110 protein-coding genes and 3 tRNA genes (2 of these 113 running past the window's edge) are annotated in these 113,579 nt (G+C 69.6%); 62 read left to right on the top strand and 51 right to left on the bottom strand.

Annotated features, from left to right (window positions below; translation table 11 throughout):
* Positions 1–396, top strand: partial view of a DUF4097 family beta strand repeat-containing protein gene (locus tag AB3M83_RS02185; RefSeq protein ID WP_412944762.1) — the end only. It extends 459 nt beyond the left edge of the window; only the last 396 of its 855 coding nucleotides appear in the window; the start codon falls outside the window, past its left edge; it ends in the stop codon at positions 394–396.
* Between the two features lies 1 nt (position 397).
* Positions 398–1,009 carry a PadR family transcriptional regulator gene (locus AB3M83_RS02180; protein WP_412944761.1) on the top strand — a complete coding sequence of 204 codons (612 nt, stop codon included), beginning with the start codon at positions 398–400 and terminating at the stop codon, positions 1,007–1,009.
* Positions 1,010–1,030: 21 nt separating this feature from the next.
* Here the strand turns inward: AB3M83_RS02180 and AB3M83_RS02175 are convergent, their stop codons facing one another.
* Positions 1,031–1,564 (bottom strand): universal stress protein, encoded by a 534-nt coding sequence (locus AB3M83_RS02175; protein ID WP_412944760.1) that lies wholly within the window; start codon positions 1,562–1,564, stop codon positions 1,031–1,033.
* 161 nt (positions 1,565–1,725) lie between these two features.
* Between AB3M83_RS02175 and AB3M83_RS02170 the strand changes: the two genes are divergently transcribed.
* Positions 1,726–1,944, top strand: coding sequence for a DUF3073 domain-containing protein (locus tag AB3M83_RS02170; RefSeq protein ID WP_412944759.1), 219 nt, complete (start codon positions 1,726–1,728; stop codon positions 1,942–1,944).
* A 59-nt stretch (positions 1,945–2,003) separates the two neighbouring features.
* Here AB3M83_RS02170 and AB3M83_RS02165 read toward each other — a convergent pair whose 3' ends face one another.
* Genes AB3M83_RS02165 through purM form a run of 3 tightly spaced genes read right to left on the bottom strand, consistent with a single transcriptional unit; the run spans position 2,004 to position 5,875 of the window.
* The gene (locus AB3M83_RS02165; protein WP_412944757.1) at positions 2,004–3,230 is read right to left on the bottom strand and encodes an MFS transporter; all 1,227 of its coding nucleotides are present in this window, start codon (positions 3,228–3,230) and stop codon (positions 2,004–2,006) included.
* A gap of 50 nt (positions 3,231–3,280) precedes the next feature.
* Positions 3,281–4,744, bottom strand: a complete 1,464-nt coding sequence (purF, locus tag AB3M83_RS02160; RefSeq protein ID WP_412944756.1) for an amidophosphoribosyltransferase — start codon at positions 4,742–4,744, stop codon at positions 3,281–3,283.
* A 9-nt stretch (positions 4,745–4,753) separates the two neighbouring features.
* Positions 4,754–5,875, bottom strand: a complete 1,122-nt coding sequence (gene purM / locus AB3M83_RS02155; RefSeq protein WP_412944755.1) for a phosphoribosylformylglycinamidine cyclo-ligase — start codon at positions 5,873–5,875, stop codon at positions 4,754–4,756.
* A 63-nt stretch (positions 5,876–5,938) separates the two neighbouring features.
* Here purM and AB3M83_RS02150 point away from each other — a divergent pair, with 63 nt between their 5' ends.
* Positions 5,939–6,547, top strand: coding sequence for a zinc-binding alcohol dehydrogenase (locus AB3M83_RS02150; protein WP_412944753.1), 609 nt, complete (start codon positions 5,939–5,941; stop codon positions 6,545–6,547).
* A gap of 37 nt (positions 6,548–6,584) precedes the next feature.
* Here AB3M83_RS02150 and AB3M83_RS02145 read toward each other — a convergent pair whose 3' ends face one another.
* The 3 genes from AB3M83_RS02145 to AB3M83_RS02135 all read right to left on the bottom strand — a co-directional run bounded on the left by AB3M83_RS02145 (position 6,585) and on the right by AB3M83_RS02135 (position 8,069).
* Positions 6,585–6,902, bottom strand: a complete 318-nt coding sequence (locus tag AB3M83_RS02145; RefSeq protein ID WP_412944752.1) for a potassium transporter Trk — start codon at positions 6,900–6,902, stop codon at positions 6,585–6,587.
* 4 nt (positions 6,903–6,906) lie between these two features.
* Complete coding sequence (locus AB3M83_RS02140) at positions 6,907–7,653, bottom strand: HtaA domain-containing protein (protein ID WP_412944751.1); 747 nt, start codon at positions 7,651–7,653, stop codon at positions 6,907–6,909.
* A 62-nt stretch (positions 7,654–7,715) separates the two neighbouring features.
* Positions 7,716–8,069, bottom strand: coding sequence for a sterol carrier family protein (locus AB3M83_RS02135; protein WP_412944750.1), 354 nt, complete (start codon positions 8,067–8,069; stop codon positions 7,716–7,718).
* Positions 8,070–8,125: 56 nt separating this feature from the next.
* Here AB3M83_RS02135 and purD point away from each other — a divergent pair, with 56 nt between their 5' ends.
* The 4 genes from purD (at position 8,126) to lhgO (ending at position 13,283) form a co-directional block, all read left to right on the top strand.
* A complete protein-coding gene (gene purD, locus AB3M83_RS02130; RefSeq protein ID WP_412944748.1) occupies positions 8,126–9,394 on the top strand; it encodes a phosphoribosylamine--glycine ligase in 1,269 nt (422 codons plus the stop codon).
* Positions 9,395–9,577: 183 nt separating this feature from the next.
* Positions 9,578–10,474, top strand: a complete 897-nt coding sequence (locus AB3M83_RS02125; protein ID WP_412944746.1) for a phosphoribosylaminoimidazolesuccinocarboxamide synthase — start codon at positions 9,578–9,580, stop codon at positions 10,472–10,474.
* 89 nt (positions 10,475–10,563) lie between these two features.
* Positions 10,564–11,964 (top strand): uracil-xanthine permease family protein, encoded by a 1,401-nt coding sequence (locus AB3M83_RS02120; protein WP_412944744.1) that lies wholly within the window; start codon positions 10,564–10,566, stop codon positions 11,962–11,964.
* 122 nt (positions 11,965–12,086) lie between these two features.
* Positions 12,087–13,283, top strand: coding sequence for an L-2-hydroxyglutarate oxidase (gene lhgO, locus AB3M83_RS02115; protein ID WP_412944742.1), 1,197 nt, complete (start codon positions 12,087–12,089; stop codon positions 13,281–13,283).
* Positions 13,284–13,287: 4 nt separating this feature from the next.
* Here lhgO and AB3M83_RS02110 read toward each other — a convergent pair whose 3' ends face one another.
* From AB3M83_RS02110 to AB3M83_RS02090, 5 genes are all read right to left on the bottom strand, one after another.
* A complete protein-coding gene (locus tag AB3M83_RS02110; protein WP_412944741.1) occupies positions 13,288–14,295 on the bottom strand; it encodes a LacI family DNA-binding transcriptional regulator in 1,008 nt (335 codons plus the stop codon).
* 2 nt (positions 14,296–14,297) lie between these two features.
* On the bottom strand, positions 14,298–15,791 hold the full coding sequence (locus tag AB3M83_RS02105; RefSeq protein WP_412944739.1) for a GH1 family beta-glucosidase: 1,494 nt from the start codon (positions 15,789–15,791) through the stop codon (positions 14,298–14,300).
* A gap of 13 nt (positions 15,792–15,804) precedes the next feature.
* Positions 15,805–16,722 (bottom strand): carbohydrate ABC transporter permease, encoded by a 918-nt coding sequence (locus AB3M83_RS02100; protein ID WP_412944738.1) that lies wholly within the window; start codon positions 16,720–16,722, stop codon positions 15,805–15,807.
* Complete coding sequence (locus AB3M83_RS02095; RefSeq protein WP_412944737.1) at positions 16,719–17,747, bottom strand: carbohydrate ABC transporter permease; 1,029 nt, start codon at positions 17,745–17,747, stop codon at positions 16,719–16,721. The genes AB3M83_RS02100 and AB3M83_RS02095 overlap by 4 nt, the downstream gene beginning before the upstream one ends.
* Positions 17,748–17,836: 89 nt before the next feature.
* Positions 17,837–19,114, bottom strand: coding sequence for an ABC transporter substrate-binding protein (locus AB3M83_RS02090; protein ID WP_412944736.1), 1,278 nt, complete (start codon positions 19,112–19,114; stop codon positions 17,837–17,839).
* 229 nt (positions 19,115–19,343) lie between these two features.
* On the opposite strand from AB3M83_RS02090, the gene purS reads away from it, so the two are divergent.
* Together purS and purQ are read left to right on the top strand one after the other, a co-directional pair.
* The gene (gene purS, locus AB3M83_RS02085) at positions 19,344–19,589 is read left to right on the top strand and encodes a phosphoribosylformylglycinamidine synthase subunit PurS (protein WP_412944735.1); all 246 of its coding nucleotides are present in this window, start codon (positions 19,344–19,346) and stop codon (positions 19,587–19,589) included.
* The gene (gene purQ, locus AB3M83_RS02080; protein ID WP_412944734.1) at positions 19,586–20,293 is read left to right on the top strand and encodes a phosphoribosylformylglycinamidine synthase subunit PurQ; all 708 of its coding nucleotides are present in this window, start codon (positions 19,586–19,588) and stop codon (positions 20,291–20,293) included. The genes purS and purQ overlap by 4 nt, the downstream gene beginning before the upstream one ends.
* 29 nt (positions 20,294–20,322) lie before the next feature.
* Here the strand turns inward: purQ and AB3M83_RS02075 are convergent, their stop codons facing one another.
* Positions 20,323–22,884 carry an excinuclease ABC subunit UvrA gene (locus tag AB3M83_RS02075; RefSeq protein ID WP_412944733.1) on the bottom strand — a complete coding sequence of 854 codons (2,562 nt, stop codon included), beginning with the start codon at positions 22,882–22,884 and terminating at the stop codon, positions 20,323–20,325.
* Between the two features lie 75 nt (positions 22,885–22,959).
* Positions 22,960–23,391 (bottom strand): DUF1761 domain-containing protein, encoded by a 432-nt coding sequence (locus AB3M83_RS02070; RefSeq protein ID WP_412944732.1) that lies wholly within the window; start codon positions 23,389–23,391, stop codon positions 22,960–22,962.
* 70 nt (positions 23,392–23,461) lie between these two features.
* On the opposite strand from AB3M83_RS02070, the gene AB3M83_RS02065 reads away from it, so the two are divergent.
* The gene (locus tag AB3M83_RS02065) at positions 23,462–24,379 is read left to right on the top strand and encodes a 2-hydroxyacid dehydrogenase (RefSeq protein ID WP_412944731.1); all 918 of its coding nucleotides are present in this window, start codon (positions 23,462–23,464) and stop codon (positions 24,377–24,379) included.
* A 21-nt stretch (positions 24,380–24,400) separates the two neighbouring features.
* On the opposite strand, the gene AB3M83_RS02060 is transcribed toward AB3M83_RS02065, so the two are convergent.
* The gene (locus AB3M83_RS02060; protein WP_412944730.1) at positions 24,401–24,919 is read right to left on the bottom strand and encodes an adenine phosphoribosyltransferase; all 519 of its coding nucleotides are present in this window, start codon (positions 24,917–24,919) and stop codon (positions 24,401–24,403) included.
* Positions 24,920–24,982: 63 nt separating this feature from the next.
* Here AB3M83_RS02060 and AB3M83_RS02055 point away from each other — a divergent pair, with 63 nt between their 5' ends.
* The 7 genes from AB3M83_RS02055 to sufU all read left to right on the top strand — a co-directional run bounded on the left by AB3M83_RS02055 (position 24,983) and on the right by sufU (position 33,587).
* A complete protein-coding gene (locus tag AB3M83_RS02055; protein WP_412944729.1) occupies positions 24,983–26,653 on the top strand; it encodes a glycoside hydrolase family 13 protein in 1,671 nt (556 codons plus the stop codon).
* A gap of 1 nt (position 26,654) precedes the next feature.
* Positions 26,655–27,704: a LacI family DNA-binding transcriptional regulator gene (locus AB3M83_RS02050; protein ID WP_412944728.1), complete on the top strand. Its 1,050-nt coding sequence runs from the start codon at positions 26,655–26,657 to the stop codon at positions 27,702–27,704.
* A complete protein-coding gene (locus AB3M83_RS02045; protein WP_412944727.1) occupies positions 27,701–28,915 on the top strand; it encodes an amidohydrolase in 1,215 nt (404 codons plus the stop codon). Before AB3M83_RS02050 ends, AB3M83_RS02045 begins: the two co-directional genes overlap by 4 nt.
* Positions 28,912–29,673: a hypothetical protein gene (locus AB3M83_RS02040; protein WP_412944725.1), complete on the top strand. Its 762-nt coding sequence runs from the start codon at positions 28,912–28,914 to the stop codon at positions 29,671–29,673. Before AB3M83_RS02045 ends, AB3M83_RS02040 begins: the two co-directional genes overlap by 4 nt.
* Before the next feature lie 68 nt (positions 29,674–29,741).
* The gene (locus AB3M83_RS02035) at positions 29,742–31,790 is read left to right on the top strand and encodes an APC family permease (RefSeq protein WP_412944724.1); all 2,049 of its coding nucleotides are present in this window, start codon (positions 29,742–29,744) and stop codon (positions 31,788–31,790) included.
* A 43-nt stretch (positions 31,791–31,833) separates the two neighbouring features.
* The gene (locus tag AB3M83_RS02030) at positions 31,834–33,129 is read left to right on the top strand and encodes an aminotransferase class V-fold PLP-dependent enzyme (protein ID WP_412944723.1); all 1,296 of its coding nucleotides are present in this window, start codon (positions 31,834–31,836) and stop codon (positions 33,127–33,129) included.
* Positions 33,126–33,587: a Fe-S cluster assembly sulfur transfer protein SufU gene (sufU, locus tag AB3M83_RS02025; RefSeq protein WP_412944722.1), complete on the top strand. Its 462-nt coding sequence runs from the start codon at positions 33,126–33,128 to the stop codon at positions 33,585–33,587. The genes AB3M83_RS02030 and sufU overlap by 4 nt, the downstream gene beginning before the upstream one ends.
* A gap of 2 nt (positions 33,588–33,589) precedes the next feature.
* Here the strand turns inward: sufU and AB3M83_RS02020 are convergent, their stop codons facing one another.
* The 3 genes from AB3M83_RS02020 to AB3M83_RS02010 all read right to left on the bottom strand — a co-directional run bounded on the left by AB3M83_RS02020 (position 33,590) and on the right by AB3M83_RS02010 (position 35,379).
* On the bottom strand, positions 33,590–34,570 hold the full coding sequence (locus AB3M83_RS02020; RefSeq protein ID WP_412944721.1) for an SRPBCC family protein: 981 nt from the start codon (positions 34,568–34,570) through the stop codon (positions 33,590–33,592).
* 46 nt (positions 34,571–34,616) lie between these two features.
* Positions 34,617–34,970 carry an ArsR/SmtB family transcription factor gene (locus AB3M83_RS02015; RefSeq protein WP_412944719.1) on the bottom strand — a complete coding sequence of 118 codons (354 nt, stop codon included), beginning with the start codon at positions 34,968–34,970 and terminating at the stop codon, positions 34,617–34,619.
* A gap of 61 nt (positions 34,971–35,031) precedes the next feature.
* Entirely contained in the window at positions 35,032–35,379 is a 348-nt protein-coding gene (locus AB3M83_RS02010; protein ID WP_412944718.1) for a TraR/DksA family transcriptional regulator, read from the bottom strand.
* A 119-nt stretch (positions 35,380–35,498) separates the two neighbouring features.
* Between AB3M83_RS02010 and AB3M83_RS02005 the strand changes: the two genes are divergently transcribed.
* The 6 genes from AB3M83_RS02005 (at position 35,499) to AB3M83_RS01980 (ending at position 40,429) form a co-directional block, all read left to right on the top strand.
* Positions 35,499–35,747, top strand: coding sequence for a hypothetical protein (locus AB3M83_RS02005; RefSeq protein ID WP_412944717.1), 249 nt, complete (start codon positions 35,499–35,501; stop codon positions 35,745–35,747).
* Between the two features lie 72 nt (positions 35,748–35,819).
* Positions 35,820–38,153, top strand: coding sequence for a phosphoribosylformylglycinamidine synthase subunit PurL (gene purL / locus AB3M83_RS02000; RefSeq protein ID WP_412944716.1), 2,334 nt, complete (start codon positions 35,820–35,822; stop codon positions 38,151–38,153).
* On the top strand, positions 38,150–38,284 hold the full coding sequence (locus AB3M83_RS01995; protein WP_412944715.1) for a hypothetical protein: 135 nt from the start codon (positions 38,150–38,152) through the stop codon (positions 38,282–38,284). Before purL ends, AB3M83_RS01995 begins: the two co-directional genes overlap by 4 nt.
* A 168-nt stretch (positions 38,285–38,452) precedes the next feature.
* The gene (locus tag AB3M83_RS01990) at positions 38,453–39,385 is read left to right on the top strand and encodes a hypothetical protein (RefSeq protein ID WP_412944713.1); all 933 of its coding nucleotides are present in this window, start codon (positions 38,453–38,455) and stop codon (positions 39,383–39,385) included.
* Positions 39,386–39,394: 9 nt separating this feature from the next.
* Positions 39,395–40,105, top strand: a complete 711-nt coding sequence (locus AB3M83_RS01985; protein WP_412944712.1) for a hypothetical protein — start codon at positions 39,395–39,397, stop codon at positions 40,103–40,105.
* A gap of 30 nt (positions 40,106–40,135) precedes the next feature.
* Positions 40,136–40,429, top strand: coding sequence for a hypothetical protein (locus AB3M83_RS01980; RefSeq protein WP_412944711.1), 294 nt, complete (start codon positions 40,136–40,138; stop codon positions 40,427–40,429).
* Positions 40,430–40,506: 77 nt separating this feature from the next.
* On the opposite strand, the gene AB3M83_RS01975 is transcribed toward AB3M83_RS01980, so the two are convergent.
* From AB3M83_RS01975 to AB3M83_RS01965, 3 genes are all read right to left on the bottom strand, one after another.
* Complete coding sequence (locus tag AB3M83_RS01975; RefSeq protein WP_412944710.1) at positions 40,507–41,421, bottom strand: glycine betaine ABC transporter substrate-binding protein; 915 nt, start codon at positions 41,419–41,421, stop codon at positions 40,507–40,509.
* A gap of 97 nt (positions 41,422–41,518) precedes the next feature.
* Positions 41,519–42,511, bottom strand: a complete 993-nt coding sequence (locus AB3M83_RS01970) for an ABC transporter permease (RefSeq protein ID WP_412944709.1) — start codon at positions 42,509–42,511, stop codon at positions 41,519–41,521.
* Positions 42,511–43,809, bottom strand: a complete 1,299-nt coding sequence (locus AB3M83_RS01965) for a quaternary amine ABC transporter ATP-binding protein (RefSeq protein ID WP_412944708.1) — start codon at positions 43,807–43,809, stop codon at positions 42,511–42,513. Before AB3M83_RS01965 ends, AB3M83_RS01970 begins: the two co-directional genes overlap by 1 nt.
* Before the next feature lie 375 nt (positions 43,810–44,184).
* On the opposite strand from AB3M83_RS01965, the gene AB3M83_RS01960 reads away from it, so the two are divergent.
* The 4 genes from AB3M83_RS01960 (at position 44,185) to AB3M83_RS01945 (ending at position 46,607) form a co-directional block, all read left to right on the top strand.
* Entirely contained in the window at positions 44,185–44,565 is a 381-nt protein-coding gene (locus AB3M83_RS01960) for a GntR family transcriptional regulator (protein ID WP_412944707.1), read from the top strand.
* Complete coding sequence (locus AB3M83_RS01955; protein ID WP_412944706.1) at positions 44,562–45,467, top strand: ABC transporter ATP-binding protein; 906 nt, start codon at positions 44,562–44,564, stop codon at positions 45,465–45,467. The genes AB3M83_RS01960 and AB3M83_RS01955 overlap by 4 nt, the downstream gene beginning before the upstream one ends.
* Complete coding sequence (locus AB3M83_RS01950) at positions 45,464–46,159, top strand: hypothetical protein (RefSeq protein WP_412944705.1); 696 nt, start codon at positions 45,464–45,466, stop codon at positions 46,157–46,159. The genes AB3M83_RS01955 and AB3M83_RS01950 overlap by 4 nt, the downstream gene beginning before the upstream one ends.
* A gap of 157 nt (positions 46,160–46,316) precedes the next feature.
* Positions 46,317–46,607: a chorismate mutase gene (locus AB3M83_RS01945; RefSeq protein WP_412944704.1), complete on the top strand. Its 291-nt coding sequence runs from the start codon at positions 46,317–46,319 to the stop codon at positions 46,605–46,607.
* A 127-nt stretch (positions 46,608–46,734) separates the two neighbouring features.
* On the opposite strand, the gene AB3M83_RS01940 is transcribed toward AB3M83_RS01945, so the two are convergent.
* Positions 46,735–47,454, bottom strand: a complete 720-nt coding sequence (locus tag AB3M83_RS01940; RefSeq protein WP_412944703.1) for a GntR family transcriptional regulator — start codon at positions 47,452–47,454, stop codon at positions 46,735–46,737.
* Positions 47,455–47,604: 150 nt separating this feature from the next.
* On the opposite strand from AB3M83_RS01940, the gene AB3M83_RS01935 reads away from it, so the two are divergent.
* The 12 genes from AB3M83_RS01935 to AB3M83_RS01880 all read left to right on the top strand — a co-directional run bounded on the left by AB3M83_RS01935 (position 47,605) and on the right by AB3M83_RS01880 (position 61,728).
* Positions 47,605–48,459 (top strand): NAD(P)-dependent oxidoreductase, encoded by an 855-nt coding sequence (locus AB3M83_RS01935; RefSeq protein WP_412944702.1) that lies wholly within the window; start codon positions 47,605–47,607, stop codon positions 48,457–48,459.
* Complete coding sequence (locus tag AB3M83_RS01930; protein WP_412944701.1) at positions 48,459–49,418, top strand: carbohydrate ABC transporter permease; 960 nt, start codon at positions 48,459–48,461, stop codon at positions 49,416–49,418. The genes AB3M83_RS01935 and AB3M83_RS01930 overlap by 1 nt, the downstream gene beginning before the upstream one ends.
* A 6-nt stretch (positions 49,419–49,424) precedes the next feature.
* Positions 49,425–50,339: a carbohydrate ABC transporter permease gene (locus tag AB3M83_RS01925; RefSeq protein WP_412944700.1), complete on the top strand. Its 915-nt coding sequence runs from the start codon at positions 49,425–49,427 to the stop codon at positions 50,337–50,339.
* A 43-nt stretch (positions 50,340–50,382) separates the two neighbouring features.
* The gene (locus AB3M83_RS01920; RefSeq protein ID WP_412944699.1) at positions 50,383–51,723 is read left to right on the top strand and encodes an ABC transporter substrate-binding protein; all 1,341 of its coding nucleotides are present in this window, start codon (positions 50,383–50,385) and stop codon (positions 51,721–51,723) included.
* A 27-nt stretch (positions 51,724–51,750) separates the two neighbouring features.
* Positions 51,751–52,977, top strand: a complete 1,227-nt coding sequence (locus tag AB3M83_RS01915; protein WP_412944698.1) for a CaiB/BaiF CoA transferase family protein — start codon at positions 51,751–51,753, stop codon at positions 52,975–52,977.
* The gene (locus AB3M83_RS01910) at positions 52,974–53,765 is read left to right on the top strand and encodes an enoyl-CoA hydratase (RefSeq protein ID WP_412944697.1); all 792 of its coding nucleotides are present in this window, start codon (positions 52,974–52,976) and stop codon (positions 53,763–53,765) included. The genes AB3M83_RS01915 and AB3M83_RS01910 overlap by 4 nt, the downstream gene beginning before the upstream one ends.
* 2 nt (positions 53,766–53,767) lie before the next feature.
* Positions 53,768–54,637, top strand: a complete 870-nt coding sequence (locus AB3M83_RS01905) for an amidohydrolase family protein (RefSeq protein WP_412944696.1) — start codon at positions 53,768–53,770, stop codon at positions 54,635–54,637.
* A gap of 72 nt (positions 54,638–54,709) precedes the next feature.
* Positions 54,710–55,483, top strand: coding sequence for an RraA family protein (locus AB3M83_RS01900; protein WP_412944695.1), 774 nt, complete (start codon positions 54,710–54,712; stop codon positions 55,481–55,483).
* 64 nt (positions 55,484–55,547) lie between these two features.
* Positions 55,548–56,741, top strand: a complete 1,194-nt coding sequence (locus AB3M83_RS01895; protein ID WP_412944694.1) for a fumarylacetoacetate hydrolase family protein — start codon at positions 55,548–55,550, stop codon at positions 56,739–56,741.
* A complete protein-coding gene (locus AB3M83_RS01890; protein WP_412944693.1) occupies positions 56,738–57,697 on the top strand; it encodes a C-terminal binding protein in 960 nt (319 codons plus the stop codon). The genes AB3M83_RS01895 and AB3M83_RS01890 overlap by 4 nt, the downstream gene beginning before the upstream one ends.
* Before the next feature lie 48 nt (positions 57,698–57,745).
* The gene (locus AB3M83_RS01885) at positions 57,746–59,191 is read left to right on the top strand and encodes an aldehyde dehydrogenase family protein (protein WP_412944692.1); all 1,446 of its coding nucleotides are present in this window, start codon (positions 57,746–57,748) and stop codon (positions 59,189–59,191) included.
* Positions 59,192–59,205: 14 nt separating this feature from the next.
* Positions 59,206–61,728, top strand: coding sequence for a beta-mannosidase (locus AB3M83_RS01880; protein WP_412944691.1), 2,523 nt, complete (start codon positions 59,206–59,208; stop codon positions 61,726–61,728).
* Between the two features lie 13 nt (positions 61,729–61,741).
* Here AB3M83_RS01880 and AB3M83_RS01875 read toward each other — a convergent pair whose 3' ends face one another.
* Both AB3M83_RS01875 and AB3M83_RS01870 read right to left on the bottom strand, forming a co-directional pair.
* A complete protein-coding gene (locus tag AB3M83_RS01875; RefSeq protein WP_412944690.1) occupies positions 61,742–62,902 on the bottom strand; it encodes a lactonase family protein in 1,161 nt (386 codons plus the stop codon).
* Complete coding sequence (locus AB3M83_RS01870) at positions 62,902–64,188, bottom strand: adenylosuccinate synthase (RefSeq protein ID WP_412944689.1); 1,287 nt, start codon at positions 64,186–64,188, stop codon at positions 62,902–62,904. Before AB3M83_RS01870 ends, AB3M83_RS01875 begins: the two co-directional genes overlap by 1 nt.
* Positions 64,189–64,275: 87 nt before the next feature.
* Here AB3M83_RS01870 and AB3M83_RS01865 point away from each other — a divergent pair, with 87 nt between their 5' ends.
* Both AB3M83_RS01865 and argG read left to right on the top strand, forming a co-directional pair.
* The gene (locus AB3M83_RS01865; protein ID WP_412944688.1) at positions 64,276–65,013 is read left to right on the top strand and encodes a Pr6Pr family membrane protein; all 738 of its coding nucleotides are present in this window, start codon (positions 64,276–64,278) and stop codon (positions 65,011–65,013) included.
* A gap of 23 nt (positions 65,014–65,036) precedes the next feature.
* Complete coding sequence (gene argG, locus AB3M83_RS01860; protein WP_412944687.1) at positions 65,037–66,467, top strand: argininosuccinate synthase; 1,431 nt, start codon at positions 65,037–65,039, stop codon at positions 66,465–66,467.
* Positions 66,468–66,543: 76 nt separating this feature from the next.
* Here argG and mnhG read toward each other — a convergent pair whose 3' ends face one another.
* From mnhG to AB3M83_RS01825, 7 genes are all read right to left on the bottom strand, one after another.
* On the bottom strand, positions 66,544–66,900 hold the full coding sequence (gene mnhG, locus AB3M83_RS01855) for a monovalent cation/H(+) antiporter subunit G (protein WP_412944686.1): 357 nt from the start codon (positions 66,898–66,900) through the stop codon (positions 66,544–66,546).
* Positions 66,897–67,169, bottom strand: a complete 273-nt coding sequence (locus AB3M83_RS01850; RefSeq protein ID WP_412944685.1) for an MrpF/PhaF family protein — start codon at positions 67,167–67,169, stop codon at positions 66,897–66,899. The genes mnhG and AB3M83_RS01850 overlap by 4 nt, the downstream gene beginning before the upstream one ends.
* Complete coding sequence (locus AB3M83_RS01845; protein ID WP_412944683.1) at positions 67,166–67,762, bottom strand: Na+/H+ antiporter subunit E; 597 nt, start codon at positions 67,760–67,762, stop codon at positions 67,166–67,168. The genes AB3M83_RS01850 and AB3M83_RS01845 overlap by 4 nt, the downstream gene beginning before the upstream one ends.
* Positions 67,752–69,323, bottom strand: coding sequence for a Na+/H+ antiporter subunit D (locus AB3M83_RS01840; RefSeq protein WP_412944682.1), 1,572 nt, complete (start codon positions 69,321–69,323; stop codon positions 67,752–67,754). Before AB3M83_RS01840 ends, AB3M83_RS01845 begins: the two co-directional genes overlap by 11 nt.
* Positions 69,320–69,835 carry a Na(+)/H(+) antiporter subunit C gene (locus tag AB3M83_RS01835; protein ID WP_412944681.1) on the bottom strand — a complete coding sequence of 172 codons (516 nt, stop codon included), beginning with the start codon at positions 69,833–69,835 and terminating at the stop codon, positions 69,320–69,322. Before AB3M83_RS01835 ends, AB3M83_RS01840 begins: the two co-directional genes overlap by 4 nt.
* Positions 69,832–72,753, bottom strand: a complete 2,922-nt coding sequence (locus tag AB3M83_RS01830; protein ID WP_412944680.1) for a Na+/H+ antiporter subunit A — start codon at positions 72,751–72,753, stop codon at positions 69,832–69,834. The genes AB3M83_RS01835 and AB3M83_RS01830 overlap by 4 nt, the downstream gene beginning before the upstream one ends.
* A gap of 83 nt (positions 72,754–72,836) precedes the next feature.
* A complete protein-coding gene (locus AB3M83_RS01825) occupies positions 72,837–73,877 on the bottom strand; it encodes a LacI family DNA-binding transcriptional regulator (protein WP_412944679.1) in 1,041 nt (346 codons plus the stop codon).
* A gap of 64 nt (positions 73,878–73,941) precedes the next feature.
* Here AB3M83_RS01825 and AB3M83_RS01820 point away from each other — a divergent pair, with 64 nt between their 5' ends.
* Positions 73,942–75,156, top strand: coding sequence for an MFS transporter (locus AB3M83_RS01820; protein ID WP_412944678.1), 1,215 nt, complete (start codon positions 73,942–73,944; stop codon positions 75,154–75,156).
* 4 nt (positions 75,157–75,160) lie between these two features.
* On the opposite strand, the gene nucS is transcribed toward AB3M83_RS01820, so the two are convergent.
* Positions 75,161–75,850 carry an endonuclease NucS gene (nucS, locus tag AB3M83_RS01815; protein WP_412944677.1) on the bottom strand — a complete coding sequence of 230 codons (690 nt, stop codon included), beginning with the start codon at positions 75,848–75,850 and terminating at the stop codon, positions 75,161–75,163.
* A gap of 44 nt (positions 75,851–75,894) precedes the next feature.
* Between nucS and AB3M83_RS01810 the strand changes: the two genes are divergently transcribed.
* Complete coding sequence (locus AB3M83_RS01810) at positions 75,895–76,575, top strand: HAD hydrolase-like protein (protein ID WP_412944676.1); 681 nt, start codon at positions 75,895–75,897, stop codon at positions 76,573–76,575.
* A 9-nt stretch (positions 76,576–76,584) separates the two neighbouring features.
* Here AB3M83_RS01810 and AB3M83_RS01805 read toward each other — a convergent pair whose 3' ends face one another.
* Positions 76,585–76,791 (bottom strand): cold-shock protein, encoded by a 207-nt coding sequence (locus AB3M83_RS01805; RefSeq protein WP_412944675.1) that lies wholly within the window; start codon positions 76,789–76,791, stop codon positions 76,585–76,587.
* 343 nt (positions 76,792–77,134) lie between these two features.
* Between AB3M83_RS01805 and AB3M83_RS01800 the strand changes: the two genes are divergently transcribed.
* A complete protein-coding gene (locus tag AB3M83_RS01800; protein WP_412944674.1) occupies positions 77,135–78,061 on the top strand; it encodes an alpha/beta hydrolase in 927 nt (308 codons plus the stop codon).
* A 68-nt stretch (positions 78,062–78,129) separates the two neighbouring features.
* Positions 78,130–78,618 carry a hypothetical protein gene (locus AB3M83_RS01795; protein WP_412944673.1) on the top strand — a complete coding sequence of 163 codons (489 nt, stop codon included), beginning with the start codon at positions 78,130–78,132 and terminating at the stop codon, positions 78,616–78,618.
* 794 nt (positions 78,619–79,412) lie between these two features.
* On the opposite strand, the gene AB3M83_RS01790 is transcribed toward AB3M83_RS01795, so the two are convergent.
* The gene (locus tag AB3M83_RS01790) at positions 79,413–79,955 is read right to left on the bottom strand and encodes a hypothetical protein (protein ID WP_412944672.1); all 543 of its coding nucleotides are present in this window, start codon (positions 79,953–79,955) and stop codon (positions 79,413–79,415) included.
* Positions 79,936–80,544, bottom strand: a complete 609-nt coding sequence (locus AB3M83_RS01785) for a DUF4747 family protein (RefSeq protein ID WP_412944671.1) — start codon at positions 80,542–80,544, stop codon at positions 79,936–79,938. The genes AB3M83_RS01790 and AB3M83_RS01785 overlap by 20 nt, the downstream gene beginning before the upstream one ends.
* Before the next feature lie 996 nt (positions 80,545–81,540).
* Between AB3M83_RS01785 and AB3M83_RS01780 the strand changes: the two genes are divergently transcribed.
* From AB3M83_RS01780 to AB3M83_RS01770, 3 genes are all read left to right on the top strand, one after another.
* The gene (locus AB3M83_RS01780; RefSeq protein WP_412944670.1) at positions 81,541–82,305 is read left to right on the top strand and encodes a hypothetical protein; all 765 of its coding nucleotides are present in this window, start codon (positions 81,541–81,543) and stop codon (positions 82,303–82,305) included.
* Positions 82,302–84,128, top strand: coding sequence for an AAA family ATPase (locus tag AB3M83_RS01775; protein ID WP_412944669.1), 1,827 nt, complete (start codon positions 82,302–82,304; stop codon positions 84,126–84,128). The genes AB3M83_RS01780 and AB3M83_RS01775 overlap by 4 nt, the downstream gene beginning before the upstream one ends.
* 218 nt (positions 84,129–84,346) lie before the next feature.
* Positions 84,347–84,499: a hypothetical protein gene (locus AB3M83_RS01770; protein ID WP_412944668.1), complete on the top strand. Its 153-nt coding sequence runs from the start codon at positions 84,347–84,349 to the stop codon at positions 84,497–84,499.
* A 122-nt stretch (positions 84,500–84,621) separates the two neighbouring features.
* Here the strand turns inward: AB3M83_RS01770 and AB3M83_RS01765 are convergent, their stop codons facing one another.
* On the bottom strand, positions 84,622–88,461 hold the full coding sequence (locus tag AB3M83_RS01765) for a DUF7507 domain-containing protein (RefSeq protein ID WP_412944667.1): 3,840 nt from the start codon (positions 88,459–88,461) through the stop codon (positions 84,622–84,624).
* A 250-nt stretch (positions 88,462–88,711) separates the two neighbouring features.
* Between AB3M83_RS01765 and AB3M83_RS01760 the strand changes: the two genes are divergently transcribed.
* A complete protein-coding gene (locus AB3M83_RS01760) occupies positions 88,712–89,893 on the top strand; it encodes an MFS transporter (RefSeq protein WP_412944665.1) in 1,182 nt (393 codons plus the stop codon).
* Here AB3M83_RS01760 and AB3M83_RS01755 read toward each other — a convergent pair.
* The 3 genes from AB3M83_RS01755 to AB3M83_RS01745 form a co-directional block, all read right to left on the bottom strand.
* Positions 89,803–92,142 (bottom strand): LuxR C-terminal-related transcriptional regulator, encoded by a 2,340-nt coding sequence (locus AB3M83_RS01755; protein ID WP_412944664.1) that lies wholly within the window; start codon positions 92,140–92,142, stop codon positions 89,803–89,805. The two genes, AB3M83_RS01760 and AB3M83_RS01755, sit on opposite strands and share 91 nt — an antisense overlap.
* Before the next feature lie 689 nt (positions 92,143–92,831).
* Positions 92,832–93,236 (bottom strand): hypothetical protein, encoded by a 405-nt coding sequence (locus tag AB3M83_RS01750; RefSeq protein WP_412944662.1) that lies wholly within the window; start codon positions 93,234–93,236, stop codon positions 92,832–92,834.
* Between the two features lie 12 nt (positions 93,237–93,248).
* Positions 93,249–93,401: a hypothetical protein gene (locus AB3M83_RS01745; RefSeq protein ID WP_412944660.1), complete on the bottom strand. Its 153-nt coding sequence runs from the start codon at positions 93,399–93,401 to the stop codon at positions 93,249–93,251.
* Positions 93,402–93,507: 106 nt separating this feature from the next.
* Here AB3M83_RS01745 and AB3M83_RS01740 point away from each other — a divergent pair, with 106 nt between their 5' ends.
* On the top strand, positions 93,508–93,903 hold the full coding sequence (locus AB3M83_RS01740; protein ID WP_412944659.1) for a hypothetical protein: 396 nt from the start codon (positions 93,508–93,510) through the stop codon (positions 93,901–93,903).
* Positions 93,904–94,392: 489 nt separating this feature from the next.
* Positions 94,393–94,731, top strand: coding sequence for a hypothetical protein (locus AB3M83_RS01735; RefSeq protein WP_412944658.1), 339 nt, complete (start codon positions 94,393–94,395; stop codon positions 94,729–94,731).
* A 210-nt stretch (positions 94,732–94,941) separates the two neighbouring features.
* Here AB3M83_RS01735 and AB3M83_RS01730 read toward each other — a convergent pair.
* A tRNA-Leu gene (locus AB3M83_RS01730) sits at positions 94,942–95,025 on the bottom strand.
* Between the two features lie 144 nt (positions 95,026–95,169).
* On the opposite strand from AB3M83_RS01730, the gene AB3M83_RS01725 reads away from it, so the two are divergent.
* The 7 genes from AB3M83_RS01725 (at position 95,170) to pknB (ending at position 104,098) form a co-directional block, all read left to right on the top strand.
* Positions 95,170–95,904, top strand: a complete 735-nt coding sequence (locus AB3M83_RS01725; RefSeq protein WP_412944657.1) for an FHA domain-containing protein — start codon at positions 95,170–95,172, stop codon at positions 95,902–95,904.
* Complete coding sequence (locus tag AB3M83_RS01720) at positions 95,901–96,440, top strand: FHA domain-containing protein FhaB/FipA (protein WP_412944656.1); 540 nt, start codon at positions 95,901–95,903, stop codon at positions 96,438–96,440. The genes AB3M83_RS01725 and AB3M83_RS01720 overlap by 4 nt, the downstream gene beginning before the upstream one ends.
* Before the next feature lie 12 nt (positions 96,441–96,452).
* On the top strand, positions 96,453–97,685 hold the full coding sequence (locus AB3M83_RS01715) for a PP2C family protein-serine/threonine phosphatase (RefSeq protein ID WP_412944655.1): 1,233 nt from the start codon (positions 96,453–96,455) through the stop codon (positions 97,683–97,685).
* On the top strand, positions 97,682–99,058 hold the full coding sequence (locus AB3M83_RS01710; protein ID WP_412944654.1) for an FtsW/RodA/SpoVE family cell cycle protein: 1,377 nt from the start codon (positions 97,682–97,684) through the stop codon (positions 99,056–99,058). Before AB3M83_RS01715 ends, AB3M83_RS01710 begins: the two co-directional genes overlap by 4 nt.
* Positions 99,055–100,512 (top strand): peptidoglycan D,D-transpeptidase FtsI family protein, encoded by a 1,458-nt coding sequence (locus AB3M83_RS01705; protein WP_412944653.1) that lies wholly within the window; start codon positions 99,055–99,057, stop codon positions 100,510–100,512. The genes AB3M83_RS01710 and AB3M83_RS01705 overlap by 4 nt, the downstream gene beginning before the upstream one ends.
* Entirely contained in the window at positions 100,509–102,308 is a 1,800-nt protein-coding gene (locus AB3M83_RS01700) for a protein kinase domain-containing protein (protein WP_412944651.1), read from the top strand. The genes AB3M83_RS01705 and AB3M83_RS01700 overlap by 4 nt, the downstream gene beginning before the upstream one ends.
* A gap of 89 nt (positions 102,309–102,397) precedes the next feature.
* Complete coding sequence (gene pknB, locus AB3M83_RS01695) at positions 102,398–104,098, top strand: Stk1 family PASTA domain-containing Ser/Thr kinase (protein WP_412944650.1); 1,701 nt, start codon at positions 102,398–102,400, stop codon at positions 104,096–104,098.
* 3 nt (positions 104,099–104,101) lie between these two features.
* Here pknB and AB3M83_RS01690 read toward each other — a convergent pair whose 3' ends face one another.
* From AB3M83_RS01690 to AB3M83_RS01680, 3 genes are read right to left on the bottom strand one after another with little or no spacing between them, the layout of a single operon-like run.
* Positions 104,102–104,755, bottom strand: coding sequence for an anthranilate synthase component II (locus AB3M83_RS01690; protein WP_412944649.1), 654 nt, complete (start codon positions 104,753–104,755; stop codon positions 104,102–104,104).
* On the bottom strand, positions 104,756–104,920 hold the full coding sequence (locus tag AB3M83_RS01685; protein ID WP_412944648.1) for a hypothetical protein: 165 nt from the start codon (positions 104,918–104,920) through the stop codon (positions 104,756–104,758).
* Positions 104,920–105,708: a class E sortase gene (locus tag AB3M83_RS01680; RefSeq protein ID WP_412944647.1), complete on the bottom strand. Its 789-nt coding sequence runs from the start codon at positions 105,706–105,708 to the stop codon at positions 104,920–104,922. The genes AB3M83_RS01685 and AB3M83_RS01680 overlap by 1 nt, the downstream gene beginning before the upstream one ends.
* 56 nt (positions 105,709–105,764) lie before the next feature.
* Between AB3M83_RS01680 and AB3M83_RS01675 the strand changes: the two genes are divergently transcribed.
* On the top strand, positions 105,765–106,001 hold the full coding sequence (locus AB3M83_RS01675; protein ID WP_412944646.1) for a cell division protein CrgA: 237 nt from the start codon (positions 105,765–105,767) through the stop codon (positions 105,999–106,001).
* Positions 106,002–106,076: 75 nt separating this feature from the next.
* On the opposite strand, the gene AB3M83_RS01670 is transcribed toward AB3M83_RS01675, so the two are convergent.
* Entirely contained in the window at positions 106,077–106,946 is an 870-nt protein-coding gene (locus AB3M83_RS01670; RefSeq protein ID WP_412944645.1) for a rhomboid family intramembrane serine protease, read from the bottom strand.
* A gap of 8 nt (positions 106,947–106,954) precedes the next feature.
* Entirely contained in the window at positions 106,955–107,512 is a 558-nt protein-coding gene (locus AB3M83_RS01665) for a peptidylprolyl isomerase (RefSeq protein ID WP_412944644.1), read from the bottom strand.
* A gap of 104 nt (positions 107,513–107,616) precedes the next feature.
* On the opposite strand from AB3M83_RS01665, the gene AB3M83_RS01660 reads away from it, so the two are divergent.
* Positions 107,617–108,192, top strand: a complete 576-nt coding sequence (locus AB3M83_RS01660; protein ID WP_412944642.1) for a DNA helicase — start codon at positions 107,617–107,619, stop codon at positions 108,190–108,192.
* Positions 108,193–108,266: 74 nt separating this feature from the next.
* The gene (locus AB3M83_RS01655; protein WP_412945956.1) at positions 108,267–108,698 is read left to right on the top strand and encodes an aminoacyl-tRNA deacylase; all 432 of its coding nucleotides are present in this window, start codon (positions 108,267–108,269) and stop codon (positions 108,696–108,698) included.
* Here the strand turns inward: AB3M83_RS01655 and AB3M83_RS01650 are convergent.
* The 6 genes from AB3M83_RS01650 to gyrB form a co-directional block, all read right to left on the bottom strand.
* The gene (locus AB3M83_RS01650) at positions 108,689–109,114 is read right to left on the bottom strand and encodes an NUDIX hydrolase (RefSeq protein WP_412944641.1); all 426 of its coding nucleotides are present in this window, start codon (positions 109,112–109,114) and stop codon (positions 108,689–108,691) included. The genes AB3M83_RS01655 and AB3M83_RS01650 overlap by 10 nt on opposite strands.
* A gap of 35 nt (positions 109,115–109,149) precedes the next feature.
* Positions 109,150–109,222 (bottom strand) — tRNA-Ala (locus AB3M83_RS01645).
* A 16-nt stretch (positions 109,223–109,238) separates the two neighbouring features.
* A tRNA-Ile gene (locus AB3M83_RS01640) sits at positions 109,239–109,312 on the bottom strand.
* A gap of 106 nt (positions 109,313–109,418) precedes the next feature.
* Complete coding sequence (locus AB3M83_RS01635; protein WP_412944640.1) at positions 109,419–109,823, bottom strand: DUF3566 domain-containing protein; 405 nt, start codon at positions 109,821–109,823, stop codon at positions 109,419–109,421.
* Positions 109,820–112,390, bottom strand: a complete 2,571-nt coding sequence (gyrA, locus tag AB3M83_RS01630) for a DNA gyrase subunit A (RefSeq protein WP_412944639.1) — start codon at positions 112,388–112,390, stop codon at positions 109,820–109,822. The genes AB3M83_RS01635 and gyrA overlap by 4 nt, the downstream gene beginning before the upstream one ends.
* A gap of 80 nt (positions 112,391–112,470) precedes the next feature.
* A protein-coding gene (gyrB, locus tag AB3M83_RS01625) for a DNA topoisomerase (ATP-hydrolyzing) subunit B (RefSeq protein WP_412944638.1) crosses the window boundary here: on the bottom strand, positions 112,471–113,579 show its 3' portion. It continues 934 nt past the right edge of the window; only the last 1,109 of its 2,043 coding nucleotides appear in the window; its start codon lies beyond the right edge, outside the window — the gene reads right to left on this strand; the stop codon is at positions 112,471–112,473.

The following is a 113,579-nucleotide window of genomic DNA, read 5'->3' as shown; positions in this document are numbered from 1 at the left end:
GGGACCTTCAGCGCCAACTCCGTCTCGGGCGATGTGACCGCGACCGGCACGATCCGAACCGCCTCGGTGGACACCGTCGGAGGGAACGCCCTCATCGACTCGACCGGACCGGCGCAGAGCATCACCTTCAACACGGTCGGCGGGGCCGCGACCGTGCGGGTCGACGAGGACCTCCCCACGAAGTACGGCCTCCGTACCGTCAGCGGCAAGCTGCGCGTGGACGGAGTGGAACGCTCCGACAGCGGCATCGGTTCGAGTTGGAGCGGCTCGGTCGGCGAGCTGAGCGGCTCGTTCGCCGACGTCCGCGCGAACACCGTGTCCGGTGACGTGACCGTGCTGCGCCGCGCCGCCGTCGCGGCCGAGCCGGGCGATGCCCCGACACCCGAGGAGTGGTGACATGCCCCCCGTCTTCTCCCACGGCGATCTCCGCCTCTACCTGCTGAACCTGCTCGACGAGGGCCCCCGCCACGGCTACGACCTCATGCAGGCCCTGTCGGACCGCACCGGGGGCACGTACACCCCGAGCGCCGGCACGGTGTACCCCCGGCTCGCGAAGCTCGAGGAGGAGGGCCTGGTCACCAAGAGCGTCGACGGCCGCAAGACCGTCTACGAGATCACGGATGCCGGGCGGGCCGAAGTGGCCTCCCGCAGCGGCGACCTCGAGGGCATCGAGGCGGGTCTCGCCGACAGTGTGCGACTCATCGCCGACGGCGTCCGCGCCGGAGTCCGCGAGGCGATGAAGAGCCTGCAGGCCGACCTCGCCGCCGCGTCCGCCTCGGCACCGGCCGCGTCGCGGCCGGCCGCCGGCGCCGGGAACGACGTCCGCAGCTCGTCTCGCGAACAGGTGCGGCGCGCCGACATGCTGCTCGCCGAGTTCCGGGCCGAGGTGCGTACCGACCTCCGCTCGCACGTCGCGAAGGGCGGCGAGCTGGCGGCATCCGTCATCGACGACCTGGCATCGGCGCTCGACGACGCCGCCGTCGCGGTGCGGCGGGCCACGCAGCGCTGAGAGAAGCGCTGCCCCGCCGCGTCAGATCTCGTCGGGCCAGAGGTCCTCGTCGTCCTTCGCCGGTTCGCCGAGCGGGACGACGAGGATCGGCCGGTGCTGGCGATGCGCCAGTCGCGCCGCCACCGACCCGGTGAAGAACTCGCGGATGGAATCGCCGATGCCCCGCTTGCGCGTGCCGACCACGATCAGCCGCGCGTCGGTGGAATCGGCGTAGTCGCGCAGTGCGAGAGCCGGGTCGCCGACCAGCATCTCGAACGTCCACGGCACGTCGATGCCGGACAGGGCGCGGGCCGCCTCGTCCTGGAGCTGAGCGGTCAGCGCCTCGCTCGGGACCACGTCGAGGTTGACCGGCGCCGTGTGGACGTACCCGTCGGGATCCTCGTAGGTCACGAACCTCGTGATGTCGACCGACGCGACGACGAGCGTCGCGCGGTGCAGCCGGGCGTACAGGGCCGCTTCACGCAGGACGCGCGGGGACTGCCCGGGCACGATGCCGGCGATGACCGGGCGATCGGGTCGTCGCGCGCTCGGCGGAAGAGGGGCGGCGTCGGTCATGTGGGGTCCAGCCTTTCGTCCGTCCCGCGCCGACCTGCCGCACGAGGGCGGCGGGAGGGCGCCGTGATATCCTGAATGCTACTCTTCCCGGCCTCTGCCGGAGTATGACTGCGTCGGGCAGCCGAACATGCCCGGGAACTCGTGAGATGAGGGGGTTACGCATGGGGCGTGGCCGTCAGAAGGCGAAACACACCAAGATCGCCCGTGAACTCAAGTACGACACCTTCAACGTGAACTTGTCTGCGCTGGAGCGCGAACTCGGCGCGCCTCACGAAGACCAGTACGAGGACAAATGGGCCGATCAGTACGCGGATGACGAAGAAGGTGATGACGACGACGATTCCTCGCCGTCCGCTTCTCCGACACTCCACAAGGCCTGAGCTCTCGCCGCGAGCCTGACCTCCTGCAGAGTCCCTGAGCCGCCCCGCGGCAGGGAGCGTCACCACCCGCCGTGGCGCTGCTCCCACTCCTCCTCGACCGTCCGGCGGCGGCTGAGGACGAATCCTGCCGGGACGGCGAGCACCGCGATGCCCCCGAGGATGATGAGCGGGCCGCTCCACGACTCCGTCGCGTCGTGCAGCAGTCCGAAGGCGAGCGGCGCGACCATCGTCACGCCATAACCGAGGCTCTGCACGAAAGAGCTGAGCGCGACGGTCGCATCGTGGCTGCGGGTCCGGAGTCCCACCATCGTGAGGACGACCGGGAAGAGCATCGGGGTCACGCCGAGCAGCGTCACCCAGAGCCAGGGCGCCGCCGACGGTGCGAGCAGGAGTCCCGCGACGGCGACGATCCCCGACCCCGCCGCGACGATGAACAGCGGCATGACGACGCCGCGGGTGACGAGCGCGGGGATCAGCAGCGACGCCGGGAAACCCACGAGGGCGAACACCGACAGCAGGACACCGGCGACCGAGGGTGTGATGTCGGCGACGTCGATGAGGATCTTCGGCAGCCACGCGAACGATGTGTAGGCGAACGTGCTCGACGCGAAGAACGCGACGGCCAGAGCCCATGCCGTCGGCAGGCGCCACAGCCGGCCGAAGACGCGCGGGCTGACGCCTTCGACGTCGACCTCGGCGGCGGCGGCACGCGAGCGCACGGCGAGCACGAGCCACGGGATCATGCCGACGAGGGCGAAGACCGCCCACAGCCCGAGGGAGAAGCGCCAGCCCGCGGCGTTCGCGACGGGGACGGCGATGAGGGGCGGCACCGAGGTCGACACCGCCATCATCGTCGAGTAGAGCGTGGTCAGCAGGCCCAGCCGGTCGGGGAAGTACTTCTTGCAGAGTGCCGGCAGCAGGACGTTGCCCACGCCGACGCCCGCGAACACGAGCGCCGAGCCGGCGAGCAGGCCGGTGGCATCCGTCGCGAGCGCCCGGGCGACGAGACCGATCGTGACGACGCCGAGCGCGACGATCGTGGTGCGCTCCAACCCGAAGCGTCGCTCGATCCCGGACGCCAGGAAGCCGAACACCGCGAAGCAGAGCGGCGGCACGGTGCCGATGAGGCCGACGACAGCGGCCGGCAGCGCGAAGTCCTCGCCGATCGCGTCGTAGAGCGGCGACAGCGACGCCACCGCGGAGCGCAGCGAGAGGGCGATCAGGACGATGCCGACGAGGGCGAGGGTCCGACCCCGCCACACGGGGCGGGCGGGAACGGACGTCACCTGTCCAGCCTAGAGGTCGGGCGGAGTGCGGCGGCCCCGGGGCGGGACCGTCACGACTGCTGCGTGCCCTCGACCCAGGAGAGATACTCCTCGGTCACGGTCCCGGTGACGTAGCGGCCGTCGAAGCAGCTCATGTCGAGGTCCTCGACGTCGGGGGCGCCCTCGAGGATGGCCGCCTTCAGGTCCTCGACCTCCTGGTAGACCAGGTAGTCGCAGCCGAGCTCTGCGGCGATCTCGGGGATCGTCCGGTTGTAGGCGACGAGCTCGTGACGCGACGACATGTTGATGCCGTACACGTGGGGGAAGCGGATGGGCGGTGCGGCGGACGCGAACGTGACCGTCTTCGCTCCGGCATCCCGCGCCATCTGGATGATCTCCTTGGAGGTCGTCCCCCGCACGATCGAGTCGTCGATGAGCAGCACGTTCTTGCCCTTGAACTCCGTCGACATCGCGTTGAGCTTCTGCCGCACGCTCTTCTTGCGCACCGCCTGCCCCGGCATGATGAAGGTCCGGCCGATGTAGCGGTTCTTGTAGAAGCCCTCGCGGTACTCGATGCCGAGCTTGCGGGCGACCTGCATCGCGGCGGGACGCGCCGAGTCGGGGATCGGCATGACCACGTCGATCGCCCCGGCGGGCGTGTAGGTCGCGATCGTGGCGGCGAGACGCTCGCCCATGCGCAGCCGCGCCTCGTACACCGAGATGCCGTTCATGACCGAGTCCGGGCGGGCGAGGTAGACGTACTCGAACGAGCAGGGCACCAGCTTCGCGTCCGTGGCGCACTGCCGCGTGAACAGGTTGCCCTCGAGGTCGATGAACACCGCCTCGCCGGGTTCGACGTCACGGACGACCTCGAAGCCGCCGTTCTCGAGGACGAGGGACTCGGATGCCACGGTCCACTCGTACCGGCCGTTCTCCGCGCGGCGGGTGCCGAGGATCAGCGGCCGGATGCCCCAGGGGTCTCGGAACGCGAGCAGACCGTAGCCGGCCAGCAGCGCGATCGCCGCGTAGGAGCCCTCGACGCGGTCGTGCACGCGCGAGACGGCCTCGAAGATCTGCTCATGGTCGAGCTCGAGACCCGAGATCACCGTCTGCAGCTCGTTGGCGAGGACGTTCACGAGCAGCTCGGTGTCGGAGCTGGTGTTGAGGTGCCGCCGGTCGGTGCGGAACAGCTCCTCGGTCAGCTCCCGCGTGTTGGTGAGGTTGCCGTTGTGCACGAGGACGATGCCGTAGGGCGCGTTGACGTAGAACGGCTGCGCCTCCTCCTCGTTGGACGCGGTGCCCTTCGTGGCGTAGCGGACGTGACCGAGGCCGATCGTGCCGAGGAGGGTCCGCATGTCGCGGGTGCGGAACGCCTCGCGCACCATGCCGCGGTTCTTCGCGATGTGGAAGATCCCGTTCTCCTCCGCCGTCGCGATCCCGGTGGAGTCCTGGCCGCGATGCTGCAGCAGCAGCAGCGCGTCGTAGACCTCTTGATTGGCGGGTCCCTGTGCGACGACGCCGACGATTCCGCACATCTGTGTAGCTCAGTCCGTTTCTGCGTAGCTGCCGACGAGGCGCACGGCGCCGCCGTCGACACCCTTCGCGCCCTGCTCGTAGCCGTCGGCGTGGTCGGAGGGCAGCGGGCCGTCCGAGACGACACCGACCTGCCAGGTGGTGATGCCTTCGGCGGTGAGGGCGGATGCCGCGGCCTCCGCCTCGTCGGCGCCGACGACCGCGAGGAACCCGATGCCGAGGTTCCAGGTGCCCTCGGTCTGCTCGAGCGACAGGTCGCCGAGCTCCGCCAGCACGCGGAAGACAGGGGCGGGCGACCAGGTGGACCGGTCGACGTCGACCCAGCTGCCCTTGGGCAGCACGCGGGCGAGGTTCGCGGCGATGCCCCCGCCGGTGACGTGGCTGAGGGAGTGCACGGCGCCGGGGTGGGCTCCGAGCACGCGCAGGAGCGGCGACGTGTACAGGCGGGTCGGCTCGAGGAGCTCCTCGCCCCACGTGCGCCCGAAGTCGGCGGCGTGATCGCCGTACCCGATCCCGGCGCCCGCCACGATGTGGCGGATGAGCGAGTAGCCGTTGGAGTGCGGTCCGCTGGAGGCGAGCGCGAGCACCACGTCGCCCGAGCGGACGTGCTCCGCCCCGAGGACGGCATCCGCTTCGACGACGCCGGTGGCGGCGCCCGCGACGTCGTAGTCGTTCACGCCGAGGAGGCCCGGGTGCTCGGCGGTCTCGCCGCCGATGAGGGCGGTTCCCGTCGCCGAGCAGCCGTCGGCGATGCCGCGGACGATGTCGGCGATGCGCTCGGGGACGACCTTGCCGGTGGCGATGTAGTCGGTCATGAACAGGGGCTTCGCACCCACCACCACGATGTCGTCGACGACCATGCCGACGAGGTCCTGGCCGATCGTGTCGTGCTTGTCGATGGCCTGCGCGATCGCGACCTTCGTGCCGACGCCGTCGGTCGAGGTCGCCAGCAGCGGACGACGGTAGCCGAGCAGCGCCGAGGCGTCGAAGAGGCCGGCGAAGCCGCCGACGCCGCCGAGGACCTCCGCACCGTGGGTGCGGCGGACCGCCGATTTCATCAGTTCGACGGCGAGATCTCCCGCCGCGGTGTCGACGCCGGCAGCGGAATAGGGATCGTGGGAAGTCGAGGCCACGTCCTCAGCCTACCGGCCGGGGACCCCGCCGTCGTCCGCCCCCGGCCCCCTAGGATTGGCGCCATGAGCGGGGCTGATCGGCCCGAGTGGGTCGTGCGTGAGGATGCCGGGGCAGCGGTGCTGGTCGCGCTGTATCTGCGCGGCGCCCTCGGCATCCGTCCGCCCGAGGAGCTGCCCTCCCTGCGGGGCGTCCCGACGGCGGGCGCCGCGGACGACGACGAGCAGCGGCTGCGGGAGCGGCAGTGGCTCGCGTACTGGGCGATGACGGTCGAGCCGCAGGCGCATCCCTCCCCCGTCCCCCTCGAGCTGGTCGCGGGGTTCGAGACCCTCGCGGTGGTGCCCGTGGAGGGCTTCGACGCGCTCCGCACCGCGATGACCCCCTTCGCCGCGGACGCCGTCGCCTATGCGCGGCGCGCCAGCGAACGGTACGCCCAGCAGTCCCGCGGCGGCTCCGCCAGCAGCTACCGGGCGTACGCGAGTGCGATCGCCGAGCACGAGCGCCGCGTGGGCCGGCGCGCCCACTCGTTCGAGCTGAACGTCCAGGTGCTGCCGCTGACGCAGCGCGGGGTGTGGTGGATCGGGTCGCTCACGATCGCCGTCACCGATGGGCTCCGCGGGGACGTCGCCGCGTTCGATCCGGCGATCCAGCCGATCATCGCGGAACTCGCCTGACGCGCGGCGCTCCCCGGCAGGATCCGCCTTGCCCGCGTCAGTCGTCGGTGTGAACGGTCTCCCGCTCGACGCGCACCGTGCGGGAGCGGCGCCGGAGCGCGCGGTCGAACACGAGGGCGACGACGCCGGCGAGCGCGAGGCCCACCGGCACGCAGACGAGCACGAGGAAGCCGAAGATCTGCCCGGGCGTGTAGACGGCCTGGCTGCCGTCGGCGGGCACCTCGCCGTCGAACGCGAACGTCAGGATGAGCGCCACGATGAGGCCGACGGCGGCACCGGCCGCGAAGAAGACGCCGAAGCGAGGGCTGCGGTGCAGTTCCGCGGACTCGACGTGCGACTCGGTGTGCTCGGCCATACTCCTATTGTCCACCCGCGAGGGGGTCCCGGGGGTGCTCGTCGAGGGACGCCGCATTGCGGCGTCGCCGCGCGACGGATCCGACGGCCAGCAGCGCCGCAAGGAGGGCCGCGCCGCCGACGACACCGAACACCACCCACGGGGTCGTGTCAGGCTCCTCGGCCCCCGTCGCGGGGGCGGTGGCGCCGGACGCGGCCACGGGCGGGCAGTCGGCGCCCGCGGTGAGATCGAGGGTGCCGGGATCGCCCTCCCAGAATGCGGCGGCATCGCTCGCTCGCTCCGTCGCCGCCTCGACGGCGGTCAGGGTGAGCACCGCGCCGTCCTCGGTGATCGCCCCGGCGCGCAGGTCGACCGAGGCGAGCGGGGACTGCGGCACGAGCGCCGTGCCCTCGGGCTGGACGTCGAACAGGAGCTGACCGCTTCCCTCGGTGAGGAGCAGCGTGGGGTTGGTGAGGGTCGTCTGCACGCCGGCGTCGCTGACGAAGGTCAGGGTCGCGTCGAACGCGATGCTGCCGACGGGTCCGACCGGGTCGATGACACCGGCGCCGTCCGAGAACCGGAGCGTCGTCGCCTCGAGCGTCGCCGACCCGGATGCCTCGAGCGCGGCGGTCCCGGCATCCCACACCACATCTGCCTGGGTCACCGTGCACGCCGTGGTGTCGGCGGCGGATGCCGGGGCGGGTGCGGCCGCGAGGGCGCCGAGGAGCGCGAGGACGAGCGAGGGCGCGAGGGTGCGGGGCCGTGCCGGCATGGCGCTCCTTTCCGGAGGAATCGTATCGGGAGCGCGCGCGCCGTGATCGCCGCGACGTCCTCTCAGGGGCGCAGCGGCAGGAGCCCGGTCAGTTCGGCACGCGTGCCCGACGCGTGCACGAGGCCCGCGGCGACGGCATCCGACCACGCGGTCTCGCCGGTCGCGAGGGCGATCCAGGTCGCGGCATCCGTCTCGATGACGTTGGGCGGCGTGCCGCGGGTGTGGCGCGGGCCCTCCACGACCTGGACGGCGCCGAAGGGCGGAACCCGCACCTCGACCGAGTTGCCCGGTGCGCGCTCGGCCAGCAGCTGCAGCAGATAGCGGACCGCGGTGCCCAGTTCCCTCCGGCCGGCCGTGCCTGCGCGCGTCGCATCGAGGGCGTCACGGCCTTCGGCGGTGGAGATCCTGCGGGGCATGCGTCCACGGTAGTCGGCGCCCGGACCCGGGGGGAGCCCGCCGGTAGGCTGGCCGCGTGAAGATCCTCGTCCTCGGTTCGGGTGCCCGCGAGCACGCCATCATCCTCGCCCTCGGTGCGGAGGAGGCGGGCCACGACATCCTGGCGGCGCCGGGCAACGCCGGGATCGCGGCCGATGCGACCATCGTGGCCGTGGACCCGGTGGACCCCGCCGACGTCACCACGTTCGCGAACGAGAACGCGGTCGATCTCGTCGTCGTGGGGCCCGAGGCGCCACTGGTCGCCGGGGTCGCCGACGCGCTCCGCGAGCGGGGCATCCCGGTCTTCGGTCCGGGGAAGGCCGCGGCGCAGCTCGAGAGCTCGAAGGCGTTCGCGAAGCGGGTCATGGAGGCCGCCGGTGTCCCCACCGGCCGAGCGGTCCGCGCGCACACCATCGACGAGGTCGCCGCCGCGCTGGATGACTTCGGCGCGCCGTTCGTCGTCAAGGCCGACGGCCTGGCCGCCGGCAAGGGCGTCGTGGTGAGCGAGGACCGCGCCGCCGCGCTCGCGCACGCGGAGACCTACCTGCCGACGGGAGCCGTGCTCGTCGAGGAGTACCTGTCCGGCCCTGAGGTGTCGCTGTTCTTCGTGTCGGACGGCGACACGGTGCGCGCGCTGAGCCCTGCGCAGGACTTCAAACGCGCATTCGACGGCGACGCGGGCCCGAACACGGGCGGCATGGGCGCCTATTCACCGCTCCCCTGGCTCGCCGAGCGGTTCGGCGGCGAGGCGGAGTTCGTCGCCGAGGTCGCCCGCGACGTCGCGGAGCCGGTGATCCGCCATCTCGACAGCGAGGGGACGCCGTTCATCGGCCTCCTCTACGCCGGCCTGATCCTCACCGACGACGGCGTGAAGGTCATCGAGTTCAACGCACGGTTCGGCGACCCCGAGACCCAGGTCGTGCTGGCGCGGCTGCGCAGTCCGCTGTCGCGCCTGCTGCTGGCGGCCGCGAGCGGCACGCTCGAGAGCGAGCCGGCGCCGGAGTTCGCCCCGGACGTCGCCGTCACGGTCGTCCTGGCGAGCGAGGGCTATCCCGAGGCGCCGCGGACCGGCCGGGTCATCGCGGGGACCGAGGCCGCGGCATCCGTCCCGGGGGTGCACCTGGCGCACGCCGCGACGCAGGCGGGGCCCGACGGGCTGGTGGCGACGGGAGGTCGCGTGCTGAACGTCGTCGCGACCGGCGCCGACGTCGCGGAGGCCCGGGAGCGGGCGTACGAGGCGATGAGTCGGATCTCCCTCGCGGGCGGGCACTTCCGCACCGACATCGCGGCGGGCGCCACGGCGTAGCTCGGCGACCGCCGATCCGCCTCGAGCGCGCCGTCACGTGCCGAGCGCGCCGGTCGCTGACCGGCGATGTGCGGCGCGCTCGGCACCAGGCGGCGCGTTCGACGGCAGTGCGGTGCGCGGCGGGGGCCGGCGGGCGGGCGAGGGGCGGTCGTCGGCAGCGGCCCTCTGCCCGATAATGGGCGAGTGACGGATGCCGCTACCCCCCTGCCCGGCTGGGCCCACATCTACTCCGGCAAGGTGCGCGATCTCTACCGACCCGCCGGGTCCGGGCTCGACGCCGCGGACACCATGCTCGTGGTCGCGAGCGACCGGGTCAGCGCCTTCGATGTCGTGCTGGAGCCGGCCATCCCCGACAAGGGCGCCCTGCTCACCTCGCTCAGCCTGTGGTGGTTCGACCAGCTCGCGGGCGCCGACGGCGGCCGGCCCATCCCGAACCACCTCATCCCCGACGCGGCCCCGCCGGCCGGGACCGCCGGCCGGGGCATGGTGGTCGCGGCACTTGAGATGCTGCCGATCGAGTGCGTCGTCCGCGGCTACCTCACCGGCTCGGGCTGGGCCGAGTACGAGCAGGACGGCACGGTGTGCGGCATCCCGCTGCCCGAGGGCCTCGCCAACGGCGACCGTCTGCCGGAGCCGCTCTTCACCCCCGCCTACAAGGCCCCGCTCGGCGAGCACGACGAGAACATCTCCTTCGACCGCGCCGCCGAGCTCGTCGGCGCGGAGCGTGCCGCCGAGCTCCGTGACGCCTCCCTCGAGATCTACCGCCGCGCCGCCGCCCTCGCCGAGTCCCGCGGCCTGATCCTCGCCGACACGAAGTTCGAGTTCGGTCTCGACGCCGACGGCATCCTCACCCTCGCCGACGAGGTCCTGACGAGCGATTCCTCCCGGTACTGGGATGCCGAGGCGTGGCGGACCGGCACCACCCCGGCCGAGCGCATGGCCAGCTTCGACAAGCAGATCGTCCGCGACTGGCTCGCGGCGAACTGGGACCGGACGGGCACGCCCCCCGCCCTGCCCGCCGACATCGTCGCGCGCACGGCGGCGAGCTACCGCGAGCTGCTGCACCGCCTCACCGACTGACACGCCGCGATCACCGCGGCGCTGCTCACAGGGAACGCTCAGGGATCGATAGCATCGGGACGACCCGATCCTCTTCCCAGGAGACACCCATGCCCCTTTGGACCCTGCACGGCGACGGCGCGCACGTCGCCCCGGGCGCCGTCGTCAAGCCCGGCGAGCGCCTCGCCTGGCCCGGCACCATCGCGATCGGTGCCCAGCACGTCGTCGCGATGTTCGGCGCCACCTTCCTCGTCCCGATCATCACCGGCTTCCCGGTCGCGACGACCCTGCTCTTCTCCGGCGTCGGGACCCTCCTGTTCCTGCTGCTCACCCGCAACAAGCTGCCCAGCTACCTCGGCTCGTCCTTCGCCTTCCTCGCGCCCATCACCGCTGTCAACGGCGGCAACCGCCTCGAGACCCCGGAGCAGTACGGTCAGGCCCTCGTCGGCGTCTTCGTCGCCGGCCTGATCCTGGCCGCCGTCGGCTTCCTGGTCCAGCGCGTCGGCTCGAGCTGGGTCGAGAAGCTCATGCCGCCGGTCGTCGCCGGGGCGATCGTGGCTCTCATCGGCTTCAACCTGGCGCCCGCGGCGTGGAACAACTACAACCTCGAGCCGGTCACGGCGACCATCACGCTGTCCGCCGTCGTGCTCTTCGCCGTGCTGTTCCGGGGCTTCCTGGGGCGCATCTCGATCTTCCTGGGCGTCATCGTAGGCTACATCGCGGCGATGCTCCTGCAGGAGTGGGTCGGCCGCGAGGGCGAGACGCAGTCCGCGAAGTTCGCGAAGGTCGCCGAGCTGGCCGAGGCCCGCGGCGGCATCTGGGGCACCTGGATCGGACTGCCGGACTTCCACCTGCCCGCGTTCGGGGACCCGGCATCCTGGGGCTTCCTGCCCATGTTCCTGCCCGTCGTGCTCGTCCTCATCGCCGAGAACATCGGCCACGTCCGCGGCGTCGCCTCGATGGCCGAAGACCCGACGATCAACAAGCAGACCGGCAACGCGCTGTTCGCCGACGGTCTCGCCACGACCATCGCCGGAGCGTTCGGCGGGTCCGCGACGACCACGTACGGCGAGAACATCGGCGTGATGGCGGCGACCCGCGTCTACTCCACCGCCGCGTACTGGGTGGCCGGCATCGTCGCCATCCTGTTCTCGTTCTCCCCGCTCGTGGCCGCGGTGATCGACACGATCCCGGCCGGTGTCATCGGCGGTGTCACGACCGCGCTGTACGGCCTCATCGGCATCATCGGCATCAAGATCTGGGTCGACAACCGCGTCGATTTCTCGCGCCCGGTGAACCAGCTGACCGCGGCGGTCGCGTTCATCATCGCGATGGCCGACTTCACGATGAACGCCGGCAGCTTCCAGTTCGGCGGCATCGTCCTCGGCACCGTGGCGGCGCTCCTGATCTACCACCTCGGCAATGCCATCGCCCGCGCCCGCAGGACCGGTGCCGACGACGGCGGCCCGATCCCGGCCGTCGGGCCGCTCGGCGGCGACCCGGAGGACTGAGGCGGAGCAGCGTCGCGGATGCGGGGTGGCGAGCCCGCCACCCCGCGCATCCGCCGCGGGACGGCGGCCTCACCGCCGTCCCGGCGGATCCCCTACACTCGGCTCCACAGTGAGGAGCTTCGATGGCGACCATCGGCATCATCGGCGGCGGCATCGTCGGCATCGCCCTCGCGCGATCGCTCGGCGCCCGCGGCGACGAGGTCACGGTGCTCGAGAAGGAGGGCCGGCTCGCCGCCCACCAGACCGGCCACAACTCCGGGGTCGTCCATGCCGGTCTCTACTACGCGCCCGGCTCGCTCAAGGCTCGGCTGTGCGCGCTCGGTCGGGCCTCGATGCGCGAGTTCTGCGACGAGAAGGGACTGCCGTTCCGTGATGTCGGAAAGCTCGTCGTCGCGGTCGATGGCACCGAGATCGTCGCGCTGGATGAGATCGAGCGCCGCGCCCGGGCGAACTCCGTCCCCGGCCTGCGACGACTGACCGCGGCCGAGCTGCGCGAGATCGAGCCGCATGCCGCCGGCGTCGCCGCGGTCCACTCGCCGCGGACGGCCGTCGTCGACTACGCCGCCATCACCGAGGCGATGGCGCAGGATGTGCGCGCGGCGGGCGGCAGCATCCGACTCGCCACGGAGGTCACCGGCATGGCGCTGGAGTCGGGCCGGGTGCGCGTCTCGACGGCCGTCTCGTCGCACCTGTTCGACCGCGTCGTCGTGGCGGCCGGGCTGCACTCCGACGTGGTCGCGCGTTTCATCGGAGCGGATGCCGCGCCGAAGATCCTCCCCTTCCGCGGCGAGTACTGGGAGCTGGCTCCCGCGCGCACCGGCCTCGTGAAGGGGATGATCTACCCGGTTCCCGATCCGGCGTTCCCCTTCCTCGGCGTCCACTTCACCCGGGGCGTGTACGACAACGTCCACGTCGGGCCCAACGCCGTGCCGGCGCTCGCCCGTGAGGGGTACCGCTGGCGACAGGTCTCCCCGAGGGACACCTGGGAATCGCTCCGCTGGCCGGGGGCGTCCGCCCTGGCGAGGAAGCATTGGCGGATGGGCGCGGACGAGATCGCGGCATCCCTGATCAAGCCGCTCTGGTACCGCAAAGCGCGCCGATTCGTCCCGGAGCTGAAGCTCGGAGACCTGACCGCGAAGCACGGAGCGGGCGTGCGTGCACAGGCATGGGGGCGCGGTGGCGAGCTCCTGGATGATTTCGCCGTCGACCGGGTCGGGCCGGTCACCCTGCTCCGGAACGCGCCGTCGCCGGCGGCGACGAGCTCGCTCGCGATCGCCGAGCACGTGATCGAGCACTACGTCGATCGGGCGGATGCCTGATCCGCTACGCGGACTCCCTCACCACGAGCTCGGTGTCGAGCACCGTGACGTGCGGCGGCTCCCGACCGGCGAGCCGCGCCAGCAGCACATCCACCATGCGTGAGCCCTGCTCGAAGGACGGCTGACGGATCGTGGTGAGGAGCGGCTTCACACTCGTCGCGACCGGCGAGTCGTCGAACCCGACCAGGGCGATGTCCTCCGGGACCCGCAGCCCCGCCCGGGCGAGCACCTGCAGCACGCCCCGCGCCATGAGGTCGCTGGCGATGAACATCCCGTCGATGTCGGCGCGGCTCTCGAGGATGCGGATCATCGCCTCGGCGGCGCCGTCCGCCGTGAAGTTGCCGTCTTCGACGGCCCGCTCGGCGACGCCGGCGTCGGCGAGCGCCGCCCGGAACCCCTCGAGACGGTCGATGCCGGCGGGCATAGTGCGCGGACCGGTGATCGCCCCGATCTTCGTGCGTCCCGTGGCCAGCAGGTGCGCCGTGGCCCGCTGGGCGCCGAGACGGTTGTCGACGTCGACGTAGTAGTCGCCCTCGCGAGCACGGGTCGGGCGGCCGCCGTACACGACCGGCACCGCATCCGCGATCCGCTCGATGAACGTGTCGCTGGTGTGGTGCGAGACGACGATCGCCCCGTCGACCGCGCCGCTGCGCAGGTACGCCGTCGCCTTGTCGTGCGGATCGTCGCTCGCGATGATCAGGTTGAGGACGTAGTCCGTCTCGCTGAGCCGGGCGTTGATCCCCGTCACGATCGCCGCGAAGAAGGGGTCGCCGAAGAAGCGCGTGGTGTCCTCGGGCACGACGAGCGCGATGGCCATCGTCGCCCTGCTCGCGAGCGAGCGGGCGGCACGGTTCGGCACGTAGTTCATCACCTCGATCGCGCGCCGCACGGCCTCCAGAGCCGCCGGACTCACCGCGGTCGACCCGTTGACCACCCGCGACACGGTCGACCGGGACACTCCGGCAGCCGCCGCCACCTCTTCGATCGTGGGGGTGCGGATGGTGTCGGTCACGGCTACCTCGGGGAGAGCTGGGCGTCGATCGCTCGGGCAGCGATGACCCGACGATACTCCAGGGCGCTGTCCTTCAGCGTCCGCTCCTGCGTCCGGTAGTCGACGCGGACGATCCCGAAGCGCTTGGCGTAGCCCCACGCCCACTCGAAGTTGTCCATGAGCGACCAGTAGAAGAAGCCCCGGACATCGACGCCGGCGTCGATGGCGTCGAGCGTCGCGTTCAGGTGATCCCGGAGGAACGCCGTGCGGTCCGCATCGTGCACCCGCTCGACGCCGTCCTCGACGACCAGCTCGTCGTCGTAGGCGGCGCCGTTCTCGGTCACGGCGAGCACGACACCGGCCTGAGCGGCGTAGTCGTCCCAGATGCGGCGGAGCAGACGGGTGAGGCCCTCGGGCTGCACCTCCCACCCCTGCGACGTGCGCGGCAGCCCGCGCTCTATCGTGTGCAGGTCGCGATCGTCCGGGTACGGGCTGCGGGTCGGCCGCGCGTTCCCGGGAGCGCCGGAGACAGGCGGGACCGCCGGTGCCGTCGCCGACACGAGGTCGCCGTGGTAGTAGTTGACGCCCAGCGTGTCGATGGGCTGCGCGATCGTCGCGAGATCACCGTCCCGGACCGCCTCCTCGAAGCGCGCCACGGCCGCGGCATCCACGAGCCGGATGTCGTCGAGGATGTCGAGGGGGTACTCGGCACGGAACAGCGGGTCGAGGAACCACCGGTTGAACTGCCCGTCGAGGCGTCGCGCGGCGTCCAAGTCGCGCGGATCGCCCGGGTCCGCCGCGTCCGCGACGGTGTGGTTGAGCGTGATGCCGACGTCGAGCGCCGCGTCACGAGCGCGGAGCTCCCGCACCGCCATGCCGTGACCGAGCAGGAGGTGGTGGGATGCCAGCATCCCCTCGGCGACGCTCTGGTGCCCGGGCGCGTGCTCGCCCCCGGTGTACGACAGGAAGGACGCGCACCACGGCTCGTTCAGCGTGGTCCACACCGGGACCCGGTCGCCGAGCGCGTCGTGGACGCTCATGGCGTACTCGACGAAGCGCTCGCTCGTCTCGCGCACCGTCCAGCCGCCGCGCTCCTGCAGCGCCTGCGGGAGGTCCCAGTGGTACAGCGTCAGCCAGGGCCGGATGCCGGCCTCGTTCAACTCGTCGACGAGGCGCTTGTAGAAGTCGAGCCCCGCCTCGTTCACGGCGCCGCCGTCGGGACGCACCCGCGCCCACGACGTCGAGAACCGGTACGTCTGCAGACCGAGCTCCTTCATGAGGGCGACGTCGCCCCGGTAGCGGGAGTAGTGGTCGCACGCGACGTCGCCGTTGTCGCCGCCGGTCACGGCACCGGGCAGGCGGGTGAACTCGTCCCAGATCGACGGCGTGCGACCGTCGACCGCCGCGGCGCCCTCGATCTGATAGGCCGCCGTCGCCGCGCCGAAGAGGAAGCCCGGTGGGAACGAGCGTGAGTGTGGAGCAGGCAAGACGACGTCCTCCCGGGAGATGGTGCTCATGACGGTAATCCCATCAGCCCTTCACGGCGCCGGCCATGATGCCGCTGACGAGCTGCTTGCCGGCGAAGATGAACAGCAGGATCAGCGGCAGGGTGGCGAGGAGGACCCCGGCGAGGACGATGGAGTAGTCGACGAAGTAGTTGGCCTGCAGCAGCGAGAGGGCGACCGGCAGGGTCGGGCTCTGCCGGTCGAGGACGATGAACGGCCAGAAGAACTGGTTCCAGGCGCCCACGAAGGTGAACAGGAACAGCATCGCGGCGGCGGGGCGAGCCGCGACGAGGCCCACGGTCCAGAAGGTGCGGATCTGACTCGCGCCGTCGACCCGGGCAGCCTCGATCAGCTCGTCGGGGACGGTCTGCCCGATGTACTGCGTCATCCAGAACACCCCGAACGCGCTGGTGAGCGCCGGGACGATGATGGCGCCGATCTGTCCGGTCCATCCCAGGTCGGCGAAGAGGATGTAGAGGGGGACGACCCCGAGCTGCATCGGCACCGCCATGGTCGCGACGACGAACGCGAGGAGCGCCTTGCTGCCGCGGAAGCGCAGCTTCGCGAACGCCCAGCCCGCAAGGGTCGAGAAGACGACCACCGACACCGAGATGACGGTGGAGCTGAAGATCGAGTTCCACAGCGCCAGCCAGAAGTTCACTGCGGGGTCGTTGATGACCGACATCGCATTGGCGATGAAGTTCGCTCCGGGGATCCACGACATGTTCGGGTCGTTGATCGTGAACTCGTCGCCGGAGCCGATGAGGAAGGACCAGTAGTAGGGGAAGATCGCCGAGACGGCGACGACGCCCAGCCCGATGTACACCCAGAATCCGGCGCGGACACCGCGGATCTTGGTCGTCCGCTCGCCGCGACGTCGCCGCGCGGCGTTCGGGATGTTCTCCTCGACGATGGCCAGGGGCGGCTCGCTGATCGTGGTCATCGTGCGACTTCCTTTCGTGCGCGGCGGCGTCGGACGACACCGCGACCGCCTTCGTCGCGGACGAGGCGACGGGTGATGAGCAGGTTCAGCAGGCCGATGATCACGATGATGATGAACAGGATCCAGGCGAGCGCCGCGGCGCGACCGAAGTTGAACTCGCCCCAGCCGATGTTGTAGAGGTACAGCGTGATGGTGAGCCACTGCTGCGCCGGGCCGCCTTCACCGGTGTTGTCGAACATCCGCGGCTCGTCGAAGATCTGGAGTCCGCCGATCGTCGAGGTGATGATGACGAAGATCAGGGTCGGCCGCAGCGACGGCAGCGTGATGCTGAAGAACTGGCGGATCGCGCCGGCGCCGTCGACGGTGGCGGCCTCGTAGTACTCCCGCGGGACCGCCTGCATCGCGGCCAGCAGGATGAGGGCGTTGTAGCCGGTCCACCGGAAGTTGACCATCGTGGCGATCGCGATGTGACTCCAGAACGGATCCGTGTGCCACCCGATCGGGTCGAGCCCGAAGTCCGCGAGCGTGTTGTTCACGAGGCCGTGGACGTCGCCGAACATGTTGCTGAAGATCAGGGCGACGGCGACGGGCGCCATCACGTAGGGCAGGAGCACGCTCATGCGCCAGAAGGTCTTCGCGCGGATGTTGCGGTCGAGCATCGCGGCGATGAAGACGGCGAGGATGAGCTGGGGGACCGTGGACAGCAGGAAGATGCTGAAGGTGTTCCGGAGGGCCGCCCAGAACTTCGGATCGTTGAGGATCCAGGCGTACTGCTCGAACCCGATGAACGTCCCCTCGTTCCGGATCAGATCCCATTCCTGGAACGAGATGACGGCCGTGAAGGCGATGGGGAACAGTCCGACGACGGCGAACAGGACGAAGAAGGGCGAGATGTACAGGTAGGGCGAGAACTTCAGGTCCCACCGGCTGAGCCGCTGGGAGAAGGAGAGGACTCGCACGGACCGCTCCGTCCGAGGGGGACGGTCGTCCAGGGGCGTCCTGGGGCGGGTATCGGTGGCAGTCACGTGGATCGCTCCCTCGGCGGGGTCGGTGGCGAAGTGGTGAGGATGCCGGCCGCGGCACGGGGGCACGCGGCCGGCATCCCGTCAGGGGGTCAGAAGGCCTCGACCTCGGCGACCCAGGTGTTCCAGGCGGCGTCCGCCTTCTCCGAGCCGGCGAAGACGCGGTTGACCGCGTTCTGCAGCGCGTCGTGGTACTTGAAGTAGTCCGCGCTCTTGTACGGCTGGACCGTGACGGCCTCGGCGCGGGCTGCGCCGATCTCGCCGGTCTTGGCGTCGCTGTAGTACTCGTTGATGTAGCCGGTCAGATCGGCGTTGCTGTACGCCTCGGGCTGGCTGGGGAACGCGCCGACGTTCACGAACGCCTCGACCTGCTGCTCGGGAGCGGACAGCCAGTCGGCGAGCTTCTGCGCCTCGGCGACGTTCTCACCGTTGGCCGGGATGGTCAGGTACGAGCCGCCCCAGTTGCCGCCGCCGTTGGGGAAGGTGTTCGCGATCTTCCAGTTCTCCTGCTCCGGCGCGTAGCCGGCGATGATGCCCTGCATCCAGCCGGGGCACAGCACCGTGGCGAAGTCGTCGGTCTTGAACGCGGCGACCCAGTCATCGCCCCACTGTGCGGAGTAGGCCGAGTTGGGGACGGCGCGCTCGACGACGCTCTTGTACGCGTCGGCGATCTCGGGGTTCGTGGTCGCGATGACGGTGCCGTCGGGCTCGTCGTAGGTGTACTCCATCTGGTTCACGATGCCCTGGAGCACCGAGTTCGCGGAGTCGATCATGGCGCCGCCGGTCGCCTCCCGGTACTGGTCGGCGACGTCGAAGTAGGTGTTCCAGTCGCCGTCGAACAGCGCCTCGACCTCGGCGGGCTCGCTCGGCAGACCGGCCTTCTCGAAGAGGTCGGCGCGGTAGCAGATGGCCTGCGGACCGATGTCGGTGCCGTAGCCGATGAGGTTGCCCTCGGCATCCGTCGCCGCGGATTCCTTCCAGTCGAGCCAGCGGCCCTTCAGGTCGTCCGGGACCGGCGCGAGCAGGTCGGAGTACTGCATCGCCTCGGACAGCCAGTCGACCTCGACGGCCTCGATGTCGGCGAGCCCGCCCTTGCCGAGCTTCTGGAAGAAGTTCTTGCGCGCGTCGCCGGACTCGGCGGCCTTGTTGTGGACGATGGTGACGTTCGGGTTCTCGTCCTCGTACTTCTGCAGGAACTCGTCCGTGTAGCCGAAGTTGTTGAAGGTGGCGATGGTCAGTGTGACCTTCTCGTCACCGCCGCCGCCGTTGGCGGCGGGCTCGCCGCTGCCGGCGCAGCCGGCGAGGACGAGGGCGGAGGTGGTTGCGACGCCGGCCACCAGGCCGACCCGTCGCAGGGCGCGTGAGTTCACAGGACACTCCTTTGTGATGTGGGCGAGAGCGAGGTGCGTTCTCCCCCAGTTGGGAGCGCTCTCATCGGTCGCCTCGACGCTATGGGATCGCTCCCACGGGTGTCAAGGAACGCCTCCTGCGGGTCCGGTCACGGTTTGGTCACGGCGGGGTGGTGCGCCCGCGCGTCACGCCGCGGATGCCACGCGTAGACTGACAGCGCCCCCTGCCCGCGACATCCCGGAGCTGCTCATGCCCACCATCGTCGTCGACGTCATGCCCAAGGCCGAGCTGCTGGACCCGCAGGGGAAGGCCGTCGCCGGCGCGCTCCACCGTCTCGGTCACGCCGGGTTCGGCGATGTGCGCATCGGAAAGCGCTTCGAGCTCACCGTCGACAGCGCCGACGACGCCACCCTCGCGACCGTGCGACAGGTCGCGGACGAGATCCTCTCCAACTCGGTGATCGAGGACGTCGTGGGCATCGAGGTCGTCGAGTGACCGCGCGCATCGGCGTCATCACCTTCCCGGGCTCGCTCGACGACGGCGATGCTCAGCGCGCCGTCCGTCTCGCCGGCGGCGAGCCGGTCTCGCTCTGGCACGGCTCTCACGACCTCGACGGCGTCGACGCGCTCGTGCTGCCGGGCGGGTTCAGCTACGGCGACTACCTCCGCGCCGGCGCCATCGCGGCACGGGCGCCGATCATGTCCGAGGTGAAGGACGCCGCCGCGAAGGGCATGCCGATCCTCGGCATCTGCAACGGCTTCCAGATGCTCGTCGAGGCGCACCTGCTGCCCGGCGGACTCATCCGCAACGCGCACCAGCAGTTCATCCGCCGCGACCAGCGCCTGATCGTCGAGAACGCGGACACCGCCTGGACGAGCGAGTTCGAGGCTGGCCAGGAGATCATCATCCCGCTCAAGAACGCCGACGGCGGTTATGTCGCCTCCGCCGACACCCTGCAGCGGATCGAGGGCGAGGGCCTCGTCGCCTTCCGCTACGCAGGCGTCAACCCGAACGGGTCGATCGCCGACATCGCCGGTCTCACCAACGAGCGCGGCAACATCGTCGGCCTCATGCCGCACCCCGAGCACGCGATCGAAGCCGGGTTCGGACCGAACACCGCCGCGGCGATGCGTTCGGGCGTCGACGGCCTGCGCTTCTTCACCTCGGCGGTCGCCGCCGTCGTGCACGCCGCCGTCTGACATAGGACCTGCGCGCGCTGCGCGCGGGCTCAGGTCTCGACCTGAGCCGCCAGCCGACGTGCCAGGTATGGAGCGGTGATGCTGGCGGGCTCGGCCGCCACAGCGTCCGGGGGGCCGACCGCGACGATGCGCCCGCCGGCATCCCCGCCGGAGGGCCCGAGGTCGATGACCCAGTCGGCGGCGGCGACGACGTCCATGTCATGCTCGACCACGACCACCGTGTCGCCCGAGTCGACGAGCGCCTGCAGCTGGTCCAGGAGCAGCCGGACGTCGGCTGGGTGGAGCCCCGTCGTCGGCTCGTCCAGCAGGTAGAGGGTGTGCCCGCGGCGTGCGCGCTGCAGCTCGGTCGCGAGCTTGATCCGCTGCGCCTCGCCGCCCGAGAGCTCCGTCGCGGGCTGACCGAGACGCAGGTATCCGAGACCCACATCCCGCAGCGTGCGAAGGCTCCGGGATGCCGAAGGCACGGCATCCAGGACGGCGACCGCCTCGTCGACGGTCATCGCCAGCACGTCGGCGATGGTCCTGCCCTCCCAGGTGACCTCGAGCGTCTCGGCGTTGTACCGCGCCCCCTGGCATGCCGGGCACCGGCCGTAGCTGCCGGGGAGGAAGAGCAGCTCGACCGAGACGTACCCCTCACCGAGGCAGGTCTCGCATCGACCGCCCGGAACGTTGAACGAGAACCGACCGGCGGTGTAGCCCCGCTGCCGGGCGAGGTCCGTAGCCGCGAACAGGGCGCGAACCGTGTCGAACAGCCCGGTGTACGTCGCGAGATTGGACCGCGGCGTCCGGCCGATCGGCTTCTGGTCGACGCGGACGAGCCGGTCGATGCGCTCGAGCCCTGTGATCCGGCCGACGCGAAGTGCCTCGGCGGGGGTTGCCGGCAGGGTCGCCTCCGCGAGCCCCTCGGACGCGGCGGGATCGTCGGGCCCGTCGACATCCGCGTCATCCGCCGCTTCGCCGCGGAGGTGTCGGTGGACGATCTCCCGCAGCACGCGGCTGACCAGGGTGGACTTCCCCGACCCCGAGACGCCGGTGACGGCGACCAGGACTCCCAGCGGGATCTCGGCGTCGACGTCACGGAGGTTGTGGAGCGACACGCCTTCGAGCGAGAGCCGGGCCGTCGGCGCGCGTCGCGGCCGCGGGACGGCGACGGCGTCCCCGTCCTCGGGGAAGAGGAACGGGCGCGTCGCCGACCCGGAGATCGCCGTCAGTCCTTCGACCCTCCCGGAGTAGAGGACGTCGCCGCCGGCTTCGCCCGCACCCGGGCCGACGTCCACGATCCAGTCGGCACGACGGACGACGTCCATGTTGTGCTCGACGACGAAGACGGAGTTGCCCGACGACCGGAGCTGCTCGAGGACGTCGATCAGCGGCTCGGCGTCAGCGGGATGCAGTCCGGCCGACGGCTCGTCGAGCACATAGACCACCCCGAACAGACCGGAGCGCAGCTGCGTGGCCAGGCGCAGCCGCTGCATCTCCCCGGGTGACAGCGTCGTGGTGACCCGGCCGAGACCGAGGTAGCCGAGACCGAGGTGGAGGAGGACCTGGATGCGGCCGAGCAGGTCGGTGGTGAGGGCGACGGCGACGTCGGTCCGCTCGCCGGACTGCGTGGTCGGCAGCGCCGGGGCTGCGTCCTCCAGCAGAGTGGTCGGCCGCAGGACCTCGGCGAGCTCGCGCAGCGGCAGCGCGTTCAACTCGGCGATCGTCCGGCCCGCGAAAGTGACGGCGAGCGCCTCGCGTCGAAGGCCGGTGCCGGAGCACAGCGGGCAGACGCCGGTGCGGACGAAGGCGAGCACCCGGTTCCGCATGGACGCGCTCTTCGAGTCGGCGAGCGTGTGGAACACATACTTCTTCGCGCTCCAGAACATCCCGTTGTACGGCTTGGCGACGCGGTCGCGCTGCGGCGTGATCTGCACCACCGGCTGCTCGTCGGTGAACAGGAGCCACTCGCGATCTGCGGGGTCGAGCTCGCGCCAGGGACGGTCGACGTCATACCCGAGCGCGATGGTGATGTCTCGGAGGTTCTTCGCCTGCCAGGCGCCCGGCCAGGCCGCGATGGCACCGTCGCGGATGCTCAGGGACGTGTCGGGTACGAGCGTGTCCTCGGTCACTGCGTGCGCGACGCCGACGCCATGGCATTCCGGGCAGGCACCGGCAACCGTGTTGGGCGAGAACGCGTCCGAATCGAGACGCGTCGTGGACCCGGGGGGAAAGGTCCCCGCGCGGGAGAAGAGCATGCGCAGCGAGTTCGAGAGCGTCGTCACGGTTCCCACGCTCGAGCGGGAGCTCGGCGCGCCCCGCCGCTGCTGCAGGGCGACGGCCGGCGGCAGGCCGGTGATGGCGCCGACGTGCGGGTCGTGTCCCTGCTGGATCAGGCGGCGCGCGTACGGCGCGACGGACTCGAGGTAGCGGCGCTGGGCCTCGGTGAAGATCGTCCCGAAGGCGAGCGAGGACTTGCCCGAGCCGGACACCCCGGTGAAGGCGACGATCGCATCACGCGGAACGTCGACGTCGACGTTCCGCAGGTTGTTCTCGCTCGCTCCGCGCACGCGGACGAAGGCTTCGGGGGCGCCGCGCGGGTTTTCGAGCATCGGACCAGCCTATGCGCGGGGCAGGGGGATCGGGGCGGCCGTCGGATCGCCGCCGTCGTTCACGCCGCCGTCTGATCAGACGGTCCCGGCCGGCGGCCACACGCCGATGATGACGGCCATCACGAGCGCGGTCACCAGCTCATGGCCGATGTTCATCACGGTCAGATTCGACGGGCGTCCCTCGAAGACGTCGTGGGTGATGAAGCGCGCGGCGGTGAATCCCGCCCACAGCAGCACGGCCGTCACGATCGCCGCCCACAGGTAGGAGCCCTCGTAGAAGTGCCACGCGATCGTCGTGGCACCGGCGAGCACCCACGCGGTCGCGAAGCTGACCGCGACCGTGACGGCGATCGGCAGGGCGGCGGTCGCGGCGGGGCGGTCCATGTCGACCGAGGCGAGCTTCGCCCACCTGGTCCCGAACACCCTCGGGGCGTACCAGATCGAGCCGACGACCATGCTCGAGAGCGTGGCCAGGATGACGGTCCAGTAGTTGATCTCGGGAATCATCTGCGGTCTCCTCGTGTCGGGTTGAGGCGACAGTACCCCGGTGCTGCGAGCCCGGGCTAGCCTCGAAGGCATGGCTTCGATCAGCGTCAGCGTCCCTTCCGAACAGCTCGCCGAGAACCTCGCCGACGTCGAGGGTGCCGACGTCTTCGTGTGGAAGATGGATGGCGCGCCACCCCGGACGGACATCGATCTCGTGGTCCCGCCGTACATGACCGACGGCGATCCGCTCGCCGCCCTGGCAGGCGTCCGGACCCGCCTGGTGCAGAGCCAGTCGATCGGGTACGAGGGCGTGGCGGACAGGCTTCCCGACGGTGTCGTGTACGCCAATGCCGCCACGGTGCACGAGGCGTCCACGGCCGAGCTCGCCCTTGCCCTCACCCTCGGCGCGCAGCGGGAGTTCGTGCGCTTCGTCCAGGCTCAGGAGACCGGGAGCTGGTCGCCGGTCCGCGCCGCGAGCCTCGCCGACCGCCGCGTGCTGGTGCTCGGGTACGGCGGTGTCGGCAAGGCCGTCGCCGCGCGCCTCGCGCCGTTCGAGGTCGAGGTCGTCGCCGTGGCCTCGCATGCACGCACCGAGGCGGGCGTCCAGGTCCACGGCGTCGACGATCTCCCCGACCTGCTGCCGTCGGCCGAGATCGTGGTGCTCACCCTGCCCGGCGGCGATCAGACGAAGCACATCGTCGACGACGCCTTCCTCGCCGCCCTCCCCGACGGCGCCCTCCTCGTCAATGTGGGCCGCGGCTCGCTCGTCGACACCGACGCCCTCGTCGACCACGTGCGACGCGGCCGCATCCGTGCCGCTCTCGACGTCACCGAACCCGAGCCCCTTCCCGCCGACCATCCGCTGTGGACGCTCGAGGGCGTGCTCATCTCGCCGCACGTGGGGGGCGCGACGACGGCGATGTTCCCGCGGGTGGAGCAGCTCATCCGGCGTCAGATCGCCCACCTGCAGCAGGGCGAGGAGCCCGAGAACATCGTCATCCGGACCTGAGCGGGCGGATGCCGGCGCGGGTCAGACCGTGAAGACGCTGTGCACGGGCCCGCAGACCTCCTGGCCGCCGAGCCCCTCGAGCTCCATGAGCACCGCAGTGCCCGCGAGCACGTAGCCGAGCTCGGCGAGCAGCTGCTGTCCGGCGCGCAGGGTGCCGCCGGTCGCCAGCACGTCGTCCACGAGCAGCACGCGCGTGCCGCGCGGCATGTCGTCGGACATCTCGATCGTCGCCGTCCCGTACTCCAGGTCGTAGCTCACCGCGCCGGCCGGGCGGGGCAGCTTGCCGGCCTTCCGGATCGGCGCGAGCCCGGTTCCGGTGGCGGTGGCCACGGCGCCGGCGAGCAGGAAGCCGCGCGCTTCGACCCCGGCGACCACGTCGTAGGTCCCGGCGAACGGCGCCGACAGGGCGTCGACCGCGGCACGGAGCCCGGCGGCGTCGGCCAGCAGCGGGGAGATGTCGCGGAACAGGATGCCCGGCTCGGGGAAGTCGGGGATCGTCGAGATCAGCGACTCGGCGCGGATGAGGGCTTCGGAAGGCACTCGCCCAAGGGTACTCGCGCCGGCGGGCCCGGATGCGCAAGCGCTTGCGCTAAGCTGTCGCGCATGACTTCTTCGACACAGGAATCACGGTCGACGCTGGCTCCGATCGGCGAGAGCCGCCCCGGCTCGGAGTGGTGGCGGACGGCCGTCATCTACCAGATCTACCCCCGCTCCTTCGCCGACGCCTCGGGCGACGGCATCGGCGACCTCCCGGGCATCACCTCGAAGCTCGACGACCTCGCGTCGCTCGGGGTGGATGCCGTCTGGCTCAGCCCCTTCTTCACCTCGCCGCAGAAGGACGCCGGCTACGACGTCGCCGACTACCGCGACGTCGACCCGCTCTTCGGCACCCTCGCCGACTTCGACGACATGCTCGAGGCGGCGCACGCCCGCGGCATCCGCGTCATCGTGGACCTCGTCCCGAACCACTCCTCCGACCAGCACGCCTGGTTCCAGGCCGCCCTCGCCGCGGAGCCGGGCAGTGCGGAGCGCGCGCGCTACATGTTCCGCGACGGCCGGGGCACGAGCGGCGAGCTGCCGCCCAACAACTGGGAATCCGTGTTCGGCGGCCCGGCGTGGACCCGGGTCGAGGACGGCCAGTGGTACCTGCACCTGTTCGACAGCTCGCAGCCCGACTTCGACTGGCACAACGAGGAGGTGCGCGCCGAGTTCCGCGACACGCTCCGGTTCTGGCTCGACCGCGGCGTCGACGGCTTCCGGGTCGACGTGGCGCACGGCCTCATCAAGGCGGAGGGCCTGCCCGACTACACGCCTCCTGTCGAGGCCGACTCGATGGGCGGCGAAGAGCCCGTCCCGTACTGGGGACAGGACGGCGTCCACGATGTGTGGCGCGAGTGGCACCAGGTGCTCGCCGAGTACGAGGGCGACCGTGCCCTGTGCGCCGAGGCATGGCTGCCGACCGTCGACGAGACCGCCAAGTGGGTCCGTCCCGACGAGATGCACCAGGCGTTCAACTTCCCCTACGCGATGAGCGACTGGGACGCCACGCAGCTGCGGGAGGTCATCGGGGAGTCGCTGCGCGCGTTCCCCGCCGTCGGCGCCCCCGCCACCTGGGTCCTCTCGAACCATGACGTCATCCGCCACGCGTCGCGCCTCGACCTGGCCGGACATCCGCAGGGTCACGGCATCGGACCGAAGACCGAGAGCCGCCCCGACCCGGTCGTCGGCCTCCGCCGTGCCCGCGCCGCGACGGCGCTCATGCTGGCCCTCCCCGGCTCGGCCTACCTCTACCAGGGCGAGGAGCTCGGCCTCCCGGAGGCGATCGACCTGCCCGACGACGCGCGCGAGGACCCGACCTGGTTCCGCACCGAGGGCGAGCGCTACGGCCGCGACGGATGCCGCGTGCCGCTCCCGTGGGACTCCGCGGCGCCGGCCTACGGCTTCAGCCCGACCGGCGAGAGCTGGCTGCCGCAGCCGGCGGAATGGGCGGCGATGTCGCGGGACGTCCTCGAGAAGGACCCGGAGTCCACGCTCTGGCTGTACCGGACCCTCCTCGCGACGCGCCGCGCACACGACCTCGGCTCGGGCGAGCTGGAGTGGCTGGACGGCTACGGGGACGACGTCATCGCGTTCCGCAACCACGACGTGACGGTCGTCGCGAACATCGGCGCCGCGTCGGTTCCGCTGCCCGCCGGCACGCTGCTCGTGGCGAGCGACGCGTTCGAGGGCGCCGAGCTCCCGGCCGACACCACCGTGTGGCTCAGCGCGAGCTGACATGACCGGCATCGACGACGTCGCCCGCGCCGCCGGCGTCTCGACGGCCACCGTCTCACGGGCGCTGAGCGGGCGCGGGCGCATCTCCGATGCGACCCGCGTCCGCGTCCGTGCCGCCGCGGCCGACCTCGGCTACGTCGTGTCGTCGGCGGCGTCGACGCTCGCCACCGGCCGTACCGCGAACATCGGCGTCGTCGTGCCGCTCCTCGACCGCTGGTTCTTCTCGAACGTCCTCGACGGCATCGCGAGCGTCCTCGCCGCCCACGGCTACGACATCACGCTGTACAGCATGGGCGACGACCCGGTGCAGCGGGATCGCGTCCTCGACGTGTCGCTGCGCCGCGGGCGGGTCGACGGACTGATCGTGCTGTCGCTCGACCTGGCGGACGACGAGCTCGACCGCCTGCTCGGCCTCGAGCTCCCGATCGTCGGCCTGGGCGCCACGAGCGCCCGACTGCCCGTGCTGCGGGTCGACGACAGCGCCGTCGCGCGCGTCGCCACCGAGCACCTCCTCTCGCTCGGTCACCGGCGCATCGCCCACATCGGCTTCAGCCGCGCCGGCGATCCCGGATTCGACATCCCGTCGCTGCGCCGTGCCGGCTTCGCGGCGGCGATGACGGATGCCGGCATCCCCGATCCGCGCTTCGCCGCCGCCGACTTCACGATCGAGGACGGCCACCGGGCCGCCGCCGACCTGCTGGGAGGCCCTGATCGTCCGAGCGCGATCTTCGCCGCGTCCGACGAGATGGCGTTCGGAGCGCTGTTCGCCGCGCGCGAGCGCGGGCTGGACGTGCCGGGCGACCTCTCGGTGATCGGCGTGGACGGCCACGAGATGAGCGGCTTCTTCGGCCTCACCACGGTCGCGCAGTTCCCGCATGCACAGGGGGAGCGCGCGGGCGAGGCGATCCGCCGACTGGTCGAGGCGGGCGCCGCTCCGGCGGACACCGCACTGCCTTTCGATCTCGTCGTCCGGAGCTCCACCGCAGCGCCGTCACACACCGCCGATCGCGCAGGAGATGCGGAGGCTCGGCCCGTAGGCTCGAAGGCATGACCCTCGACCTCGCCGCGCTCTACACCGATCTGCACCGGCACCCCGAGCTCTCCTTCCAGGAGACCCGGACCGCCGGGGTCATCACGCGCGAGCTCGCCGCCCTGGGACTGGAGTTCGAGGAGGGCGTCGGGCGGACCGGCGTCGTCACGTCGATCCGGAACGGCGACGGCCCGGTGGTCTGGCTGCGCGCCGACATGGACGGGCTGCCCGTCGAGGAGCAGACCGGCCTCGCCTACGCCAGCACCGCCCGCGGCATCGATCCCGCGGGCACCGACGTCCCCGTCATGCATGCGTGCGGGCACGACATGCACGTCACGGCGCTGCTCGGCGCCCTCGAGAAGCTGCAGGCCACGCGCAGCGCGTGGTCGGGCACGGTCGTCGCCGTCTTCCAGCCGGCCGAGGAGTACGGCGCCGGGGCGCAGGCCATGATCGCCGCCGGCGTCCTCGACCGCTACCCTCGCCCCGACATCGTGCTCGGCCAGCACCTGACCCCGCTGCCCGCCGGCGTGATCGGCGTGCGCCCGGGGACCCAGATGGCGGCATCCGACGGTCTCACCGTCGTGCTGCACGGCCGCGGCGGCCACGGCTCCCGCCCGCACGCGACGATCGACCCGATCGTCATGGCCGCCTCGACCGTGATGCGGCTGCAGACCATCGTCTCCCGCGAGGTCGACCCGCGCGAGATGGCGGTCGTGACGGTCGGCTCGATCCACGCCGGGCTGAAGAACAACATCATCCCCGCCGAAGCGAGGCTCGAGCTGAGCCTCCGCTACCCCGACGACACCGCGCGCGCCGACATCCTCGAGCGCGTCGAGCGGGTCGTCCGCGCCGAGGCGCTCGCCTCCGGCGCCGAGGTGGAGCCGGTCATCACGACGCAGCACACCCTCCCTCCGACGATCAACGACGCGGATGCCACGGCTCGGCTCACGTCCGCGTTCGAGCACGCCTTCGGCGACGGCACCGTCGTCGACCCCGGGATGTTCACGGGCAGCGAGGACGTCTCGTGGTTCGCCCGCGAGGCGGGCGTCCCGCTCGTCTACTGGTTCTGGGGCGGCGTCGACCCGCAGGAGTACGCCGACGCCGTCGCCGCGGGGACCGTCTCCCGCGACATCCCGACGAACCATTCGCCCTTCTTCGCACCCGTCCTGCACCCGACGATCGAGCGCGGCGTCGACGCCCTCACGGTGGCCGCGCGGGAGTTCCTCGCATGACCGACCGCCTCGATGCCGACGAGCGCCCCGACCGCACGCCGATCGTCCTCGGCGTGATCGCCGCCGTCCTGCTGGTCGCCGTGATCGTCGCCGTGTCGATCCTGTTCTCCCGGCAGTCGGCGAATGACGCCCCGCCGCCGGCGCCCGCGTCGAGCGAGGCACCGCCCGCGACCGGCCCGTCGGACGACGAATCGGCGGCGCCGGAGGAGCCCGAAGAGGTCGAGCCCTCTGCGATGATCGCGCTCAACGGGCGCGGCTTCACGCTGGTCCAGGCGGACGGCACCGAGTTCAGCCACACCTGGGCAGACGACCCGCAGGCGGCGATCGACGCACTCACCGAGCTGTTCGGGGAGGAGCCGACCGAGGACTTCCAGAACGGCGACGCCGAGAACTGGGCCTACAACATCTACGTCTGGGACGGTCTGCGGTTCTACGACGTGTTCCTGGGCGACGGGGGCCGCTCGCGCGGCGAGGTCCCGGCCCCGACCTACGTGACCGTGACCGGCGGTGCGCCGTCGACGGTGGGGATGGGGAACGAGTTCGGCGTGGCGATCGGCGATCCCATCGACAGGGTGCGCGCGCTCGACCCCGTCGACGAGGTCGAGCTGTCCGGCGGCGGGGTGCGGCTCGTGCTCGGTGAGGGCCGCGGCACGTTCTACAACGACGGCGAGCGCACCTTCAGCGCGTTCGTGCAGTCGGATGCCGCCGGCGACGAGGTCGCGACGATCACCTACACCTTCCGCGCGCGCGGGCAGTAAGGACATTCGCGAGGGGACGAGCGGGCGCGGCGCCCCGGCGCCGTTGCGTGCCGGTTCCGGCAGGCGTAATGTCGCCCGCCGTGGCTCCCGAAAGTCGCGACCCCGAGACGGCCGCATCACCCATCGTCAAACGCATCCTGATCGGCGACCCCCTCACCTCCGAGAAGCTCGACGGGCAGCTCCTGCCCAAGAAGCGCGCGCTGCCGATCTTCGCCTCCGACGCGCTCTCGTCGGTCGCGTACGCCCCGCAGGAGCTGCTCATGATCCTGCTCGTGGGCGGGACGGCGTTCCTCGCGTTCTCGCCGGCTGTCGCGGGCGCCGTGGTGCTCCTGCTGGTCGTCGTCGTCCTCAGCTATCGCCAGCTCATCAAGGCGTATCCCTCGGGCGGCGGGGATTACGAGGTGGCGCGGACGAACCTGGGCGAGAAGGCCGGGGTCGTGGTCGGGTCCGCGCTCCTCGTGGACTACGTCCTGACGGTCGCCGTGTCGATCTCCTCCGGCGTCGACAACATCATCTCGGCCTTCCCGGACCTCGACCCCTGGCGCGTGGAGTTGGCGGTCGGCTTCGTGGTCCTGCTGGTGATCGTGAACCTGCGGGGTGTGCGGGAGGCGTCGCAGGCCTTCGCGATCCCGACGTACGTCTTCATCGGCTCGGTCGCCGTCATGGTCGCCACGGGGCTGTTCCGGTGGCTCGTCGGCGACGCCCCGGTCGCCTCGAGCGCGCAGTACGCCGTCGAGGCGGAGAGCCTCTCGCAGGTGGCCGTCATCCTGCTGCTCCTGCGGGCGTTCTCGAGCGGGTGCTCGGCGCTGACCGGCGTCGAGGCGGTCAGCAACGGCGTACCCGCCTTCCGCGCCCCGAAGGTGCGCAACGCCCAGACGACGCTCGTCCTCATGGGCGGCATCGCGATCCTGCTGTTCGCCGGTCTGACGGCGCTCGCCCTCGTCGCGGGCGTGCACTACGCCGAGGATCCGTGCGCTCTCGTCGGCTTCGACTGCGCGGCGGGCCCGCAGCCGAGCCTCATGGCTCAGGTCTCCGCCGCGACGTTCGGGGCGTCGTCGCCGCTGTTCTTCCTCGTCCAGGCCGCGACGGCGTGCGTCCTGCTCCTCGCCGCCAACACCGCCTTCAACGGCTTCCCGCTCCTCGGCGCGGTGCTGGCCCGCGACGGCTACGCCCCGAAGGCGCTGAACTCCCGCGGCGACCGTCTCGTCTTCTCCAACGGCATGATCATCCTCGGCCTGGCCGCGATCGCTGTGCTCGTGGTCTTCCAGGCGAAGCTGACGACGCTCATCCAGCTCTACATCATCGGCGTGTTCGTCTCGTTCTCGCTCGGCCAGCTCGGCATGGTGAGGCACTGGCGACGGGAGCTGCGCTTCTGCCGGACGGATGCCGGGGCTCGGCGATCGGCACGGATCGGCCTGCTGATCAACGGCGTCGGCACCGTGTTCACCGTCGCCGTGCTGCTCGTGGTGACGGTGACGAAGTTCACTCACGGCGCGTGGCTGGTGTTCCTCGCGATGCCGGTGTTGTCGCTGCTGATGATCGGGGTCAACCGCTACTACCGCGACGTCGAGCATGAGATCGCGATGGACGACACGGTGCGGTACGGATCGACCGGCGACCTCGCGATCATCCTGGTCGGGACGCTGCAGAAGCCGGCCGCGAAGGCGATCGACTACGCCCTCGCGGCCCGGCACGAGAAGACGGTCGCGGTCCACGTCGCCGTCACCTCCGATGACCTCGCCCAGCTGCAGGCCGATTGGGAGGTGCACGACATCCCGGTCCCGCTCGTGATCATCGACTCGCCGTACCGGCACTACGCGGCTCCCCTCATCGGCTTCATCGAGAAGTACCGGGCCGAGCATGGTCCGGCGGTCGTGACCGTCTACCTGCCGCAGTACATCGTCGGCCACTGGTGGGAGGCGCCGCTGCACAATCGGCGCGCGCGCCGGATCGCCCATCAGCTGATGCTCGTCCACGGCGTCACCGTCACCCTCGTGCCCTGGCTGCTCGACTCGTCGGAGATCATCTACGGCCGTCGATCCCGACCGCTTCCCGGCGCCGATCGGGGCGGTCACCCGCAGGCGCACTTCGGCCTGGTGGAGCACTCCGAGTCCTGACGGCCACCGAGCCAGAACCGCCCCGGCGGCGTAGCCTAGGAGGATGACTTCTTCCGCGCTTTCCGAGACGGCCACGCTCGACGCCGCCGCACTGCGCGCTGACTTCCCCATCCTGCAGCAGGAGGTCAACGGGCAGCCGCTCGTCTACCTCGACTCCGCGGCGACGAGCCAGAAGCCGCGGCAGGTGCTGCAGGCGGAGTACGACTTCCTGACCCGCAGCAACGCCGCCGTCCACCGCGGCGCCCACACCCTCGCCGCCGAGGCGACCGACCTGTTCGAGGATGCCCGCGCCACCGTCGCCCGCTTCGTCGGCGCCCGCCCCGAGCAGCTCGTCTGGACGAGCGGTGCGACCCTCGGCCTCAACCTCGTCGCCTACGCGATCAGCAACGCGACGACGGGCCGGGGCGCGCCGGCATCCGCCCGCTTCGCCCTCGCTCCCGGCGACGAGATCCTGACGACCGAGACCGAGCACCACGCCAACCTCATCCCGTGGCAGGAACTCGCCGCGCGCACCGGTGCGGTGCTGCGTCACATCCCGGTCCGCGACGACGGCACCCTCGACCTCGACGCGGCGGGCGGACTCGTCGGCGAGCGCACCCGCATCCTGGCGTTCTCGCACGTGTCGAACGTGCTCGGCATCGTCAACCCGGTGAGCGAGCTCGTCGACCTCGCCCGGTCGGTCGGCGCGCTGACCGTGATGGATGCCTGCCAGTCGGCCCCGCACCTGCGTCTCGACCTTCCGGCGCTCGGCGTCGACCTCGCCGTGTTCAGCGGGCACAAGATGCTGGGCCCGTACGGCATCGGCGGCCTCTACGGTCGTAGCGAGGTGCTCGAAGCCCTGCCGCCGTTCCTCACCGGCGGTTCGATGATCACGACCGTCACGCTCGACGACGCCGGCTACCTGCCGCCGCCGCAGCGGTTCGAGGCCGGCACGCAGCCGATCGGCCCGGCGATCGGCCTCGCCGCCGCCGTCCGCTACCTCGACGACGTCGGCCTGGCCGCCGTGCACGCCCACGAGGCGCGCCTGGCGGCCCGCATGCGCGACGGCCTCGTCGGGGTGCCCGGCATCCGCCTGCTCGGCGACGCACCCGGTGCCGAGCGCGTCGGCCTGTGGGCCTTCGAGGTCGCCGGTGTGCACGCGCACGATGCCGGACAGTTCCTCGATGCGCAGGGGATCGCCGTCCGCGTCGGGCATCACTGCGCCGCCCCGCTGCACCGTCGGTTCGGCATGACGGCATCCGTCCGTGCGTCGGCGGCGCTCTACAACACCGAAGCCGACGTCGACGCCTTCCTGGACGCCGTCAGCGGCATCCGCGACTACTTCGGAGCGAACGCATGAACGGTCTCGACTCGCTGTACCAGGAGCTGATCCTGGACCACTCGAAGCACCCCCACGGCGTGGGCCTGTCGCCCGAGCAGGGACGCACCGCCAGCTCGCACCAGCACAACCCGATGTGCGGCGACGACATCACCCTCCGCGTCCGCGTCGACGACGCCGGGGAGCGCCTCGTCGACCTGTCCTGGGAGGGCGCGGGCTGCTCGATCTCGCAGGCGTCCGCCTCGATGCTCGCCGCCCTCGTCGAGGAGGACGGCGGCACCGATGGCATGCCCCGCGAGGATGCGCTGCGGCTGATCGAGGGTTTCCGCGAGGCACTCCGCTCCCGCGGGACCATTCCGCTCGACGAGGAGACCTACGCGGATGCCGCCGCCCTGTCGGGCGTCTCGAAGTTCTCCGCCCGGGTCAAGTGCGCCATGCTCGCGTGGGTCGCGCTCGAGGACGCGCTCGCCCGGGCCTGACCTCAGGCGGGGGCGAGCACCGTCTCCTCGAGGCGGGCGTACGACGTCTCCATGCCGTCCGTCATCCCGGTGGCGAGGATCATGTCGCGGGTCTCCTTGTCGGGGTACTCGATGAGGATCGTGATGAGCGTCGCGCCGTCCTCCTCGTAGAGCTGCAGATCGTTGATCGTCGACGGCCCGTCCATGCCCGTCATCTTCTCGGTGGTCACCGCCCGCCGGGGGGCCTCGACCAGCAGCGCCTCGCCTTCGAAGCCGAACGCCGTCTCGGGCGCCCCTTCCTGCTCCCAGGCGTACCGGTACGCGTCACCTTCGGCGAGCGCCGGCTCGGCGACGGTCATCACCCAGCCCTCCGGTCCCCGCAGCCACCGCTTGAGCAGCTCGGAGTCGTGGTGGGCACGCCAGACGAGCTCGCGCGATCCCTCGATCAGCCGGGTGATGCGCACGTGCGTGTCGTCGAGGAGCTCGGTGCGCGTGCCCTCGCCCTGGGCGTAGTCCCGCAGGTCCTGCAGCACCGCGTCGAGCTGGGCCAGCGCCATGCGCGAACCGTCGATCGCCCCCATCGCGACGACCTCCTCGAGCGCGTCGGCGGTGGAGAAGTAGGTCGTGTTGGTGAGTCGCGATCCCGCGTCGGTCGACGCGAACGCGAACGTCATCCGCATCTGCGGGAACCCGTCCATCGGCGCGCCGTCGGCATCGACGAAACGGTCGATCACCTCGAACGATCGGCCGTCGTCGATCGAGAGGAACTCCCAGCTGCCGCGGGATCTCTCTCCCTTCGGGCTGGTCATCGCGTACTGCGCGTACCCGCCGACGGCGAAGTCGAACGCGGTGAAATCCGCGGGCCACCCGGGAGGACCCCAGAACCGCTCGAGCTGGCGCGGCTCGGTGAACGCCCGCCACAGGCGGTCGACGGGCGCAGCCGCGTCGGCGGTGACCGTCATCGTGAGGGCTTCGGCATCGGTGGTGATGTCGGTGACAGGCATGTCGTGCTCCTTCGTTCGGTGTTCGTAGGGTGCCGGAACGGCGGGGTCACTCGGGGTCGGCGAGCAGGGCGTCGAGGCGGTCGATCCGGCCGCGCCACATCTCCTCGTAGCGACCGAGCAGCGCGCGGGCGCGGGCGATCATGTCCGGCGCCGCTCGGACGAGGCGTTCACGGCCCTCGGCGCGCTTGACGATGAGCTCGGCCGCCTCGAGGACGGCCACGTGCTTCTGCACGGCGGCGAAGGACATCTCGTAATCCGCCGCGAGCGTGGAGACCGACTGCTCGCGCTCGATCGTCCGGCGGAGGATGTCGCGACGTGTCGCGGCGGCGAGGGCGGAGAACACCCGGTCGATCTGCTCATCGGTCAGCTCGCTCTGCGGAGGGGAGGATTGTGCAACCATTTGGTTGTACGTTAGGACTCGCCGGGTCCGCTGTCAACACCCCCGGCGGTCGGCGCTCCGATCAGCCGAGCGATGCGCAGGCGACGCACATCGTGGCCTGGGGACGCGCCTCCAGACGCGCCGACGGGATCGGCTCGCCGCATCGGACGCACCGGCCGTAGGTCCCCGCCCCGACGCGCGCGAGCGCCGCATCCACCTCGCCCAGCTCGCCGCGCGTCGACGCCCGCACGGCGGACACGCGCTGCCACTCCCCCGACAGCGTCGACCCCTCCGGGTCGTGCTCGTCGTCCGCGGTGGCGTCCGCACGGTCCGCGCGCAGCGACGCGTCGTCGGCGTCGAGGCGCCGGAGCAGGTCCGAGAGCTCCGCCCGGCGGCGCTCGAGCTGTGCGATCGGGTCCGCGGCATCCACGCGCTCATCGTAGGCCGGGCCCGGACCACGGCGGGCGCAGCCATCCGCCGCTGTCAAGACCGTGGCCTTACCGCCCGCGGAACGGACAGGGTGGTCCTACCGACTACGAAGGAGACGTCATGACCGACAGGGATTATGACACCGACGAGATGCCCGACACGGAGGACCTCGAGGAGCCGAGCGTCGCGAAGGATCCCGGCGAGGAGCCGACGGCGCCCGCGGGCGCCGAAGAGAGCGGCGACGACGCCAGCCACCGCGCGGTGGGCATCGGCGTCATCGACTCCGACGGCGGGCCCGATGACGCGTCCGGCGACGACTCCGGCGGCGACCCGGGCGAGGACCCCGACGAGGACCCGTACGAGAACTGAGCGAGGCACCGACCTCAGGGGCGCTCGGTAGGATGTGGCTCAAGCCCACCTCGAGTCTTGGAGCCCATCCGCGTGAGCACCCCTGTCAACTCATCCGTCGCTGACACCGTCGAGAACGCCGTCGCCACGCCGGAGAAGGAGCAGCCGTACGCGGCGCTCGGTCTCAAGGCCGACGAGTACGACCGCATCCGAGAGATCCTCGGCCGCCGCCCCACCTCGGGCGAGCTGGCCATGTACTCGGTGATGTGGAGCGAGCACTGCTCGTACAAGTCGTCGAAGGTCTACCTGCGCCGCTTCGGCGCGAAGGTCAGCGATGAGATGCGCGAGCGCCTCATGGTCGGCATGGGCCAGAACGCCGGCGTCGTCGACGTCGGCGAGGGGTGGGCGGTCACCTTCAAGGTCGAGTCCCACAACCACCCGAGCTACATCGAGCCGTTCCAGGGTGCCGCGACCGGCGTCGGCGGCATCGTCCGCGACATCATCTCGATGGGCGCACGCCCCGTGGCGGTCATGGACCAGCTGCGCTTCGGCGCGATCGACAACCCCGACACCGCCCGCGTCGTGCACGGCGTGGTCTCCGGCATCAGCTTCTACGGCAACTGCCTCGGGCTCCCGAACATCGGCGGCGAGACCGTCTTCGACGCCGTCTATCAGGGCAACCCGCTCGTCAACGCCCTCGCGGTCGGCGTCATGCGCCACGAGGACATCAAGCTCGCCAACGCGACCGGGGCCGGCAACAAGGTCGTGCTGTTCGGCGCGCGCACCGGCGGCGACGGCATCGGCGGCGCGTCGATCCTCGCATCCGACACCTTCGCCGACGGCGGCCCCACCAAGCGCCCCGCGGTGCAGGTGGGCGACCCGTTCGCCGAGAAGGTCCTCATCGAGTGCTGCCTCGAGCTCTATCAGGGCGAGCTCGTCGAAGCGATCCAGGACCTCGGCGCAGCGGGGATCTCCTGCGCGACGAGCGAACTGGCCGCCAACGGCGGGTCGGGCATGCGCGTCGACCTCGAGAACGTGCTGCTGCGCGACCCCACGCTCACGCCGGAGGAGATCCTCATGAGCGAGAGCCAGGAGCGCATGATGGCCATCGTCGCGCCCGAGAAGCTCGACGCGTTCCTGGCCGTGGTCCGGAAGTGGGACGTCGAGACGAGCGTGCTCGGCGAGGTGACCGGCGACGGTCGACTGCAGATCTTCTGGCACGGCGAGCAGATCGTCGACGTCGACCCCTCGACGGTCGCCGTCGACGGCCCCGTCTACGAGCGCCCCGTCGCCTACCCGACGTGGATCGACGCGCTCCGCGAGGACTCGGCGTCCGCCCTCGACCGGAGCGATGACCCCGAGACCCTCCGCACCCAGTTCCTGCAGCTGCTCGGCAGCCCGAACCTGGCCGACACGTCCTGGATCACCAACCAGTACGACTACTACGTCATGGGCAACACGGCCCTGAGCTTCCCCGACGACGCCGGCATGATCCGCGTCGACGAGGAATCCGGCCTCGGCTTCGCGATCGCGACCGACTGCAACGGCCGCTACTGCCAGCTCGACCCGTACGCCGGCGCCCAGCTGGCGCTCGCGGAGGCGTACCGGAACGTCGCGGTGACCGGCGCCGTGCCGACCGCCGTCACCGACTGCCTGAACTTCGGCAGCCCGGAGAACCCCGAGGTCATGTGGCAGTTCGGGCAGGCCGTCGACGGCCTCGCCGACGCCTGCTTCGAGCTCGGCGTGCCCGTCACGGGCGGCAACGTGAGCTTCTACAACCAGACCGGCGACCAGCCCATCTTCCCGACCCCCGTCGTGGGCGTCCTGGGGATCATCGACGACGTCGCCCGCCGCATCCCGAGCGGCTGGCAGGATGCCGGCGAGAACATCTACCTGCTCGGCACCACCTCGACCGAGCTCGACGGGTCCGCGTGGGCGGGCACCGTGCACGGCCACCTCGGCGGCCGTCCGCCGAAGGTGGACCTCGCCGGCGAGCGGACGCTGGCGGGCCTCCTCCAGGCGGCCCGCGACGAGATGCTCGTCTCGAGCGCGCACGACCTGTCCGCCGGCGGCCTGGGCCAGGCCCTCGCCGAGGCCGTAACCCGCTTCGGCGTCGGGGCGCGTGTCTGGCTGACCGAGCTCATGGAGCGCGACGGCGTCGACGCCGCGACCGCGCTGTTCAGCGAGTCGACCGGTCGCGTCATCGTGTCGGTCCCGCGCGAGGAGGACGTGAAGTTCCGCGGACTCTGCGAGGGACGCGGGTACCCGGTGCTGCGCATCGGCGTGACCGATCCCGCCGCCGACGGCGACGAGCCGGCCCTCGAGGTGCAGGACGTGTTCACGCTCACCGTCTCGGAGCTCCGCGGGATCTCGAAGGCGACCCTGCCGGCGGCGTTCGGCCCGGTCGTCGACGAGGTGACGGCATGAGCGACGACCCCGAGTACGCCGAGTTCGCCGGTCGCCGCCGCGCCCGGACCCGCATGGTGGCGTGGATCGTCATCGTGGCGATGGTCCTCGTCGGCGGCGGCGCCACGGTGCTGAGCCTGCTGTTCGGTTGAGCCCCCTGTTCCGCTGAGCCCGCTGTTGGGCTGAGCGGGCTGCCGTCCGCCTGACTCGACGGCGCCCCTCGCTCGGTCGGCGGCGTCGCCGCACCGTCGTGCCGTCGCCCGCGCCGGTGCGGCGGACTTTCCCGCCGCGCTGCCGACTCGCGCGACTAGCATGGCGTCGTGGAGCTCTGGATCGCGGGAGTCGGGGCTGCGCTCGTCGAGTTCTGGTGGGTGGCCCCCGCCGCGGCCGGCGCCGGCGCAGCCGGAGTGCTCGGCGTGCGCCGGCAGCGCACGACCCGAGCGCGCCGACTGGGACTGACCGCAGCCCGCCTCGAGCTGCAGCAGGCCCGTTCCGAGAACGTCGAGTCGCGGGCGTCGGCCCGGCTCGCCGCGGCCGAACTCGCCCGGGTGGAGGCCGACCGCGCGGCCGGTCGCGCACGCCCCGCCGATGTGGCCGCTGCCCGCCGCGCCGCCGACGCCGCCGTCCACGCGAAGAACTCCGCCGCCGCGAGGGTCCGCGTCGCGCGCGCCCAGGTCGGAGCGGAGCGGGCGGCCGTCCCCGCCCGCGGCACCGACCCGCGCCATCTGCCGGTCGCGCGCGCGATGGCCGTGCACGACGAGGTGGCGGCCCGCTGGATGCAGTACGAGACGGATGCCGCTCGCCGCATCGCCTTCCCCGCGATGAGCGACGCCCGAGTCCCCGCCACCGCGGAGTTCCTCCGGCTCGACGCCGAGGCCCGCCGCCTGCGCCCCGAGTCCGCGAAGGCGAAGACGACGCCCGAGCAGTTCGCGGCCTACCGCGCGGCCGTGCACCGGCTGCAGCGGGCGTTCGACGCCGCCGAGCAGGAGACCTGGCGCCTCGCCGGGCATCGCCCCGACGACGCTCCGCCGCCGCCGCCGACGATCGCGCAGCGGTGGACGGTCGTCGCGACCGAGGCCATCACCCGATCCGCCGAGGGCATCGCGAAAGCGGCGGAGTCGGCGGCGTCGGTGATCGATTCCCGTCGCTCCTCCCGCGAGACGCCTCCCGAGGAGCCGCCGCCCCCTTCTCAGCCCTCGTGGCCGATCCCGTCGCGCACCGAGCGTCACCGCCGCGACGGCCGGCCGCAATAGGCTGAGGGGATGGAAGGGCTCTGGACGTTCCTCGGCAGCTACTGGTGGCTGGCGTTCCCCGCGTTCGGGCTACTCTCCGCCGGCGGCAACGCCTGGGCGAGCGCGTCGAAGCGCCGCCACAAGCGCCGCCTCGAGGTGATCAAGGCGAAGGCGGAATTGGCCGCCGCCAAACGCGGGATCGGCGCCGCCACGACATCCGAGGCCGCCGCCCCCGCCCCGACCCTGGCCGCGCAGGTCGACGAGCTGCGTGACGTCCACGACGAGGTCACGAAGCGGTGGCTCGACTATGAGCTCGATGTCGCGAAGCTGATCGCGTTCCCCTCCATGAGCGATGGCCGCGAGCCGCTGACCGCGGACTTCCTGCGCGCGAAGAAGGTCGCCGATCGCGCCCGGCCGGCCGAAGGAACGAAGCCGTCGGTGGAGACGGTCGCCGCCTACCGCGCGGCCGTCACCGACTTCGAGGTGGCCTTCGATCTGGCCGAGCGAGAGGCACGGCGCGTCCGGGACAGCGGGTTCAGCGAATCCGAGCGCAAACGTCTCGCGACGGCATCCCGTCTGCTCGCCGTCGCGACCGACGAGGCCGCCACGCCGGCCGAACGCCACCTGGCGTACCAGCGCGTCCGCGAGGAGATCGACGGGCTCATCGCGCTCTCGGACGAGGCGGTCGAGGTCCTGGAGAAGAAGATCGCCCGCGAGCTCCCGCCCGGGGAGCGCTCCTAGCGGACGTCGGATGCCGCGTACGATCGAGGGGTGAGCACCCCGGCAGCCAACACCGCGTCATCGAAGATGTTCGGCGCGATGGCCGCGGTGATCATCGCGATCCCGCTCGTCTTCTTCGAGATCACCGTCGCCGTCGGGGTCATCTGCGCGATCTGCGCCGTCGTCCTGGCGGTGCAGGGCTGGCTCGCCCGCCGCAGCGAGGAGTCCGGCGCCTTCAGGCCCTGGATGATCCTGCTGCCGCTCGTGCCAGCCGTCGCGATCATCGCGCTCCGCGGTGTCGAGGGCGCGCGTCAGCTGCTGAACTTCTTCGGCGCGGTCGCCTGACCGTCGCGTCCACGCCTCGGCCGTCGAGAGGATTCCCTCGACGGCCGCGGCGCGTCATCGACGGAGAGGCGTGCGCGTCACTCCGCGAGGAGGGTGTCGTACGCCTCGGGGTTGGCCTCGATCCAGGCCTCGATGGCCTCGGCCTCGTTGCCCTCGCCGTACTCGTTGACGACCATGTCCTCGAGGGACGCGTACTCCGCGTCGTCGAGTGCGATGCCCGCGATGTACTCGGCGGCCTCGGGGTACTCCTCGGCGAACCCGTCGGTCCCCAGGAAGTGGAGCGCCTCGGCCTCGCCCATGGCGCCGCGCGGGTCCTCGAGGTCCTTCAGGCCGTACATCTCGTTGGCCCAGAACGGACGCCACGAGGTGACGACGATGTCCCGCTCGGCAGCGGTCGCGCTGTCGAGTTCGGTGAGCATCGCGGCCGTCGAGGAGGTGACCAGCTCGTAGTCGCCCTCGAGCTCGTACTCGGGGAGCATCGAATCCTGGGTCTGCGCGGTGAGACCGGCGCCGGGCTCGATGCCGTAGATGGTGCCCTCGAAGCGGTCGGCGTTGTCGGCGAGGTCCTCGATCGAGTCGATGTCGACGTACTCCGGCACCGCGATCGTGAGCTTCGCGTTGTCGTAGTACGCGCCGAGGTCCTCGATCGAGTCGCCGTACTCGTCCATGTAGGACTTGTGGGTCAGTTCCGGCCATGCCGACGGATAGATGTCGACGTCGCCCTGCGCGAGACCCGTGTAGAGCGGGCCGGCCTCGGTCAGCTCTTCGAGCTCGACGCTGTAGCCGATCTTCTCGAGCTGGTTCTGCAGGAGGTAGGCCGTGCTGAGGCCGTCGGTCCACGACGGCAGGTAGCCGAGCGTGATCGTGCCGAGGCTGTCGTCGCCGCCCTCGTTCGTGCCGCCCTCGCTCTGGTTGCCGCTCGCGCAGCCGGCGAGGGTGAGGGATGCTGCAGCGCCGAGCGCTACGAGGCCGGTGAGGTGTCGCTTGTTCATCGTGTGCCTTCCGTATGTGATTGCGTTGGTTCCGTATGGGTGCATGGTCCGGGCGTGCCGGACCGTGCGGTCGCCGGCGCGACCGCACGTCTAGGGGTCAGATGCCGCCGGTGGCGATCGGAGCCCGGCGGCCGGACTCCTTCTCGCGCTCCGAGTCCGTGCGGGCGTCGGCGTCGGGGGTCGGGCGGGCGTCGGTGCCGCGGGGCTGACCGGCGTTCGCGGCGCGGCGGCGGGCGAGCACGCCGAGGAGCGACCACCGCTGGCCGCGCAGGTCGCCCAGGGCCGCGGTGAGGCGGTCGAGGTAGACGGCGAGGATCACGACGCTGAGGCCGGCTTCGACGCCCTTCGCGATGTTCACGGTCGACATGGCCTGGACGATCTCCTTGCCGAGACCGTCAGCGCCGGCGATGCCGGCGATGACCGCCATCGACAGGGCGAGCATGATGAGCTGATTGACACCCGTCATGATGCTGGGCATGGCGAGCGGCAGCTGCACGCCGCGGAGGATCTGACCGGGGGTCGCTCCGAACGCGTGGCCGGCCTCGACGGTCTCGGCGTCCACGCCGCGGATGCCGAGTTCGGTGAGGCGCACGCCCGGGGGCAGCGCGAAGATCACCGTGGCGACGACACCGGGGACGACGCCGATGCTGAAGAACACGATCGCGGGGATCAGGTAGACGAACCCGGGCATGCTCTGCATCAGGTCCAGAACGGGGCGGACGCCGGCACTGAGCCGGTCGCTGCGTGCGGCCGCGATGCCGAGCGGGACCGCGATGACCACGGCGATGACGGCCGCGATCAGCACGAGCGCCAGCGTCTGCATCGAGGTGACCCACTGGCCCATGCCGAGGATCAGCGTGAAGGTGACGACCGTGCCGACGGCGAACTGCCAGGAGCGCAGCAGCCAGGCGAACGCGGCGAGCACCACGATGACGACCGCGATGGGGGCGTTGAGCAGGAGGTCCGCCAGCGAGTCGACGAGCCAGCCGACCGCCGTCGCGATGGCCGACAGCAGCCAGCCGAGATTGTCACGGATCCAGTCGACGCCGGCATCGGCCCACTCGCCGACGGGAATGCGGAAACCGTCCATCAGCGCACCTCCTCCTTCTCGCCGGCGGCGCCGTCGACGGCGGCCTCCGCGAGGGCCTCGTCGATCACGGCGTGGGGGACGGGATCGAGGATGACCGGGATCTCGGTCGTCTCGGTGGTCTGCGGCCCGAGCGCCGTGAGCAGTGTGATGCGCGGGATGACGCCGACGAGGCGACCCTCGGCATCCGTCACCGCGAGGGGGAGCGGCGACTCGGCGGCCGGGACGAAGAGGTCCATGAGGACATCGTTCTCGCGGACGACCTGCGGAGTCGGGCGCACGACGGGACCGAGGGACCGTTCTCCGCGACGGACGAGCTTGAGGGCGTCGCGATCGCTGACGATCCCGAGGAGCGTGCGGCTGCGGTCGGTGACGTAGACGGCCGCCATGCGTGCATCGCGCATGGTGCGCAGCGCCGTGCGCGGACCGGCGGACTCGGAGACGACGACGGGACCCGGGCGCTCCATGACGTTCGCGGCGGTCAGCACACGGGCGCGGTCGACGTCCTGGACGAACTGCTCGACGTAGTCATTGGCCGGGTCGGTCAGGATGTCCTCCGGCGTGCCGATCTGGACGATGCGGCCGTCGCGCATGACGGCGATCCGGTCGCCGAGGAACATGGCCTCGTTGAGGTCGTGCGTGATGAAGACGATGGTCTTCTGCAGCTCCTGCTGCAGCTCGAGAAGCTGTTCCTGCATCTCGCGGCGGATGAGCGGGTCGAGCGCGCTGAACGCCTCGTCCATCAGCAGGATGTCGGTGTCGGCGGCGAGCGCGCGGGCGATACCGACGCGCTGCTGCATGCCGCCGGAGAGCGCCGAGGGGAGCTTGTCGCCCCAGCCTTCGAGACCGACGAGGGCGAGGATCTCCTCCGCCTTCGCAAGGCGCTCCGCCTTGGCGACGCCGCGGAGCTCGAGCGGGTAGGCGACGTTCGCGGCGACCGAGCGGTGCGGCAGCAGCGCGAAGTGCTGGAACACCATGGCGATGCGGTCACGGCGGATGCCGCGAAGACGCGACGGCTGGATGCCGGTGATGGGATCGCCCTGGATGAGCACCTCCCCGCCGGTGGCGTCGTGCAGACCGTTGAGCATGCGGATGATGGTCGACTTGCCCGAGCCGGAGAGGCCCATGATGACGAAGATCTCGCCGCGCTCGACGGCGAAGCTGGCATCGATGACGGCGGCGGTCCCGGCATCCTTCACCGAGTCGCGGGACTCGCCGGCCTGCAGCCGCTTGACGGCCTGGGCAGGGTTGCGTCCGAACACCTTGAACAGGCTCTTCGCTTCGAGGACGGGTGTGGTCACGTGTGTCACCTCGGCGGCCGCACACGCGTCCGCATCGGTTGCGCCCGGGTGACGGTCCACCGGCACCGCACGAGCATTCCTGGAACGCGTCGAGCGCGGAGCTCCGGCGACGCACATCGGGTAGGTCGCCAGACCGCCGACCGTACGCTCATCCGGGTCCGGCGCCCCCAGGGAGCCGGTTCGGATGACCGCGGACTGGTCGTCGAGCCCTCAAGGGCTTCTCCGACGGTAGTGCGGGCGTCCATTCGATTCAACTTTGCATCTCGGCAGGGTCGCCGCTATTCGCGCGCGGGAGCCGGTGGGGGTTGACGTCCGTCCGGTGCCATGGTTATCTACTCATGTAACTAACCCATCAACCGGAGATGCGGACATCGAATGGTCGAAGAAGGACGCCCCCTGTTCCTGCAGATCGCCGAGAGCGTCGAGGACTCCATCATCGACGGGAGCCTGTCGGAGCAGGACAAAGCCCCGTCGACGAACGAGCTGGCTGCCTTCTACCGCATCAATCCGGCGACCGCCGCGAAAGGAATCGCCATGCTCACCGACAAGGGCGTTCTCAGCAAGCGCCGCGGCATCGGCATGTTCGTCGCCGACGGCGCCCGCGAGCTGCTCCTCACCGAACGACGGGCGGCCTTCGCCGACCGCTTCCTCGACCCCCTGCTCGCCGAGGCCGGAAAGCTCGGACTCGGCCCCGACGACCTCGCCCGCCTGCTGGCGGAGCGCGCTTCGACACTCACGGAAGGAACCGCACGATGACCACCGTCATCGAGGTGACGAACCTCACCAAGCGCTACCGCGACACCCTCGCGGTGGACGGCGTCTCGTTCTCCATCGAGAAGGACACCATCTACGGCCTGCTGGGCCGCAACGGAGCCGGCAAGACCACGGTCATGTCGATCCTCACCGCGCAGAACTCCCCGACCGACGGCACAGTCCGCGTGTTCGGGGAATCGCCCTACGAGAACTCCCGGGTGCTGAGCCGGATGTGCTTCGTGCGCGAGAGCCAGAAGTACCCCGACGACGCGACACCGCTGCACGCGTTCCGCATCGCGCGGCTGTTCTACCCGAGGTGGGACCAGGACCTCGCCGACCGGCTCATCGAGGAGTTCCAGTTGCCGGTGAAGCAGCGCATCAAGAAGCTCTCGCGCGGTCAGCTGAGCGCCGTCGGCGTGATCATCGGGATCGCGGCGCGCGCGGAGATCACCTTCTTCGATGAGCCCTATCTCGGTCTCGACGCCGTCGCGCGGCAGATCTTCTACGACCGGCTCCTCGAGGACTACGCGGAGCACCCGCGGACGATCATCCTGTCGAGCCACCTCATCGACGAGGTGTCCAACCTGCTCGAACGGATCCTCGTCATCGACAACGGCCGCATCATCATGGACGAGGACACCGAGTCCGTCCGGGGCCGCGCCGCCACGATCCTCGGCGACACCGCGACCGTCGAGGCGTTCGTCACGGGTCGCGAGGTCATCCACCGCGAGAGCCTCGGGAAGGTGACGAGCGTCACCGTCCTCGGGACCCTCACCGCCGCCGAGCGGACCGACCTGGCGGCATCCGGACTCGACGTCGGTCCCGTCTCGCTGCAGCAGCTCATCGTGCGGCAGACACAGCACGCGTCACCCACCTCCCCGACAGACGAAGGAGCACTGCGATGAACCGCACCTGGAGCGTCGTCCGCATGCAGCTCGTGAACCGGAGCACCTTCATCTGGGTGCCGCTCATCGTGCTCGGCGGCACCGTCGTGATCAGCCTCGCGATCTTCGGTCTGATCAGCGGAAACGGTGTCGACATCGATCTGTTCGGTGGGGGCGCGCAGGCGCCGCTGTGGTACTTCCTCGCCGTCGGCGTCCAGGCGCTGACCCTGACGTTCCCGTTCTCGCAGGCGATGAGCGTCACGCGCCGGGAGTTCTACCTCGGAACACTTCTGACGGCGGCACTCACCTCACTCGGACTCGCGGTGATCTTCGTCATCGGCGGCTTCATCGAGGAGGCGACCAGCGGGTGGGGCATGAACGGGTACATGTTCCGCCTCACCTGGATCTGGAGTCAGGGTCCGGCCGTCGCGGGCCTGTTCTACTTCGTCCTCGCGATGATGTTCTTCGTGATCGGATTCTGCGCTGCGACCGTCTACAAGCGGTGGGGCAACCTCGTGCTGACGGTCTCGCTGGTGGCGCTCGGCCTCCTCCTGGTGGGCGGGATGTGGCTGATCGGTCAGCTGCAGGCATGGCCCGAGGTGCTGGGATGGTTCGGCTCGCTGACACCGCTCGGCCTGACCGGCGGGCTGGCGCTGATCGTGGTGGCCCTCGCAGGCGGCTCGTACCTCATGCTGCGGCGGACGGTGGTCTGACCGCCCCGCCCGACGACCGCGGACCGCTCACCGGTGAGACGACCGGATCCCGCCCGCCTGCTCCGGCAGCGCCAGGCAGGATCGGGTCGTCCGTGCGTCGCGCGGGCACGGCGGGTGCGCACGAGGGGCCGCGATACCCTCGACCCTTGGAGGAATCATGACCGACCCCATCACCCAGCTGCACACCCTGCGATCCAGCATCGACAACATCGACGCCGCGCTCGTGTTCATGCTCGCCGAGCGCTTCCGCTGCACGAAGCAGGTCGGGGTGCTCAAGGCAGAGCACGGCATGCCGGCATCCGACCCCTCCCGCGAGGAGCAGCAGACGGCTCGCCTGCGCCGGCTCTCCGAAGAAGCCGACCTCGACCCGGAGTTCGCGGAGAAGTGGTTCAACTTCGTGGTCGCCGAGGTCATCCGTCACCACACCGAGGCGGCCGAGGACCGCTGAGGCGGGATGCCGGCGGGCGCGCGCTGCGCCTCGTCGGACGGTATCTGATCCACGTCGGGGCGGAGTCGTCGTCATCCCGACGCGATGCCGGATCCCGGGGTCCGATCTCCGCTGACCCGTCCGGTCCCTACGACGGTGCGCTCGCCACCGGGGCGGTCTCGGGCTGCCTCTCGAAGGAGCCCTCGCCGTGCACGGCGAGTTCCGCGAGCGCCGCAACCGGGTCGCCTGCCTCGACGAGCCTCAGCAGATACTCGTGGCGGGCGACGTGGTGGTCGAGATCCTCGTAGAACCGCTCGCGCGCGATCAGGTTGCGTGCCATGCACAGGATGATCTGCTGCTGCACGGACGCGTAGATGCCCTCGAGTCGGGCGTTGCCGGCGATGCGGATCAGCGCGGAGTGGAAGGCGTATCCCGCGAGCACGAGGTTGCCGCGGTCCTGCTCGCGTGCACACCGCTGCATCTCCACGAGCGCCGCGCGTGCCGCGTCGAGTCGGCCCGGATCGGCGACCGGGATGCCCGTCTCGAAGGCCAGGCGCTCGAGGGCGGAGCGGATCGCGAGGATCTCGCGCACATCCTGATCGGTGAGGGTCTTCACGAACGTGCCGCGGCGCGGCAGCCGGTCGATGATGCCCTCGTTCTCCAGGAGTCGCAGCGCCTCGCGCAGGGGCGGCGGGCTGATGGCGAGCTGCTCGGTGAGCCGCTCCTCGATGAGCCGGTCACCGGGTGCGAGCTCCCCCGCGAGGATCTTCTTCCGGATCGCATCGGCGGCCATCGCGACGAGACTCGGCGCCTCGAGCGCCCCCGCCCCGAGCGGTGTGGTGGAAAGGGTGGCGTGGTCACTCGTCATCTGGTCTCCCGCCGATCGGAACCCTCCGAGGTTTCGGAGAGCGCTTGCATCTGAAGATTGTCTGTTGTAGACAATAGTCACTAACCGCGAAGTCAGCCAGCACGGCTGCCGCTACTTCCTCGGTACCACTCAATGACGAGAAGGACAACGATGGGTTCACCTCCCCGGATCGGCTTCATCGCCCTCGGCAACCTCGGAATGCCGATGGCGGTCCGCCTCCTGACGCAGGGCTTCGACGTCGTCGCCTTCGACACCTCGGAGGCGCGACGCGGCGAGTTCGCGGAAAAGGGCGGCACGGTCGGCTCGATCGAGGACGTCCTCGACTGCACGACCGTGTGCGTCGCCGCGCCGGACGAGCGTGCCCTGCGCTCCCTCCTCGACGACGGCACCCTCTCGCGCGGCGTGGCAGTCACCCACCTGGTGCTGCACAGCACTGTGCTGCCGACCGAGGCACGAGCCCTCGCCGCCGATCTGGCAGAGCTCGGCGTCACGCTCGTCGAGGCGCCGGTGAGCGGCGGGCCCGGCCGCGCCCGTACGGGTGAGCTCAGCCTCTTCCTCGGAGGCGAGGAGGCTCTCGACGGCGCCGTCGACGCCGTGCTCGACGCCCTCGCCACCGAGCGGTTCCACCTGGGTCCCATCGGCTCCGCCTCGGCCGTCAAACTGGCCAACCAGCTCGTCCTGTTCGCCACCGTCGACGCCCTGCACGAGGCGTTCGCGCTCACCAGCACCTTCGACGTCGAGCCCGCCGACGCGACCGCGGCGCTCACGAGTTCAACGGGCGACACCTGGGCAGGACGCAACTGGGGGTTCTTCGACGACATCGTCGCCGACTACGACGAGAGCGGCAGCGCGCCGGAGGACCGGCCGTGGCGCAAAGACCTTCGGGAGTTCGTCGAGGCATGCCGTGCCTCGTCGCTTCCCGCCCCCCTCGCCGAGCACGTGCTCGCCAGCGTCGGCGACCGAATCGAACAGCACGCGCGCGAGCACGCGAAGAGAGGACGCTGATGTCCACCATCACCGCCCCGACGGCGGGCCGCCTCGACAGCGACGTGCCCACGGCGCCGAGGACCGGCGCCAAGCGCAAGAAGGACCGAGGCCTCGTCGCCTTCGTCTTCCTGGCCCCGTGGCTCATCGGCCTCTTCGGCCTCACGCTCGGACCGATGCTCTACTCGCTGTACCTGAGCTTCACCGACTACAACCTTCTCGCCCCGGTCGCGAACTGGGTCGGGTTCGACAACTACGTCCGGATCTTCGCCTCGGACGAGCGCGCCATCGCGTCGATGGTCGTGACAGCCATCTACGTGCTGGTCGGGGTGCCGTTGATCCTGATCGTCTCGATGCTGGTCGCCCTGCTGCTCAACTCGAAGATCGGGTTCCTCACCGGCTACCGGGCGCTGTTCTACCTCCCGTCCCTGCTGGGCGCCTCGGTCGCGGTCGCCGCGCTCTGGCGCGTCATCTGGGGAGCAGACGGCATCATCAACCAGGTGCTCCGGTCCTTCGGAATCGAGCACCTCAGCTGGGTCGGCAGCCCGGACACGGCACTCATGACCATCATCGTGCTCGCCGTCTGGGCGTTCGGCTCGACGATGATCATCTTCCTCGCCGGGCTGCGGCAGGTGCCCCACGAGATGCACGAGGCCGCGCAGGTCGACGGGGCCGGCAAGATCCGCCGCTTCTTCTCGATCACGCTGCCGATGATGACCCCGATCGTGTTCTTCAACACCCTCATGGTGACCATCAACGCCTTCCAGGCGTTCACCCCCGCCTACGTCATCAGCGGCGGGACGGGCGGTCCGTCCGACTCGACCCTCTTCTACACCCTCTACCTCTACCAGCAGGGCTTCGGTCAGCTGAACATGGGCTACGCATCGGCGCTGGCCTGGGTGCTCGTCGCCATCCTCGGCGTCTTCACCGCGCTGTTCTTCTGGAGCTCGAAGTACTGGGTCCACTACGGAGACAAGTGACGCGCCATGACCGCTGAAGCAACCCTCACCCGCCCCACCCCTCCGACCGGTCGACGCCGCATGAACGGCATCTACCCGACCAGGCCCGTCAAGAACCGCCTGCTCCGCGTCATCATCAAGCACGCCGTCCTCGCGTCGCTGCTGTTCGCCATCCTCTATCCGCTGCTGTGGATGGTCTTCGCGTCGTTCCGACCGAGCAACGAGGTCTTCAACACGATCGGGCTCTTCGGGAGCTCGGTCACCTTCGACAACTACATCGCCGGATGGAGCGGCGGGCAGGTCAACTTCTCGCAGTACTTCCTCAACTCGACGATCGTGACGGTCCTCACCATCATCGGGACGCTGATCGCCTGCTCCCTCGCGGCGTACGCCTTCGCGCGTCTCGAGTTCCCGTTCCGCCGCACGCTGTTCGCGATCATGCTCGCGACGATGCTGCTGCCTTCGCACGTGACGCTCGTCCCGCAGTACATCCTGTTCAACAACCTCGGCTGGGTGAACACCTACCTTCCCCTCGTGGTGCCGCACTGGCTCGGGGTCGAAGCGTTCTACATCTTCCTGATGGTCCAGTTCATCCGCGGTCTCCCCCGCGAGCTGGACGAGTCCGCCCGACTCGACGGATGCGGCCACCTCCGCATCTTCGGCCGCATCATCATGCCGCTCGCCCTGCCGGCCATCGGGACCACCGCGATGTTCGTCTTCATCTCGAGCTGGAACAACTTCCTCGGCCCCCTGCTCTACCTGAACCGCGACAGCCTCAAGACCGTTCCGCTCGGGCTCAGCAACTTCCTCGATTCCACGGGGGCGAGCACCTATGGGCCGCTCTTCGCGATGGCCACCCTGTCCCTCGTGCCGATCGTCGGCTTCTTCATCGTCTCGCAGCGCCTCCTCATCGAAGGCATCGCGACCACCGGGCTCAAGTAGCCCTCGTCACCACCACCTCACACAGAGAAAAGGAACGCATCTCATGACGCGCAAGAAAAGCATCGTCGCCAGCGCCATCCTGGGCGTCGCGGCACTCGGTCTCACGGCATGCGCCGGCGGCGGAGGCGGCGCGGCCGCTTCCGGCGGCCAGGACGGGCAGGGAGACATCACCGGCGAGATCGGCATCGCCTGGTGGGGCGGTGACAGCCGCAACCAGAAGACCAACGCCGTGATCGACCTGTTCGAAGCCGCCAACGAGGGCGTCACCACCGACCGGCAGGCCGGTGAGTTCTCCGGGTACTTCGACAAGCTGAACGTGCAGGCGTCGAGCCGGTCGATGCCGTGCGCCGTGCAGCTCCAGGGTCGGCAGGTCAACGACTACACGAAGAACAATCTGCTGCTGCCGCTCGACCCGATGATCGATTCGGGCGCGATCAACGTCGACGACATCCCCGAGTCGGTCCTCGACACCGGTCGCGGCACCGACGGCAAGCTCTACTTCCTGCCCTACGGCGCGGCGTACGACGCCGTCGGCGTCAACCTCACCCTCGCCGAGGAGGCCGGTGTCGAGGTCCTGCCCGCCGCGGAGGACGGCTACACCTGGGAGGAGTACACCGCGTGGCTCACCGAGGCCGCCGAGACGCTTCCCGAGGGCTCGAAGGCCGTCGACTCCAACGGTGGCCGGCCGAACTTCTTCATCGGCTGGACCCTGGCGAACGGCCTCTCGCTGTTCGGCGAGGACGGCAAGCTCGGCTTCACCGAGGAGGACCTGACGGAGTACTGGACCATGTGGGAGGAGATGCGCACGAGCGACGTCACCGAGACCCGCGAGCGCACCGCCGAAGAGCCCACCGCGACCGATCAGGGCTACTTCGCCAGCGGCCAGCTGCTGTCCGAGACGCTGCCCGGCAACGCCCTCACACCCGCGTCCGCGACGCTCGCGGGGCGCGGCGACGCGGTGATCAACACCTACCCGTACCCGAGCGGCAGCGCCGGATCCGGCAACGCCCTGTTCCCGTCCGGATTCGCGATCCCGGTGTCGTGCGAGAACGTCCCCACCGCGGCGGCCTTCATCGACTTCTTCACCAACGACCTCGAAGCGGGCACCACGTTCGCGGCCGACAACGGTGCGCCGACCAACACGGCCGTCCTCGACGCGCTGATCGCGGACGACTCCCTGCCGGACACGAAGAAGCACGAGCTGGAGCTGTACCAGCAGATCGTCGAAGGCGACCCCACGTCCATCGTCTTCCCTCCCGGGTACCAGGCGACGTTCGAGGCTTCGTTCAAGCGTGCATACGAGGACATCTCGTTCGAGCGCAAGACCATCGAAGAGGGCGTCCAGACGTTCTTCGACGAGGCCAACGCCTCGCTCGGCCAGTGACGCACGCCTAGAGAGGAAGGCCCTGCCTTGTCTACCACCGACACCCCCCGCGACGGCGCTGCCCCGTCCCGCTCCGCCCTCGCCGGGATCCGGATCCTCGACCTTACGCAGGTCATGTCCGGTCCCTACTGCACCATGATCCTGGCCGACCTCGGCGCCGACGTGATCAAGATCGAGAACCCGGTGAAGGGCGACCAGACGCGTGCATCATGGGGGTACTCCGTCGTGGGGGACGACAGCAGGGCCTTCCTCTCCCTCAACCGCAACAAGCGCAGCGTCAGCCTCGACCTGAAGCGCGACGAGGACCGCGAGGCTTTCCTCGCCCTCGTCCGCACCGCGGACGTCGTCATCGAGAACTTCCGCCCGGGCGTCGCCGCCCGGCTCGGCGTCGACTACGCGTCCGTGCGCGAGCACAATCAGCGCATCATCTACGCCAGCATCTCGGGCTTCGGCCAGACCGGTCCTTACTCGCAGCGTCCCGGGTACGACCTCATCGCGCAGGCGATGACGGGAGTCATGAGCGTGATGGGCGAAGAGGGCGGCGCGCCCGTCAAGTCCGCGATCCCCATCGCCGACCTCGGGGCGGGCATGTTCTGCACGATCGGCATCCTCGGGGCCGTCATCGCCCGCGGCGACGGCGACGAAGGCCAGTACCTCGAGACCTCGCTGTTCGAGTCGGCCCTCGCGATGTCGGTGTGGGAGTCGGCCGAGTTCTGGTCGACGGGGGAACCGCCCCGGCCGCTCGGATCCGCCAACCGGATGTCCGCGCCGTACCAGGCGCTCGCCACGTCCGATGGGCACCTCACCATCGGCGCCAACAACGAGAAGCTGTGGCGCCTGCTGTGCGAGGTCATCGAAGCGCCGGACCTCGTTCAGGACCCCCGCTTCGTCGACAACAACCGGCGCATGGACAATCGCGTCGAACTCGCGGCCGAGCTCGAGCGCCGCTTCGCCGGAGCGACGACGGACGAATGGGTCGAGCGGCTGCTGGCCCGCGGCGTGCCTGCCGGTCCGATCCGCGATTACGAGCAGGTCCTGACGGACGACCCGCACGTGCGGGCTCGCAACATGGTGACCTCGTTCGAGCATCCCGTCGAAGGCCGCACCCTCGTCCTCGGCTCGCCGCTGAAGCTCAGCGGCACCCCTGTGCAGGTGCGCACCCCTCCTCCTCTGCTCGGCGAGCACAACGACGAGGTACTGGGCGAGATCGCGACACGGCCCGTCGCGCCCGAGCGATCGGCGGGTGCCGCATGAGCGAGGCCGTCGCGACCGCTCGCGCCCTCGCGGAGCGGGACGAGCGCGTGCTGACCCTCGTGCTCGACAACCCGGGCAAGCGCAACGCGCTCACCTGGGACATGTACGAACAGCTCGAAGCGCACCTCGCCGCCGCGCGCACCGAGCCCGACCTCGCGGTCGTCGTCATGAGGGGCGGGGGCGAGGACGGCTTCGCCGCCGGCACCGACATCTCGGGTCTCACCGACCTGCGGAGCGCGGACGACGGCATCGCCTACGAGCGACGCGTCGGCCGGGTCCTCGACCTGCTCCGCTCGCTGCCGATGCCGACCATCGCCGCCGTCCGCGGTCCCGCCGTGGGCGCGGGACTCGCCCTCGCTGCGACCTGCGACCTCGTCGTCGCCGAACGCGGGGCCGTCTTCGGCGCGCCGATCGCACGCACCGTCGGCAACTGCCTCCCCGCGGCCGTCGTCGCCCGCGTCGCGGCGCGGATGGGGGCGGCGACGGCGACCGGGATGCTGCTGACCGCCTCGCTCCTGCGGGCCGAAGAACTGACGGCATCCGGATTCGTCACTCGGCTCGCCGAACCGGGACGGCTGGACGAGGCGCTCGACAGCGTCGTCACCGGCCTGCTCCGCTCGGCTCCGCTCACGCTGCGGGCGCTCACGCAGACGCTGCAGCGCCTCGGGGACGGTGCGGCCACCCCCTCCAATGACGATCTGCTCGCCCTCTGCTACGGGAGCGCCGACTTCGCCGAAGGCGTGGACGCGTTCCTCGCCAAACGACGACCCGAATGGAAAGGACGCTGACGATGCCCCGCATCATCGATGCACACCAGCACTACTGGAAGACGGCTGCGCAGGATCAGCCGTGGCGTGAAGCGCACCACGACGCCATCGCGCACGACTTCGCGCCGGAGGACCTCCTCCCCCACCTTTCGGCGGCAGGGATCGCCGGGACCGTCGTCATGCAGTCGGTCGACGAGCCCGGCGAGAACGACCGACTCGCCGCCTACGCGGAGGACGAGAGCGTGCTCGGCGTCGTCAGCTGGCTCCCCGTGCGCGATCCCGCGGCCGCGAACGCCGAGCTCGCACGACTCGAGATCCCCAAGCAGGTGGGCGTCCGCTGCCTCGTCGCCGACGACCCGATGGACTGGCTCGGCGACGAGGCGGTGGTGGAGCTGTTCCGCACCATCGCCGAGCGGGGTCTCGCGTGGGACGTCGTCCCGATCACCCAGGACCAGATCCGCAACGTCACCCGGCTCGCGCAGGCCGTGCCGACGCTGCGCATCGTCGTCGACCACCTGGGCCGCCCGCCCATCGACACCGGCGGCTGGCAGCCGTGGGCCGACAACATCGCCGCTCTCGCCGGCAGCGAGAACGTGAGCGTGAAGGTCTCGGTCGGCATCAACGTGCTGAGCGCGTGGGAGGAGTGGGATGCCGACGCGGTCCGGCCCTTCATCCACCACGTCGCCACGCTGTTCGGGCCCGACCGGGTCATGCTCGCGAGCAACTGGCCCGTCGTGCTCCTGCGCGCCGAGTACGCGACAGCGTGGGGCGACCTGCGCGCCGTCCTCCTGGACGAGTTCCCCGAACCCGCCGCGCGAGACGCCGCGCTCGGGGGCACTGCGGAACGGGTGTACGGCCTCGACAGGTTCGCGCCCGCCACCACCAGCCACTGAAGATCCCGGGTGACGCACGACGTGCGGCACCCACCCCCGGTCGACCGGCCGGGACAAGAAGAGAGAAGGAAGATGAGCACTGCGATGACCAGCCCGAACCAGGCACTCACCTACGAGAAGGCCGACCCGGCGAACCTCGCAAGCCTTTACCAGCACCTCCGCGTGTGCGACGTCGTCGACGCCCTCGACGGCATCGGCTACTTCAACATCGGGCTGATGGACAAGGAGGTGCGTCCGCTGTGGCAGGGCATGCACTTCTGGGGTGAGGCGGCGACCATCCGCTGCGTCCCGTCGAACCGGCCCATGTGGAAGCTCGACACGACGGAGGACATCGTCGCCGCACACGGCCGCTGGTTCTCCGAGGTGCCGCACCCCAAGCTGCCGACCGACCTGCCTCCCGGGCACGTCGTCGTCATGGACGCCGGAGGCGGCCCCGAGGTCGGCTTCTGGGGCTCCGAGAACGCGATGACGGCCGTCCTCGGCGGAGCGGTCGGCATCATCACCGACGGCTACTGCCGTGACACCGCCGAGGTCGCGGCTCAGAAGAGCCCGGTCGTCGCCCGCTACCGCGGACGCAGCATCATCCCGGGCCGCATCATGGCGATCGAGACCCAGACGACGATCGCGTGCGGCGGCGTCCAGGTGAACCCCGGCGACATCGTCGGCGCCGATGACGACGGTGTCGTGGTCGTGCCGCGGCATGTCGCCGAGGAGGTCGCCGTGCACGCCCGCGCGATCCTGCTCGCCGACATGAACGCGCGCAAGCGGCACTACGAGAGCCTCGGCATGACGCCGGACAGCTCGGTCGACATCGACGCGATCCTCGCCTACTACGCCGAGGTCTGATCACCCCCGCCGCCCGCGTCCGCGAGGGCGCGGGCGGCGCCCCACCGTCAGGAGACACCCCCGCATGGACTACCGCTCAGAAGTCGACGACCTCCTTCCCGCAGATCCACACGCGACTCTGGTCGGCCGCCTGCAGCTGCCCGGCGAGCGCGGCGCGCACATCGTCTGCACGCGTGGACGCCGGCTCGTCGACCTCACCCCGCACGCCGCCACGACGGCGGATCTGCTCGAGCGGGACGACCTTCTCCCCCTGGTCCGCGACGGCGATTCTTCCCGCTCGTGGGACACCGCCGACGTCGTCGAGGCCACGCTCGCGGGCGACGCGAGCCGGCCGCGCCTCCTCTCCCCCATCGACGTGCAGGTGATCAAGGCGGCCGGCGTCACGTTCGCGACGAGCATGATCGAGAGGGTCATCGAGGAGAAGTCGGGCGGCGACGCCACGCGGGCCCTCGAGATCCGCGAACGCGTCCAGTCCGTGATCGGCGGCGCGATCGGCTCGGTCCGCCCCGGCAGCCAGGCGGCCGCGCAGGTCAAGACGGTGCTGATCGAGGAGGGCCTGTGGTCGCAGTACCTCGAAGTGGGAATCGGACCCGATCCCGAGATCTTCACCAAGGCTCCCGTGCTCTCCTCCACGGGGACGGCGTCGCCCATCGGCGTGCTCGAGCGCTCGACGTGGAACAACCCCGAGCCCGAGGTCGTGCTCGCCGTCACCTCCGCCGGACGCGTCGTCGGAGCGATGCTCGGCAACGACGTCAACCTGCGCGACTTCGAGGGGCGGAGCGCGCTCCTCCTGGCCGAGGCGAAGGACAACAACCGCTCGTGCGCGATCGGGCCCATGATCCGCCTCTTCGACGAGGGCTTCAGCCGCGCCGACGTCGAACGGCTCGAGATCTCTCTGCGGGTCACGGGCGAGGACGGCTTCGAGCTCCGCGACGGAAGCTCGATGAGCCTCATGAGCCGCACCCTCGACGAGCTCGTGCAGCACACGGTCGGTGCGCACCACCAGTACCCCGACGGCTTCGCCCTCTTCACCGGCACGCTCTTCGCGCCCACGCAGGACCGTGATGCGCCGGGCCTCGGCTTCACGCACCACGAGGGCGACATCGTCCGCATCGCCTGCCCGGAGCTCGGGACCCTGGTGAACCGGGTGCAGAGCGCGGAGAGCGCACCCCCCTGGACCTTCGGCATCCGTGCCTTCTACGCCGATCTCGCCGAGCGCGGCCTGCTGACCGCCGGGGCCGCGGTGGTGTCCGCATGAGCAGGGCGCCGATCGTCGTCACCGATCACGCCTTCGGCGGCCTCGTCCACGAGGAGTCGCTCGCCCGCGAGACGGGGCGGACCCTCGCCGCGCATCAGTGCACGAGTGAGGCCGACACGATGACCGCGGTCAGGGATGCCGAGCTGGTCTTCGTCAACTTCGCGCCGGTCACGGCGGATGTGCTCGGTGCGCTCGCGCCCGGCGCGACGGTGATCCGCTACGGCATCGGGTACGACAACGTCGACATCGATGCCGCGAGACGTCTCGGCGTGCGTGTCGCCAATGTGCCGGATTACGGCGTCGACACGGTCGCCGACCACACGGTCGCGTGCCTGCTGACCCTCCTTCGCAGAACCGCGGCCTTCACCTCGGCGGTGCGTGAGAGGGGCTGGCTCCGCGCAGGTGACCTCGGCCCGATCCGCGGCTTCGCCGAGACGACGGTCGGACTCATCGGGACGGGACGGATCGGTCGCGCCGTCGCGGAACGGCTGCGGCCCTTCCGCTTCCGGATCATCGCGCACGACCCCTATGTCGACCCTGCGGACCTCGAGGCTGCCGGGATCGAGGCGGTCACCCTCGACGCCCTCCTATCCCGAGCCGACGCCGTCTCGCTGCACGCGCCGCTGACGGAGCAGAACCGTCATCTCATCGGCGCCCGATCGCTCGCTTCGATGCGCCCGCACGCGGTGCTCGTCAACACGTCGCGCGGCGGGCTGGTCGACGAGCAGGCCCTCGCCGGTGCCGTCCGCGCCGGCGCCCTGGCGGGCGCGGCCCTCGACGTGTTCGACCCCGAGCCGCTCGCCGCCGACTCCCCCCTCCGCGATCTCGACAACGTGATCCTCACCCCGCACGCGGCCTTCTACTCGGTCAGCTCGCTGGATGCCCTGCAACGGCTCGCGGCCGAAGAGGGCGGCCGCGCGCTGCGGGGCGAGCCGCTGCGCTGCCGCGTCGCCTGAGCGGCACACCTCCCGACGCCGACAGCCCGACCTTCGAAAAGGAATCCCATGAGCATGCGCTACCGAAATCTGATCGACGGCCGGTGGGAGGACGCAGACGGGGAGGCTCCGAACCTCAACCCGTCCGATCTCGACGACGTGGTGGGCACGGCGCCGACCTCGGATCGCGCCACCGTCGATCGGGCTGTCTCCGCCGCGGTCGCCGCGGCACCGGGCTGGGCCGACAGCACGCCCGAGCAGCGCGCGACGGTGCTCGACACCGCATCCGCGGAGGTCCGCGCCCGGCGTGCGGAGCTCGGGACGCTCCTCGCGCGGGAAGAAGGCAAGCCGATCGGCGAGGCGACCGCGGAGGTCGCCCGGGCGGCGAACCTCCTGCAGTTCTTCGCCGGTGAGGCGTTGCGCACGGGCGGCGAGATCGTGCCGTCCGTGCGTCCCGGGATGACGGTCGAGATCACGCGCGAGCCCGTGGGGGTGGTCGGGATCATCACGCCCTGGAACTTCCCCATCGCCATCCCGACCTGGAAGATCGCGCCGGCGCTGGCCTGGGGCAACGCCGTCGTGTTCAAGCCGGCCGAGAACACGCCCGCGATGGCGCACGAGCTGGTGGACATCCTCAGCCGTGCGGGCCTGCCCGCCGGCGTGCTGAACCTCGTCTACGGCGGCGGTTCGGTCGTCGGGGCGGCGCTGACGGATTCCGACGCGGTCGACGCCGTGAGCTTCACCGGCAGCCTGCCCGTCGGCCGGAGCGTGGTCTCCTCCGCCGCCGCGAGCGGCATGCGCGTTCAGGCCGAGATGGGCGGGAAGAATCCGATGATCGTCCTCGATGACGCCTCACTCGAGCTCGCGGTGGAGGTGTGCGCGAACGGCGCGTACTTCTCCACCGGCCAGCGCTGCACCGCCTCCTCGCGGCTCATCGTGCAACGGGGCATCCACGACCGCTTCGTCGAGGCGCTGACCGCGCGCATGCGCGGGATGCGGGTGGGTCACGCCCTCCATGAGGACACGGTCGTCGGGCCGGTCGTCGACGAGCGGCAGCTCGAGCAGGACCGGCGCTATCTCTCGATCGCGGCGGACGAAGGGGCGACGGTGATCGGCGGCGAGCTCGTCGAGCGCGAGACGAGAGGCCATTTCCTCGCACCCGCGCTCGTCGTCGGCACCACGAACGGCATGACCGTGAATCGCGAAGAGGTCTTCGGTCCCGTGGCATCCGTCATCGAGGTCGACGACTACGACGAGGCCCTCCTCGTCGCCAACGACACCGAATTCGGGCTCTCGGCGGGCATCTGCACCGCGTCGCTCGCCGTCGCGAAGCACTTCGCACGCTACTCGCAGGCCGGGATGGTCATGGTCAATGCGCCGACGGCGGGTGTGGACTACCACGTGCCCTTCGGCGGATCGAAGGGATCGAGCTACGGCCCGAAGGAGCAGGGCAGCTACGCGCGGGAGTTCTACTCCTCGGTGAAGACCGCCTACATCAACCCGGGGCCCCGATGACGACGGGAAGCGGCATGACGACAGAGCGACGCACCGGCACGGCCGCGGGACGCATCCAGCGGCGACTCGCGGACGGCTGGGCGCTGACCCTCGAAGGCGGGCTCGCGGGGACGGAGCTGCCGGACACCATCGCGGCGACCGTCCCCGGCACGGTGCACACCGACCTGCTCGCCGCCGGCCTGATCCCCGACCCGTATCTCGACACGAACGAGCACACGCTCGCCTGGATCGGACTCTGCGACTGGCGCTACAGCGTCGAGTTCGACTGGCAGCCGGGCGGGCTCGACCGCGCCGAGCTCGTGTTCGACGGCATCGACACGATCGCCGAGATCGACCTCAACGGGACGAGGCTCGGTCGCAGCGTCAACCAGCACCGTTCCCACCGCTTCGACGTCAGCGGCCTGCTGCAGCCCGGCGCGAACAGGCTGTCAGTCGTGCTGCGCTCGCCCATCCGCGCGGCGGATGCGGCCAGTTCCGAGCTCGGCTACCGCCCGCACGCCAATCACCACCCCTACAACGCGATCCGCAAGGCCGCGTACTCGTTCGGCTGGGACTGGGGCATCGACACCTCGACCTCGGGGATCTGGCGCGACGTGCGGCTCGAGGAGTGGGCGACGGCGCGGATCACGTCGGTGCGCCTCGTGCCCACCGTCGACGACGGACAGGGCCGGGTCGTCGCGCACGCCGATCTCGCGCACGCCGATCCGGCGGGCGACGCCGAAGGCCTCGCCCTGATCGCGACGGTCACCGGTCCCGACGGCGTGCGGCACGGTTCGACGGTGCCACTCGCCTCGCGTGCGCCGAGCGGTGCGGTCGAGGTGACGATCGACGCCCCCGAGCTGTGGTGGCCGGTCGGCCACGGGGAGCAGCCGCTCTACGAGCTCGACGTCCGCCTCGTCCGGGACGAAGCGACGCTCGACACGGCGCATCGCCGGTTCGGGTTCCGCACCGTCCGACTCGACATGGGTGCGGACGAGGAGGGCACCTCGTTCGTGATCGTCGTCAACGACCGCCCCGTATTCGTGAAGGGTGCGAACTGGATCCCCGACGACGCCTTCCTCCCCCGGGTCACACCGGAGCGCTACGCACGACGGCTCGATCAGGCGGCGTCGGCCGGCATCAACCTGCTGCGGGTCTGGGGCGGCGGCATCTACGAAAGCGATGACTTCTTCGACGGGTGCGACGAGCGCGGCATCCTCACCTGGCAGGACTTCCTCCTCGCCTGCGCCGCGTACTCCGAGGACGAGCCGCTGCGGTCCGAGATCGAGGCGGAGGCGCGCGAAGCGGTCGGCCGGCTCTCCTCCCACCCCTCGCTCGTGCTGTTCAACGGGAACAACGAGAACGTGTGGGGCTACGAGGAGTGGGGCTGGCCGCAGCGTCTCGACGGCAGGTCGTGGGGTGAGCTCTACTACTTCGAGATCTTCCCCGCCGTCGTCGCCGACCTGGCACCGCACGTCGCGTACACCCACGCGAGTCCGTTCTCGCCCTCCGAGGGCTACCCGGGCGCGCACGCCCAGAACGACCCCGCCCACGCGACCGCGCACATCTGGGACATCTGGAATCAGCGCGATTGGCGTCACTATCGCGACTACCGCCCGCGCTTCGTCGCCGAGTTCGGCTGGCAGGGCCCTCCCACCTGGACGACCCTCACCGACGCCGTGCACGACGAGCCGCTCACGCCCGAGTCGCCCGGCATGATCACGCATCAGAAGGCCGTGCACGGCAATCAGAAGCTCACCGACGGCCTTCTTCCCCACCTTCGGATGCCGGACGACATGGCGGACTGGCACTGGGCGATGCAGCTCAATCAGGCCGATGCCGTGCGCACCGCGATCGAGCACTTCCGGTCGCTCCAGCCGCACTGCATGGGGAGCATCGTCTGGCAGCTGAACGACTGCTGGCCCGTCACCTCGTGGGCTGCGGTGGACGGCGCCGGTCGGGAGAAGCCGCTGTTCCACGCTCTTCGGATCGCACACGCCGACCGCCTGCTCACGGTGCAGCCACGCGGTGGCGGCCTCGCCGTCGTGGCGGTGAACGACACCGACGAGGAGTGGCGCGGAGAGCTGCGCTGCACTCGCCTGCACTTCGACGGCGGAGTCCTCGCCGAGCAGACCTCCCCCGTCGTCGTCCCGCCGCGCGGGGCGGTCACGACCGAGCTCCCGCCGTCGCTCGATGCGCGGGACCCGTCCCGCGAGGTGCTGCGGGCGACCCTCGGCGAGCACCGTGCCGAGTGGTTCTTCGACGAGCACCGCCGCCTGGACCTGCCCAAGCCCGGATTCACCGCGGAGCTGCAGGCGAGCGGCGATGTGCATCGACTCACGGTCACGGCGACGACGCTGCTCGCTCAGCTCACCCTGCTGGTCGACAAGGCGGCGCCCGACGCGACCGTGGACGCGGGTCTCGTCACCCTCCTGGCCGGCGAGAGCACGACGTTCGAGATCGGCAACGCCCCCGCGGAGATCGGCCTCGTCGAGCTGACGGCGCCGGACGTGCTCCGCACCGTGAACCAGCTCGTCGCGCCGTCACCCGTCCGATAGGCCGGCGCGGCCCTCAGGCCCGGAAGGGGAGGATCGCCGTCGGCGTCGGCGCGACGGTCCGGTGCCGCACCCGGCCGGGCGCGCCGGTGCGACCGTCGATGCCGAGCGACACGACCTCGTCGGAGTGCTGACCCGCGACCAGCAGGGTGTCGCGGGCGACGAGGTGGTGCCGGGGCCAGGCCGCACCCGCCTCGGCGAGGGCGAAGGGCTCGAGGCGGTCGCCGCCCCCGCGCACCCGCACCGCCGCGATCGTGTCGCTGCCGCGCAGCCCGACGTAGAGGTGCTCGGCCTCGTGCGACGGCGCGATCTCGGCGGCCGCGTCGCCGGGCATCGCACCGAGGGCGATGCCGCTGAGCACCCGCCAGGCTCCGGCCCGGTCGGGCGCGAGGACGAAGATCTCCGCCGACGTCTCCGTGACGACGTAGAGGTGTCCGCTCGGATGCCACAGCCCGTGTCGGGGGCCGGTCCCGGTGGGCAGGGCGATCTCCTGGGCGAGCCGGCCACCCCGCCAGAGGCGGACGAGGTCGCGGCCGAGGTCCATCGTGGCGAGGAGGCCCCCGGACAGGAGCACCGCCTGATGAGCCCGCGACGGGCGCGGCGCCGCGGCATCCGTCGCCGGCAGGGGAACGGGCGCGACGACGTCGGGAACGAGGTGCGCGTACTCGCCGGCAGCCTCGCGAAGCGCCCGCGTCGCGGCGGCCAGATCGATTCCGCCCGCGCCGTCGCCGCCCTCGCCGTCGCCCGTGTCCGACGTGTCGGCGCCGTCGGATGCCACAGCCGCCCAGGCCGTCGCCTCGCCCGGCCGCCCGCCCGCGTCGAGGGCGACGCGGACCACCCGGCCATCGCCCCAGCACGACACGAACAGCGCCTCGGCGAGCGCGAGCACGTGGCAGGGCGCGTCGCCGACCGGGACGGGAGCGCCGAGCCGCGCGAAGGAGTCATCGCCGGTGCGCCGGAAGGCCTGCACCGCGCCGCGACCTTCGAGCGTCGCGTAGACGACGTCGAGATGCGGATGCCACGCGAGCCAGGAGGGCGACTCGGCGGCGGCCACCGTGCCGCCGTAGCCGAGCGGACCGCTCGCGAGCGGCGAGTCAATCCCGCCCGCGTGCAGCAGGCCGATCCCATCGGCGGAGCCGCCGCTGTCGGCGGAGTACCCGCCGAGCAGGAACCGCATCAGTCCAGGAGTTCGTGCCGCACGATGACCGCGTCGCGGGCGGGGCCGACGCCGATCACCGAGATGCGCGTCCCGCTCATCTTCTCGAGGGCGAGCACGTAGTCCTGCGCGGTCTGCGGCAGGTCCTCGAAGGTCCGCGCCGTGGAGATGTCCTCGGTCCAGCCCGGGAAGTACTCGTAGACCGGTGTCGCGTGGTGGAAGTCGGTCTGGTTGACGGGGACCTCGTCGAACCGCTCCCCGTCGACGTCGTAGGCGACGCAGACCGGGATCCGCTCGATCCCGGTGAGGATGTCGAGCTTGGTGAGCACGAGGTCGGTGAGCCCGTTGATGCGCGTCGCGTACCGGGTGACGGGGGCGTCGTACCAGCCGACCCGGCGGGGACGGCCGGTGGTGGTGCCGAACTCGAATCCGCGCGAGCGCAGGAAGTCGCCGGATTCGTCGAACAGTTCGGTGGTGAACGGTCCCGAGCCGACGCGGGTCGCGTACGCCTTGACGATGCCGACGATCCGGTCGAGGCGGTTGGGGCCGACACCCGACCCGGTCGCCGCGCCGCCGGCGGTCGCGGACGAGCTGGTGACGAAGGGATAGGTGCCGTGGTCGACGTCGAGCATCGTGGCCTGGCCGCCCTCGAAGACCACGACCTCGCCGGCATCCAGCGCCTGGTTCAGCAGCAATCCGGTGTCCGCGACCATGGGCCGGAGCCGATCGGCGTACGACAGCAGGTCCTCGACGACCTCGTCGACCGTGATGGCCCGGCGGTTGAAGACCTTCACGAGGAGGTGGTTCTTCTGGTCGAGCGCGCCCTCGACCTTCTGGCGCAGGATGTTCTCGTCGAACAGGTCCTGCACGCGGATGCCGGTGCGGTTGATCTTGTCGGCGTAGGTGGGGCCGATGCCGCGCCCGGTCGTGCCGATCATGCGCTTGCCGAGGAAGCGCTCGGTGACCTTGTCGAGCGTCCGGTGGTACTGCGTGATGATGTGCGCGTTGGCGCTCACCTTCAGTCGCGACACATCCATGCCGCGCGCCTGCAGCGCGGTCAGCTCGGCGAAGAGGACCTCGAGGTCGATGACGACGCCGTTGCCGATGACGGCGTTCACGCCCGGCGAGAGGATGCCGCTGGGAAGCAGGTGCAGCGCGTACTTCTCGTCGCCGATGACGACGGTGTGACCGGCGTTGTTGCCGCCGTTGAACTTGACGACCCAGTCGGTGCGCTCACCCAGGAGATCGGTGGCCTTGCCTTTGCCCTCGTCTCCCCACTGAACGCCGACGATGACAATGCCTGGCATGGCTACTCCCCCGTGATCGGACGGTGACACCCCATCCTACCGGGCGAGGATCCGCCGTCCTGTTGCGGTCGGCGCTAATGTGCCGTCATGCGCATGCGGATCCCTCCGGCGGCCTGGTCGGTCGCTCGGCTCTCGGCGGCGGTCGTCATGATCGCCGCGATCGTCACGCAGTTCCGCTCCACGGTGGTCGACGCGGTGGCCGACGGACGCGACGTCGGCACGGTGGTCGTGAACTTCCTGAGCTTCTTCACGATCCTCTCGAACGCGTTCGGAGCCGTCGTGCTGCTCATCGCCGTCGTCCGGTACTGGCGGCACCGGGGGTCCGCCCGAGAGCCGCGGACGCTCACGCTCGCACTCGCGTGCGCCACGACGTACCTCGCGATCACCGGCATCGTCTACAACCTGCTACTCCGGCACCTGACCGCCGCCGACGCCGAGGTGCCGTGGACCAACGAGGTGCTGCACGTCATCGCCCCGCTGTTCTTCCTGGTCGATCTCCTGCTGGCACCCGGTCGCCGGTCGTTGCCGTGGGGCGCGGTGCTGACGGCCCTCGCCTTCCCGCTCGTGTGGGTGGGCTACACGCTCGCCCGCGGACCGCTCGTGACCGACCCCGACGACGGCGTGCCGTTCTGGTACCCGTACCCGTTCCTCAATCCGAACGGGGTCAACGGCTGGGGCGGCGTCACCGCCTACGTCATCGGCATCGCGATCGCGTTCGTCGTCATCGGCGCGATCGTCGTGGGCGTCGGGAAGCTGCGGGCTCGCGCCCATGCGGCATCCCACCCCGCCGCGGTCCCCGCCGAACGCGAGGCGAATCCGGCCTGAGCCCGCTCACTAGACTGGAGGGCATGTCGAAGGTCCTTCAGTCCCTGCCCGTCGGCGAGCGCGTCGGCATCGCCTTCTCCGGGGGCCTTGACACCTCCGTCGCCGTCGCGTGGATGCGCGACAAGGGCGCCGTCCCGTTCACCTACACCGGCGACCTCGGCCAGTACGACGAGGACGACATCGCATCGATCCCCGGCCGTGCCCTGCAGTACGGCGCCGAGGGGTCCCGCCTCATCGACTGCAAGCCGATGATGGTCGAGGAGGGGCTCGTCGCGCTGTCATGCGGCGCCTTCCACATCCGCAGCGGCGGCCGTACCTACTTCAACACGACGCCGATCGGCCGTGCCGTCACCGGCACGATGCTCGTGCGCGCGATGAAGGAGGACGGCGTCGACATCTGGGGCGACGGCTCCACCTACAAGGGCAACGACATCGAGCGGTTCTACCGCTACGGACTGCTCGCGAACCCGGCCCTGCGCATCTACAAGCCGTGGCTCGACGCCGACTTCGTCACCGAGCTCGGCGGCCGGACCGAGATGAGCGAGTGGCTCGTCGCACACGGCTTCCCGTACCGCGACTCCGTCGAGAAGGCCTATTCGACGGATGCCAACATCTGGGGCGCCACCCACGAGGCGAAGACCCTGGAGCACCTGGACGTGTCGCTCGAGATCGTGGAGCCGATCATGGGCGTGCGCTTCTGGGACCCCGAGGTGGCCATCGAGACCGAGGACGTGTCGGTCACCTTCGAGGCCGGTCGCCCCGTCGCCATCAACGGCGTGGAGCACTCCGACGCCGTCGCGCTCGTCATGGCCGCCAATGAGATCGGCGGTCGTCACGGCCTCGGCATGAGCGACCAGATCGAGAACCGCATCATCGAGGCGAAGAGCCGCGGCGTCTACGAGGCCCCGGGCATGGCGCTGCTGTTCATCGCCTACGAGCGCCTCGTGAACGGCATCCTCAACGAGGACACCCTCGCGACGTACCACGAGCAGGGTCGCCGCCTCGGTCGCCTCATGTACGAGGGACGGTGGCTCGAGCCGCAGTCGTTCATGCTGCGCGAGTCGATCCAGCGCTGGGTGGGGTCCGCGATCAGCGGCACCGTCACGCTCCGCCTGCGCCGCGGCGAGGACTACACGATCCTGAACACCGAATCCCGCGGCCTGTCGTACTCCCCCGAGAAGCTCTCGATGGAGCGCGTCGGCGACGCCGCCTTCGGCCCGACCGACCGCATCGGGCAGCTCACGATGCGCAATCTCGACATCGCCGACTCCCGCTCCCGGCTCGAGCACTACGTGGGTCTCGGCCTCATCGGCGGCGCCACCGCCGAGCTCGTGGGCGACCTCGAGAAGGGCGGCGCCGCTGCCATCACGGGCCACGTCGAGCCGACCGACGACCTTGCCGAGGCCGTCGAGGAGGCCGGCGACTCGGCGTCGTTCGACTTCGGCGCCGACTGACCGCGACGATCCTGACACGGGCGTCCCGCTTCGGCGGGACGCCCGTCGTCGTTCTCGCGGGCGGCGCCGCGCGCGATCAGCCGCCGGCGGCGGGCGGGGTGCCCTGAGATTCGGCCAGCTCGTCCGTGAAGACCTGGTCGCGGTCGATCGACCCGTTCCGGTAGGCCTGCCGCCCGACCATGTGCGCCGACAGCGGGGCCGTGGCGAACTGGATCAGCATGACGGGGACGAGGAAGGCGACGGCGGCCCACGACCGGAGCTCGATGCCGACCGCCAGCACGATGAGCAGCAGGCCGAGCACCTGCGGCTTCGTGGCCGCGTGCAGCCGGGTGGGGACGTCGGTGAAGCGGAGCAGGCCGAGCGCAGCCGTGAGACACAGCAGGGCGCCGGCGAGGATCAGCAGCAGCGACACGACGTGCAGGATCTCGGTCATCGTTCGGCTCCGTCCCGGCGGGCGACGAAGCGCGCGATGGTGATCGACCCGAAGACCCCGACGGCCGCGACGATCAGCAGCACGGGGAGCGTCCGGGTGTGGTGGTTGAGCGCCATCTCGGCGCCGAGCACGCAGATGAGGAGGGTCAGCAGGACATCGGATGCCACGGCGCGATCGAGGATCGAGGGCCCCACGATGATGCGCCAGACCGTCAGCAGGGCCGAGACGGCGAACACGGCGCTGATGACGACGATGAGGATGGTGGTCATCGGCTCGCCTCCGAGGCGGGTTGGCCGGCGCTCCGCGCGGCGCGTGCGGCGCGGACCGCGGCGAGCTGCGCAGGCGAGCCCACGGCGCGGACGAGCCGGTGCTCCCACAGCTGCACGGACTGACGGTGGTGCTCCACGTCGGCCTCGCTCCGGGTCCCGAGGACGTGGAGGTAGATGACCCGCCGGTCCCGATCGGTCTCGAGCACAAGCGACCCCGGGATCAGCGAGGCCGTGATGCCCACGTGCGCCATGATGAGGTCGTCGTCGGTCACGAGCGGCACCGCGATGACCGCCGTCCCGGGCTGCCGGCGCGGGTCGATGACCTGCCACGCGACGATGAGCGAGCCGCGGACGAGGGCTCCGATGAACTGCAGCACGAAGACGAGCAGCCACCACGGGTTCAGGCGGCCGGACAGCTCCACCGGAGGCAGCCGGTAGACGAGCGTGACGAAGACGGCGACCACGGCGCCGGTCAGGAACGCGAGCAGGGTCACCTGGCCCCACAGCATCATCCACACCGCGATGAGCCAGACGAAGAACGGCAGCTGCCGCCAGAGTCCGGTGAGCGCGCTGCGACGCCTCTCAGTCGGCATCGTCCACCTCGCCTTCGAGCTGCACGATCGACACCGGGTGGGGCAGGGCCTCGCCGATGCTGGCGCACAGCCGGTACAGCGGGCCGGCGAAGACGGTGAGGGCGACCGTCACCACGACCATGCCCGCGGTCGCCGCGGTCATGACCCGCGGGATCACCCGGCGCTTGGTCTGCACGCCCGAGGCGGGCGCGTCGTCGAGGTAGGAGAGGCGATCCACCACGCCGGGCTCATCGGCGTGGTCCTCCTCCTCGCGCCAGAACGAGAGGTTCCAGGCGCGCATGAGCGCCCACAGCGTGAGGAGCGACGTCAGGATGCCGCCGACCATCAGGACGTACATGAGCGGCGTGCCGACCTCGGCCGCCGCGTCGAACAACGCGTACTTGCCGATGAACCCCGAGAACGGCGGCAGGCCGCCGAGGTTGATGGCGGGGATGAAGTACAGCACCGCCAGCAGCGGCGCCGCGCGCATCAGACCCTTCACCCGCAGGATGGAGGTCGATCCCGCGCGGCGCTCGATGAGCCCCACGGCGAGGAACAGCGTCGTCTGCACGACGATGTGGTGGACCATGTAGTAGATCGTCGCGCCGAGCGATGCGCCGGTGCCGATCGCGAGGCCGAACACCATGTAGCCGATATGGCTCACGAGCGTGAACGACAGGATGCGCTTGAGCTCGGCCTGGGCGACGGCGCCGAGGATGCCGACGAGCATCGTCGCGAGCGCGACGATCAGCAGCATCGTGTTGACGTCGTTGTCGCGGAAGATCTGCGTCTCGGTGCGGATCATCGCGTAGACGCCGACCTTCGTCAGCAGGCCCGCGAAGACCGCCGTGACAGGTGCCGGGGCCGTCGGGTACGAGTCCGGCAGCCAGAACGAGAGCGGGAAGACCGCGGCCTTGATGCTGAACGCGAGCAGCAGCATGAGGTGCAGCACGAGCTGGACGTCGTCGGGCAGTTCGGTCATCCGGTCGGCCAGCTGCGCCATGTTGACCGTGCCGAGTGCACCGTAGATCGCGGCGATCGCGGCGAGGAACAGGATCGACGACACGAGCGACACGACGATGTAGACGACGCCCGTGCGGATGCGGGATTCGGTCGAGCCCAGCGTGATCAGCACGTACGACGCGACGAGCAGGATCTCAAATCCGACGTAGAGATTGAAGAGGTCGCCGGCGATGAACGCGTTGAAGATGCCGGCGCCGAGGATCAGATAGGACGGGTGGAAGATCGAGACCGGGGTCTCGTCGTCGCCGTCCGCGGCGCCCTGTCCCACCGAGAAGAGCAGGACCGCGAGCAGCACGATGCTCGAGACGACCACGAGCAGCGCGGCGAGCCGGTCGACGTAGAGGACGATGCCGAACGGCACCGGCCAGCCGCCCACCGACACCGCGAGCGGGATCCCGCTGGCATCCACGGCGTACAGCAGCACCGCCGCGACGATTGCGACGAGCGTGAGGGTCGTGATCGAGACGCCGACCTGCACGCGACGGCGGCGACCGAAGATCAGCGCGACCGCGGCGCCGAGGAGCGGCAGCGTGACCAGCAGCGGAACCAGGGCGCTCATCGGTCACCGCCCGGGCGGTCGATCGGAGCGTCGTCGCGCAGCTCGGCGACGTCCTGCGTGTGCAGGAGCCGGATGGGCGACGTCTCGGTGCCGAGGAAGTCGGTCGTCGCGTCGTCGTCCTCGTCGGTGATCTCGTCGTCCATGGTGTCCTCGTCCTCGGCCGCGCGCTCGCGCACCTCGCGGTCGGCCTCGTCGTCGACCACGGTGTCCGCCTGGCCGAGCTGCCAGGACCGGTAGATCAACGCCAGCAGGAAGGCCGAGACGGCGAAGGTGATGACGATGGCGGTCAGGGTGAGCGCCTGCGGCAGCGGGTCGCTCATCTCCTCCGGGTCGGCGCCGAAGAAGGGAGCGATGCCGGGCTCGCCCATGACGATGAGCAGAAACAGGTTCGCCGCGTTGCCGAGGAGCAGGAAGCCGATCAGCACGCGGGTGAGGCTCCGCTCGAGCATCGCGTAGACGCCGGCCGCGAACAGCGCGCCCATGACGATGACGAGGACGAGGGAAACGGTCATGCGATCACCCGCTCGTGCTGCTCGATCGTCTGCCGGTCGACTTCGGCGCCGAGGGAGCGCAGGACGTCGAGCACCAGACCGATGACGACGAGGTACACGCCGATGTCGAACAGCGTCGACGAGACGAACTCGACGTGGCCGAGGAGGGGAAGGTGCGCCTCCCAGAACGTGCTCGTGAGCGGCTCCTCGCCGAACAGGAGCGGGAAGACGGCGGTGCCGACCGCGATGAGCATGCCGGCGCCGAGCAGACGGCCGGCATCCGTCGGCGCCGCCGCGCCGAGCTCGTACCGTCCTCCCGCGACGTAGCGCATGACGAGGCCCATGCCGGCGACGAGGCCGCCCGCGAAGCCGCCGCCCGGGAGGTTGTGCCCGGCGAACAGGAGGTAGAGCGAGACCACCATGATCGTGTGGAAGAGGACGCGCACGATGACCTCGAGCATCAGCGACCGGTTCTCGGGGCGCACCCGCTGGCCGCCCACGAGCCACGCCTGCCGGGTGCTCTCGGGGGACGACGCGCGCGGGCGCGGACCGGCGGCCGTCTCGACGAGGGGGCGACGGGTGCGGACCACTTCCGTCGGCAGGGGGCGGGTCACCATGGACAGCGTGTCGGCGCGGTGGGTGACGAAGACGAGCGAGGCCACACCGGTCGCCGCGAGGATGAGCACCGACAGTTCGCCCATCGTGTCCCAGCCGCGGAGGTCCACCAGTGTCACGTTGACGACGTTCCTGCCGTGGCCGATCTCGTAGGCGAGGTCGGCGAACCGGTCCGAGATCGGGTCCGCCACCCGCGCGCCGGTCGCGATCAGGGCGACAGCGGCCATCGTGATGCCGACGCCGATTCCGATCACCGCGCGGAACACCGGCAGCACCGAGGCGTTGTGGTCGCCGAGGCGGGCCGGGATGCGGCGCAGCACGAGGGCGAACGCGACGAGCGTGACCGTCTCGACGAGGATCTGGGTCAGCGCGAGATCGGGGGCGCCGCTCGTCGCGAACAGCAGTACCATTCCGAGGCCCGTCACCGACACCAGGACGACACCGGTGTAGCGCTTCCGGGCACGGACCGCGACGAACCCCGCGAGGATCATGATCGGCGCCACGGCCAGCTGCGCGGGGCTCTGCCAGGCGTCGTAGGCGATGCGCCACTCGTCGCCGACGACCAGCGCCGTCGTCTGCGCCGCGATGAACACGATGAAGATGGTCCCGACGTAGAAGGGCAGTGAGCCGCGCTGGGTGAGCGACGTCGTCCAGACGGCGAGACGGGCGATGCCTCGCAGCGTCACGTTGTAGACGTCGTATGCGCTGAAGGGAATGACGCGGGACGTCCACGGCCTCTTCCGCGAGAGCCAGAACAGCACGGCGCCGACGGCGATCGAGCCGAGCGACAGGAAGAGCGCCGGCTCCCAGCCGTGCCAGAGCGCCAGGTGGTACGGCTCGCCGCCGGATTCGGCCGGGATCGTGTCGGCGTAGCCCGCGAGCGCGCTGTCGACCACGGGCGCGGCGAAGCCGGCGACGACCGACAGTCCGCTGAGCGCGACGGGCGCGACCATGAAGCCGAGCGGCGGATCGGGCCACTCGGTCCGCGGCATCCGCTCCCCCGCGTCGTCCTTCTTCGTCCAGAACGCGCCCCACACGAAACGGATGCCGTAGGCGGCGGTCAGGGCCGACCCCAGCAGGATGCCGGCCAGGGGCACCCACGCGACCGGGTCGGAGCCGCCCTCGAGGAAGGAGGTGAGCGTCGCCTCCTTGGCGACGAAGCCCAGGGTCGGCGCGACGCCCGCCATCGAGGCGATCGCGATGATCGAGAACGTCGCGAGGGTGGGCGCCTGGCGTCCGACGCCCGAGAGCTCGCCGATGTCGCGCGTGTTCAGCTGGCGGTCGATGATGCCGACGATGAGGAACAGCGCCGACTTGAAGAGCGCGTGGCCGACGAGGAGGGCGAGACCGGCGAGCGCCGAGTTCCGCTCGCCGTAGCCGAGGACCACGGTCAGCATCCCGAGCTGGCTGACCGTCCCGAAGGCGAGCACGCGCTTGAGGTCGGACTCGCGCAGCGCCTGCACGCCACCCAGCAGCAGTGTGAACAGCCCGAGGACGATGATGATGGGCCGCCAGGGCTCGGCGTCGGCGAATCCCGGGGCGAAGCGGGCGATGAGGTAGATGCCGGCCTTCACCATGGCGGCGGCGTGGAGGTAGGCGCTGACCGGCGTGGGCGCCGCCATCGCACCGGGGAGCCAGAAGTGGAAGGGGAAGATCGCCGACTTGCTCAGCGCGCCGACCAGGAGCATCACGAGCGCGGCATCCAGGAGCACGGCCTGACCGCCCGTGAAGATCAGTCCCTGCTCGACCATGGTGGTGATGCTCGTCGTGCCGTAGAGGACGACGAGGATCACGACGCCGATCAGCATGACGAGCCCGCCGAGCGTGGTCACCAGGAGCGCCTGCAGCGCCGCGCGGCGGCTCGCGCCGCGGCGGTGGTAGAAGCCGATGAGCAGATAGGACAGCACGCTCGTGACTTCCCAGAGCATGATGAGCACCACGATGTCGTCGGTGAGCACGAGCCCGTACATGGCGCCGGCGAAGGCGAGGAGCACCGCCGAGAAGACCGCGAGCCCGTCCCGCTTGCCGGCGAAGTACCACCGGCAGTAGATCATCACCAGGGCGCCGACGCCGGTGACGATGAGGGACATCACCCAGGCGAGCACGTCCATGCGCATCGAGATCTGGACGCCCAGGTCCGGGATCCAGGAGTATGTCTCGAACGGGATATCACCGGCGAGGACGCGAGGGGCCTGCATCGCCGTGTGCACGAAGGCGGCGGCGGGAACGACAGCCGCGACGAGGAAGGTGCGGGACCCCCAGCGCGAGACCAGCGCCGGCAGGATCAACGGCACCAGGGCGAACGCGGCGAGGAGGATCAGCAACCTGGCCTCCTCTGCACGTCGCGGGGGTCGTCTCCCTCGATTCTACGGGGCGATCGCGGCGGCGTCCGCCGGGAAGCGCTCATTCACGGCCGCGGAGCCGTCGTGTTCCCCTTGCGGAATGTGCAGGTGAGGGTCAGCGAGGCGGGCTGCCGATCGGCCAGCATCGCGACGATCGCCTCGCCCGCCGCCCGGCCCTTCGCCGCGGCATCCTGCACCAGGGTCGTGAGCGCGTACGGCGCGAGCCCGTCGACGACGATGCCGTCGAAACCGGTCACGCTGAGGTCCTCCGGGACGCGCAGGCCGACCTCCTCGGCGGCGCGGATGACGCCCGCCGCCAGCAGGTCGCTCTGGGCGATGACGGCTGTCGGGCGATGCCCCGCCAGGAGGACGCGGCCCGCCGCGAGGCCCTCGTCGATCGAGCTTTCTGCCGTCGCGTACGCCGGCGCGTCCGGGTAGACGTCGCGGATGCCGCGCAGTCGATCCCGGGTGACGTCGACGGTGATCGCGGACTCGTCGCCGGTCAGGAAGCCGCGCTCGCGCGCGCCGTCCCGCGGCAGCGTGACGGCGGCGACGTCCTCGTGCCCGAGCGACCGCAGGTGCTCGGCGGCCTCCCGCTGAGCCTCGCGGTTGTCGAGGCGGATCTGCGGGATGCCCTCCCCCGCATCGCCCTCGACGACCACGACGGGGATGCCGCGTCCGCGGATGGCCTCGACCGATCCGCGCACGATCTCGTTGCAGCCGATGAGGACGGCGGCGTCGATCGGCGCGGTCGTGAGGGTGGGCCCGGCACCGCTCGGACCCTCGTCGTGCAGCAGCAGGACGCCGGCGCCGATGGGGCCCACCGCGTCGCTGAGGCCGTCCATCATCGAGGTGACGACCGGGTCGCGGAACGCGATGCCGAGCCGCTCTCGGAAGAGGACCGCGACGATGCCCGCGCGTCCGGTCCGCAGCGACGCCGCACGGGGATCCGGGCCGGTGTAGCCGAGGTGGTCGGCCGCGGCGAGCACGCGGTCCCGGGTGGCATCCGACACGGCGACCTTCCCGCTGAAGACGACGGATGCCGTCGACGGTGAGACGCCCGCTTCGCGCGCGACGTCGGCGATCGTCGCGCGTCGGGAGGTCATCCCCCGATCGTACCCCCGGTGACTCAGCGCATCGAATCGTTTCGGAAGGCGCTAGGGTCGTCCTGTGCACACCGAGCTCACCGCATCCCGCCTGCTGTCCTGGCGGCTGGCCGTCTTCGCCATCTTCACCGCCAGCGGCCTGAGCATCGCGACCTGGGCGTCGCGCGTCCCGTCGATCAAGGCCGAGCTCGAGATCGACAACTCGGTCATCGGTCTGCTGCTGCTCGGGATGGGCGTCGCGTCCATCCTGGGGCTTTCGGTGTCGTCGGTGCTCGCGGCTCGGCTCGGAACACGGCTCGGCATGCTGCTGATGATGCTGACCCTCGCCGCCGGCGTCGCGATCGTCGGCATCGGCACGGAGGTGCTTCCCGCCCTCCCCCTCGTGCTCGTCGGACTCGTGCTCTTCGGCTTCGGGAACGGTGCTCTGGACGTGCTCATGAACGTCGACGGGGCGGCGATCGAGGTCGCGGTCGGCAAGACGATCCTCCCGCTCTTCCACGCCTTCTTCAGCTTCGGCACCGTGATCGGCGCGGGGATCGGCGCCGCCGCGGCCGGCGCGAAGCTCGGCGTCTTCCCCCATCTCGTCGCCATCGCCGTGGCGATCGTCGTCATCGCCGTCATCGCGTTCCGCTACGTGCCGCACCGCTCCTTCGGCGCCGAGGAGGACTCCACGGCGGGATGGCGCGAACGGCTCACGACGGCGCTGTCCGCCTGGCGCGAGCCGCGGACCTACGTGCTGGGGATCGTCATGCTCGGCATGGCGTTCGCCGAAGGCGGCGCGAACGACTGGATGGCTCTCGCGGTGAGCGAGGACCACGGCGGCGGCGCCGCGATCGGAGCCGTGGCGCTCACGGTGTTCTCGGTCGCGATGACGGTCGTGCGCGTCTTCGGCGGGCCGCTCGTCGATCGGTTCGGTCGCGTCGCGACGCTCCGCGTGCTGGCGGCGACGGCCACCGTCGGCATCCTGCTCTTCATCCTCGCGCCCAACCTGCCGCTCGTCTTCGTGGGCGCGGCGCTCTGGGGCATCGGCGCGTCGCTGGGCTTCCCCCTCGGCATGTCCGCCGCCGCCGACGACCCCGAGAAGGCCGCGGCGCGCGTCAGCGCGGCCGCGACCATCGGCTACGTCGCCTTCCTGTGCGGGCCGCCGATCCTCGGCGTCATCAGCGACCACATCGGCCTGCTGAACACGCTGTTCATCATCGCCGCGCTGGTCGCCGCGTCGGGTTTCGCCTCCGGATCCGCCAAGCCGCTGCCCGGCACCCGCGGAAGCGCGCACTGACCGCTCAGAACAGGCGCGGCGCCCCCGACTCGATGCCCTTCATCTCGTCGTAGTCGAGGGTGACGCAGCGGATGCCGCGGTCGTTCGCCAGCACCTTCGCCTGCGGTTTGATCTCCTGTGCGGCGAAGACGCCGGAGACCGGCGCGAGGTGCGGGTCCCGGCCCAGCAGCTCGAGGTAGCGGGTCAGCTGCTCGACACCGTCGATGTCACCGCGTCGCTTCACCTCGACGGCGATGGTGCCGCCCTCGGGGTTTCGCAGCAGCAGGTCGACGGGGCCGATCGCGGTCGGGAACTCGCGGCGGACGAGGGTGAGGCCCTCCCCGATGACGCCGACCTGCTCGGCGAGCAGACGCTGCAGGTCGGCTTCGACCCCGTCCTTCACGAGTCCCGGATCGACGCCCAGCTCGTGGGCGGAGTCGTGCAGCACTTCGTAGAGCCGGACCGTGAGCGCGTCGCCGGTCTTGGCGTGCACGACCCGCCACTTCTCCACGACGTCGACATCCTCGTCGCCCGGCTCCACCACGGTCAGCGTGCAGGGCGGACTCATCCAGTTCAGCGGCTTGTAGGAGCCGCCGTCGGAGTGCACGAGCAGGCTGCCATCCCCCTTGTGCACCAGTAAACGGGTGGCCAGAGGCAGGTGGGCATTGAGGCGGCCCGTGTAATCGACGGAGCAGCGGGCGATGACAAGACGCACGGCGACGAGCCTACCCGCGGCATCCGCGCCCGTAGGCTGGGAGCATGACGACACGCTCCCCCTGGTCCTGCATCCTCTGGGACGTGGACGGCACGATCGTCGACGCGTCCGAGGGCATCCTCAGCCGCTTGACGCGATGCCTGGCCCATTACGGGCTGCCCGCGCCGACGCGCGACCAGCTGGTGCACTGGATCGGACCGCCGATGTTCGAGTCGTTCCAGAAGAACGTCGGCATGACGCCGGAACAGGCGACCGAAGCGGTCGCGCACTATCGCGGCATCGGCAAGGCGGACGGCTACACGACCGGTGCGCGGCTCTACCCGGGGATCGGGGAGCTCATCGCGGACATCGCTGCAGCCGGCATCCCGCAGGCGACGGCCAGCTCGAAGCCGGAGATCCAGGTCGTGGCGCTCATGGAGCACTTCGGCCTCGCGGACTCGATGCAGGCGATGGCCGGCGCGACGCCGGACGAGAAGACCTTGGCCTCCAAGTCGGACATCGTCGCCGAATCGCTCCGGCGCCTCGCGGCGGCCGGCGCTGACACCAGTCGACCGATTCTCATCGGCGACCGTCACCACGATGTGGAGGGCGGCGCCGCGAACGGCGTGCCTGTCGTCTTCGTGCGGTGGGGCTTCAGTTGGCCCCACGAGTCAGAGGGGGCGCAGGCGGCAGTCGACACGATGGCCGACCTCCGCCGCCTGCTCCTGGTGTCAGACGAGGTCTGACAGCAGGCCTCAAATGGGGCGGATGTTCTCCGCCTGCAGGCCCTTGGGGCCCTGTGCGATGTCGAACTCGACGCGCTGGTTCTCTTCCAGCGAGCGGTAGCCCGAGGACTCGATGGCGGAGTAGTGGGCGAAGACGTCGGCGCCGCCTTCATCAGGTGCGATGAAGCCGAAGCCCTTCTCCGAGTTGAACCACTTGACGGTACCGCTGACGCTCATGAACTGCCTTACTACTTGATGGTGTCGGCGAACTGTTGTGCCGATCGTTCCCCAACCTAGCGGCCCTGGCCTGGGAAGTCTCCCCCCAATTAAGAAGGAGACACAAAACGTTGCGCGGTTGTCACCGAAACGGCGTCGTCGCCGGATGATCGTCCGGCCCGCGAGAGGGCAACGGCGGCGTCCGCGTCGCATCGGATCCGTCGTCCGAACATGCGATCGCGCTACGATTTCGCCGCACGGGGATCGCGTTCAGCCGATGCGCGCCTCAGGCCGTTGCTCGTCGAGGGGACCGACCCGGTCCCCTGACGTCGCGGCCGACCCGGTTCAGAACTGAGAGGGCGACATGTCCGCTTCGCCGTACCACCCGGAGCTGCGCCTCGTGCGGTTCCTCCCGAGCGTTCCGACCGGACGTCGCGCCGTGAGCCTGATGCGTCGCCGGAAGGCTCGCGGAGCAGATCCCGGACCGGATGTCACCGTCGAGGGGATCGTCCTCTCGCCGACGGTCTCGATCCGCTTGTTCCGGCCGTCGGGCGCCGCCGAGCCGATACCCGCGCTGCTCTGGATCCACGGCGGCGGTCACCTGTTCGGGTCACCCGAGCAGGACGACCGGCCCAACATCGCCTTCGTCCGGGAGCTCGGCATTGCGGTTGCCGCCGTGCGATACCGGCTCGGCTCGGACGCGCCGGCACCGGCATCCGTGGAGGACTGCTACGCCGCGTTTCAGGCTCTCGCACGACGCGCTGCCGACTGGGGGATCGACGCGGATCGGCTCGCGATCGGCGGCGCGAGTGCCGGCGGAGGCATCGCGGCGGGAGTGGCGCTCTACGCGCACGACCACGGCGACGTGCGGCCCCTCTTCCAGCTGCTGGTGTATCCCATGCTCGATGACCGCACGGTTCTCAAGCCCGACGTCGCGTCCAAGCATCACCGCGGCTGGAACGCGAAGAACAACCGGCACGGCTGGACGACCTACACCGGAGGCGAACCCGGGCGCCCGGGCGTCTCGCCGTACGTCGCACCTGCGCGCCGCGAAGATCTCACCGGGCTCCCGCCCGCGTGGATCGGCGTCGGCACGATCGACCTCTTCCACGACGAGGACGTCGAGTACGCTCGCCGCCTGAACGAGGCCGGAGTGCCGTGCGAGCTGGTCACCGTGCCCGGCGCGACACACGGCTTCGACCAGATGTTCGCGAGGACCGACGTGGTGCGAGATTTCTGGCAGCGTCAGGCTGACGCCCTGCGCGCCGCCGGCATCACCGCGGACCGGTAGGGGCGCGCACCGTCAGAAGAGGCGCGGGCTCGGTCGCGGGAGATGTCGGTGTGCGGAAGGATGCGGTCATGAGCACCCACGCTCCCGACCAGACCGACGCGGTCCCGTTCGCGTGGCGGGATGTGGCCGCGCACACGTGGGCGATGTGGTCGTGCGCGAGCCTTCTCACCCTCGTCGCCGCCCTGGCCGTCTTCGTGATCCCCGACCCGGCGGGCACCCTTCGGACATCTCGCCTCGACGGCGTCGGGTTCGCGATCATGGTCGCCGCACCCACGGCGTTGTTCCTCGTCGGGGCGATGTGGGTCCTCGCGCCCATGACGTGGGCGATCGGTCGGGCGCTGCGGAACGTCCCGAACCCGCTCGTGCACATCGCCGTCTTCGCCGGCGTCGGCGCGGCCCTGTCCCTGGCCACCCTATTCGTGTGGCCCTACCCCCTCGCCGGAGTCGCCGCCGCTCTCGGATCCGCGGTCTCCGCAGGGTTCGGTCGGTGGTGGGCGTTCCGTGCGCGCGGCCGGCGGGCCGCGGTCGGCGCGGATGCCACCCCAGCGCCTGTGTGATCACTCAAACGTCAGAAGTCGACGAGACGACCCGAGAACGAGGAATCCGGCCGGAGCAACCGCTCCGGCCGGATTCTTCTCCGCATTCCCACACGCATCGAGTCTGTACTTCACACAGACCCGGTCTGTGGGTGTGTTTGGATTTCTGTGAGACCAGTCGACGCACGGGATCGCAATGGGCACCTTCTTGGGCTTTCCGCGGTTAGCCGGAGAAACTTCCAAGCTCCAGGTCAGGGTGCGTTTTCCGAGTCGCAGGTAATCGGCCCTCGTTCGACTCCGGACACGGCGGTCGTTCGGCGTCGCGGGAGTGTTCTCGCCGCCTGCGAAGTCGGCATTCTCAGGTCGGTGCGCCCACCGAACTGCCCACCTCTCCCGAGCTCGATGTAGGCGGTTGGACCCCAGCTCAGCCTCCTAGCGTGCGGGTGATCAAGAGCGACAACGCCCCGCGGCCGTGCGCCGCGTCTTGCTGAAGCGAACCCAGCTGATCCATGAAGGGCCGGCATCCGTGTCGTAGCCGGTCTTCAACTGGACGTACAGGACCCGGTCGTTCATGAGTTCGAGCTATCCCGCCGGCAACTGCGCCGCGAGATCGATGAAACCCGCGCCCTGAGGGTTGTCGCCCTGGACGGGATAAACAGCGAGGCGGAATGGGCGGCCTGCAACCCGCGACGATGAGCGCACGGTGGCCGTCCGGCACGCCATGCCGGACGGCGCTCTGGTCAAGACGGTGGAATCGAGGTCCGCAGCCAGCCAGGATCGCAAGTCGCCACTCAAAGACTTGCGCTTCGACAGCGCTATCCCCGATCGCTACCGCTATCACGCTGATCCGCGAGAGTCTTGGCGAACTGGGCCCTCAGTTGAGCGTGCATGAACACGGAGCGCGTCAGCACGACGATCTCGAGGCACGATCCGACGAAGAACAGGCAAAGAATTCCGAAGAGCCAGGCTTCAAGAGTTGGCGGGAGTCGCGTCGCGGTCGCGACGTATAGGACGGAACCGATGACAGTAGCGACTTGCACGCCCACGGCCAGCATGAAGGGCCGCAGGAAAGCGAGGATTCCGGAGCCCGCCGTGCTCAGGAGCCGCAAGTAAGCGTCCGAAAGCAGGGAAGTGACAAGCGCCACTCCGGCGAATACAACCCCCACCAGCGCTGCCACCACGCTCACAAAGAGGCCTGCGGCCGCGAGGCGATCCTCAAGCGACCCGTAGGAGACCAAGAACCAAGCGAGGCTCGCGGCAAGAACGGCACTCAAGCCGAACTCGACAGTGAGGACGTCCCTCAGCCGGAGGTGGCCAACCGCGTGCCAGAAGCCAACCTCAGTCCGAAGTTGGGCCATGGTTCATCTTCGCAATCTGCTTGGTTCCGCGGCGTTCGACCGCGCGAAGCACCGTCTCGGCCGCATCATCCCACGTGCCACCGACGTCTTCGACCGATGCGCGCAGCACCTGCCGCCGCTGGTCGTAACGGACGACTTTGCCGCGCTTGCGTCCCTTGGCCCAAACGTGGCCAAACGCGAACTGCAGGGCCGCGGTGAGAAAGCCCTGCGTCTGCTCGTCGGACTCAATCGCCTTCTTATTGAGGCCCGCGGACTTATCGCTTGCGCGAAGTTCTTGACGAATCTGATCTGCGTGGAGCGCCTCGAGCCGGTCAAACAACTCCTGAAAGGACTCCTCGGCGTCGGGATTCGGGCGCTTGAAGACGGTCCTCAAGACGTGGAGCTCGTCTACCTTCTTGAGCCAGCCGTAGAACTCACTGACATCACCCAGCGGCTCTACGCTCCATTCGGTTGTCGGCAGTGCCTGCGACATCTCGCCTTCATTCAGGATGTGCGTCAGGACCTTGGCGAGCACCGGTTCGGTTGTGAAAGAGGGATGTTTCAGAATTCCGAGGACGCGGCTACGCGCGTGGAACGCGACCGGAGACACGCCGGAATCCGTCTGCGGCACAACCTGATCAACCCACCCTTGGTGCTGGGCATCCCAGGACTGCGCGAGCGCCTCCCTCGTACGAGCCCAGCCGAGGCGACCGGAGAAGGAGCGGGGCTCGTCCTGAAAGCTGAGATCTCCCAGGCGCCAGGTGCGGTGGAATCGCGTTCCGCTACTTGCAGAAGCGGGCGTGGCAAGGACTCGACGCAGATGGTCTAGGACGTCGTCCTCGGCAGTGAACAGAAGGGCGTTTTCTCCCCGATCGGTCTCCGATTGATCCTATAAAACAGGATCTCCTGGCCCGGCTTGGAGAACCAGTGTTCTCCGTGCTGGTCTCGACTTGCAAGCACGTCCCCCGACATCGCTTTCCCCTCGTCAGCGTAAGACCGAGGCTATCGACGAGGTCGGGTAGGTGGCGCAATGAGAGTAGGCGAGCCGCGGTGGAAAGACCGGAGCTGTCGGACACCGCGAGAAACGCGTGCCTCAGCGGAGCGAATTCGCTTCCTCGACCTCACCGTTCGTCATGCCCCCCTCTGAATGTGGAGGCTCAGCATAGCGATGACCACCGACTCGATATGTCAGCGCCCACCCTCTTCGGAACCAGATCGGACGCAGGTCACGCTCAACGCCGGATACGAGCTCAGCCAGCTCCTTTGGGACACCTCACCTGATCGAAAGCTAGGCGGCATCGTTTGAGTAGTACCTGGACCCGTCTAGTTTCCCCCACTTTCCTCCGTCGAAGGCCAAGGGCGCAGCGGCCGAGCCGATCGTGTCCGGAGTGTCACTAACAGACGTGATGTCACAGGCATGCCACCCCCGCAAACAAGCGCAGCGCAGCGGACCGTCCTGTGAGTCAAGGAGGGCGCCCGGAGGCCGTGGCCGCTGTGTCGTCCAACCCGAGCCCGCCCGCTCGGGCATGATGGACAGCACCATGACAGTTCAAGATGGATCGGCGACACGTCACTACTGACGCCGTTCACCAGGACGGAGGTAGACGTGGCCGCTGAAGAGGTCTCAGTCAACTTGGGTGTTACGACGCCTCGGCGCTTGCTGGTGGATTGGGCAAACGGGCAGGACGCATGGGTGCGTCAGATCACCGCGGAGACAATTCTCTCTCGCCAGGCCCCGAGCGATGCCTTGCTGGACGCCGCGTACGGCACATTTCTCGCTGAGAAGGGGCTCGGCGATGGTGAAACCCCGGAGATCCCGAAGCTTGAACTCGTTGCTGCGGATGCTGCGGAAGAGGAGACTCTTGAGCTCGTCAGCTTGACGGGAATACAAGGCGTCAACGCACTCGCTGCAGACCAAGAACTTGAGTTCGACCCGAGCCTGACCGTGCTCTTTGGGCAGAACGGATCGGGGAAGACTGGATACGCGCGAATACTGAAGCGCATCTCGGCTGTTCGGACCGCGGAAGACATCCTGCCAAACGCGCACACCGCCTATCTCGCCACCCCGCCGTCACCCAGAGCCACCATCCAGTACCGACTGTCTGACACGGACTCCTCGGTGGTATGGAACAACGAATCCGGCCTTGCACCATTCACCCGCATCAGCGTCTTCGATGCGAGCGCAGTCTCGCTACACGTTGACAGCGATCTGGCTACGTCTATACGCCAGCCGAGCTCGCACTGTTCGGCCACGTCGCTACCGGGCTGCAAGGTGTTCAGCAGCGGATCGCAGCGGAGGCCAAGGCCCTGGCGCCGGGAAGCAACCCGCTGCTGCCCAGGTTCAAGCGAGGCACGAAGGTGTATCCGGTGATCGAGACCTTGGGGGCCACCACAGACCTCGCAGAGCTTGACGCGCTGGCAACCTTGCCCGACGGCGCCGAGACCGACCGCGAGCGCCTTGAAGGCGAGATCGGGGCATTGCGTTCCAATTCACTCGACGCGATTATCTCCGCTACACAGGAGACGGTGCGCCACCTCAATCGCCTACACGGCGTCCTTGCGACGGCGATGAACTTCGATGCCGTCGTCTACGAGACGGCCCGGATGAAACTGCAAGAAGCAAAAGGTCGAAGGGCCGAAGCGCGAGAACAACTCTTCAGCCAGGATGAGCTGCCGGGACCCGCAGACGGGGAATGGCAGGAGTTCATCGTTGCGGGCGACTCCTACCGCCAACACCTTGACCGCGAGCACTATCCAACTGTCGGGGACAAGTGTCTCTACTGCATGCAGGAGCTCAACCCGACGGCCTTGAATCTGTTGAACCGCTATCGCACGTTCCTCGATGAAACGCTTATCCGTCAGGTCGAGGATGCAGACGCCGAGGTGCGCAACTCCAGCCTCAGGTTCGACGAAGCCGAGCTAACCCGCGCGAACGAATTTGCCACAGAGCTGCGGGATGGTGGAGACGCACCGGCATGGGCGAGTCAAGCATGTGATGTGCTCGCGGCGGCCAGGGCCGCCGCTCAGGACACTGCGAATGGGGAGCCCCTGTCCGCCAGCGCCTTCCGAGAGAGCGCAGAGACAGTGAGCTCGAAAGTCGGAGCCGAACTGGCGACTGCACGAGCAGCGGTACAGCAGATTGCGGACGACAAGGCAAACGCGGCAACCGCGTTCACCGGTAAGCAGAAGGAGCTTTCGGAACTCGCTGCGCGCATTGAGCTAAACCGGAACATCTCCGCCGCCCGCGAGTACGTGCGACGCGCTCGACGAGCGCAACAACTTGACAAGCTCTCACGCGTCATTTCGAGCGGCGCGGCGAAGCAACTCACGGTCCAGTCCAAGCTCGCCAGCGAAGACCTCGTAAACAAGAACTTCGAGACGCTGTTCGCCGAGGAGTGCTCTCGCCTCCGAGCACCTCAAGTTGCACTTCGATTTCAGGGGCGCAGCGGACAGGCGCAACGCAAGAAGGCAGTCGCCTCCTACAGGCCCTCCGCGGTGCTCTCGGAAGGTGAGCAGAAGGTGTTGGCACTCGCCGACTTTCTTGCCGAGAGTCGGATGCGAGGGACCAAAGCGCCTCTCATCTTCGATGACCCGGTGACAAGTCTTGACTACCGCCGACTGGATGACGTTGCTGCGCGCATCCAGAATCTCGCCGAGACACATCAGGTTGTTGTCTTGACCCACAACATCATGTTCGCGTCGGCGCTGATGGCGACCAGGCAGAACAAAAAGCTAAGGACGAAGGTCTACGAGGTACGCGACGGCGGAGAGGCCAAGGGAATCCTGGCCGCGGACGTCGAGCCGAGGCTCGATACGCCAGCGGATCTAGCCAAGCGAATCAACGTCAAACTTCAGGACATGACGAGTGCTGAGCCGGTACTTCAGGATGCACTCATCAAAGAGACCTACGACCTCATCCGCGCCTGGTGCGAGGCATTCGTTGAGCAGGACCTCCTGCAGAACGTCACGCAGCGATATCGCAAGAACATCATGATGACCCGTCTATCGAAGATTGATAGCGCTCGGCTCGATGCTGCCATCGCAGTAATTGAACCGCTCTTCGATCGTGCTTGCGAGCGGATGACCGGGCACTCTCACGCTGCCGAGTACATGAGCACGAAGCCAACGGCGAGCGAAGTGCAAGAGGACTGGGAGACGGCGAAGGCAGCGCGCGCGGCGTATATCGCAATCTGAGCAGCCGGTAGCCGTACAGGCGACGGGCAGTCAGCCGTTAGGCACTTATGCTCAACGGCTCCGTGGTCATCTAGAGCCGCCCTGGATCGCGGGCTGTCGCAGAGGCCATCGACGATGGTGCCAGCACGCAGCCAACTGCACACGTGGGGCCACTTACGCGCACCGCCCGCAAGGCGATCCTGGCGTGCGCGGACGCCCGCTCAACGAGCATTGCCCGGATGGGGATCTACTTCGAGCCGCCCGACGAGGAAGCGGTGATGACCGGAGCGGATGTTCACGCGGTGGCCGATGATCTGAACATGGCCGCCACGCTGTGCGATTTCCTCCAACAGAAGACCGCAGACCATCTGCTCAGCCTCGACCGCAACTGAGCCGTCGATTTCCCCATTCCGGCACGAGGGCGAGGCGCAGTCCGCCCGGGGGGTCGCCGACTTGATTTGCCGGAGATGCCCCCGCGACGGTGCGACCGTCGCGGGGGCATCCGGTCATGAGATCAAGCCCACGTCCGTCGCCGCATCCAGATGACAACGGCCAGGCCCAGCGCGATCGTTAGAATCCCGAACAGGGCAATACGCGCCAGTTGGTCGCCGTGCGCTCCGGTCACGGCGAGCGAGCCCACTGCGAGCCGCACACTGTCCTCATCGCTCACCTCGTGAGCCGTCCCGGCGGTGCCAGTCACCTTGGCGGTGTTGAGGACGTTGCCCGTCGCGCGGTCCTTCGCGGTCACCTCGTAGGCGGCTGTGGCGATCACCGACTCTCCGGGAGCAAGGACGCCCGCCTCGCCTGGCCACTCGTCGTACACGACGTCAGACAGGCCGTTGAGCTCGTCCTCGATCGTCACATCACGCAGCGTCACGCTGCCGGTGTTGCTGACCGTGAATCCGTAGCGGATCCGATCGCCGTCGAGTTCGCCCGTCTTCTCCAACGAGATTCCCGGCGACTGCGGCAGCGGCTGCACGAACTCGTCCGCGTCGACGACGAGCTCACCCGTCGGCGGCGTCCCCACGACGCCGGCGGTGTTCTCGACTTCGCCGGCATCGTGATCCGCCTGCGTCAGCGTGTACGACGCGGTCGCGTTCACCGACTCGCCGGGAGCGAGCACGCCCTCGGCGCCCGGCCACGTGCCGTAGACCAGCTCCGTCAGGCCCTTGAGCTCGTCGGTGATCACTACGCCGGTGAGGGTGACGTTGCCGACGTTGGTGGCGGTGAGGTTGTAGCCGATGACATCGGCGTCGAGCAGGCCCGTCTTCACCAGCGAGATCCCCGGCGCCTGCGGCACCGGCTGGGTGAACTCATCCTCATCGGTGACGGGGTCGCCTGTGGGCGGGGTGCCGGTCACCGTAGCCGTGTTGTCGACCTGACCCGTGTCGCGATCCTTCTGCGTGAGCGTGTATGACGCGGTAGCGGTGATCGACTGGCCAGGAGCAAGTATGCCCTCAGCGGCCGGCCACTCGCCGTAGGCCACATCCGACAACCCGTCCAGTTCGTCGGCGATGGTTACCCCGGCAAGGGTGACATCGCCGTTGTTGGTAGCGGTGAATGTGTATGAGATGACGTCGCCGTCCAGCGCGCCGGTCTTCACCAGCGCAATACCGGGGCGCGGCGGGAGCGGCTGAGTGTAGTCGTCCTCATCGCGCACGGGATCTCCCTCGGGCGGGGTGCCCACCACGGTCGCGATGTTCTCGACCTCGCCCGCATCGCGGTCGGCTTGCGTCAGCGCGTAGGTCGCCGTCGCCGTGACCGACTGACCTGGGGCGAGGATGCCGGCAGCTCCCGGCCACTGGCCGTACTGCACGTCCGATAAACCCTCGAGGTCGTCGGCGATCGAGACCTCCCTGAGGGTCACGTTTCCCGTGTTGGTCGCAGTGAGGCTGTAGGTCATCTCGCCACCGTCGAGCACGCCAACCTTCACCAGCGAGATCCCCGGCGCCTGCGGGACCGGCACGTCGTATTCGTCCTCGTCGGTGACCGGGTCGCCGGTCGGCGGGGTCCCGGTGACGGCGGCGATGTTCTCGACGATGCCGGCGTCTCGGTCGCCCTGGGTGAGGGTGTAGGTCGCCGTGGCCGTGACGGACTGCCCGGGTGCGAGCACCCCTGCCGAACCCGGCCATTCGCCATAGACGATCTCCGACAGGCCGTCGAGCTCGTCCGTGATCGACACGTCCGTCAGCGTCACATCACCGATGTTCGTGGCGGTCATCGTGTACGACACCAGGTCGCCATCCAGTGCACCCGTCTTCACCAGCGAGATGCCGGGAGTCTGCGGAACCGGCAGCTCGAACACGTCCGTGTCCGTGACCGGGTCACCCGTCGAGGGCGTACCGGTGGTGCTCGCGGTGTTGTCCACCTCACCCGTGTCGCGGTCCGCCTGGGTGAGCGTGTAGGTCGCCATTGCAGTCACCGTCTGTCCGGGGGCGAGCACTTGTGCCTCAGCCGGCCAGTCACCGAAGACGATGCCGGACAAGCCCGCCATCTCGTCGGTGATGGACACCTCGCGGAGCGTCACGTTTCCGGCATTGGTCACTGTGAAGGTGTACCTGGCGACATCGCCCTCGAGGACTGCGATCTTGTGAAGCAGGATGCCAGCGGCCTGCGGGACCGGCACGTCGTATTCGTCCTCGTCGGTGACCGGGTCGCCGGTCGGCGGGGTCCCGGTGACGGCGGCGATGTTCTCGACGATGCCGGCGTCTCGGTCGCCCTGGGTGAGGGTGTAGGTCGCCGTGGCCGTGACGGACTGCCCGGGTGCGAGCACCCCTGCCGAACCCGGCCATTCGCCATAGACGATCTCCGACAGGCCGTCGAGCTCGTCCGTGATCGACACGTCCGTCAGCGTCACATCACCGATGTTCGTGGCGGTCATCGTGTACGACACCAGGTCGCCATCCAGTGCACCCGTCTTCACCAGCGAGATGCCGGCGTTCGGCGGAACCGGGAGATCGAATTCATCCTCGTCGCTGACGGGGTCGCCGCTCGGCGGGGTGCCAACGACCGCGGCCGTGTTCTCCACAACGCCCGCGTCGCGATCCGACTGGGTCAGCGTATAGCTGGCCGTCGCCGTCACGGACTGTCCGGGGGTCAGGACGCCTGCAGCGGCTGGCCATTCACCGAAGGTGATGTCAGACAGGCCGTCGAGCTCGTCCGTGATCGACACGTCCGTCAGGGTGACGTTGCCCGTGTTGGTCACGGTGAACCCATAGCCGATCTGCTCCCCGTCGAGCGAGCCGACCTTGACCAGCGAGATCGCCGGGAGCAGCTCGGGAAGCGTGACCAGGGCGGGGGCCTCGTCGGAGACCGCATTCCCGGCGGGCGGCGTTCCGGTGGCGGTCGCGAGATTCTCGACCCGACCGGCCGCGACGTCAGCCTCGGTGATCGCGTAGGTCGCCGTGGCCGTCACGGACTGTCCGCTGGTGAGCACTCCGGGAGCGCCGGGCCACGCGCCGAATCGGAGCGGCGACAGGCCGGGCTTGAGGTCCTCGAGCGTAACGTCGGTGAGCGTGACGCCTCCGTCGTTGGTGATCTTGAACGCGTAGTCGACGGTGTCGCCGTCGATCCCGAGTCCGCCATCGCCGATGGCGCCCGTCTTCTCCAGCGCGATCGAGGCGCAATTCTGGTTGACGATGTCGATCAATGTCCGCTGGAGCGCCGAGAAGTCGGCGATGTGGTAGTCGGTTCCTTCCACCGGACCGGAGACCTGGCGGATGTGCTCGCGGAACTCGGCGAGCGCCTGACCCGACAGATTGTCGCTCACACCGATCGGAACGATGCGAGTCCCGGTCGCCTTCAGAGCGTTCGCGCTGCGCACGGCGGCGTCGATGACGGGGCCGTCGGTGCTGTTGCCGGGCCCACGGACCGGGCTGCCGTACTGCGTGGGATTGCCGTCCGTGAGGAAGATGAGCGCGTCGTAGTCTTCGGACGATCCGGCGACCGCCGCGAAGCCGCGGTCCCAGTTCGTGCCGCCCTGTGCGCTCGCCGGGCGCTGGATCCCGTTGATGTACGAGCTGATGCTCGAGACTCCAGCGGCGTCGGCAAGGGAGGTCAGCGGCAGCGGCCTGTTGGCCGTGGCGGCCGTGGCGGGCGCGTTCGAGGCGAAATTGTGCACGGCGAGGCGAACCGGGTAGCCCTCGAGCGACTGCGTCAGCCCGGCCAGCTCGGAGCGGGTCTGAGCGAGCTGTGGGGCCGTGACGGAGTTCGACAGATCGATGCTGATCGCGAAGTTCATCTCGCACTGCTCGCCCAGCGCCGGGTTCGGCGTCGGCGGCACAGCCGACTCGACGGCATGTGCGGTCGAGGCGCCGCTGATGGCGAGGACAGAGGCGAGGGCGGCAGCGATCATGCCCTTCGCGGCATTGCGCGCACGACCGTGGCGCGGGGGTGAATCTGGGCGTAAATGTCTCACGGATCTCCTCAGGGAAGGGGCACAGCGCTCGGGCAGCTGCTGTGCGGGCGGGACGGATGCCTGCCGCGCTCGATCCTGGCCGCCGTCCGAAGAGCGGCTCCGTGCTTCCCGGGAAAATCACCTCAGATTTCACCCCGCCGCCCGACCGCATTTCATGCAATCGTTCAGCCGGTGTCAGGATGCTCGAATGCACAACCGACTCCTCTGGTCGCTGCTGCTCACGGCCCTGGCGCTGAACGCCGTCTATGGAGCTGTGGCCGGCGTGCTCGTCCCTGCCCAGATCGCGAGGGCCGACGCCGCTAATAAAGATGTGATCCTCGGCATCGTGCTGACCGGATCCTCGCTGCTCACGCTCGTCGTGCACCCGGTGGCGGGCGCCGCATCGGACCGCACGCGCACCCGCTGGGGGCGGCGCGCCCCGTGGATTGTCGGTGGCGCGATCACGAGCGCCGCCGCCATGGTCACCCTCGGCTCCGCGGAGGCGGTGTGGGCCGTCGCGCTCGGCTGGCTGGTGCTGCAGCCCCTGCTCAACGTCCTGGAGGCGCCGCTTGATGCGGTTCTGGCCGACAGGGTCGAGCTCGGTCAGCGTCCGCGCGCGGCGGCATTCTTCGGGATGGGCGCCGCGGGCGGAGTGGCTGTCGGTGCCGCCGTGGCGGGCCTCGGGGTGTCCGAGCCTGACATCATCTATACAGCCCTGGCAGTCGCGTTGCTCGTGGCCTCGCTGGTATTCGTGGTGGCCAATCCCGATCGTTCGGAGGCATCATGGGCCGGGCGCATGCCGGCACGGCGGGCGTGGGCGGCGCCGGATCTGCGGCGCGTCTTCGTGGCGCGGTTCGCGCTCGTGCTCGGGCATCAGCTGGTGATGGGATACCTCCTCTATATCGTCATGGACTTCACGGGTGAGTCTGTGGACGCTGCTGGCAGGACGGTCACCCTGATCATCGCCGTGCACATCGTCAGTCTGGTCGGCGGCTCGGTAGCGGGAGCGCTCTGGATCCATCGCCGGGTGCCGTGGGTCGTCACGGCGAGCGCTGTGCTGGCGGTGGCCCTGTTGATCCCCCTCGCCGCGCCGAACGTGGCCGGGCTTCTGGCGTTCGCGGTGGTCGGCGGTGCAGCGCGGGGCGTGTACCTCGCGGCGGACCTCGCGTTGATGATCGATGTGCTGCCATCGCACGGCGATTCCGGACGTGACCTCGGGATGCTGGGGCTGGCCACCATCATTCCGCAGGCGCTGGCACCAGCTGTGGCTGGCCTCGTGCTCGTTCTCAGCTCGGGTTGCTACCTGGTCTTGTTCCCCCTCGCAGCATTCGCCGCGCTGACGTCGACGGCGGTTATCGCGCGAGTAGGCTCGCCGGTCAGAAGGCCGTAGGCGAGCGCCGCAGCGACCGCTTCCTCGCGAGAGGACGCGCTCAGCTTGCGATAAAGCGAGCGCCGCTGCGTCTTGACGGTGTTCGCGGAGACGTGCAGGCGCGAGGCGATGTCTTCCACGCTTGCGGTGTCCACAAGCTCGCGTAGCACGACGCGCTCTCGCACCGTCAGGTGCGGAGGCTCCGCCCCGATCTCGATCGCTGCGGGCACGTCGTCGACTTCGCCGAGGAACAGACCACGCTCCTCGGGCGGGAGAATCATGAGTGGGGTGCGCAGACCATAGGTGCGGGCAAGTACGCCCGCCCGCTGCGCCGCTGATCGAGCATCGGCGTCGCGGCCGAGGCGTTGCAGAAGAATCGCCTCAAGCACGGCACTTTCAGTCCGCTGCCGCGGCCCTTGCGCATCCAAGCCGTGAAGGAGCTTCAGGGCCCGCTCCTCCCGCCGGTCAAAGATCGCCACACGTGCCGCCGCGAGTACGACATCGGGCGAGTCTGACGGGCGTGCTACGAGGCGGCGGGCCGAAACGAGGTCCCCCGCAGCAAGCGCCAGGGTGCTCTCGGTCGCGTCGAGAGCACGGCCGATTCGAGTGTTGGCCCCGATCCGCCTGCCGCGTCGGGCGCGCAGCGCGCGCAGTCGCTCGCGCCCCTCGGAGGGGCGGCCCGCTACGATGTCCGCCCACGCGCGCACCGCGCCGAGCGCGGGCCAATGCTCGATCGTCTCGATGATCGGCCAGATGGTGGCGACCGCCGCTGCCGCGGCGGTCGCGTCGCCGCGTTCGATTGCAAGTCTGCCCTCGGCGATCCGTAGGAGACTGCCCTGATACTCGTTCAGAATGTCGTCGGGCCATGGCCGCGCGAGCGCACGGTCCACCCAGTCCTGCGCCGCGGGCAGGTCGCCGTAATTCGTCTGGATCAGCGCGAGCCCGCCGATCGCGAGGAGTTCGACGCTCGGTCGAACAGCCGTTGCGAGGGCCTGCTCGAACTGAGCGCCGCCCTCCGCGTCGTGCCCGCCGTACAGCAGACTGATCCCCGCGTGCACATGAAGGTCGCCCCGCAGCCCGCGAAGCTGCCGGAGATCTTGAGGGGGGAGCTCGTCGAGGATCGTCGTGGCCGTGCGGGCGGCTCGTACACCGCGGTCACCCACCCCCATCAGCCGTCGGGCCACCGACTCGACGATGCGAAGCAGGGCCCGATCGGGCGCTCCGCCCTGACTGGTTTGCACGCCGAGCAGCGCGACACCGAGCAACTCCGCCGCGCGCACGGTGTGCTCTCGGCGCGCGTTCAGGATGAGCGCCTGAGCCATAGCGATGACAGGCCAGCGACGCAGCTGCAACAGTGGGATGGGACGCAGGGCGCCCGCAATCCGCTGCCCGTCGCTCCAGAGCAACGCAAGACCATCCCTCTTTAGGACGGCGTCGACGATGTCGAGGGCGTCGGCGGCCGCGGCCTCGACGAGCGCGCCGAGCCCTGACCCTTCGTCAAACAAGGCTCGCGCCGCGTGGTGCCGAATCGACCGTTGCGCGTCGGGGGGGATCGCAGCGCCCGCGAGCGTGGCGGCGCGGACCGGCGCCGTGAGCGCGAACACCGGTCGCCCGCTGTCCATGCGCCATTCCCCGTGGCCAGCACGCTCGGCGCGCTCGATGACATCATCGCCCCCGCCGAGCTCCGCGATCAGCGTCGGCGTGAGCACTTCGGGCACGGCCAGCGGCGCGTTCCGAGGATGCAGCGGCGCTGGTGCCATGCGTGCGAGCACGGCTTGCACGGAGTCCGGGTCGACCGCGTTCGCCTCAACCACTGCGACGACAGCGGCCGGCAATCCACCGGTCGCCAGCTGCACCCCCCGGGGATCCACATGGGATCCACGCCTGGCGATGTAGGCGATGGTCTCGTCGAGCGTGAAAGAGAGGTCCCGTACCCACTCCACGTCTGCTCCGGGCGGGACGACGCGGGCGCTGCGCACGGCGAGCCGGACCACGAGATCCGGAACAGTCGCGCGGAGAGCTCGTAACCGGTCCCACGACTCGGGCTCGAGGGCGTCACCGTCGTCGATCACGAGGGTGCCGGACACGTTTTCCGGGATCCGGCCGTCGGCCACCCAGGTCAGGTCGTCTCGCCCCTCCGCGTATTGCCGCAGCAACGTGGTCGCGCCCGCCCCGACGGGGCCGACCAGCGACAGGAGCGGCGCTGGCGAATCGAGCGCCGCGCGCAACCGGGACCGATCCAGACGGACCGGTGGGCGCAGGGATGCCATGCTTTCACACTACGGGAGCGCCCGAGGTGGTGAGCTGGTTGAGTTCGGTACGACCACTCGGACCGCGTGTATGCCAGTGAGGAGCCCTGATCCGAGAGACTGCGGTCTCCGTTCTCGGTGGCACGACCCGGTCAGGCCGGTCGTTGACAAATGCCAAGCTTCGGCGATCGCATGAGCGAAGGTCAGGAAGGCCACGGGCGTTAGGGATCCCGAAGCCACGGCTTTGACGGACTTGACCTTGTCGGTGTACACGCCGACCGGCTTCGCTGAGGCAGACGGTCGATCGAGCGGAGTGGGCCGCCGATACTCTGAGCGACCTTCGAGGTCGTCCCGGTCGACCGTTCACTTTCGAATGGCGCGTGAAACCGAGCGAAACGTCTGTTGCTCGCCCAAGTCGATATGCCGACGGAGGGCGACGGCGTGATCTTGATGCCGTCCCACTCCGGCATTCTAATTTGCCAAGGTGTGGCGCCCGCAGGGCAAAGGGCGCCGCCATCTAGTGAGCACTCGATCGGACGCGGCTAGACCCTTTCTTCGCGCTACGCTCGCCTAGGGACCCCGAACCGGGCCGCGCACTTACGCGGGACGGTCGCGTGCGATCGCGGAGCGCACAGCCAAAGCCCCTGCGAGCCCCGATCCTGATCGCGCAGTCATCAGAAACGACCGCTTCTGATGAGGAGCAGTGACCCCTACGGAGCAGGTGGGTAAGCGTCGCCGAATCGTGCGAGCGCTGTCGAATACCGGTCCCCGACGAACACCTGCGTCACGTCGCCGTACCACTCACGGGTCGGGGTAGTGACCCAAACGCCAGCCGGGTTGATGAGCATCATTTCGAACTTGCGCGCGCCGAAGCCGGTGATTCTTCCAACCATGAGCGGGTCGTCACTCTCCGCTTCGAATCGAACGCCGACCATGTTTCCGAACTTGCTCGCGCTGAGTAGGACGTCCCTGGTGGTGGCGTCGGGCTCAAGCACGAAGTTCGGATCAGGACGACCAAGGATTGCCAGAGCCCGCTCGATGTACCCGTTCTCCTCCAACTCCTCGACGTCGAACACATCGAGAATCCGGACAACAGTCACGCCGTCGATGTACACGCCATCCGACAGTTATTGCAGCGCCACCCATTCACGCGACAGCCCGATCACGAACGCCCAGATTCGATCGAACTCCCGCTCCCTTCGCCGATACAAGCGGATCGGACACTGCTCTGTGAGGGCGCGCTCCAGCTCGGAGGAGATCTCTGTGTTCGTCTTGGCCACGTTTCGATGATGGCCTACGACGACACGAAGCGCTTCTCGCGAAGAGTTGCGAAGACCGGTCTGGTGACATGCTGTCACGTTCGCGCGAGGTGGGTAGTGTGCCAGTGTGATCACGACCTACCGCACTGCGTTGTCGATCAGTGGCGAGATAGAGAATCAAGCGTCGGTCGACCGCGTGAACGGGGATCCACGTGGCATCCTCGGGCGACTTGACCGCATCTGGGAGATCATTGATGACGCTCGCCGAGTCAATGAGCCGCCCCATGGGATTCCCGACGACGGGCCTTACGAGTACCCCTTGCCGGTTGATGCTCCGTTCGACGTGCCGCTCACCCGGGAGGATCTCGTCTTCGCAATCAACCGACTCGAAGAAGGGAACGAAGTGACTCGGGAGCTCCTGTCGGGTGACCTCGATCCAGTGTCGAGGGGTGAGCAGGAGGAGGGTCTCGAACTTGGGATCTCTGCAGTCGAGGAGCTGCGCCGACTTGTGAGCGATCGGTGACAATCAGCGTCGCCGGGTGACCGAATTCCGCCAGACGATGGCCTTTCACGCCGGAGAGTTCAACGAGCGCGGCTACCTCCTCGCTGACCGCCTATGCAACGGAATGAAGCCCCACCGGTTCCAGCAGCCCGTGCGTGAGCTCGGCTTCCGCCCGGTGTGGGACTACAAGGTCAAGGGCGCCGGGAAGCAGGGCGCCATTGACGACGTGATCCTCGTGGGCGGCCGTCTGTACTCCCACTACATGCCCGCTGACCTCGTGAACGCTCGAGACGACTACAAGGCCGGCCGCATCACTAAAGCCACCTACGAAGTTCGCCTCGGCAAGCGCGCCCAGTACGAACTGAAAGACAAGGGTCGCCCCGACGCGGACGGTGGCCAGCGGTTCTTCTACCCGGACCTGACCAAGGCATATGCATCGACCCCGCCACCGGGAAGAAGGTTCGGCCCCGGCAAACGAAGAAGACCTTCCTGCTCGTCCCCGACAGCAAGATGGCCACGCGGATCATCAAGAACCTCAGCGGGTTCGCGCACAAGACCCCTCAATGGCGCGAGTGGTACGGGCTGCGCGCTCATGTCGAATCCAACAACCAGTACGTGAAGGCCGACGCTGCCACCGACCTCGGCAACCCCGAGAAGCGGCGAGCGCGCGGGTACGCGTATCAAGCGCTCACCTCGGCGCTCGCATTCACGGCAGCCAACATCCGACGCATCGTCAGCTTCATCGAAACCCAGGCCCTCAAGGTCCTCGATAAGAAGACCCTGGCCACCCGAGCGCGACGCCGCACCGATGAATTCGGCAACCGCCTCGCCCACCACGAGAGGCCCTGACGCCTCACCCCACCCGAACTGAACAAGACACGAGTTGCCCCGAAAAGGGGCTACTCGTGTTGTCGTTGAAGCCCAGACCAGTGCCGCGAGACGACGTCACCGACGGAAGTCACGTGAATACGACGAAGCCGGTCGGGGTTCTCACCACCGACCGGCTGTGTCTTGCGATTTCGAACGGGTCCCGCATGCATTCCACACAGACCCGGTCTGTGCGCGAGGGGGGAGTTGAACCCCCACGCCCTTTCGGGCACTGGCACCTGAAGCCAGCGCGTCTGCCTATTCCGCCACTCGCGCGAACCCACGTCTCCGCGGGATCAACTTTCCGAGGATATCATGGCGCGAGCCCGCCGCAGAATCACCTGCCGACCGGGCCGCCCAGGCTCGCCCCGGGTCTTGCAACTAGCATGTACGAACGGTCCAGACTGCCAGAGGAGCCCCGTGGGACTACTTGACAGCTTCGAGAAGGGAATCGAACGCGCCGTGAACGGCGCGTTCGCCAAGACCTTCCGCAGCGGTGTGCAGCCTGTCGAGATCGCGTCGGCACTGCGCAGCGAACTCGACGCCAAGGCGGCGGTGGTCTCGCGCGACCGCATCCTGGTGCCCAACACCCTCGTCGTGCGCCTCGCGCCCGCCGACCACGAGCGCATGAGCGCCCTCGGCCGGACCCTTCACGACGAGCTGCGGCAGCTGGTCGAGAACCACGCCCGCTCCCAGAACTACAGCTTCGCCGGCCCCGTCTCCCTCGCGATCACCGCAGACGAGAAGCTCTCGACCGGCACCGTCCGCGTGGACTCGCGATCGGCGACGGCCGCCGAGGTGTCGTGGCAGGGCGTCGTCGAGATCGACGGCACCCAGCATCCGCTCACGAAGAGCCGCACCGTGATCGGACGCGGATCGGATGCGGACATCACCATCCCCGACGCCGGCACCAGCCGGCGGCACGTCGAGATCATCTGGGACGGCCGACGCGCTATGGTCCGCGACATGGGCTCGACCAACGGCACGCAGCTGAACGGCCAGAAGGTGTCGGAGGCGGCCCTCGAGCCGGATTCGGTCGTCACCATCGGCCGCACCCGCATCACGTTCCGCGTCGTCGCGCAGGCTCCGCGGACCCCGCCGCGTCCCGGCGACGACGACGCGACGCGGATGTTCGACCTCGGAGGCTCGGCGTGAGTGAACTGACCCTGCTCCTGCTGCAGATCGGGTTCCTGATCCTGCTCTGGTTCTTCGTGTTCGCGGTCGTCTACTCGCTGCGAGCAGACCTGTTCGGCGTGAAGGTGCGTCGGATGCCGGAGCCCGCTGCGGCCGCTCCCGGCCCGATCGCGACGGCCCCTGCAAACGCCGAGACCTCTCTGGTCACCCCGATCGCGCAGCGCCCGGCCGCCTCGCCCCGCGGCCCCGAGAAGGCGACCGTCAACACCGTCGCCCGCATCGTCATCACGAGCGGGCCGAAGGCCGGGCTCGAACTCCCGCTCGGCGACGAACCGCTCACGATCGGCCGCTCCAGTGAATCCGGGCTCGTCATCCGCGACGACTACACGTCGAGCCATCACGCCCGGCTCGTGCTGTGGGGCGAGCAGTGGATGGTGCAGGATCTCGACTCGACGAACGGCACCTGGCACGACGGCGAGCGCGTCGCAGCCCCCGTCCCGGTGATCGTCGGCGCACCCATCAAGGTGGGCGCCACGACGTTCGAGCTGCGGAAGTAACGGCCCGCACCGATGGTCTTTCAGGGCTCGAGCGCCGCCATCTCGCATACCGGGAAGGTCCGCTCCAACAACCAGGACTCCGGCTTCTCGGGCTCGAACCTGTTCGTCGTCGCCGACGGCATGGGCGGGCACGCGGGCGGCGACATCGCCTCGAGCATCGCGGTCAACCAGCTCAAGGAGCTGGACCACTCCTTCCCCACCCCGGCCGAAGCGGAGCGCGAGCTCCGCGAGACCATCGTCGACACCGCCCATGTCCTCGTCGAGACGGTCGCCAAGCGCCCCGAGCTCGCCGGCATGGGGACGACCGTGAGCGCGATCCTGATGGTCGACGACTACGCCGTCATCGCCCACATCGGCGACTCGCGCGTCTATCTGCACCGCGACGGCGTCCTCACCCAGATCACGACGGACCACACGTTCGTGCAGCGCCTCGTCGATTCGGGACGCATCACTCCCGAGGAGGCGCGCTACCACCCGCGCCGCTCCGTGCTCATGCGGGTGCTGGGCGACATGGACACCGACCCCGAGGTCGACGCGTTCATCATGCAGACGCAGCCGGGGGACCGCTGGCTGCTCTGCTCCGACGGCCTGTGCGGCGTCGTCGACGACGGGCAGACCGCCAAGACCCTCGCTCAGGACCTCGCCCCCGGCCGGACCGCGGACCTGCTGCTCAAGCACGCTCTGGATGCCGGCGCCCCCGACAACGTGACCATCGTCCTCGTCGACGTGGGCGGGCGCCACCCGATGTTCAGCGGCACCGCGACGATCGTCGGCTCCGCCTCCACCCCGCAGGGCATCGACATCCCGATGTCCCGCCCCGCGCGCACCGGCTGGTTCCAGACCGGGCGTCAGGCCGCCAACGAGCCGACGCACTTCGAGCCCGCCGCGGAATACCTCGAAGAGCTCATCGAGGAGGACCGCCGCCGCAGCCGGCGCCGCCGCGTCTGGTGGGTCGTCGGCTTCGTCGCGATCATCGGCATCCTCTTCTCCCTCGGATTCGCCGCATACGGCTGGACGCAGACGCGCTACTTCGTGGGCCCCGATGACGACAGCGTCGTGATCTACCGCGGCATCCAGCAGGACCTGGGTCCCATCTCACTGTCCACCCCCTACGAAGACACGAACATCCTCCTGGCCGAGCTCCGCGCTTACCAGCGCCTGTCGGTCGAGCAGACGATCTCGGCGCGCTCGCTCGCGGACGCCCAAGCCATCGTCGAGAACCTCCGTTCGGAGATCACGCCATGACCGCTCCCCTCGACACGGACACGTCCGTCCTGAAGGCGCTCCGCGGGATCCGCCGGCCGGCGACACAGCGCAACCGCGAACTCGGACTGCTGCTGTTCGCGGTCGGCATCACCACGGCGGCCGTGGTCCTCGTCCAGCTCGGCACGAGCGGGACGATCGACCCCACCTTCCTCTCCTACTGCGGCGGGCTCGCCGGGCTCGCCCTCGCGCTCCACATCGTGCTCCGCATCCGGGCGCGGGATGCCGACCCGTTCGTCGTCCCGATCGCGACCCTGCTCACGGGCCTCGGCATCGCGATGATCTACCGCCTCGACATCGCCGACGAGGTGACCGGGTGGTCGTCCCTCGGCCTGCGCCAGCTCGCCTGGGCGACGATCGCCGTGGTGGGTGCGATCCTGATCGTGGTCTTCCTGCGGAACTACCGCGTGCTGTTCCGCTACACCTACATCTTCGGCGTCAGCGGCATCCTGCTCCTGCTGCTGCCCTTCGTCCCGGGACTGGGACTCGAGGCGGGCGCGGACGTCTGGGTATCGATCGCCGGTGTCTTCTCGTTCCAGCCGGGCGAGCTCGCCAAGATCTGCCTCGCGATCTTCTTCGCCGGCTACCTCGTCCGCACCCGTGAGGCGCTGACGTCGGTGGGCACCCGGTTCCTCGGCATCACCTGGCCCCGCGCGCGCCAGCTCGGTCCCCTCCTCGCGATCTGGGGCGTCTCGCTGGGCATCATCGTGCTGCAGCGCGACCTCGGCACGGGTCTGCTCATCTTCGGCATGTTCGTCGCGATGCTCTACGTCGCGACCGGCAAGACGAGCTGGGTCATCATCGGCGTCGTGCTGGCCGTCTCGGGCGCCCTGGCCGCCTCGCAGGTGCTCCCGTACGTCGGCGCGCGCTTCTCGAACTGGCTCGACGCGTTCAACCCCGCCTACATCAACGGATCGAGCTACCAGCTCGTGGCGGGCATCTTCGGTCTCGCACACGGCGGACTCCTCGGCACCGGCCTCGGACTCGGCCGCCCCGACCTGACCCCCCTCGCGCACAACGACTACATCTTCCCGAGCCTCGGCGAGGAGCTCGGCCTGGTCGGCGTCTTCGCGATCCTCGCGCTCTACATGGTCTTCATCAGCCGCGGCATCCGCATCGGCATCGCCGGGCAGGACGACTTCGGCAAGCTGCTCGCGACCGGGCTGTCGTTCACCCTCGCGCTTCAGGTGTTCATCATGGTCGGGGGCGTCACCCGCCTCATTCCGCTGACCGGCCTGACCATGCCGTTCCTGGCCGCCGGCGGCTCGTCGCTGATCGCGAACTGGCTGATCATCGCTCTGCTGCTTCGCATATCGGATGCCGTGCGGTCCCGACCCCGGGTGGTGATCGGATGACCACGCAGCTCCGTCGACTGAGCATCGTCATGCTCCTCATGTTCATCAGCCTGTTCGCGGCCACGAGCTGGATCCAGGTCGCGATCGCCGGCGACCTCGCCGAGCACCCCGAGAACCGGCGCTCCCTCTACGACTCGTATGAGGTGCAGCGCGGCACGATCTTCGCCGACGGCACCGTCATCGCCTCATCGGAGCGCAGCGACGACGTCTACACCTGGAAGCGGACCTACCCCGACGCCGAGATGTGGGCGCCCATCACCGGGTTCATCAACCCGGTGCTGCGCTCGTCGACCGGACTGGAGCAGGCGATGAACGCCGCCCTGTCGGGCACCGGGAGCCAGCAGTTCCTGGCGCGCATGGAGCAGATCGTCAGCGGCCAGCCCGCGCGCGGTTCGAACGTCCTGCTGTCCCTGGACGCCGAGATCCAGAAGGTCGCGTTCGACGCCCTCGACGGACTCGAAGGCGCCGTCGTCGCGATGGAGCCCGACACCGGCCGCATCCTCGCCCTCGCGACGAGCCCCAGCTACGACACCAACGTGCTCGCGTCGCACAACAGCTCCGAAGTCAACGCCGCGTACCAGGAGCTCGTCGACGATCCGCTCGACCCGCTCTACAACCGCGCCACCGGCGGAGACATCGACCCGCCCGGGTCGACCTTCAAGCTTGTCGTCACGGCGGCGGCGCTCTCCTCGGGAGACTTCACACCCGAGTCGACGTTCGAGAACCCGGCGGAGTTCCGCCTCCCGGGGACGGACAACATCCTGCACAACTTCGACCGTGGCACCTGCGGACCGGGTGACGAGGTCACCCTCGAGACCGCTCTTCGACTGAGCTGCAACATCCCCTTCGCTCAGCTGGCTCTCGCCCTGGGCGACGACGCCATCCGCGAGCAGGCCGAGAAGTTCGGATTCAACTCGACGTTCGAGATCCCGCTCGATGTGAGCGCCTCGACGTACCCGGAGGAGCTCGACGAGCCGCAGACCGCCCTCAGCGGCATCGGTCAGAGCGACGTGCAGGCGACGCCCCTGCAGATGGCGATGGTCGCCGCCGGCATTGCGAACGACGGCATCGTCGTCAATCCGCGCATGGTGGACCAGGTCGTCGCGTCCGACCTCACCGTGCAGGAGGAGCCGGCCGATTCCGAGTTCGGGGAGGCCCTGACCGCGCAGGACGCGGAGACGATGACGCAGCTGATGATCGGCAATGTCCGAAACGGTGCCGCGACCGGTGCGAGAATAGACGGCGTCGACGTGGCCGGGAAGACCGGCACTGCGGAGCACAACCCGGGCGATCCGTACACGCTGTGGTTCACGGGCTTCGCGCCCGCCGAGGACCCGGAGGTCGTCGTCACGGTGATGGTGCAGAACGGTGGAGGGCTCGGCCAGAACGGTACGAGCAACGGGATCGCGGCCCCGATCGCGAAACGAGTGATTGAGGCGGTGCTGAGCGAATGAGACCCTCTCAGGGTGTGAGCTTCGGAGGACGGTACGAGCTGGATTCTCGTATCGCCATCGGTGGCATGGGCGAGGTCTGGGAGGCAACCGACCACGTCATCGGCCGGACGGTGGCGATCAAGATCCTCAAAGACGAGTACATGGGCGACCCGGGCTTCCTGGAGCGCTTCCGCGCCGAGGCCCGCCACGCCGCGCTCGTCAATCACGAGGGCATCGCGAGCGTCTTCGATTACGGCGAGGAGAACGGCTCCGCGTTCCTCGTCATGGAGCTCGTGCCGGGTGAGGCGCTGTCGACGATCCTCGAGCGCGAGGGCGCCCTGTCGACGGACAAGACCCTCGACATCGTCGCCCAGACCGCTTCCGCCCTGCAGGCCGCTCACGCCGCCGGGCTCGTCCACCGGGACATCAAGCCCGGCAACCTGCTGATCACGCCCGACGGCCGTGTGAAGATCACCGACTTCGGGATCGCCCGCATCGCCGACCAGGTCCCGCTGACGGCCACCGGCCAGGTCATGGGAACCGTGCAGTACCTGTCGCCCGAGCAGGCGTCGGGTCACGCGGCCTCGCCGTCGACCGACATCTACTCGCTCGGCATCGTGGCGTACGAACTGCTCGCCGGACGGCGCCCCTTCACGGGCGAGTCGCAGGTCGCCATCGCGATGGCGCAGATCAACGACACCCCGCCGCCCCTCCCCGACACGGTCGCCGAGCCCGTGCAGCGCTTCGTGCTCAGCATGATCGCGAAGAAGCCCGACGAGCGTCCCGCATCCACCTCGGCCGTCGCCCGCGCCGCCGCCGCGCTCCGTCGCGGGGACATCGCCGGTGCCACGGCCATCGTGCCCATGATCGGTGGCGCCGCGTCGTCGGACGACGAGTTCACCAAGCTCCTCACCCCCGGCGCCGACACCAGCGCTGCGACGCGGATCCTCCCCTCCACGGGCGCCGCCGCCGTCGGATCCGGCACCGCCGCGATCCCGACGGATGCCGAGCTCGACGAGCAGCCGAAGAAGAAGAAGCGCAGCCCCTGGACCTGGCCCCTCATCGCCCTCGTGGCGCTCCTGGCGATCGTCCTCGTGGGCACGCTCATCGCGCTCATCACGAACCAGAACGGCGACGCCCAGCCGGCACCGACGTCCTCCTCGTCGGCACCGACTCCGCAGGACACCCCTGACGAGAGCCCCACGCCGACGCCGGACCCGGAGCCGACCGCGGATGATCCCGGAACGCTCGGCCTGGAGGGCGAGACCTGCGACGACGCGACCGCCATCGCGGAGGACGCCGGGTTCACGAACGTCGTCTGCGAACGCGGCAATCCGGCCGCCACCGCAGATGACGAGGGGCTCGTCTACGCCGTGAATCCGACGGGGAACGTCGAGTTCGGCCGCGAGATCACCCTCACCTACTACGACGCGGCCGCGCCGCTGAACACCCCGACCGCCCCCCGCATCGAAGGCGGCAACGGCGACGGCACCGTGACCGGCGGATCGCCTGTCAATGTGATGTGGGACAGCTTCACGTGCCCTTCCGGCACCGCGGTGAAGACCTACACGATGACCCTCTCCGGCGGAGTGTTCGATTCCAACGGCGAGTCCACCGGCAACTTCGGCATCGGTGACCGCCCCGCGGCCGTCGTCCCGGACGAGAGCGGAGTGCTGTCGGTCACCTACACGGTCACCTGCGAGGGCGAAGCGGGCGAGCGCACGTCGGATCCGTCCGGCGAGGCGTCAGCCTCGATCACCCCGGCGACGGCGCCCGAATCGGAGGAGACGCCGGGCGGCGAGGGCAGCGACGGCTGACCGCGGCGGCGTTCAGGAGGCTCCCGAGAGCGCTCGGCTAGGCTTGCCCCCGATCAGTCGGTGGGAGTGATGTGTCCGTTCAGTCGCGCGTGCTATCCGGTCGCTACCGGGTCGATGACCTCATCGGCCGGGGCGGCATGGCCTCGGTGTACCGCGGCGAGGATCTCACCCTCGGCCGGCAGGTCGCGATAAAGATCCTCGAGAAGGATCTCGCCGCCGACGGTGCGTTCCGCACCCGCTTCCGCCTCGAGGCGCAGTCGGCGTCGCGCATGTCGCACCCGGCCATCGTGCGCGTGTTCGACGCGGGCGAGGAGACGCGGACCGATCCTGACGGCACGACGCGTCCCGAGCCCTACATCGTGATGGAGCTCGTCACCGGACGACTGCTGAAGGACATCGTCGCCGAGGGCCCGCTGCCGCTCGCCGATGCACTGCGCTACACCGACGGCATCCTCGAGGCCCTCGAGTACTCCCACCGCGCCGGCGTCGTCCACCGCGACATCAAGCCCGGCAACGTCATGGTGACGGATGCCGGCCAGGTCAAGGTGATGGACTTCGGCATCGCCCGTGCGGTGTCGGACTCGTCCTCGACGGTCGCCGAGACGACCGCCATCATCGGGACCGCGTCGTACTTCTCTCCCGAGATGGCCAAGGGCGACCCCGTCGACGCGCGGGCCGACATCTACTCCGCCGGCATCGTCCTCTACGAGCTCCTCACGGGTCAGCCGCCGTTCCGCGGTGAGAATGCGATCGCCGTCGCCTACCAGCACGTCAGTGAGGCGCCGGTCCCGCCCTCCGAGGTGAACGACACGGTGCCACGCGCTCTCGACGCCGTCGTCCTGCGCGCACTCGCGAAGGACCCGTTCCAGCGTCCCCAGACCGCCGTCGCGTTCCGTGACACGCTCGCCACCGCCGCCGGCCGCAAGGCGCCGAGCAAGCGGAAGGTCGAATCGCTCAGCAACGAGCTCTACGGTGCCGATCCGCGGCAGGCCGCCGAGACGGCGCGTTCGATCCGGCAGCTCAGCAGCGACGACACGATGCGACGCACGCAGGCAGGCCCGCCGGTGGCCTGGGTGTGGGCGGGCATCGCCCTGCTCGCGGTGCTCCTCATCTCCGTCCTGATCTGGGTGAGCACATTCCGGCCCGCCGGAGAAGAGGTCACCCCCAATGCGCTCAAGGTGCCCGATGTCGTCTCGATGACCTGGGATCGCGCGAGCGAGGTCATCGAGGAGAACGGCCTCACGGCACGGCGACAGATGGAGACGAGCGCGGACGTGCCTGCGGACTCGGTCATCCGCACCAGTCCTGCGGCAGGGACCACCGTCGCCGCCGATGACGAGATCACGGTCTACGTCTCGCGCGGGGTGGAGACCGCCGCGGTCCCCACGCTGTCGGCACTGACCCTGGAGGAGGCGACGGCGGCGCTGGAGGATGCGGGGCTCGAACTCGGTGCGGTCAGCCGTCGCACCGACCCGGATCTCGCCGAGGACACCGTGATCAGCGCGACGGTCGACGACAACCCGGTCGAGAAGGGCGACGAGCTGCCCGAGGGGACCGCCGTGGACGTCGTCATCGCGACGGGAACGGTCACCGTCGAGGACTTCGCGCAGAACTACTCGCTCGACAAGGCGATCGAGATACTCGAGTCCGAGGCGTACGGGCTCACGCCCGTCGTCGAGGAGGATCCCTCGTGCCCGGCGACGGATCCGCGCATCGTGAAGGTCCAGTCCCACGTCGGCGAGGTCCCGGTGCACTCCGAGATCACGCTCACCGTCTGCAGCGGGTCCTGAGGCTCAGCTGAGCGCGCGGTGCGGCGAGAGCCGTGCGCCGCTGTCCGCCGCGCCTTCCAGGCCGAGGCTCTCGAGCCAGGTCCCCAGCAAGCGGTAGCCGCCCTCGGTGAGGACGCTCTCGGGGTGGAACTGCACGCCCTGGATCGGCAGATCCCGGTGCGCGACGCCCATGACCACCCCCGACTCCGTCCAGGCGGTGACCGCCAGCTCCGGCGGCAGCGAGCGGTCGTCGATCGCGAGGGAGTGGTACCGGGTCGCGGCGAAGGGGCGCGGCAGTCCCGCGAAGACGCCCGCGTCGTCGTGGAAGACCGCAGCGGTCCGGCCGTGCATGACTTCGCTCGCATGGCCGACGCGGGCGCCGAAGGCGACCCCGATGGCCTGGTGGCCGAGGCAGACGCCGAGGAGCGGCATCCGTCTCTCGGCACACGCGCGGACGACGTCGAGCGAGTCGCCCGCGTCCTCGGGGGTGCCGGGGCCGGGTGAGATGAGCACGCCGTCGACGTCGGAGTCGAGGGCGGCCACCGCGGTCCGGGCGTCGGCCTCGACCATCGTCACGACGGCGCCGAGCTCGCGCAGATAGCCGATCAGGGTGTGGACGAAGCTGTCGTGGTTGTCGACGACGAGGACGCGGATGCCGCGGCCGTCAGAGGCGGTCACTCAGCCGGCGCCGATCGTCGATTCCTGCTCCGGGCCGAAGAACTGGAACACCCACGGGAACAGGTGGAAGTACAGTCCGTAGAGGATCGCCGCGAGGAGCACCAGCACGATGAGCAGCCGGACCCACCACGGCCCGGGGAGAACTCGCCAGAAAGCGGCGTACATCAGGCGGTCACTCCGTCCGTCAGGGATGCCGGCGCTCCGGCGGATCGCGGCGTGAATTCCTCGAAGACCGCGTACGCGATGATGCGCTCGAGCATGTTCAGCTTCGGGGCGCAGCTGGTGAGCGTCAGGTAGCGGCCGTTGGCGGCGACATCGGACTTGTTCGGGACCGGGGCGAGCACGTCCACCTGGGTGTCCTGCACGTACTCCAGCGACCGGAACCGGTACGTGTACCAGCCGGCCTTCGTCTCGACGACGATGGCATCGCCGATGACGAGCTCGTCGATGGGGTCGAACGCCGCACCGGACGTCCAGCGGTGAGCCGCGTAGGCGGTGTTGCCCATGTCGCCCGGCATCGCAGTGTCGGGGTAATGGCCGATCTCCCCCTCATCGAGGATGTCGGGCCGCGAGATGCCGGACGCGATGTTGAACTTCCAGTCCGACCCGAAGCGCGGCACGCGCATGATCCCGAAGACATCCCCGTGCTCCTGATCGCCGAGGACCGGGATCTGCACGTCGGCGGGGTCCGCCGGGCTCGCCGCGGGCTCGTGCGGTTCCGCCTCAGCCGGCTCCTGCGCCCACTGCTCGGCGAGGGCGTCGGCCTCGGCGTGCTTCTGGCTGGAGATGATGATGTCACCGATCCAGGTGTGCCAGCTGACGTACATCAGAGCCAGGATGCCGAGCGTGAGGAAGACCTCGCCGAGCACGCTGAGGAACGTGGCACGAGGGCGGCTGCGCGCGCGACGTGAGCGGCGGGTCGGCTCCGCAGAGGGCGAGGTGGGCTCGGTCACGATTCGGATTCTAATCAGGACAGGCTGTGCTGAGGCTGGCAGGTAGACTTTCGGCCATGGCACGGAGAGACAAGGACGAGGACCAGCTCGTCGAACCCGAAGGCGACGCGGCTCCCAACCCGGTCTGGTTCAAGCCGATCATGCTGGGGCTGATGCTGATCGGGCTCGTCTGGATCATCGTCTTCTACCTGAGCGGCCAGCAGTACCCCATTCCGGGCATCACGGCCTGGAACCTCGTCATCGGCTTCGGCATCGCGTTCGTCGGCTTCCTGATGACCACGCGCTGGCGCTGACGCGGCATCCCGATCGGGCGAATTACACCGGTGTGATTTCTCCCCACCCTGTGGATGGACCTGTGGATAACTTCCTCAGGTGTACAGGATCGGCGGCACCGCGAAGCTGACCGCGAGCACCCCGACCGCCACCGCGCCCAGCAGCAGAGCTTGCCGGCCCTGCTGCCGAGGGCCTCGCGTGCGGGAGAAGATCCACCCGACGAGCAGGCCCACCAGCCCGCCGCCGATGTGCGACTGCCACGAGATCCCCGATCCGAGGAACGAGAACACGAGGTTGATCCCGAGCAGGATCACGATCGGCATGACGTTCACGCCGAGGTTGCGGCCGATGATGAACATCGCACCCAGCAGACCCCACACGGCACCCGACGCGCCCACGACCCAGCTGAAGGGATCGATGAGGGCGACCAGCGCCGACCCGCCGGCCGCGCTCAACAGGTAGAGCGCGAGGAAGCGGCCGCGGCCGAGGGCCGGCTCGAGCGACCGGCCCAGTGCCCAGAGCGCGAGCATGTTGAGCCCGACGTGGAACGGCAGCGGGCTCGCGTGCACCACCGCCACGGTCAGCATGCGCCACGGCTCGAAGAACGGTCCAGGGAGCAGCGCCGCGCTGTTGAACGCGAGGGCGCCGCGGACCGTGTCACCGATCCCCGGGATCAGCCCGATCAGGTACGACGCGATCGTCACGATCATGATGGCGTACGTCATGATCGGGCGGTCGCTGCGCATCTTCCGCGCGATCCGTCCCGGCATGCGCTTCACATCGGCTGCGCGCGCACCCTTCTGCTGCTCGGCCAGGCACTCGGGACAGATGACGCCCACAGGCATCGGCGTCTGGCACTCGTGGCAGATCGTGCGCAGGCATCGCTGGCAGAGCACGAAGCTCTGTCGCTGCGGATGCCGGTAACAGAAGTTGTCCGGGTTGCTCCGGGGATCGGTGGAGCTCACGTCCTCGGTCAGACGCCCGCGATGTCGATCGAGGAGATGACGACGGGCTCGACCGGGCGGTCCTGCGCACCGGTGGGCACGGCCGCGATCGCGTCGACCACAGCACGGGACGCGTCGTCGGCGACCTCACCGAAGATGGTGTGCTTGCCGTTGAGCCAGGGGGTGGGGTCGGTCGTGATGAAGAACTGCGATCCGTTCGTGCCCTCCGCCTTGCCGGTGATGGCATTGCGGCGCAGTCCGGCGTTGGCCATGGCGAGCAGGTAGGGCGTGCCGAAGGTCAGCTCGGGGCTGATCTCGTCGTCGAAGTTGTAGCCCGGGCCGCCGACACCCTGACCGAGCGGGTCGCCGCCCTGGATCATGAAGCCGGGGATGATGCGGTGGAAGATCACATCGGTGTAGAGCGGGCCCTCGCCGGGCTTCCCGGTGGCGGGGTGGGTCCAGCTCTGCGAGCCGTCGGCGAGACCGATGAAGTTCTGGACGGTGCGCGGCGCCTGATCGCCGAACAGGTTGACGACGATGTCGCCGTGGTTGGTGTGCAGGGTCGCAACAGCGGAGTGAATCGGCATACCGATCATTCTCTCACTTTCAACCCCCTTGGACGGCGGCGCGGGTCTGGCAGTATGGGGGAACAATCGTCCCCGGATCGAACCCGGATAAGGGAGGGCACACCTTGAGCCTCAACCGCAAGCGCAAGAAGGAACTCCGCAAGCTGCAGAGCCAGGCCAACAAGCTGTGGGAGAGCCAGCAGGTTCTGGTGAACGAAGCCGGTCACGTGGCTCGCGAAGCTGGCCGCCAGCTCGGCAACTACAACCGCGAGCACGTCGTACCGACCGTGCAGCACTCCTACGAGAAGTACGCCGCGCCGTACCTCGAGCAGGGCGTCGCGACCGGCCGTCGCGTCCTCAACGGCGCCGTCGTGCCCGCAGCGGGCGCCGTGGTCGGCACCGCCATGTCCGTCTGGGACGTGGCGAGCCAGAAGCGTCACTCCCTCGCCCACGGCAAGGGCCTCGGCGGCTTCGACGTCGAGAAGTTCAAGAAGAACGCCGCGAAGGCCGGCGCGAAAGCCACGAAGACCCTCACCGTCGCCGCACCGGCGAAGAAGAAGGGCATGGGCGCCGGGAGCGTCATCGCCATCATCCTCGGAGTCGCGGCCACGGCCGGTGTCCTCTACGCCGCGTGGCAGACGCTGCGTGCGGACGACGAGCTGTGGGTGGCCGACGACCCGCTGCGCGCGCCCGACGCCTGAGCGTCCCCGTGCCCGACGACAGGGCCGAACCGTCAGAGCGCGTCGCGGAAGCGGCGCGCTCTCGGTCTTTGCCCATCGAGTTCCGGCAGCGCCCCGACGCCGCCAGCCTGGCCGAGGCGGCATCCCTCCTCGGCCTGCAGCCGTCCGACATCGTGAAGACCCTGGTGGTCAAGCGCAGTGACGACACCTTCCTGTTCGCCCTGATCCCGGGGGACCGCGCCATCTCGTGGCCGAAGCTCCGCGCGGCCGTCGGCGTGAACAAGCTTCGGCTGCCGGACGCCGAGCTCGCCCTGGCCGCGACCGGCTACGAGCGGGGCACGATCACGCCCATCGGCAGCTCCACGGACTGGCCGGTCTTCGCCGACGCCGACATCGTGGGGCGCCGGATCGCGATGGGCGCCGGGATTCACGGCTACAGCCTGTTCGTCGACGCCGATGCGCTGATCGAGGCGTACGGAGCGACGGTGGCCGACATCTCCGAGGTCATCGCGCCACCTCAGGGCTGACGCACGAGCCCCGCCATCCGCAGCGCGATGTCCACGAGGCTGACGCGAGTGAGGCCGGCGACCTGGCGGACGGTGAACCACGCGGCTTCGTCCGTCGAGCCGTCGGTCTCGTTCCGGAGGTCGCCGCCGACGATGTGCGCGCGGTAGAGGATGCGGAGGGCGTGGAGCGCGCCGCCGCCGGAGATCCGGTCCTTGGCGGCGATGACGTGCGAGTCCACACCGAGGATGCCGTCGAGTTCCACGTGGAACCCCGTCTCCTCGAGGACCTCGCGCACGGCCGCATCCCGTGGATCCTCACCCTCTTCGAGTCCGCCGCCCGGCATCGTCCATGCCGGCCGGCGCGCGTCGTTCCAGTGCGCGAGCAGCACCCGGTCCTCGTCGGTGATGACGGCGTACGCAGCGACGCGGATGTCCACGGGATCACCCTACTGGGACTCGCTGTCAAGAAATGTGGAGCCTAGGAGATTCGAACTCCTGACATCCTGCTTGCAAAGCAGGCGCTCTACCAACTGAGCTAAGGCCCCGGAAGGGGATTTCGTGTGGGGCTACCAGGACTTGAACCTGGGACCTCTTCATTATCAGTGAAGCGCTCTAACCGCCTGAGCTATAGCCCCGTCTTGTTGCCGACCTGCGCCGCCAACCTCCAAGACTTTACCCGAAGATGGCGGTGTTTGACGAATCCGGATGCCGCTTCGCGGGCGGCATCCGGATTTCCGCAGGTCAGTTCGAGGTGAACCCGACCAGCAGCCCGCCGGTCACCTTCACCATCAGGTTGTAGATGCCCGCGACGACCGCGCCGAGCACGGTCACCACGATGAGGTTCAGGATCGCCACGACCGCGGCGAACGCCATCACCTGGGGGAGGCTGAGGAACGACGCGAGCGAGAAGCTGTTGTCGGTCACCGCCTTCAGCAGCTCATCGACCTGCGTGATGAGGCCGGTGGACTGCAGCACGATGAAGACGAGGAAGGTGGCGACGATCGTGACGATCGCGAGTGCCACCGCCGCCAGGAACGACAGCTTCACGGCGGACCAGAAATCGACGTAGACGAGCCGCAGGCGGACCTGCTTCGCGCTCGTCTTGCTCGACGATTTCTTGGCCAGCTTGTCGGCTACGGTGCTCATGCGTCAGTCTCTCCCGGGGTCTCGGCTGCCGCGGCGTCTGCGGTCTCGGCGGCGACGGCAACGGCGTCTTCGGTCAGTCCTCGCTCGCCGTTGCGGGCGATCGCCAGGATCCGATCCTCGTCGTCGGGACGGGCGAAGACGACGCCCATCGTGTCGCGGCCCTTGGCCGGCACCTCGGCAACGGCCGAGCGTACCACCTTGCCGCTGGCAAGAACCACCAGGACCTCGTCCTCCTCGCCGACGATCAGACCGCCCGCGAGCTCGCCCCGGTCGTCGTTCAGCTTCGCCACCTTGATGCCGAGTCCGCCGCGTCCCTGGACGCGGTACTGGTCGACCGACGTGCGCTTGGCGTAGCCGCCCTGCGTCACCACGAAGACGTAGCCCTCCTCGCGGGCGACGGATGCCGAGAGCAGGCTGTCGTCCTCCCGGAACGCCATGCCCTTCACGCCCTCCGTCGAGCGCCCCATGGGCCGCAGCGACTCATCGGTCGCGGTGAAGCGCAGCGACATGCCGAGCCGCGAGATGAGCAGGATGTCGTCGGTGCTGTCGACGAGCAGTGCGGAGACCAGCTCGTCGCCGTCCTCTTCGTCCTGTCCACGCAGGCGGATCGCGATGATCCCGCCCTGGCGGTTGGTGTCGTACTCGCTCAGCGCGGTCTTCTTGATCTTGCCGTCCCGCGTCGCGAGGACGAGGTACTCGGCGGCCGCATAGTCGCGGATGTCGAGGATCTGCGCGATCTCCTCGCCGGGCTGCAGGGCGAGGACGTTCGCGACGTGCTGCCCCTTGGCGTCGCGTCCGGCCTCGGGGAGTTCGTAGCCCTTGGCGCGGTAGACGCGGCCCTTCGTCGTGAAGAACAGCAGCCAGTGATGCGTCGTCGTGACGAAGAAGTGCTCGACGACGTCGTCGGCCCGCAGCTGCGCGCCCTTGACGCCCTTGCCGCCGCGGTGCTGCGACCGGTAGTTGTCGCTGCGGGTGCGCTTGACGTAGCCGTTCCGGGTGACGGTGACGACGATCTCCTCCTGCGGGATCAGGTCTTCCATCGACATGTCACCGTCGAACCCGTGGAGGATGTGCGTGCGGCGCTCGTCGCCGAACTTGGCGACGATCTCGCTCAGCTCGGTCGCGATGATCGTGCTCTGACGATCCCGCGACGCCAGGATCTCGTTGAGGTCGGCGATCTTGAGCTCGAGCTCCGTCGCCTCGTCGATGATCTTCTGGCGCTCCAGGGCGGCGAGACGGCGCAGCTGCATCGAGAGGATGGCATCCGCCTGGGCGTCGTCGATGTCGAGGAGCGACTTCAGGCCATCGCGCGCCTCGTCCACCGTGGGGGAGCGCCGGATGAGCGCGATGACCTCGTCGAGCGCGTCGAGCGCCTTCAGGTACCCGCGCAGGATGTGCATGCGCTTCTCGGCCTCGCGCAGCCGGTACTGCGTCCGGCGGACGATGACCTCGAACTGATGCGTCAGCCAGTAGCTGATGAAGCCGTCGATCGGCAGCGTGCGCGGCACGCCGTCGACGATCGCCAGCATGTTCGCGCCGAAGTTCTCCTGCAGCTGCGTGTGCTTGTACAGGTTGTTCAGGACGACCTTGGCGACCGCATCCCGCTTGAGCACGATGACCAGGCGCTGACCGGTGCGATCGCTCGTCTCGTCGCGGATGTCGGCGATGCCGCTGAGCTTGCCCTCGCGCGCGAGCATCGTGATCTTCGCGGCGACGTTGTCGGGGTTGACCTGGTAGGGCAGCTCCGTCACGACGAGGCACGTGCGGTTCTGGATCTCCTCGACGTTGACCACCGCGCGCATCGTGACCGATCCGCGGCCGGTGCGGTACGCCTCGCGGATGCCCTTGGTGCCGAGGATCTGCGCGCCGGTGGGGAAGTCGGGTCCGGGGATCCGCTCCATCAGGGCCGCGAGCAGCTCGTCCCGGGTGGCATCCGGGTTCTCGAGCGCCCACAGCGCACCCGCGGCCACCTCGCGCAGGTTGTGCGGCGGGATGTTCGTGGCCATGCCGACCGCGATGCCGACGGAGCCGTTGACCAGGAGGTTCGGGAAGCGCGCCGGCAGGACCGACGGCTCCTGCGTGCGACCGTCGTAGTTGTCCTCGAAGTCAACGGTATCCTCGTCGATGTCCCGGACCATCTCGAGCGCGAGCTGCGCCATCTTCGTCTCGGTGTACCGGGGGGCCGCCGCTCCCATGTTGCCCGGGGAGCCGAAGTTGCCCTGACCGTCGGCGAGCGGATAGCGCATCGACCACGGCTGCACGAGACGCACGAGCGCGTCGTAGATCGCGCTGTCTCCGTGCGGGTGGTACTGACCCATGACCTCGCCGACGACGCGCGCGCACTTCGAGAACGCCTTGTCGGGACGGTAGCCGCCGTCGAACATGCCGTAGAGCACGCGCCGGTGCACGGGCTTCAGCCCGTCCCGGACGTCGGGCAGCGCGCGCCCGACGATGACGCTCATCGCGTAGTCGAGGTAGCTCCGCTGCATCTCGACCTGGAGGTCGACCTGGTCGATGTTGCCGTGCGCGTACCCGGCGGTCGGGTCAGGACGTTCTTCGTCAGCCATGTTCTCTCAGTCTTCGTTTTCTCCGTCGTGCGCGCAGCCGCCCGGGCGGGGTCGGATGCCGTCGATCGGATGCCTGCGGGTCAGATGTCCAGGAACCGGACGTCCTTGGCGTTGCGCTGGATGAACCCGCGCCGCGCCTCGACGTCCTCACCCATGAGCACGGAGAAGATCTCGTCCGCCGCTGCGGCGTCGTCGATCGTCACCTGACGGAGCGTTCGCGTCTCGGGGTTCATCGTGGTCTCCCACAGCTCCTTGGCGTTCATCTCGCCGAGGCCCTTGTAGCGCTGCACGCCGTTGTCCTTCGGGATGCGCTTGCCGTCGGCGACGCCCGCTCGCATGAGCGCGTCGCGCTCGGTGTCGCTGTAGACGTACTCGTGGGCGGAGTTCGACCACTTCAGCCGGTACAGCGGGGGCTGGGCGAGGTAGACGAACCCGGCTTCGACGAGACCGCGCATGTAGCGGAACAGCAGGGTGAGCAGGAGCGTGGTGATGTGCTGGCCGTCGACGTCGGCATCCGCCATGAGGACGATCTTGTGATACCGCGCCTTGTCGACGTTGAAGTCCTCGCCGATGCCCGTCCCGAAGGCCTGGATCATCGCCTGGATCTCCGCGTTGCCGAGGGCGCGGTCGAGGCGCGCCTTCTCGACGTTGAGGATCTTGCCGCGCAGCGACAGGATCGCCTGACGCTCCGGGTCGCGTCCCGACACCGCCGAGCCGCCGGCGGAGTCGCCCTCGACGAGGAAGATCTCGCTGATGGACGGATCCTTGCTCGTGCAGTCCTTGAGCTTCTCCGGCATCGAGGCGGACTCGAAGACGCTCTTGCGGCGGGCGGTCTCGCGCGCCTTCCTCGCCGCGAGGCGGGCGGTGGCCGCGTCGATGGCCTTCGTGATGACGCGCTTCGCCTGGCCGGGGTTACGGTCGAGCCAGTCGATGAGCTGGTCGCCGACGATCTTCTGGACGAACGCCTTCGCCTCGGTGTTGCCGAGCTTCGTCTTCGTCTGGCCTTCGAACTGCGGCTCGGACAGCTTGACCGAGATGACCGCTGTCAGCCCTTCGCGGATGTCCTCACCGGCGAGGTTGTCGTCCTTCTCCTTGAGAAGGCCCTTCTCGCGGGCGTACCGGTTGATGTGCACCGTGAGCGCGGCGCGGAACCCCTCTTCGTGGGTGCCGCCCTCGTGGGTGTTGATTG

Source organism: Microbacterium pasadenense (genome assembly GCF_047246565.1).
Classification (GTDB): domain Bacteria; phylum Actinomycetota; class Actinomycetes; order Actinomycetales; family Microbacteriaceae; genus Microbacterium.
The sequence above is the reverse complement of the archived record's forward strand: the minus strand, read 5'-3'. Positions and strand labels throughout refer to the sequence as shown.

Coding starts and splice junctions, on each gene's coding strand:
- AB3M83_RS01900 (WP_412944695.1), top strand. CDS start 54,710: ATGAGCACTGCGATGACCAGCCCGAACCAGGCACTCACCTACGAGAAG.
- AB3M83_RS01710 (WP_412944654.1), top strand. CDS start 97,682: ATGACCGCTCCCCTCGACACGGACACGTCCGTCCTGAAGGCGCTCCGC.
- argG (WP_412944687.1), top strand. CDS start 65,037: ATGTCGAAGGTCCTTCAGTCCCTGCCCGTCGGCGAGCGCGTCGGCATC.
- AB3M83_RS02140 (WP_412944751.1), bottom strand. CDS start 7,653: ATGCCGGCACGGCCCCGCACCCTCGCGCCCTCGCTCGTCCTCGCGCTC.
- sufU (WP_412944722.1), top strand. CDS start 33,126: ATGAACGGTCTCGACTCGCTGTACCAGGAGCTGATCCTGGACCACTCG.
- AB3M83_RS01715 (WP_412944655.1), top strand. CDS start 96,453: ATGGTCTTTCAGGGCTCGAGCGCCGCCATCTCGCATACCGGGAAGGTC.
- AB3M83_RS01955 (WP_412944706.1), top strand. CDS start 44,562: ATGACCACCGTCATCGAGGTGACGAACCTCACCAAGCGCTACCGCGAC.
- AB3M83_RS01905 (WP_412944696.1), top strand. CDS start 53,768: ATGCCCCGCATCATCGATGCACACCAGCACTACTGGAAGACGGCTGCG.
- AB3M83_RS01805 (WP_412944675.1), bottom strand. CDS start 76,791: ATGAGCGTCAGCGGTACCGTCAAGTGGTTCAACTCGGAGAAGGGCTTC.
- AB3M83_RS01765 (WP_412944667.1), bottom strand. CDS start 88,461: ATGATCGCTGCCGCCCTCGCCTCTGTCCTCGCCATCAGCGGCGCCTCG.
- AB3M83_RS01960 (WP_412944707.1), top strand. CDS start 44,185: ATGGTCGAAGAAGGACGCCCCCTGTTCCTGCAGATCGCCGAGAGCGTC.
- AB3M83_RS01790 (WP_412944672.1), bottom strand. CDS start 79,955: ATGGCCCAACTTCGGACTGAGGTTGGCTTCTGGCACGCGGTTGGCCAC.
- gyrA (WP_412944639.1), bottom strand. CDS start 112,390: ATGGCTGACGAAGAACGTCCTGACCCGACCGCCGGGTACGCGCACGGC.
- AB3M83_RS02170 (WP_412944759.1), top strand. CDS start 1,726: ATGGGGCGTGGCCGTCAGAAGGCGAAACACACCAAGATCGCCCGTGAA.
- AB3M83_RS01940 (WP_412944703.1), bottom strand. CDS start 47,454: ATGACGAGTGACCACGCCACCCTTTCCACCACACCGCTCGGGGCGGGG.
- AB3M83_RS01700 (WP_412944651.1), top strand. CDS start 100,509: ATGAGACCCTCTCAGGGTGTGAGCTTCGGAGGACGGTACGAGCTGGAT.
- AB3M83_RS02135 (WP_412944750.1), bottom strand. CDS start 8,069: ATGCCCCGCAGGATCTCCACCGCCGAAGGCCGTGACGCCCTCGATGCG.
- AB3M83_RS01970 (WP_412944709.1), bottom strand. CDS start 42,511: ATGGACGGTTTCCGCATTCCCGTCGGCGAGTGGGCCGATGCCGGCGTC.
- AB3M83_RS01895 (WP_412944694.1), top strand. CDS start 55,548: ATGGACTACCGCTCAGAAGTCGACGACCTCCTTCCCGCAGATCCACAC.
- AB3M83_RS01840 (WP_412944682.1), bottom strand. CDS start 69,323: ATGAGCGCCCTGGTTCCGCTGCTGGTCACGCTGCCGCTCCTCGGCGCC.
- AB3M83_RS01665 (WP_412944644.1), bottom strand. CDS start 107,512: ATGCCGATTCACTCCGCTGTTGCGACCCTGCACACCAACCACGGCGAC.
- AB3M83_RS02005 (WP_412944717.1), top strand. CDS start 35,499: ATGACCGACAGGGATTATGACACCGACGAGATGCCCGACACGGAGGAC.
- AB3M83_RS01810 (WP_412944676.1), top strand. CDS start 75,895: ATGACGACACGCTCCCCCTGGTCCTGCATCCTCTGGGACGTGGACGGC.
- AB3M83_RS02055 (WP_412944729.1), top strand. CDS start 24,983: ATGACTTCTTCGACACAGGAATCACGGTCGACGCTGGCTCCGATCGGC.
- AB3M83_RS01760 (WP_412944665.1), top strand. CDS start 88,712: ATGCACAACCGACTCCTCTGGTCGCTGCTGCTCACGGCCCTGGCGCTG.
- AB3M83_RS02145 (WP_412944752.1), bottom strand. CDS start 6,902: ATGGCCGAGCACACCGAGTCGCACGTCGAGTCCGCGGAACTGCACCGC.
- AB3M83_RS01985 (WP_412944712.1), top strand. CDS start 39,395: ATGGAAGGGCTCTGGACGTTCCTCGGCAGCTACTGGTGGCTGGCGTTC.
- AB3M83_RS02030 (WP_412944723.1), top strand. CDS start 31,834: ATGACTTCTTCCGCGCTTTCCGAGACGGCCACGCTCGACGCCGCCGCA.
- AB3M83_RS02015 (WP_412944719.1), bottom strand. CDS start 34,970: ATGGTTGCACAATCCTCCCCTCCGCAGAGCGAGCTGACCGATGAGCAG.
- AB3M83_RS01675 (WP_412944646.1), top strand. CDS start 105,765: ATGGCACGGAGAGACAAGGACGAGGACCAGCTCGTCGAACCCGAAGGC.
- AB3M83_RS02020 (WP_412944721.1), bottom strand. CDS start 34,570: ATGCCTGTCACCGACATCACCACCGATGCCGAAGCCCTCACGATGACG.
- AB3M83_RS01935 (WP_412944702.1), top strand. CDS start 47,605: ATGGGTTCACCTCCCCGGATCGGCTTCATCGCCCTCGGCAACCTCGGA.
- mnhG (WP_412944686.1), bottom strand. CDS start 66,900: ATGACCGAGATCCTGCACGTCGTGTCGCTGCTGCTGATCCTCGCCGGC.
- AB3M83_RS02035 (WP_412944724.1), top strand. CDS start 29,742: ATGTCGCCCGCCGTGGCTCCCGAAAGTCGCGACCCCGAGACGGCCGCA.
- AB3M83_RS02180 (WP_412944761.1), top strand. CDS start 398: ATGCCCCCCGTCTTCTCCCACGGCGATCTCCGCCTCTACCTGCTGAAC.
- AB3M83_RS01685 (WP_412944648.1), bottom strand. CDS start 104,920: ATGTACGCCGCTTTCTGGCGAGTTCTCCCCGGGCCGTGGTGGGTCCGG.
- AB3M83_RS01825 (WP_412944679.1), bottom strand. CDS start 73,877: ATGACCTCCCGACGCGCGACGATCGCCGACGTCGCGCGCGAAGCGGGC.
- AB3M83_RS02040 (WP_412944725.1), top strand. CDS start 28,912: ATGACCGACCGCCTCGATGCCGACGAGCGCCCCGACCGCACGCCGATC.
- purS (WP_412944735.1), top strand. CDS start 19,344: ATGCCCACCATCGTCGTCGACGTCATGCCCAAGGCCGAGCTGCTGGAC.
- AB3M83_RS01875 (WP_412944690.1), bottom strand. CDS start 62,902: ATGCGGTTCCTGCTCGGCGGGTACTCCGCCGACAGCGGCGGCTCCGCC.
- AB3M83_RS01770 (WP_412944668.1), top strand. CDS start 84,347: ATGGGGATCTACTTCGAGCCGCCCGACGAGGAAGCGGTGATGACCGGA.
- AB3M83_RS01865 (WP_412944688.1), top strand. CDS start 64,276: ATGCGCATGCGGATCCCTCCGGCGGCCTGGTCGGTCGCTCGGCTCTCG.
- AB3M83_RS01755 (WP_412944664.1), bottom strand. CDS start 92,142: ATGGCATCCCTGCGCCCACCGGTCCGTCTGGATCGGTCCCGGTTGCGC.
- AB3M83_RS01835 (WP_412944681.1), bottom strand. CDS start 69,835: ATGACCGTTTCCCTCGTCCTCGTCATCGTCATGGGCGCGCTGTTCGCG.
- AB3M83_RS01850 (WP_412944685.1), bottom strand. CDS start 67,169: ATGACCACCATCCTCATCGTCGTCATCAGCGCCGTGTTCGCCGTCTCG.
- AB3M83_RS02070 (WP_412944732.1), bottom strand. CDS start 23,391: ATGATTCCCGAGATCAACTACTGGACCGTCATCCTGGCCACGCTCTCG.
- AB3M83_RS01995 (WP_412944715.1), top strand. CDS start 38,150: ATGAGCGACGACCCCGAGTACGCCGAGTTCGCCGGTCGCCGCCGCGCC.
- AB3M83_RS02075 (WP_412944733.1), bottom strand. CDS start 22,884: ATGCTCGAAAACCCGCGCGGCGCCCCCGAAGCCTTCGTCCGCGTGCGC.
- AB3M83_RS01920 (WP_412944699.1), top strand. CDS start 50,383: ATGACGCGCAAGAAAAGCATCGTCGCCAGCGCCATCCTGGGCGTCGCG.
- AB3M83_RS02100 (WP_412944738.1), bottom strand. CDS start 16,722: ATGACCACGATCAGCGAGCCGCCCCTGGCCATCGTCGAGGAGAACATC.
- AB3M83_RS01735 (WP_412944658.1), top strand. CDS start 94,393: ATGGCCACGCGGATCATCAAGAACCTCAGCGGGTTCGCGCACAAGACC.
- AB3M83_RS01795 (WP_412944673.1), top strand. CDS start 78,130: ATGAGCACCCACGCTCCCGACCAGACCGACGCGGTCCCGTTCGCGTGG.
- AB3M83_RS01930 (WP_412944701.1), top strand. CDS start 48,459: ATGTCCACCATCACCGCCCCGACGGCGGGCCGCCTCGACAGCGACGTG.
- AB3M83_RS01800 (WP_412944674.1), top strand. CDS start 77,135: ATGTCCGCTTCGCCGTACCACCCGGAGCTGCGCCTCGTGCGGTTCCTC.
- AB3M83_RS02105 (WP_412944739.1), bottom strand. CDS start 15,791: ATGAGCACCATCTCCCGGGAGGACGTCGTCTTGCCTGCTCCACACTCA.
- lhgO (WP_412944742.1), top strand. CDS start 12,087: ATGGCGACCATCGGCATCATCGGCGGCGGCATCGTCGGCATCGCCCTC.
- AB3M83_RS02050 (WP_412944728.1), top strand. CDS start 26,655: ATGACCGGCATCGACGACGTCGCCCGCGCCGCCGGCGTCTCGACGGCC.
- AB3M83_RS01705 (WP_412944653.1), top strand. CDS start 99,055: ATGACCACGCAGCTCCGTCGACTGAGCATCGTCATGCTCCTCATGTTC.
- AB3M83_RS01845 (WP_412944683.1), bottom strand. CDS start 67,762: ATGCCGACTGAGAGGCGTCGCAGCGCGCTCACCGGACTCTGGCGGCAG.
- AB3M83_RS01945 (WP_412944704.1), top strand. CDS start 46,317: ATGACCGACCCCATCACCCAGCTGCACACCCTGCGATCCAGCATCGAC.
- AB3M83_RS01950 (WP_412944705.1), top strand. CDS start 45,464: ATGAACCGCACCTGGAGCGTCGTCCGCATGCAGCTCGTGAACCGGAGC.
- AB3M83_RS01870 (WP_412944689.1), bottom strand. CDS start 64,188: ATGCCAGGCATTGTCATCGTCGGCGTTCAGTGGGGAGACGAGGGCAAA.
- AB3M83_RS01890 (WP_412944693.1), top strand. CDS start 56,738: ATGAGCAGGGCGCCGATCGTCGTCACCGATCACGCCTTCGGCGGCCTC.
- AB3M83_RS02150 (WP_412944753.1), top strand. CDS start 5,939: ATGAGCGGGGCTGATCGGCCCGAGTGGGTCGTGCGTGAGGATGCCGGG.
- AB3M83_RS01880 (WP_412944691.1), top strand. CDS start 59,206: ATGACGACAGAGCGACGCACCGGCACGGCCGCGGGACGCATCCAGCGG.
- AB3M83_RS01925 (WP_412944700.1), top strand. CDS start 49,425: ATGACCGCTGAAGCAACCCTCACCCGCCCCACCCCTCCGACCGGTCGA.
- purF (WP_412944756.1), bottom strand. CDS start 4,744: ATGTGCGGAATCGTCGGCGTCGTCGCACAGGGACCCGCCAATCAAGAG.
- AB3M83_RS01885 (WP_412944692.1), top strand. CDS start 57,746: ATGAGCATGCGCTACCGAAATCTGATCGACGGCCGGTGGGAGGACGCA.
- AB3M83_RS01910 (WP_412944697.1), top strand. CDS start 52,974: ATGAGCGAGGCCGTCGCGACCGCTCGCGCCCTCGCGGAGCGGGACGAG.
- AB3M83_RS02045 (WP_412944727.1), top strand. CDS start 27,701: ATGACCCTCGACCTCGCCGCGCTCTACACCGATCTGCACCGGCACCCC.
- AB3M83_RS02175 (WP_412944760.1), bottom strand. CDS start 1,564: ATGACCGACGCCGCCCCTCTTCCGCCGAGCGCGCGACGACCCGATCGC.
- AB3M83_RS01975 (WP_412944710.1), bottom strand. CDS start 41,421: ATGAACAAGCGACACCTCACCGGCCTCGTAGCGCTCGGCGCTGCAGCA.
- AB3M83_RS02065 (WP_412944731.1), top strand. CDS start 23,462: ATGGCTTCGATCAGCGTCAGCGTCCCTTCCGAACAGCTCGCCGAGAAC.
- AB3M83_RS01635 (WP_412944640.1), bottom strand. CDS start 109,823: ATGAGCACCGTAGCCGACAAGCTGGCCAAGAAATCGTCGAGCAAGACG.
- AB3M83_RS02120 (WP_412944744.1), top strand. CDS start 10,564: ATGCCCCTTTGGACCCTGCACGGCGACGGCGCGCACGTCGCCCCGGGC.